Genomic DNA, 114522 nt, shown 5'->3' on the forward strand with positions numbered 1-114522 from the left:
GCCGCCCCGCACAGGGGCAACGCTAATAGACCACTAACAATTCAAGGAAAGGCACCAAAGCCAGAACAAGGAAAGACCAAACCGCCAAGATCACTGACAACAAACGCCGAACAGGCAAAAAAACCACTATCCAGAATCCAGATTATTAAACTACCCTCTATCCACCTCCGAAATACCCCCCCCAAAGCGCCGCAGGCAAAAAAACCAGCATGTCCGACACAACCCTGGACCTAAACCTAATCCCCTACCTGGTAGCAATGGAAGACACCCGCAACGTCAGCCGCGCGGCGGAGCAATTGGGCGTCAGCCAACCCCGAGTGAGCACCGCGTTAGGCCGCCTGCGGGAATACTTCGACGATCCGCTCTTCGTGCGGACTTCAAAGGGCATGGAACCCACACCCCGCGCGCTCGCCATCCTCCCCGCCGCCCGCGATGCGCTCCTGCGCATCGAGAAAGGCATGCTCGACGTGCAGGACTTCGATCCCGCTACCAGCACCCATACCTTCTCCCTCGCACTCTCCGACGTCGGCGAAATCGTCTTCCTGCCGCGGCTGCTGCAACTCTTCGCCGAACGCGCGCCGCATGCGAATCTGCGCTCGGTGTCGCTCTCGCCCTCGCACGTGGAACGTGGACTCGAATCGGGCGACGTCGATCTCGCCGTGGGCTATTTCCCCGATCTGTCGGGCAATAACTTCTTCCAGCAACGGCTCTTCACCCATCGGTTCATCTGCCTGATGCGCACGGGGCATCCCCTTGCGAAGGCGCCCCTCACACTGGCTCAGTACGTGGCGTCGGGCCACGCCGTCGTGCGCGCCGAAGGACGCAGTCAGGAAGTCCTCGAACATTACCTGGAAAAGAAGCGCATCAAGCGCCGCGCCGTCCTCGAAACACCGCACTTCATGAGTCTGCCGTTCATCCTCGCGCGCACCGATCTGCTCGCCACAGTGCCGCACGCCATCGGCTTCGCGTACGTGTCGCAGCATGCGTCGATCACGCTGGTCGAGCCGCCGCTGCCGTTGCCGCGCTTCGATCTGCGGCAGCACTGGCATCGCAAGTTTCATAACGATCCGCGGGCGAGCTGGCTGCGCGGTATCGTCGCCGAACTCTTCAACGACGACATGGACGAGTGGCCAAAGTAATCACACGCCCCGACCGCGAGAGGGGGCATCGACACGATGCGGCCTAAAACATGGAACAATGGCCGCACTCATTGAACCCGCGCGCTCCGTTTAGCGTCGACGCGCAATCCCAGAGGAGCGACGGATGGCCAGCAGCAAAGCGAAGAAAACCAAACCCGCGGCCGCAGTAGACCGCCCCAGCCGTGAAGAAGCTGAAGCAGCAGTACGCGTGCTGCTGCGTTGGGCCGGCGACAATCCCGAGCGCGAAGGCCTGATCGATACGCCATCTCGCGTCGTGCGCTCTTATGAGGAGTTCTACGCGGGTTATCAGATCGATCCGCGTGAGATCCTCGCCCGCACCTTTTCAGAAGTGGACGGCTACGACGAAATGATCGTGCTGAAAGATATCCGCTTCGAAAGCTATTGCGAACACCACATGGTGCCGATCATTGGGCGCGCACACGTTGCCTATCTGCCCGAGCATCGGGTGGTCGGTATTTCGAAGCTGGCGCGCCTCGTCGATGCATTCGCCAAGCGCCTGCAGATCCAGGAAAAGATGACAGTGCAGATCGCCGATACGTTGAACGAAGTGCTGCAACCGGCAGGCGTCGGCGTGATTCTCGAAGCCGCCCATCAGTGCATGTCCACCCGCGGCGTGCACAAGGCCGGCGTCACAATGGTCACCTCGCGCATGCTGGGTACGTTCCGTACCGATCCGTCGACGCGTCGCGAGTTTTTGTCGATCGTGGGCAATCCGGGCGTGGTGGCGGTCGCCAATACCTGATAGCGGTTCGGCCGCACCGTGAATCAGGCTGAGGCATTGGCCCTCGCCTCACGCGGTGCTGTGCGCGGTACGCATCTGACCGAAGGTGGCCAGCAACACCGCGCCAAGCACGCATGTAACGCCCGCAAGTTGCGCCGCACTTACTGGCTCGCGCAACACGACCGCGGCTAACGCCACCGCGCTCACCGGCACGAGCGCGGTCATGAGCCCCGCTTCCGCGCCGCTGATGCGCGCCGCCCCCGCATACCAGAGAACAAAGCCAGCCACGGTCGGCACGAGCGCGTAGTACAGCACACCGTTCAGGGCGCTCGCATTGAACGGCATACTCCAGGGCCTTTCGAAACATGCCGGCACGAGCGCCACCGCGAAGCCGATGCCGCACATCAACGCCGATAGCGGCAGCGGCGCGACCGGCGTGTGCAACTTGCGATTGAGCAGGATAAAGAGCGCCTCGCACACGATCGCCGCGAACACCAGCGCGTTACCTGTCAGCGAACTGGCGGCATGCGGCGTGGTGAAATCGTCGATACGCACGGTGCACACCAGCACGCCCAGGGTGGCGAGGCCAATCGCACCGATCAACGCAGGCGCGGGGCGCTCACCCAGCGCGAGCATGGCGACCACGGCCGACACAGCCGGCAGGGTGCCGGCAATCACGCCGGCATCGGCGGCCGAGGCGAGCTTCATGCCACTGATGAGCAACACCGTATAACCGACGCTGCCCGCCCCCGCCTGGGCGATCACGAGCAACGTATCGTGTCGATCGAGACGTGGCCAGCGTACGCCACGCCAGCGCATCACCAGCACAAACAGGGGAAACGCGATGGCAAAGCGCAGTGCGGTCGCGCTGAACGGCGGCAGTCCGCTTGCGATCGATTTGCTGACGACCACCGTGCTGCCGACGCCGATCATCGCCAGCGCGCAAAACAGGTATCCGACGTACCGTGAGCTCATGCTACTGTCCTGTTCCGTTGAACGAGCAGACACGTTAGCGGCGGCGGACACGTGCAGTCTTGAACGAAATTGCAGAGAAGGCACCCGCCAAAGAGAAGGAGCGCCATCAGATCGAACAGGAATCTGTCTACACGAAACACCTGCGCGAATCCGGCTTACGCTCACGCAGGGCAGCCCGGCGCTGCCCGCAGGCTCATCGAGTATCCTGATCGAAATAGAATCCCACCCTGGACACGAACCGAACGCGCGCATAGATAAACGCTCTCAGGAACGCACTTTGCAACCCGGCAAAACACGCTCCCGCCGCAGCGCGGCCCAACCGTCACAACAGGAGTTCCGCAATTGGTAGAGTTTCCGTCGTCGGCGGTGTCAACCTGGGGCGGCGTGTTCGTTTTTGTGAACGTCCTGTTGACTCGGCTCGGCCTGCCGATCCCCGCGGTCCCCGTGCTGCTCTTCGCGGGCTCGGCGATTGCCGCCGGCACGCTGTCTTTCTGGCCGATCCTGTTTGCCGCCGTGCTTGGCGCGCTCATCGGCGACGGTGCGTGGTTCACCGCAGGCCGCATCTACGGCCGCAAACTGATCGCCGCCCTCGGCCGGATCTCCCCGGCGATCGATTCCAGGGTCGACAAGGCCCGCTCGCTATTCGAGCGCTTCGGCGTAGGGCTCGTGTCGATCTCGAAGTTCGTCCCCGGACTAGGACTCATCACGCCGCCGCTCATGGGCACGACCGCGGTGGACAGCCGCATCTACGCTTTATGGGACCTCGTCGGCGCCCTGGTGTGGGCCACCTTCTGGCTACTCGGCGGCGCCGCGGCGGAAAGACAATTGCATATGCTGCTCGCGTTCGTCAAAGCACGTGGCGGCACGGTACTCGACATCCTGCTGGCCGCAGCGTTGGCCTATCTGGTGTACCGCCTGCAGCAGCGACGCCGCGAACGACGCCGTCTCGCGGACGCGGCCTCCGCGGCTGCTTCGCAAGCGACACTCGCTGGATGGCGGCGCATCACGCCACCCAAGGTCCTGGATGCCCGCCCACCCGCCTCAACTGGTGAAGCGCCGCGCGCCATCCCGGGTGTGCTGGTGCTCGACCCGCACTCGCCTGAGCAGATCGACGGCGCGCTGCTCGTCTATGACATGGTGATTTATTGCATTTGCCCGGACAGCGCGACCGCCATGGAGATCACGCAACGGATGCGCCTGAACGGCTACACGCGGATCCGTGCACTGAGGGGCGGCCTCGACGCCTGGCAAAGGCGCGGGTTTCCCGTCGAACCTCTCCCGCAAACGGATGAGACCACCCGCAAAAGCAAGCCGGAGCCCTACGGTGAAGTTCGCGGCGCGGTAACGCTGCGCGGGTTTGCCCCACGACGCGGCTAAAGCACCGGGGCAAGTCCTGAGTGATCACCCCGCCTGAGAAAACGGCTTGCGTGCGAGCGCCCTTCAAGGCGCATCACAGTTTGCGCAACAGTCCTGCCGCCGAGCGCATCTTGCGTTTGCGCTCCTTCTTCAGCCAGTCAAGCGCTGCATCGGTGTCGCCGGACCCAGCAAGCAAGTCCGTATTGTCGCGTAGCAACATTTCGCTTGCGACGATATCGTTCAGCGTGCCGAAACGCTTCTGGATCTGCTTTAACCGCTTCAGGGTGCGTTTGTGGCTGCCGCTCAGAATCGGCTCGAAAAACTCGAGCAGATAGCGCACTTTCTTGCCCGCCTTTCTGACGTCATGAAATGCGGTGTAGTTGGAGCGCTTCGCTTGAGACGCACGTTTTATACGTTTCTTAAGCGAACGTTCAGAAGCGGTCACGCGCTTGTCGGCAAATTTTTGCAGCGGCACGCGCTCACGGGCGGTGTTCAATTCCTTATTGGCGCTGGTCAAGGCGTCTTGCAGCAAATGTTTGACGTCCGCGTTCGAAAGCGTTTCGCGGCTCGTCTCCAACGCGCCGCCGCGCGCTGCCTGGAGCGTGGGCGTCATCTCATGCGCAACGCGCTCCTCCTGCGCGATCAGTTCGATCAGAATGTCCCAATCCCGCGTCTTGCCGGCGGCAGTGGCTAAATACTTATACAGCGCCCGTTGACGCGTATTCTCGCCTTTGTCCAGCAAGGGTTCGAACGCCCACCACAACGAGCGCAACCGCCGCAGCGACACACGCAGTTTGTGCAGCGCTTCCGGCGACGCGTCTTCGCGCACCGCATTGGCGAGTTCGATCGCGTCATCGACAAGGGGCGCCGCGTACGACGCAAAGGCTGCCTCCGCTGAGGGTTCCACGCCGGCCGGCTTGCTGTCCGCAGCCTGTTTGTCGATTTTCCGGCTCGCCCGCTTCATCGAATGTCCTTCAGATGGCCCTTTGATGTCAGCCTAGCAAAAAAAGGTCCTGGTGGATATCCGCCGACGCGTCGCCTAAACTGCACCAGGATGGCCGCAAGACAAATGCGCGTTGCATGGACCGCAATCCGTCGCATTTGTAGCGAACACTTAGGTCGCGCGAGTTCATTTGCGACCCCGGCGGCAGTTGAACCGGCAAATCCGTTCCGTTGCCGAGGCGCGCTTCGCGCGTAGTTCTTTTCGGACCGCTTATCGTTCCACCGCGCCGCGCAGACGGCAGCCTTTCCCGTAGCGCCAATCTGTATATACCTTTCCGCGAACGCCCGTCCCGCATAACGGTCACGCCATTGTCATCATTACGACACACAGGCACCGCAGGATCGGCAGTTCCGCGACAAACTTTAGGGCTCAAGCCATGCCGGAACTTTCGTACCCGCAACCGGGCGCCGCAACTGGAAAAGGGCGTCATCTCAGCCTCATCGTTTTCCTCGTCGTGATTGCGATCGGCGCTGCTTATTGCGCCGTGCATCTGGCAACCGATCTAGAACCGGTTCGCGAAGCCTCGTTCCTGCCCTATCTCCTGCTCGGCTTCGCGCTGCTGATCGCACTCGGCTTCGAATTCGTCAACGGCTTTCATGACACGGCCAACGCGGTCGCCACCGTCATTTACACGCATTCGCTCGCGCCGAACATTGCGGTGGTCTGGTCCGGCGGATGGAATTTCCTCGGTGTACTGACTTCATCGGGCGCAGTCGCATTCGGCATCCTGCAGCTGCTGCCTGTCGAACTGATTCTGCAAGTGGGCAGCAGCGCGGGCTTTGCGATGGTCTTCGCGCTGCTGATCGCGGCGATAATCTGGAATCTCGGCACGTGGTATTTCGGACTACCGTCGTCGAGCTCGCATACGCTGATCGGCTCGATCATCGGCGTTGGCTTGATGAATCAGCTGATGCACGGCGCCAACGGCACGAGTGGCGTGGACTGGAATCAGGCGCTCGGCGTCGGCAAGTCGCTGCTGTTTTCACCGCTGGTCGGCTTTCTCGCGGCCGGCTTGCTGCTGCTGATCCTGAAGGCGGTGGTGCGGGTTCCGGCGTTGTATGCCGAGCCTAAAGGCAAGGAACCGCCCCCGTTCTGGATTCGCAGCTTGCTGATTCTGACCTGCACAGGCGTTTCGTTCGCGCACGGTTCGAACGACGGGCAAAAAGGCATGGGCCTCATCATGCTGATCCTGATCGGCACGGTGCCGACGGCGTACGCACTGAACAAGGCCGTCACACCGGCAGAAACGCAGACATATCTCGCGGTCGCGCACCAGGCCTCGGCCACGCTCGCCAAATACACTCAAGGCGTGGCGCCGTCCGCCGATCCGCGTGGCGATGTCGAAGCCTATGTGCGCACGCGTCAGTTGACGCCCGCCACGGTGCCGGCCTTGCAGCAACTGACCGACCTGATCGGCCAGCAGGTCGGCGAGTCGGGATCGATAGCAACCGTGCCGCAAAACATCGTCGATAACGTGCGCAACAACATGTATGTCGCGTCCGAAGCCATTCGTCTGATGGAGAAAAGCAAGCAGCCGGCTTTCTCGGCGGCAGACGCCAAAGCTATTGACAACTTCAAGACGCAGACCGATCACGCCACCAAGTTCATTCCGACGTGGGTGAAGGTCGCGGTGGCCATCGCGCTGGGTCTCGGCACGATGGTCGGCTGGAAGCGGATCGTTGTCACCGTTGGCGAGAAGATCGGCAAGCAGCATCTGACCTATGGACAGGGTGCTTCGGCTGAGTTGGTCGCGATGCTGACGATTGGCGCGGCCGACATGTACGGCTTGCCGGTCTCGACGACGCATGTACTGTCGTCAGGCGTGGCCGGCACCATGGCGGCCAACGGTTCCGGCTTGCAATGGGGCACCGTGCGCAGCCTGATCCTCGCGTGGGTGCTGACGCTGCCGGTCTCGATCGCGCTGGCGGGCGCCTTGTACTGGCTGTTCCGGATGGTGTTCTGAAACTGCTGAAATCGCTGGTGCCGGGCGCAAGTCCGGCGCCAGCGAAGTTAAAAAAAGCGCGGCATGTGCCGCGCTTTTTTCATTCAATCGAGCCGAAGATCGGTCAATAAATTTCAGGCACGATGATCGACGACGGCACCGGCTGGCGGCTGTATTCGTCGTGATAGACCCGCGCCGGCAATTCGATGAGCGGGTGCTCGATCTCGTGGTACGGCACCTGGCTCAGCAGATGGTGAATGCAGTTCAGGCGCGCGCGCTTCTTGTCGACCGCCTGCACGACCCACCACGGCGCCTCGGGAATATTCGAGCGCTGCAGCATGACTTCCTTCGCTTGCGTATAGGCTTCCCAGCGGCGCCGGCTTTCCAGATCCATCGGACTCAGCTTCCACTGCTTCAGCGGGTCGTGGATGCGGTTCTGGAAGCGGATTTCCTGTTCTTCGTCCGTAATCGAAAACCAGTATTTGAGAATCTGCACGCCGCTTCGCGCCAGCATCTTTTCGAATTCCGGCACCGAGCGGAAAAACTCTTCGTACTCGTCGTCGCTGCAAAAATTCATCACGCGCTCGACGCCCGCGCGGTTGTACCAGCTGCGGTCGAACAGCACCATTTCGCCACCCGCCGGCAGATGCGACACGTAACGCTGGAAATACCATTGCGTGCGTTCACGGTTGTTCGGCGCCGGCAACGCCGCCACGCGGCACACGCGCGGATTGAGCCGCTGCGTGATGCGTTTGATCGCGCCGCCCTTGCCCGCCGCGTCGCGCCCTTCGAAAATCACCACCAGCCGATGGCCGGTCTGCACGATCCAGTCCTGCAGTTTGACAAGCTCGCCCTGCAAACGGAACAGCTCGCGGAAGTACACCTTGCGCGCCTCGCGATGCTCGGGCGTGAAGCCGTCCGCGCCGTCAATGATACGGTCGTCGACCTCCATTTCGAGTTCCTCGTCGTAGGCATCGATGAGGTCCTCCTCGAAACGGCGTTGCCGTTCTGCCATGACTTCGGCCTCGGGTCTCGGATCCAGCTCTTTCATTGCGACTCTCCTGGCAACGGAAATGGTTAGGCGCGCGGCGCATACGCGTCGCGAACGGGTTCGATTATCGAAGCGCGAAGTGTCAACCGTGTTACCAGCGCGGCCGCCGCGCCTTGGGGCGACGGACGCTCGCCGGCGGTTTGCGCGCCTTATAGCTCAGCCATGATAGCGAGTTTAGCGCGGCCACCCGGCGCTAACGCAACGGTTTCGCGAAGCTGAGTTCGTGGCCGTCGGGATCGGTGATGTGGAAATAACGCTCGCCCCACGGCGCATCGGACGGTTCGAGCGACGGCTTTAAACCCGCCGCCAGCGCCTTCCGGTAGAGCGCGTCGACATCCGAGACATAAATGATCACGCGGCCCCACCAGTTGACTGGCGCACGCGTATCGACGATCAGGTTCAGATACGAACCGCCGAATGCAAACGAGGTAAACGCTTCCTGCGAACCACCGAATTTGATCGGAAAACCGAGCGCTTCGTAAAACAGCACCGCGCGGGGCATATTGCCGGTGGCGAGCGTGATGGCGCTGAGGGATTCGATGCGCGGTTCGAGTGACTCTGTCGACGCTGCGGGCGAGTTCATGGCGGCTATCTCCTTGTTGGCATGGTAGCGCCAGACAGGTTCGCATGGCGTGTGTCCGCACTTGAAAAACCCGCCCGCCGCCCCGCATCTGGATTCCCGTTTATCCGGAGCATCGCCATGGGAAGCCGTCCACGCTTCATCGATGACCTGTCGCGCGCCGCATCCGACGCCCCCGGGTCCGATCCACTCACCGCTTTATCCGACGACGCCCTGCTCGACGCCTATTCCCGCACCGTGATCGGCGCGCTGGAACGCGTTCAGCAGGCGGTCGCCTTCATTTCCGTTGAACGCCGGCTGCCCGGCGCGCCGTCCGGGCGCGATAGCCGCGGCGCACGCGGCGGCACCGGTTCGGGTTTTCTGTTCACGCCGGACGGCTATCTGCTCACCAACAGCCACGTCGTGCACAGCGCCACGCACATCACCGTGACGCTCGCCGACGGCGCGAAATTCGACGCCGATCTGGTCGGCGACGACCCCGGCAGCGATCTGGCCGTGCTGCGCATCGGCTCGCCGGAGCCTTTGCCGCACGTCGAACTCGGCGAATCGTCGAAACTGCGCGTCGGCCAGATCGCGATCGCGGTCGGCAATCCGCTCGGCCTCGCGCAAACCGTGACGACCGGCGTCGTCTCGGCGCTCGGCCGCTCGCTGCGCTCGAATTCGGGCCGCATGATCTACGACGTGATTCAGACAGACGCCGCGCTCAATCCCGGCAATTCGGGCGGCCCGCTGATCAATTCTGCCGGTCAGGTGATTGGCGTGAACACCGCAATCATTCCCGGCGCGCAGGCGATCTGCTTCGCCACCGCGATCGACACAGCCAAGTGGGTCATCATGCAGATCTTCGCGCACGGCCGCGTGCGGCGCGCGTACATCGGCGTGGCCGGCACCACGAGGCCACTATCGCGCCGCGTGCAACGCTATTTCGGCCTGAGTTCGGAGAGCGGCGTGCACGTCATGGAAATCGTCAAAGGCAGCCCGGCCGCGCTCGGCGGTCTGCGCACGGATGACACGATCGTCGCGATCGATGCGCTTGCGGTGCAAGACGTCGATAGCCTGCAACGCACGCTCGATGTTTCGCGTATCGACAAGCCGGTCAACGTGACCGTGTTACGCGGCGCGCAACGGCTCGAATTGACCTTGACGCCGGTGGAGCAGACGAGCTGATTCACTCGACTGGCAGTGGTGGAAAATAAAAAAGCCTCGCACTCAATTGAGCGCGAGGCTTTTTTCTGCATGCGGCGCATCAGCAAAGACGCGCCGCTCAACTGCACTTTCAACTGCACCTAAGCGATTGAAGCCAACCGCTTACTGGATCACCCGCGTCACACCACGGCCGCGCGGATCGGCTGCCGCTTCCGGCGTATCGCCATTGACCTTGATCGCCTGGATGTCGCCGCTGAAATCCTGCCCCTTCAGCGTGTAGCCCTTGGCTTCGATCTGCTTGGCGAGCTCGCCGTCGATCGGCTTGTACGGCTCCCAGAAAATCGTGTTCGGCGGCAACAGCTGGTGATGGAAGCGCATCGCGCCCACTGCTTCCGGCAACGGCATGTTGAAGTCGTAGATGTTGTTGATCACCTGGAAGATCGACGTGAAGATCCGCGAGCCACCCGGCGTGCCGATCACGAGCGACACCTTGCCGTCCTTCGTCAGAATCGTCGGGCTCATCGACGACAACGGGCGCTTCTTCGGTTCGATCGAATTCGCGTCGCTGCCCACCACGCCGAACATGTTCGCGACACCCGGCTTCGCAGAGAAGTCGTCCATCTCGTCGTTCAGCACGATGCCTGTGCGATCCGCCACCACACCCGAGCCAAAGTAGCCGTTGATCGTGTACGTGTTCGACACCGCATTACCCCACTTGTCGATCACCGAGAAGTGCGTGGTTTCCGCTTTCTCCGGCATCGTCGTGCCCAGACCCGGCTGCACGCTCTTCGTATCCGACGGCGTATTCGGGTTCACTTCCGCGGCACGTTTGGCGATGTACGCGTCGTCGGTCAGCTGCGCGACCGGCACCTTGTAGAAGTCCGGATCGCCGAGATACTGCGCACGATCGGCGAACACGCGCTTCTCGATCTCAGCGATCAGGTGCACGTATTGCGCGGAGTTCAGCGTGACGTCCTTGAAGTCGGGCGCAATGTCGGCCTTCATCTTCAGCAACTGCACGAGACCGATACCGCCCGAGCTCGGGGGCGGCGCGGTAATCACGCGATAGCCGTTCCAGTCCGCCTGGATCGGCTGACGCCACACCGCCTTGTACTGTTGCAGATCGGCCTTCGTAATCAGACCGTGACCGCGCATGGACGCCGCGATCAGATCAGCCGTCTTGCCCTGATAGAAGTCTTTCGCGCCCTGATCCGAAATGCGCTGCAGCACCGCAGCGAGATCCGGTTGCTTGAAGTTGACGCCCTGCTTCAGGTTGCCGAAGTAGGTATCGAAGTTGGTCTTGCCGGCGAAGTCTTTCGCTGCGTCGTCGCGGCGTTGCTGCAATTGCTCGCTGACCTCAAAGCCGTCGCGCGCGTAATGAATGGCCGGTGCGAGCACCTGCTTCCATTTGAGCTTGCCGAAGCGGCGCTGCGCCTGCCACATGCCGTCGACGGTGCCCGGCACGCCCACCGCGCGATAACCGAACAGGCTCATGCCCTTGATGACCTCGCCCTTGTCATCGAGGTACATGTTCTTCGTCGCCGCCAGCGGGGCGCGTTCGCGATAGTCGAGGAAGTACGGCTTGCCGTCGACATACAGCGTCATGAAACCGCCGCCGCCGATATTGCCCGCTTCCGGATACGTCACGGCAAGCGTGAAGGCAATCGCGACTGCCGCGTCGACGGCGTTACCGCCTTCCTTGAAGATCTGTTCCGCGGCGTCGGCGCTGTACTTGTCGGCTACCGCAATGGCGGACGCCGTGAGAACTGCCGGCTGCGCTTTCTCGGGCGCTTTGGCAAAGGCTGGAGTAGCTTCGAGAAAACCGCTCGAAACGGAGATGAGTGCGACCAGCGCAAGTCCGCTAACGGACGGCTTGGCGTTGTGAAACAACTTCATTGGTTATATCCCCCAAGACGACTTCTTCATCTGACGATAACGAAAGCTGCCTTGGGCTTATAACATGCCAGTCCGTCAATTGCGAAGCTGTTGCACGCATTTGGTGCATGTTGCAGCACACAAAAATTACCCTATCTAACGACGCTAATTGCCGCGAGTAGCCGTGCTCGAATCGGCGTCGAACACAATCGGTGCGCCGCACCACGAAGCGCAGCGCACGCTGGGTTGAACACTCAGGCGCTACCGCGGCTGCCGCGTGCGATTTCGTCGCCGGCGCCTTGCGGCAAGCGCGCGGTCACGGGAATCGACAGGAACGAGAACAAGCCGACCACGAGAAACGCCGGCCAGAAGTCGGAGAACACGATCGTCGAATGACCCTGCACGTTATGCGAGATTTGCAGCACGATGCCGGCAATCGTCACGCCGAGCCCTAACGAGATCTGCTGGATCACACTCGCCACGCTCGTCGCACGGCCAACGTCGCGGCTTGGAATATCCGCATACGCCAACGTATTCAACGAGGTGAATTGCAAGGACGGGAAGAAGCCGCCGAACAGCACCACACACCAGATCAACCAATGCGGTGTACCGGGAAAGAACAGACCGTAGACGGCAATCGCGAGTCCCGCGCAACCGGCATTGAACATCAGCACCGTGCGAAAACCGAACCGTTCGAGAATGCGCGACGCAGCCGCCTTCATGAAGATCGAGCCGAATGCGGACGCGCAGGTGATCGACCCCGACTTGAACGCGGTCATGCCCAGACCTTCCTGCAAGGCGAGCGGCAACAAAAACGGCACTGCCCCGAGGCCGATGCGAAACAGCGAGCCGCCCACCACGCTTGCGTGAAAACTCGGAATGCGCAATAGCCGCAAATCGAGCACCGGCAATTCGACGCGGTTCGCGTACAGCACGTACACCACCAGCAGCAACACGCCGATCACACACATGCTGACCGATACCGTGTTGGACACCAGTTCGCCGCCTACCAGCGAGAGCCCCAGCATGAATAGCGATGCCCCGCTCGCCGACAACACGAAGCCAGTCCAGTCGAGCCGGCCGGGATGCGCTTCACGCACGTTGGCGATGTGCTTGTTCGCGAGCCAGATACCCAGCAGGCCGATTGGAATGTTGATGAAGAAGATCAGGCGCCAGTGCAGGTAGGTCGTGATGAAGCCACCCAGCGGCGGCCCAACTACCGGCCCGAGCAACGCGGGTACCGTCAGATAGTTGACCGCGCGAATGAAGTCCGACTTCGGCACCGAGCGAAAAATAATGATGCGCCCCACCGGCACCATCATCGCGCCACCGAGGCCTTGCACGAAGCGCGCAACCACGAAGGTGCCGAGTGACGTGGACGCCGCGCACATCAGCGAGCCGGCCATGAAGACGCCGATTGCCGTGCGAAACACCGTGCGCGAACCGAAGCGGTCAGCAACCCAGCCGCAAATCGGAATGAAGACGCCGAGGCCGATGACATAAGCCGTCACGGCGAGCTTGAGGGTGATGGGGTCCTGGCCGAGATCGCGCGCCAGAACGGGCAGCGACGTCACGATGACCGTGCCGTCCACATTTTCCATGAACATCGCACATGCGACGATCAGCGGAACGATGAAAGTGCCTAAAGCGAGAGGCATTGGCATGACGACGGGTTGCAAGGCCGTCGGTGTAAAGCTGCGATTATGGCATCGCATCGACAACAGATGTTGTTAAGTGAAGCCTTTTCGTACTTGCACAGACGACGCATTGCTATCTGCCGCCCAATAGTTGAGCGCGCAACGAAGCTGAGTTGATTGCGAAAAAACAGAAGGGGAGAAGATCGACGCGATGGTAAGCCGGCATACAGTCGGCTCACCATGCAATACAGCGGTAATTCAGAAGCGAGACTTGACGAGACTTAGCGCGATGCACTGACCAGCGGTTGCAGCTGCGGCAGAATCTCGGTGCTTGCGCGAGCGACGTCGTTCGGGAAGTCGATCTCGATCCACGGCGCGCCGGTCACGTCGGCCGTGTCGAACACCTGGCTGCGTTCCAGCAGCAGGTCGCGCACCGCTTCTTCGTGCGGCATGTTGGCCCGGCCGCTATCCACGTAGCCCGCAACGATCTCCGCAAAACGTTGCGCGGTTTCCTGACGGAAGCGGAAGAAGCCCACCGATTCGCCGATGGTGTCGTAGTCGAGGTTGACGGCAAGCTGCTTGCGCAACTCGACCGGCACGCCGTCTTTCAGGCACAGCTTGACGGGTTCGTCACCAGCTTCGAAGTCACGGTCGATCAACAGGCGGTTGACCGTCTCACCCTTCACCAGCGCGTTCAGAATGCGCTCGTCGTAGAGCACGTCGGCGTCCATCAGCAGCACATCGCCGCCGCGCGTCAGCGCCTCGGCCACCGTGTGCACCGTCAACACGCTGCCCAGGTCGTAACGCGAGTTCAGGACCGTTTCCACCTTATGCGGCCAATTGATCCGCTCCAGTTCCGCCTGCACCGATTCCGGCTGAAAACCGAGCGCCAGCACGACGTCGGTCACGCCGGCGGTTTCCAGCATTTGCAGATGCCGTTCGAGCAGGCTCATGCCGTCGAACTGCAACAGGCACTTCGGGAACTGTGCCTGCGGCGGTTGCTGAAGACGCAGGCCGAGGCCCGCTGCGAGGATGATGGCACGCATGCACAGTCCTTTAAAAAATTCGGAGATTAATCGACAGCCGGAACGCGCCCCGTGGCGCGCCGCCGTTGCCAGCTTCGTTCGCTGAAGTGCAACACCAATAGTCCGGGCAAACCGAGCAGGATTTCACGTGCGCGCTTGGCGAGCGACAACGCCAGCGCCGCATCCGGCGGCAAACCCACGAGCGGCGCGAGCAACAGATAGCCGCCTTCCTGCACACCGAGCGAGCCCGGGATCATGAACGCCGCGCCACGAATTGCCTGGCCGAGACTTTCGAGCAGCAGTGCGTCCACCCAGTCGACCGGATGGCCGAGAAAGCGCAGCGCGAGCCACACCTCGACCGTGCCGACGATCCAGCCCACCAGACTCAGTGCGAAGCTTGCCGCGACGCGGCCGCGCTCGCGGTAGATGCCCTGCACGGCGGTGTCGACGGCTTCGGCGCGCGTCATCAGCGACGACCAGTCGCGCTTGCCAAACAGCTTCGAGACCAAGCCCAGCAATCGACCGAACAGGCCGTGCCGCTGCGCATAGTAGAAGCCCGCGATCATCGCGCCCAGAACGCCAGTGGCAATCAGCGTAGCGGTTCGCAAATCGTGAAGCGCGCCGTGCGCGGCGTAGGCACCGAACAGCAGCAGCCCGAGCAACGCGAAGACGATTTGCGCGACCGCCTGTGCCGTGGTGCTGACGGTAACGGCTGCGGCCGCGTCACGCATGCGCATGCCGCGCTGGGACAGTTGCCGCACCATCACCACCGGGCCGCCGATCTGGCCGGCCGGCAACAGGCTATTCACCGATTCGCCGATCCAGCGTGCGAACAATGCGTCGCGCACCGTCGCGTTGTGATGCACGCCGTCATGCTGACGCTGGAACAGCACCGAGATTGCGCCGGCGTCGAGCACCAGCGGCACGAGGTGAAACGCCGCGACAAGCACGAGTCCCCAGCCGGCCGCGGCCAGCGCCGAGGCCACGGAGCCGAAACCCTGCCACGCGAGCAGGCCGACAAAGAGCGCCGTTCCGATCGACAGCAGAATCAGGGCCGCGCGTGTCATGCGGGGTCCTTGCGGCGTTTCGTCATCTGACGGAAAACCTGGCGGAAACCGAAGTACGCGATCGCGTCCTTCATGTTCGAGATGAAACGGCGCCACGGCCGCATGTTCGGGTCGGTGACGTATTCGAAGGTAAGCGACACACGCATTTCGTTTGCGCCGGCCGGCGTGATGCGATGACGCAGTTTGTCGCCGTCGAAGAACACCAGGCCGCCCGGCGGAATCTGCACCGAGCCGGGTTGATCCGGCACGTCCGGATTGCGCGTATGCAATTCGTAATCGAGCCGGCATGACGATTCGTCGATCACGCCGAGCAGCAGCGTATAACGGCGGCCGTCATAGTACGAAGTATCGTAGTGCCAGCCGATGTGGTCGCCGGCCCGCGTGTAGTAGTACAGCGCGTAAGCGTGTGGATCGTCCGCAGGCGACACTTGCAGCTTGTCGCCGCTGAGTTGCTCGAGCCAGCCGATCAGCTCCTTCGAGCGATACAGTTCGGCGATGAACGGCGCGAGACGATCGATCGTATGACGGCTGACGCTGCCGCCCTGCTTGTGGCCCGGCAGATAGTTGCGGTTCACTTCGTCGAGGAGACCGCGCGCGCTCTGCACGAGCTGGGCGGTGACTTCGGGCGCAAGGAAATCTTCCAGATACAGGAACGCGCCCTGATCGGTGAAATCCTTTGAGAGACGGCGTGTGTCGAACGTGCGCGTGCGGCTCGCTACGGCGCGATCGGCATTCGGCGCGGGCACGGCCGACGATGCCAACGAGGAGGCCGGCGAACGTTCAACTGAATTTGCTGCGATCACGTCGTCTTCGGCGTGCATACTCATTCACTGGCCCACATTTGACTGGTTTCAGACGCCTTGACGGGGGCGGCCTCCGAGCGTGCGGCGCGGCGCGCGACGCGCCAGTAATCGACCACCACCCAGACGGCAAACAGCGGCGCGCCGATCGACGCGACCACAACGAACGGCATGACGACGCTTGTCAGCGTGACGATGGGCAGCAGGTACAGCACGTCTTCGGTTTCGAAACCGCCGACCGTTGCCTGCTTGGTCCCTGCCTTGCCCGCCATCTCCTCGATGCGCATGCGCAGGAAGAAAATCAGCGCGACCGCAACGCCCACCACGGCACCCAGCCAGCCGGGTGAAACTTTCAATGAGCCGACCTGCGCCGAACCGACACCCATGCCGATGAACAACATGACGGTCACGAGCGCGTCGCAAGCCAGATCGTAAAAATGACCGATCCGGCTCGACTTTCCGCCGATGCGCGCGAGTTCGCCATCTGTGTGATCGACAAAGTTCGACAGCACGATCAGAAAGGCGCCCGCATTGGCCCAGACAAATCCGCCGTGGGCGAGACAGAGCGCGCCGGCAAGCCCGATCAGCAGGCGCAGCGTGGTCAGATGGTTCGGCGTGACCCACGTGTTGACGAGCGGCGTGACTAGTCGGCGGGCGAGCCTCGCATCCCATGTTCTGGGGGCCGGAACGTTAATTGGAATTGATGGTCGCGAATTCATAACCCGGAAATATATACGGGATCGTAAAACCTTGCTTCCTTCCTTAACGTTTTCTTAAGCGCTCATTGTTGCCGATACGTGTCAGACGCCGGGCAAGATATGCCGAATCACGTTAAAGTGCGAATCCAGTTGCGCCTGTCACGCCCGATTAGTTCGATGCGCAATGTCTTTTAGAGGTGCGGTGCATCGCCGCCACCCGTTGCGAACTCACTACATCGAACGCGGGCCGCCATTCACGTATATGAAACGCTTCTTTTCGTCCGTACTCCTTGCGCTGGCTGCCGCCGCGCTGCCGCTCAGCAGTCATGCTGCCGCTCTCGACGCACCGCTCGCCTGCAATGAGAGTGGTCATCAGTTCATTGCCGATCTCGCCCAGCAGCAGTTGATCGATCCGAAGCCAATGCGGGTCGAAAGCAACTCGATCAATGCGTTTTCGCCGGCGCAGGGCGCCGACCTGACCGCATTCGGCTTTCACGTTTTCGCGGTGGTCGGCTACGAGAAAGACGACCCAATGTTTCGCGTCGGCGACGGTGAACCCGTGGCCCGCTCCGCCTATGGCGTCGTGGTGTTCGGCAGCGAATCCAAGGTCCAGGCCGCGCTCACCGAGGCCGGCAGCACAGCGATCGTGCATCGGGTGGCGCCGCTCGTGACGGCGATTTTCTGCAAGCGGAGTTGAGGCGGCGGGTTGCGCCGCCCTACTCGCCCCTACGCCCCTACAACTTGATCCCCGCCGGGTCCGCCGTCAGATACCCCACCGTCGCGCCGAAGCGGTCCTTATAGTTGGCCCGCACGAGCGGATCGAGTGTCGATTGGATCTTGTCGTGCAACGGACTTTCCCAATCGCCGACATGCTGGAAGTTGCTCATCACGTACGTCCAGCCGTTGATTTCGTCGACCGCATGCAGGCCTGTGGACTCCGCGCCCGCAGGGCACGACAACACACGTGAGAGCGTCTTCGTGTCGACGTTGTAAGCCCACAGAAAATTGTTGACGTGCATGCCGCTGTCTTCGCCGATAAAGAGCGTGCGCAGTTTCTCCGAGAACTTGAGGTTGTCCGGATTCGCAATGCGCTCCGGGTTCGCCGTGTTGCCGAGCGTGTCGGCGGACGACAGATCCTCGCCGACCAGCGCCGCGGGCGCCGCCATGTCCACCGGCACCCAGTCGCTGTTGATCGCGCTGCCGCTGCGGTCGCGCTGGCCGCCCTTCATGTTCAGCGCGTAAACCGCACCGGCGTTGATCGCCTTGTCGATGGCGACATCGGTCGATGCGGCATGACCGCGCACCATCGATTTCTCGATGCGTGACATCGCCGAATACAGCACCTTGTCCTTGATATTGACCGTCGTGCCTTCGAGCTTCGTGAAGCCCATGCTGCCGCCCGCCAACGCTGCGTAGCGATGGGTTTCGAGGAAGGTCGCCGCCTTCGTCATGCCCGATTTGACGCGCACCCAGTTGAAGGTGCCGTTGTAGTTGATCTTCGTGTAGGTCGAATCGACCGGGTCCTTGGTCGCGACGTCCATGACGTCGCTCGCGCTCAGTTGATTGGCGAGCGCCTCGATTTCATCGCTGGTCGCGTGGCCCAGATTGATCCAGGAAAGCGTTGCCGCGCCAGCCCCGCTCGACGACACCTGCGTCCACTTTGCGACATACAGCGTGCCCGCCGACAGATCGGCCTCGCGATCAGCAATGAACATGAAAAGGCCGCCGTTGGTCGCGTCATCGCCCATCAATACGGTGCGCTTATCCGGCATCACCTGAATCAGTTCGTGCGAGATGCGGCCGAGGCAGTAGTGTTTCCTGATCGTGCCGGTGCCGTCGGGATTGACGGTCACTTCCGGCAGATGGCCGTAGTGATAGGGATTGGCGGTGGTTTCGTCACCGTAAAGGCTGCGGCTGAAGCCCTTGAACTGACTGTTGCTTGCGATCGTCGCGGCGTCCGGCTCGTACTCTTCGCTCGACAGATGCGTGTTCCACGGCGACAGGCTCGCGCCGCAGGTGATCCACAAGCCATGCGCCTTCGACGTGTCGACGTTGTGGTAGCCCACCAGCGTGAGCTTGCCGGTGGCCGGATCCTGATCGAGCGTGAGCACGGCGATCGGCGACGGCAACTGGCCATACATCGACTTCAGACTCTGATCGCGGGTCGCGTATTCGAACTGCACGACGGCGAATACTGCATTGCCCTTAAGGCCCTTCACCGTGGGCTTGTCTAGACGAATCAGCGAACTGCCGTCCGGGCAGTCCGAATAGAACTGGCGCTCTTTGCCCGCCACCGATTTATCGACGATCGGCTGATTGTTGATATCAAAGTAGCCGCCGGCCAGAATCGTCCCGCCCTTGATGTTCGGCACCACGTCGCCGGTCACGAAAAACGGCTGGTACGCGAGCTTGAAGGTACGGCTGCTGCCATCGCTCAGTTGCACCGAGAGTGTCGAGGCGACCGTCGTTTTCGCCATCGCGGCGGGGTCCGCCAGCGTCGGCGCGGCCATGCCGCTGAATGCCGCGGAGACGAAGTTGGCCACTGGCTTGACCGGCGTCGCCGCCAGCCCGTCGCCTCCGCCGCCGCACGCGGTCAGCATCGATGCCGTTGCAAGGCCGCCTAACGGCAGCATCGGCGCACCGGCGAGGAGTTTCAGGGCCTTGCGGCGGGAAAGGTCGAACGGCTCTGCCATGTTGTCGTGATCCAGGGTTTGGGTAGTGTGGGTGAATGCACAGCCGGCACGCACTCAGACCCAAAACCGCATGGTTCACGCTCGCGCCGCTATGACGCGAGGATTCTATGAAGTGAATGTGAAAGTATATTGACAGGCTTTAGTAATATTAAATTCAGCAATTCGTTAGCTGAACCCATCCCCGCCGATCTAGCCCGGACGGCGGAATTCGTTTTCGACCCACGCAGCAGCGCTCGCCTTGCTCAGCTTGAAGTTCGGCGCGACCTGCACTTGCGCGAGCTGTTCGCCGAACGTATCGAGCGCGGTCAGCAGCGCGTACGGCTCGTCTTCGTCGGGAACGATGTCGAGCGTGATGTCGAGTTCGTCATTGCCGTCCGCGCTGGCCACGCGCACTTCTTTGTGCAACTGGGCGCGCAGTTGCTGCTCATGGCGGCGCAACACTTCAGACGCGGTTTTCACCAGCGTGTTGAACGCCGACGTGTCCAGCGGCTTCGGATCTTTCTTGTTGCGGCCCATCGTCCACGGGCCGACAAGCGCCGGTTCCGCTTCGCCGTCCTTGATCATGGCGACGGCCCAGCCTTCGTCGTCTTCGTTCTTGATGACGCGCGCGGTCCAGCCGTCATCGCGCCACAGACGCGCTTCGTGCTGGGTTTCGGGCAGCGCTTCTTCCAGATGCTCTAGCGAGGTTGCGTGGATTTCGGACGCGCCTTCCGTCGGGGAGTCAGCAGCGGTGTCGGACGATGGAAGGGGGGAATTGGTCATTACAGGTTTACTCACGTTCGCGGGGCGGAAACACAACTCAAGCCTGCGATTCTACCCGCCCCACACCCACCGAACGTGGCCCTCTGACGAACGGACAAGCCGGGGCACGCTCCTCGTCAATCGAAATAGTGCATTTCGTTATTCGCGGGAACTTATAAACCGATAATAAAACATTCGAAAAAAACGCGGCCCGAAAGCCGCGTATAAAGAGATGAAAAAGACACCCCTGGTCAGGGGGTGAAACGAATTGTAGAACTGTAATTCGCCGGGATAGAGCATACGAACTGGAAGAGTCCATTGCAGAAATCAGAATGATTCTAAAATCAGGCAACATCGCGCTCAAATCCTTACTGAATATGACATAGCGGGAGCGTCGCGATCGAGCAACACCGATAATTTGACGAACAATTACAACGCCATCGCGCACAAGTATTTTTTTCTTTATTTACCCGCACTTACACAACTCTCAATCCTCTATTTCGAATTAGAAAATGCATTGTTGCGCCATACACGCTTAAAGATATAAATAGCAGGCATACACTTCGCAGCGGATCGTCAGGCAGCCGGCGCAATCGGCTGTTAGCACTGGAATGCGATTCTCTACGCACTGTCCCGGAGTTATCTAAACATGAAAAAAACCCTCATCGCAGCAGGCCTCATGGGCGCGTTTGCCATCACCGCTCACGCACAAAGCAGCGTTACGTTGTACGGCACGCTGGACGCCGGTCTCGTCTACTCGAACAACCAGGGCGGCCACAGCAATTGGCAACAAGGCAGCGGTTCGGTGTCGAACACCTACTTCGGCCTGCGCGGCAGCGAAGACCTTGGCGGCGGTCTGCACGCCATCTTCACGTTGGAAAACGGCTTCAATCTGAACAACGGCCAGGACTCGGAAAACGGCACGATGTTCAATCGTCAGGCGTTCGTCGGTCTGCAGAGCGATCAATACGGTGCGTTGACGCTCGGCCGTCAGTACGACTCCGTGGTCGATTACCTCGCACCGCTGTCCGAAGCAGGCGCGGGCTTCGGCAACAATCTCGCCGCTCACCCGTTCGATAACGACAATCTGGACAACTCGTTCTCGATCAAGAACGCCGTGAAGTACACGAGCGCGAATTACGCCGGCCTCAAATTCGGCGGCCTGTACGGCTTCAGCAATTCGGCCGGCCAGTTCTCGAACAACCGCGCATGGAGCGCCGGCGCTTCGTACGACAACGGTCCGCTGAGCGTAGCCGCCGCTTACCTGCAACTGAACAACTCGGGTAGCTCGAACCTGAGCGGCGCAGTCTCGCAAGGCGACGGCACCGCGGCTGTCGCGGCGAACCTGCAACGCACGTTCGGTGCGGGCATCAACTACACGTACGGCCCGGCGACGGCTGGCTTCGTGTACACGCATACGCAACTGGACGGCATCACGGGCGTGGACGTCGGCGGCGTAACGCTGCCGGGTGTGGCAGGCACCAACCTGCATCTGGACAACTACGAGTTGAACGGCAAGTACGCACTGACGCCGGCACTGAGCCTCGCCGCTTCGTACACGTTCACCGACGGCAAGATGTCGGGTTCGAACGGCTCGGGTGATCCGAAGTGGCACACGGTATCGCTGCAAGGCGACTACTCGCTGAGCAAGCGTACCGACGTGTACGTGGAAGGCGTGTATCAGCACGCATCGGGCGAGTTGGGCAACTTCGGTGCGAACGTGGCGGCGATCAATACGCTGGCGCCGTCGTCGACCGGCAACCAGGTTGCTGCGGCCGTCGGCCTGCGTCACCGTTTCTAAGTTTTTCCAATGGCACGTGCAGAGCGGGTACCGGCCGCTCTGCAACTGAACCCGCGCGTGGCACGATCACGCGCGGGTTTTTTTCATGGTGCTTACGTTCTTACGTTTCGGCGTAGCGATAGTGACGGCACAAGCATGCCGTGGGTATACTGAGGTCGGCTGCCTTCCTTGCCGTAACGTCGTTGCGGTTGAACGGCTGCTTCGTCGCGAAGCATGACGTTGTGTTCAATCGCGTTGCGCTTCGCCCGCGCCCCAAGTTCCCGTGCACGATCGGGGACGCCGACGATCGGACCATGAAAAGACTTCTCCTGCTTGCTCCCGCTGCTGCCCTCACTGCTTTTCTCGCTGCCTGTGGTTCCAGCGGTCCCACCCGCGACGCGTCCCAGCCGATGATGTACGTGTCTTCGCAGCGCGCCCCTGCTTATATCGCCGATTGCCTCGAAAGCAAGCTGTCACGCGTGCGAATGTCGCGCGTCGGCGACGCGACCGAGATCGCTGTCGGTTCCGATTCGAACAACTCGTATTTCGTCACGCTGACGCCGCACAACGCGGGCTCGGTGATCAAGGTGATGCATCCCGCGAATGCGCCGGACGATCCACCTGAACCGGAAATGCGCGTCGATATTGCGCGCTGTGCGACCTGAGTTTCGGGTCACTCGGCGGCGTTGTTGAGGACGACACTGAGGACCACATCGAAGGCCACGCCGATGCGCGATTTTTTATCTCGCGTGTCGGCTATTTTTTTATCTGCTCATCTGCGAACATAGCCGCCCCTTGGCTTTTATCCGGCGCGCTGCGTCGTGAGGTTCGATGGCATCCAACAAAGCACATCACGCGACTGGGTTTGCGGCCGGCGTTATCGCGGCGGCGGTTGTCGCACGCGTCGGCGGCGGTGGTTCGTTTCATATCGGCGTGCTGTTGAGTTTCATCGCCGGGGTGGCGGGGAGTACAGCGCCGGACTGGCTGGAAGTGGCGTGGTGGTCACGCGCGCGAAGGCTGTGGATTACCCATCGTACGTTGACGCATTGGGGTGTGGGGTGGGTCGCGTTGCTCGTGGGTTCCTATCATTGGCTTGGGCATTCGGTTTATGCTGCCGCGGCGTTTGGGTTTGCTTGTGGAGGGGTGATGCATCTGTTGGCCGATTGGCCGAATCCTTTGGGAGTGCCGTGGGTCGCTGCGCGGCATTCTTTGAATCTTTGGAATAGTGGGCGGTGTGATTTGATTGTTGTTGCGGGTTCTTGGGTCGCCGCGTGGTTTGTTAGTGAGCATGTCTGGTTGCATGGGGTTTCGGTTTTGCGGTTTTTGAGGGTGGGGTAGTTGTCGGCTTTTCTTTGCCTGCGCGGCGCTTTTTGTCTGTGTGCTTGGGGCTTTGGCCTTTCCTTGGTTTGTTAGTGGTCTATTAGCGTTGCCCCTGTGCGGGGCGGCACTTACTTTCTTTGCCGCCGCAAAGAAAGATAAGCAAAGAAAGCGGCTAGAAGCCCCTGCTAAGTGGGCACCGTGGTCTGCTAGGGGTAGTGGTGCGACTGGAATCTGTGTTCGTGCCCGTGCATAAGCTTGTGACAAGGGCGTCATTCTTCCGGCGGCGCTGCGCGCGCCGAAGCGTTGTTCTTAACCCCGGTTGGTACGCTTTATCGCCGCTTCGCGGCTGCGTAGTTGGCGGGGGTCATGCCCATCAATCGCACGAATGCTCGGGTCATATGGCTCTGGTCGGCAAAGCCCGCTGCAGCTGCCGCGTCTGCCAATGTCGTGCCGCGTGCGATCAGTTGTCTCGCAAGTATTACCCGGCGCTGCATTCTGTATGCGTGCGGTGGTAATCCCATCTCATACGCAAAGCCCCTCAGTAGCTGGAAGCGGCTCATGCCGGCCTCAGTAGCAAGGTCGGTCAACGTAAGCGGTGATGAAGGGTCGTCGTCGATCCTAGCCCTCGCTCTCGCAATCGGACTCAAGGTCTGTGCCAACCTCGGACGTGTGTGCGTCGTCGCGTGAGTTCGAAGTAGATACCCAAGCAACTCGAGCATCGTCTCCTCTCGGATCAAGTCGTCCGGCACGGATTGCGCTTCCACCGATACTGTGAACAGGCGCTCGAAGAGTATCTTCAGTTGTGGGTCGTGTACCACCGGTTGAGTTAGTTCGATCTCGTGTGTGGTCATGCCATCTAACTCGATCGCGGCGTCGCTTAGCATCGATGGCTCGAAATACAGCATGCGCCATGCGCGGCCGCGCTCGTCGAGCGGGCTGCCGTCGTGTACCTCCCCCGGGTTCACCATGATCGCGTCGTTCGCTCGTGCTTCTACTACGCCGCGGCCGCTCGATGAGCGGTGTCCGCCCGTGAGGATCACGCCTACCCCGAAGCGGTCGTGTGAGTGGCGCGGAAACGAATGCGTCGTTTCGGCTATCGTCGCTTCGACGCCAACGATCGCGCAGCGAGGCATGTGAACGCGGCCGCGTGACATGGGACGCCGCTCAGAAGTTAACTTGCGTTCCGCGCGGAACAACGCGCGGCGGTGTGCACGCTGAATCACGCAGCGAACCCTATGCAGATCGCCAGAGCGCCCCGCGCGCCAAGCCACGCGGCAAAGTGCGAGATGCCGCCTGAGCCAGCCCGCTCATCTACCGCCCCCCTCGTCCGTGCCCGTACGCTCGCCCTCGCGGATCTTGCCCTGCGATACGCTGCTGCCCGGCGGCACGCTGTGCGTCAGCCACACATTGCCGCCTATCACCGAGCCGCGCCCGATCGTCACGCGGCCGAGAATCGTTGCGCCGGCGTAAATCACGACGTCGTCTTCAACAATCGGATGGCGCGCGTTGCCCTTCACCAGCGTGCCGTCTACATCAGCAGCGAAGCTCTTCGCACCGAGCGTCACGGCCTGGTAGACACGCACGCGCTCGCCGATGATCGCGGTCTCGCCAATCACAACGCCCGTGCCGTGGTCGATAAAGAAACTCGGGCCGATGGTCGCGCCCGGGTGAATGTCGATGCCGGTCGCCGAGTGAGCGATCTCGTTGATGAAGCGCGCAAGCAAGGGCACGCCGAGGCGGTGCAGCGCGTGCGCAAGACGATGGTGCGTCATCGCCCACACGCCCGGATAACACAGCAGAATTTCAGTGATGTGCTGCGCAGCCGGGTCGCCGGTGAACGCGGCCTGGATATCGCTGACCAGCAACGCGCGAATACCGGGCAACTGCGTGCCGAACTCGCGCGCGACGTTGAACGCGCGCTCCTTCAGATCCGCATCGGGCGTTTCGCCGAACTCGGGCAGAAAGCGCAAGGCACGGCGAATCTGTTCGGCAAGCAATCGCAACGTGCTTTCGAGCGTGTGGCCGACGTAGTAGTCGACAGTTTCGTCAGTTAGATCGGGGGCGCCGTAATGCGTGGGAAACAGCGCCGCGCGCAAGCCGGTGACAATCCCGATCACCGCCTCGCGCGACGGCAGCTCGCGAATGCCGAGCGGATGCCGCGTGCGATGCAGTTCTTCACGCGACGCGCGCAGGTCCGCGACGATCTGTTCGAGACCCCAGTTATGGGCAGGCACATTAGGCATAAAAGGACAGCGCCGCGCGATAGGCGCGGTTCAGAGTGATTGTCCCAAGAGATTACCGCGTTTTGCCGCGGCTCGCGCAACGTCGCGCTGCTGCCCGGTATGCCGGGCCGCGCGTGGCGGGCGGTTCAGATAGTCACGCTGCTCGCATCGATCCAGCGCACGGCCCAGTCGCGCGCGTGCGCGATGGCGGTGGCCTCGTCAGGGAAACGCAAGTCGGTGGGGAAAAAACGGTTGGCGACCAGTTCGCCGTCGCTCGAGCGGGAGATGACCACATAAGGTTGCCAGCTGCCGTCGCCCGCGCGCGCCGGTGCGCAATTCAGCAAGTAGCCGCGATGTGTGAATGCAGCATCGAAATGCATGTGTCACCCGCCCTGACGGCCCCGTAAGATGTTTTGAGTAGCGCGCGTCTGTTCGTTGCCGGCTATGTAAAAAACAGCCGGACGCATGTCGCCGATTTAACCGCGCTTCGCTCGTCGGAGTAAGATCATACTCTGTAGAAAATAGGCGTCCATTAAAAAAAACGAAAAGAATCGCGGACGCAATCGTCACGTGAAATGCCCGCATATGTCATTGCACATAAACTGCGAGGCAACCGCGGTACAACTCACGCACACAAAGAGGTTGTGCGAGGCGGAACAGGTTTTGCTGCACTTCAACCATGTCCTCTTCAATGGAGAATGCATGATGAACAGCGATATCAACAAGCCGGCAGACGCCGGCAAGCAGCCGCGCACCACCGGCCCGAGCACAACGGAACTGCATAACGACCGCACGCATGACAGCACGGTCGACACCGACGGCAAGAATCTCGAGGCCGCCCGCATAGCCGGTCACAGTCCGATCTCGCCGGACGAGATTACGACGACCAACGCGACCCTGGTCAACAGCGTGCCTGAGGCGCACGACGGCATGGCCGGCTTCGACAGCCGGGTTGGCGGCAATCATCTGCTGCTGGCACTCGAGCCGGGCTGCACGGTCATCGACAAAGGCATGGTCGCGCCGCAAGGCGTCGATTCAGAAGATGATCTGTTCGATGACCCGCGCCCGATCCGCAGCCGCCGCGAACGTGGCCGCATGCATTTCGCCCTCAATCATCTGCGTCCCACGCGTGTGATTGAATTACTTCGGGTGAAGTAACTACTCGCGCGGCGCGTATTTGTTTGAAATACGCCGCCAGCGCCGATTAATCAGTCCATTCCAAAGTGCGCACCGTTTGAATGACGGTGCGCGTTTCGTTACGGATTAGAAACTCAGGGTTGCAGGACCTGCAAGCCGAACGGGCTTTTTCCGCCGATCGTTGGCCGACACAATTGACTGCACGTCCAATACCAAACGGAGCAGCAGATGAAAAAGATTGTCGTAATAGGCGCAACCGGCACGATCGGCCAGGCAGTGAGCGCAGCATTGAAAGCACGCCATGAAGTCATCGAAGTGGGCGCGACGCGCGGCCAGTATCGCGTGGACAGCACCGACCCGGCCAGCATCGAGCGGCTCTTTGGCGAGATTGGTAAAGTCGACGGCATCGTCACCGCCACCGGCAAGCTTCATTTCGGCCCGCTGCCGGAGATGAGCGTCGAGCAGTTCTGGGTCGGCCTGCGCGACAAGCTGATGGGTCAGATCAATGTGGTGCTGGGCGCCCAGCGATACGTGAACGACGGCGGTTCGTTCACGCTGACGAGCGGCATTGTCGGCGACGAGCCGATTCGCGAAGGCGCGAATGCAACCACGGTCAATCTGGCCCTGGAAGGTTTCGTGCGCGGCGCCGCGATCGAATTGCCGCGCGGCATCCGCATCAACGTGGTGAGCCCGACCGTGCTCACCGAAGCGATGGGTGCTTATGCGCCCTACTTCCGTGGCTTTGAGCCGGTCACCGCCGAACGTGCCGCGCAAGCCTATCTGCGCAGCGTGGAAGGCGCGCAAACGGGCCGTGTGTATCGCGTGGGGTATTGAGCCTTCAGCAAGCTCAGTGAATCTCCGGCTCGCCGCTTGCATCCGCCTGCGCACCGCCGCGCTGCAGGAAATCGAAGTCGCAACCTTTGTTCGCCTGCAGCACGTGCGCCTGATGCAAGGCGCCATAGCCGCGCGTAAACCGCGGCTCGGGTCTGACCCAGGCGGCCTTGCGGCGCGCCAGTTCTTCCTCCGCTACGAGCATGTTGAGCTTGCGCCGCGGCACGTCCAGTTCGATCAGGTCGCCGCTCTGCACCAGCGCAAGCGGGCCGCCGACAAACGATTCCGGCGCGACGTGCAACACGCACGCGCCGTAGCTCGTCCCGCTCATCCGTGCATCAGAGATACGCACCATATCGCGCACGCCCTTTTGCAGCAGTTTCCGCGGGATCGGTAATTGCCCCCACTCGGGCATGCCCGGCGCCCCGACCGGTCCCGCGTGCTGCAACACGATCACGCAGGTCTCGTCGATGTCGAGCGCTTCGTCGTCGATGCGCGCGGCCATGTCGTTGTAGTCCTTGAACACCACGGCGCGGCCGGTGTGCACGAGCAAGCGCGGCTCGGCGGCGCCCGGCTTGATCACGGCGCCGTCGGGCGCGAGATTGCCGCGCAGCACCGCAAGGCCGTTATCCGGCAGGAGCGGCGCGCTGCGGCGGCGGATCACCTCGTCGTTGAAAATCGTCGCGCCTTCGAGGTTCTCGCCGAGCGTGCGGCCGTTCACCGTTTTCTGCGAGCGGTCGATCAGGTCGCCCAGTTCGGCGAGCATGGCCGGCAAACCTCCCGCGTAGAAAAAGTCCTCCATCAGATACGCGCCGGTCGGGCGAATGTTCGCCAGCACCGGCGTGCGGCGCGAGATGTCGTCATAGCGATCGAGCGTCAGTTCGATCCCGGCGCGGCGTGCGAGCGCGATCATATGCACGATCGCATTAGTCGAGCCAGAGAGCGCGAGACAGGTAGTCACGGCGTTATCGATTGAACCCGCGGTGATCAGATCGGAAGGCTTCAAGTCCTCCCACACCATCTCGACGATACGCATGCCGGTTTTCGCCGCCATCTGCGCGTGCCGCGAATCCACGGCAGGAATGGAAGCGAAACCTGGCAGCGTGAAGCCGAGCGCTTCGGCAGCGCTCGTCATGGTCGACGCGGTGCCCATTGTCATGCAATGCCCCGGCGAGCGCGCAATGCCGCCTTCAATACCTTGCCAGTCCGATTCAGTGATCGTGCCCGCGCGCAACTCGGCCCAATACTTCCAGCTGTCCGATCCGGAACCCAGCGTCACACCGTTCCAGTTGCCGCGCAGCATCGGACCGGCCGGCAGAAAGATCGCCGGCAGATCCATCGAGATCGCGCCCATCAGCAAGGCGGGCGTGGTCTTGTCGCATCCGCCCATCAGCACGACGCCATCGGCGGGATACGAACGCAGCGTCTCCTCGGCTTCCATGGCGAGGAAGTTGCGATAGAGCATCGTGGTGGGCTTCTGGAACGGCTCGGCGAGCGTCTGCACGGGCAGTTCGACCGGAAAGCCGCCTGCCTGCCAGATGCCGCGTTTCACTTCCTCCACACGCTGCTTGAAATGCGTGTGGCAAGTATTGATCTCGCTCCATGTGTTGAGGATCGCGATCACCGGTTTGCCCGCATATTCCTCGCGGCTGTAGCCCATTTGCGCGGTACGCGAGCGATGGCCGAACGAGCGCAGATCGTTTAAGCCGTACCAGCGGTGGCTGCGCAGTTCTTCAGGTTTCTTTCGCTTCGTCAACGTCTTTGCTCCTTCACGCGCGACACGATCTGTGTCGGGCTGACGAACTGCAGCGCAATCAGCACCCAGATCAACGTGATCGCCATGTAGATCATCGCCATCGCGTCGATCGATTGCGGCGCACGCACGCCAGTTGAAAATACAGCGTAGTACAAGGCGACCACGAGCGTTTGCGTCGCGGGGCCCGCTGTAAAGAATGTCAGTTCGAACATGCCGATGGTGCGCACCAGTACGAGCAGCCCGGCCGCCAGCATGCCGGGCACCAGCAGGGGCAGCAGAACATAGCGGAAATAGCGAAACGTGTTCGCGCCGAAAATGCGCGCCGCCGCTTCGAGATTGGGATCGATCTGCTCGATGAACGGCGTCATCACCAGAATCACGAACGGTAGCGCCGGCACGAGATTCGCAAGAATCACGCCGCTCAATGTTCCCGCAAGGCCGACTTTGTACATCACGGTGGCCATCGGAATGCCGTAGGTCACGGGCGGCACCATCAGGGGCAACAGGAAAATCAGCATCGCCATGCGCTTGCCGCGAAACTGCACGCGGGCGAGCGCATACGCCGCGGGCACGCCGAGCACGACCGACAACACCACCACCGCGCCGACCACTTCGACGGTGACCCACAACACGCTCGCCAGTTGAAAATCGCTCCACGCCTGTGCGTACCAATGCAGAGTAAAGCCCTGCGGCAAGAAGGTGCCGAACCAGCGGGTCGCCAGCGAATTCACCGCGACGGTCGCAATCAGCAGCACCACGTTGACGAGAAAAAACACCATCGCGCCCCACACCAGCACCTGCCAGATGCGGTCCGGCACGCTGGCGCGCTGCTTCACGCGCTTGCTGGGTTGCTGGGCGCCGTCGTTGTTTTCCTTCGACGCGGACCACGAAGGATGCGCGGCGTGATGATCGCTAGCCATCAGCCTTTGCCTCCCGTCACCGGACCGCTATAGAAGAAGCGGCGCGCGCCGAGCATGGCGACAACCACCAGCAGTTGCACGAAGCCCATCACCATCGCAATCGCCGAAGCAAGCGAATAGTCGTAGCTTTCGAACGCGGCTTCGGCTGCGGCGATCGACATCACGCGCGTCGGACCCGCAGGGGCGCCCAACAGCACCGCCGACGGAAACACCGAGAACGCCTGCACGAACGACAAACAGGCGGCCATCGTTAAACCAGGCACCAGCAGCGGCAAATAGATTCGACGGAACTGCTGCCACGGACTCGCGCCGAGCGTGGCGGCAGCGCTCGCGAGCGTCGGATCGATGCCGGTCACGTAGGACAGCGTCAACAGAAACGCAAACGGAAAGCCCGACACGATCAGCGAGATCAATACGCCCCAGAAGTTATGCGTGAGGCGCACTTCATTCGTGTACAGATGCAATCCGTGCAATGCCTGCGGAAACCAGCCATTCGGGCCAAAGTACGTGAGCATGCCGTCGGCGATCAGCACGGTGCCGAGCGTGACAGGAATCACCAGCAGCGTCGTGATGAGCTTCTGATAGGGCGAATTGCGACGCAGCGCGAACGCCACCGGAACCGACACGCCAACGTTAATCAGCGTCGCCGGCACGGCGAGCTTGAGCGTGACGAGAATGGTCGGCCACATCGACGTGTCGGTGAAGAACGTCAGATAGTTGGCCCACAGGCCGCCCCCGTTCATCGGCCGGAACGACAGCACCAAACCATACGCAAACGGATAGATGAACAACGCCACGATGAAAATCAAAGCCGGCGCGACCAGCCACGCCTTGGCATCGCGCGGTGCGAGCGGCGGCGACAGCATGGGCGTGTTCAAGCAGCCTCTCCGTCATAGACGAGCGCACGTGACGGCGGCACACGCAGACTGATGCGCTCGCCCTCTTCGAACTCGCCCGCGACGCGCGCCCACAAATCGCCGAACGCGGTCTTCACCCGCAGCAATGAATCGTGCCCGCCGTATTCCACGGTGGTCACCAACGCGTCGAAGGCGTTTTCCACGCCAGGTGCTGCGCGCTCCATATCTTCAGGGCGCAGCGCAACGCTCACGCGCTTGCTGTTGAAACCGGCCATCGGCGTGCCGATCAGACGCACACCATTCGCGCTCACGGCAACCCCATCGCCTTGCGTGCCTTCGAGCGTGAATTCGGCTACGTTTCGATAGCCCATGAAACGCGCGACGTGCAAATTTTGCGGCCGCGTGTAGACCTCTTTCGGAGTGCCGACCTGCTGCACCACACCCTCTTTCATCACGACGATGCGATCGGCCATGGAAAGCGCTTCGTCCTGATCGTGCGTCACATAGAGCGTTGCGCGTTCGAGCTGGCTATGGATGCGGCGAATCTCAGCACGCATTTCGATGCGTAGTTTCGTATCGAGATTCGACAGCGGTTCGTCCATCAGAATCAGTGGCGGTTCGATCACGATTGCGCGCGCAATTGCCACGCGCTGCTGCTGACCGCCCGACAGTTGTCCTGGCAGCTTGCGTTCATGACCGACCAACTGTACGAGCTGCAATGCTTCGCGCGCCCGGCGCATGGCCTCGCCCTTCGCGACGCCACGCATCTTCAAGCCGAAGCCGACGTTATCCAGCACGCTCATATGCGGAAACAGCGCGTAGTTCTGAAACACCATGCCGAAGCCGCGCTTTTCCGGCGGCAGCACGTCGATGCGTTTATCGTCGAGCCAGATGCCGCCGCCGCTCAAGGGCTGCAAGCCGGCGATGCAATTGAGCGCCGTCGATTTGCCGCAACCCGAAGGTCCGAGCAACGCAATGAACTCGCCACGCTGGATGTTCAAATCGAGTCCTTGCAGCGCTGCGACCGCCTGGCCCTCCGCATTCGTGAAACTGCGGCTCACCGAATCGAGCCGCAACTGCTCAAAGTGATGCTTCATGGCGGTTTCCTGATACGCGGCTACTTGGTCTTCTGCGCGCCGACGTCGCTGTCCCATTTCTTGAAGGCCGCGACCATTGCGGTGGCGTTCAGCGGCAAAACATGCGGACGTTCAGCCAGCAGCTTTGCATACTCCGGCCGCCCATATTTCTTCAGCACATCCTGGCTGTGCGCGGGCGCCTGCTCGATGCTTACGCCCTTGATTGCCGGCCCGGGATAGAAATAACCGTCGTCATAGGTCATGGCTTGCTGTGCCGGTTCGAGCATGAAGTTCATTAGCTTGTAAATCACGTCGAGCTTTTCCTTCGGCACGCCCTTCGGAATCACCATGAAGTGCGCGTCGTTCACCCACGTCATGTTGTCGAATGCCTGCACGCGGAATTCCGCCGGAACGATGCCGAGCGCGCGTGGGTTGATGTCCCAGCCGGTCACCGTCACGGTCATGTCGCGCGTACCCTCGCCGAGTTCTTTCATGACCGCCGAGGTGCCGCCAGGATAGTAAGGAATGCAATCGTTCAGCTGCTTGAGAAAGGCCCACGTCTTGTCCCAGCCGTGAATCGGATCTTGCGGATCCTTGTCACCAAGCACATAAGGCAGGCCCATCAGGAACGTGCGGCCGGGACCGGAGTTCGCCGGCCGCGCGTAGATCAGCTTGTCCGGATGCGCCTTGCACCATTGCAGGAGTTGCTCAGGCGTTCTGGGCGGATCAGTCACTTTGGCGGGGTTGTATTCGAGCAACGGACCGGCCGGCATATAGGCGACCTCGAGACCAAAGCCTTGAGCGAGGTCCTGCATCTTGCGCGGACCGGGCGCGTATTTGTCGAGCACGCCTGGGAAGGCCGCGGCATTGTCCGGCAATAGCTTCATCCACAGATTCTGTTCGATGCCGGCGGCCAGTGCATCGGTGCCCGTCAGAACGAGATCGATGTCGGAGCGGCCAGCGGCCTGCATCGCCTTGATCTTGCCGGGCAGCTGCGGCGCGGGCGCGTTGGTGAACGTGAGATTGGCGACGAGATTCGGATACTTCGCCTTGAAGGCTTCGAAGCCCTTCTGCGTGAGTTGAAGGTCGCCGGCTACATCGACGATATTGAGCGTTACCGGATCGGCCGCATGCGCGGTGGACCCCAATGCGGCGCTTGCCACGAGACATACGGACACCAGCCTGAGCGCCAACCTGCCTGAAACAGTCATTGCGTCTCCTCGCTTCTTGGTATGGAAGTCCGCCGGCCAGATGTGCTGCTGGCGGTGTCTCTCTACCAATGGAACATAGCGAAGCGGAACTGTCGATGTCAAGCAAATACTCGCCACCGCGTTTTACCTTAAAAATTGGCTATTTTTTGCGCGGAATCCTTGTGGTTCAACGGTTTGCGCGCGGTATCCAAGGGCAAACCCGGAGTTAGCAGGCGCTGGGCACAGCGAGTTGTCTGGCAACTTGAACTTGTACTGCGCACTCAGGCTGCCCGCACGCCTTGCGCCCTCACCCGCCCTGGACGCCCTCCGTATTCACATACAACGAATACAAGCCGTGGCTCGCCGCCATGAACAACCGGTTGCGATGACGTCCGCCGAAGCACACGTTCGCGCAGCGCTCCGGCAACGCGATATGGCCGATCGGCTCGCCTTGCGACGTGAAGACGCGCACGCCGTCGAGTTCGTCGGTGCCCATGCCCCAGCCGCACCAGAGATTGCCGTGTGTGTCGACGCGAAAGCCGTCGGGCGTGCCCGGACCGGCATCGATCAGTACGCGGTTGTTCGACAGCACGACGCCCTTGCTGCTGACGTCGACATCGAACGCGCGAATCTTGCGCGGCACGCCACGCGATTCGACGATGTACAGCACAGACTCATCCGGCGAAAACGCGAGGCCGTTCGGACCCAGCACGTCGTCGGCGACCATCGTCACCTCGCCCGATTGGCCGTCGATCCGGTACACGCACGCGGGTAGTTCCGACTCCTGCCGCTCGCCCTCATAAAAGCTGTCGATGCCGAAGGTCGGATCGCTAAACCAGATCGAACCGTCCGACTTCACGATCACGTCATTCGGCGAGTTGAAACGCTTGCCGAGGTAACGGTCGGCGAGCACGGTAATCGAGCCGTCGTACTCGGTCCGCGTGACGCGCCGCGTCAGGTGCTCGCAGGTCACGAGGCGACCCTGGCGATCGCGCGTGTGGCCGTTCGCATTGTTCGACGACTGGCGAAACGTGGTCACCGCGCCGCTGGTTTCGTCCCAGCGCAGGATACGGTCATTGGGGATGTCGCTCCACAGCAGATAGCGGCCGTCGCCAAACCAGACCGGCCCTTCTGACCAGCGCGCGCCCTGATACAGACACTCGACGGAAGCAGACGCCAGGATCAGCGACGTGAAGCGCGGATCAAGAACGCGAATGGAGGGATCGGGATAGCGTCGGCTGGTGTCGGTCATGCGTAGGCTTTGGACGATGGAAGTTGAGGGGAAGATGGGGCGCAGCGCGCCGCGCACGCACCTGTAAACCGCGGCCGCTGCGAGGTCAATGCGACGCCGGCTTCTGCGCGAGCTGACGCTCCAATGCGAGCAGGACCTGCGTCGCATGATCGATCTTCGCATGATGTTCGGGCGGCGTCGAACTGAGTAGCGGCAAGATCGGCCCCATGTCGGCAATCTTTGAAAACGTGACTGCATCATGCAACACACGGATCAACGAGATTTCGTCACGCAGCGTTTCGAGCGGCAGGAAAGCTTCATAGAGACGCTGCGCTGTGTCGGCATCGCCGCTTCTAACGGCTTGCAGCAACGCCATGACCATGCGTGGCGCAATGCATCCCGAACCCGTCGTCCATGCAGCCAGACCGAACTCGCGCAAATGGACGAGCGCTGGCCGCTCACCCATGCCCGACACGACCTTGGCCACAGGCACGGATTGCACAAGTCGGCGCAGATACGGATCCTCCGCAGGATTGTCGCGGACGATCGCGTATTTGACGGCCAGCAGCGTGCCACGCTCGATCAATCGCGCGAGCGTGTCGAGCTCCACGTAGTTTTCGCTCTTGATGTACATAGTGAGCGGCATGCCCGCCGCCTCGGCGATGCGCGTGAGCCCGGCTTCCACGCCTTCGGACGTCGTAAATCCGCTCAGCGGCAACACCATCGCCGTACGGTAGCGGGTTTGCGCAAGGATACGGGCCTGATCGAGCATTTTCCCGTAGTCGGGACCGATTGACGGGATCACGCGCGTGCCTGCACTGGCTGCGCCCGCCAGCATATCCAGCAAGTCCCGATACTCGCTGACGGCCACGTGGTAGAGGTTCGCATTGCCGCCGTACAGCAAGGTGCGCACGCCGCCAGCCTCGATGTGGCGAATCAGAGCACGGTTTTCGGCGACGTCCAGCGTGTAGTCGGCACGGCGGGCGAGCGGCGGCACGGCCATCACCGATGCGACGAACTCACTGTCGAGAATCGGGGATTCGTTCATGACGCCTCAAACACACGGGGACCGGGTGTTCAAGTTAGCATCGGGTTCGCAATGTTGTCAAACAACCTACGTATGGTTGTCATTGCGAGATCTCACGTCGAATTCGATGCGAAGGAGCCGAAGCTGGCAAAGCGCGGCGTGTCGCTTTCGTATGATAATAGACGGTGACAGGCCGCTGTTAGAGAATAGAGAAGGGCCAGGTGGAAATTGTCAATTTGATAATTGGCGTGGTTTTGTCCGGAATCTCGACACGCGCAGTCATTCAAAGTGGTTTGACAATAATGTTGTAAATCAAAAGCATCAAAAACGCCGCTACGAGAAAATTACCCACTTTATCGACCCGTGAATGTTAATCAGGTCGAAGAAATCCGATATAAGGAGTAATTCGTTCGCCTGGTAGCAGAACCAGTGCTGGTGGCGCTTCTTTAGAAATCGCCCTCGGCTTGCGAAATAATTTTTAGTGATAGATTGTGAAGATAAAAACAGCCGGACGGATCGCCGTACCGCAATTAACCGCAACGGGACGTTTGCGAGTCTGAGAGAACCAAATTGTCGCTACATTTTATCGAGGAAATGGCACCGCTACTGAACGCCGCAGATGAAGCGGAATGGTTCGGCGCGATCGCGGGCCTGGCCGACACATGGGGCTTCGACAGGCTTCTGATTGCCATGCTGCCGCGCCCGACCATTCGCCTTGAAGACGCTTATGTGCGGAGCACCTACGCACCGGCCTGGCGACGCACCTACGACGAGCAGGGGCTCGTCCATATCGACCCGACTGTCTCGCATTGCGCGACACGCGCCACGCCGCTGATCTGGTCGCCGGACATTTTTACGACCGCACCGCAGCAATCGATGTATGAGGAAGCCCGCTCGCACGGCCTGCGCGCCGGTGTGACGTTGCCGATTCATGGGCCGAACCAGGAAGCCGGCATGATGTGCTTCGTCAATGACAGCAATCCGACTGAGGCGTTCTGGCGCCACGTCAACGTTGCGTTGCCGAATCTGGTGCTATTGCGCGATCTGGTGATCGATACCAGTCAGCGCCATTTGAATACGCACGCTCAGACTTTATTGCCCAAGCTCACGCCGCGCGAACGCGAATGCCTGAAATGGACCGCGCGCGGCAAATCCACCTGGGAAATCTCCCACATCCTGAGCTGCTCGGAAGCCGTGGTGAACTTCCACATGAAGAACATCAGGACGAAATTCGGTGTGAATTCGCGGCGCGCGGCGGCCGTGATCGCCGCGCAGTTGGGGCTTATTGACCCGGGTTGAGCAAGGCGGCGGCGTCGCGGCTGTACAGCACCCGCTCGGCCCGCCCGAGATCGGCGTCGGAAACGGTTTTGGTGAAGTAGAGGCCCAGCAGGATCGACACCGGCGCCGGAATTTCGGCCCCCGATTCGAACCGGCTGCCACGCGACTGCGTCACGCCAAAGCGTGCCCAGAAGCGGCGCTGGCTCTCCTTCTTCTTCTTGCGGTAGGCAATGATCAGAACACGATCCACCGCCGATGACGGCTCTGCCGGGCGGGTTTGGATCGAAGGTTGCGCTTGCCAGTGGTTTTCGAGAAGTTCCATTTTTGTGTCCCGTCGGTTGAGGGCTGAGGCTTGTCTCGAATTCTGCGTTATCCGATAAGCATGCACACCTATCCAGGTAGGTAGGTGGCGGAAAGATTCAAAATGCATAAGTTTTCTTGCGTATTGGGTACCCCAACACGTTCAGGAGAACGTCATGCAAACAGCAATTCGGATTGGAATGCGGCAGGAATTCGACAACGCGGACATCAACGAGATGTACCGTCTGCGGGCTCGGGTATTTCACGGGCGACTCGGGTGGGATATCCCGACCATCGCGGGCATGGAAATCGACGGCTACGACGCTCTCGGGCCCCATTACATGCTGATTCAGGGCGACGATCGGCACGTGCGGGGCTGCTGGCGCCTGATGCCGACGGAAGGGCCGAACATGCTCAAGGACACCTTCCCGCAATTGCTCCACGGCGCGGATGCGCCGGTCGGGCGGCATATCTGGGAACTGAGCCGGTTTGCGATCGAAACCAGCGGCGAGGAACAGTCGTTCGGCTTTGCCGACCTGACGATGCAGGCGATTCACGAACTCGTGACGTTCGCTGACCGGATGGGCATCACCCGCTATGTCACGGTGACCACCACGCCGATCGAACGGCTGCTGCGCAAGACCGGGATCGACATCAGCCGGCTCGGATCACCCCTGCAGATCGGCGTGGAACGGGCCGTGGCGCTGGATATCGCGGTCAGTCCGAAGACCCGCACCGCCCTATTCGGGCCAATGGCTGCCGCCGCCTGACGTCTTGACACGACTGGGGCGGCGCTTGCGACAGCCCGGCTACCTGATATTTGCGACCCGCGGAGGAGACACGCGGGATATCAGGAACCGAACATCCGCTCGAGCGCATTCTCGAGATGCGCGCGCATCGCCTTCCCCGCAGCAGGGCTGTCCTTACGGCGGATCGCCTCGAGCACGGCCATATGTTCGGCTTGCACAAGCCGCTGCCGCTCCACCGTTTTCACAAGCGAAAGATTGCGCGACAGATTCATGCTGAACAGAATCTGCTCTTCAATGAACGACATGACCGTGATGAAAAACGGGTTCTTCGAGGCGCGCGCCACCGCCAGGTGGAACATGAAATCGTCCTGCGCGCCGATGCCCCGGGTTTCGATGATCCGTTCCAGCTGGTCCCATGCATGCTGGATCGCGGCGATATCGTCCGCATCGGCTTTGAGCGCTGCCTGTTCGGCCGCGCCGGCTTCGGTCACGATGCGAAATTCATAGCAGCGGCGGATGTCGGACAGCGTTTCGAGCGGCGCAAACCGCCGCACATCCGGGTCTGGCCGCCGCGCGACCGTGGTGCCCGAACCGTGCCGCGTCATGATGATCCCGTCCGCCCGCAGCCGCGCCAAGGCCTCGCGCACAGTGGGCCGCGACGTCGCAAAGCGTTCGGCCAGCGCATGCTCGGTAGGCAGCCGCTCGCCCTCCTTGTACTCGCCTTCAAGAATGCGATTGAGGATGTCGCCGTAGATCTTGTCGGGCAAGCCCGTCGTTTTGCGCTCGTTCATCAGCGGTGCTGAAGCAGCTTGTCTGAGTAGGTCATGATTGTAAGGCAAACCTGACCCTATCTTGATCTGATAGATGCGCCCCGGCTTGACAGGAATGCCGCAAACGCTTGCTGCGCGGTGTTTGCCGGGAAGCGTGCAGTTATCGCAAAATTTGACAAGTATTTGATTTACATCCTGTCAGGATGCACCTTTTTCAGCGATCATTTAAGCTGGCATCCGTAATAAATCGTCAATAAGTCCGGCCGTACGCAATGGCCGCGGCATCCCAATCTTTCAGACGCGGAGTCGATATGTACACACGCATCCTCGTAGCGGTCGACGGCAGCCACACCTCGCGCCGCGCATTCGAAGCAGCGCTCACGCTCGCGAAATCCACCGGCGCTGTCATGCAACCGCTGTACGTCGTCGAAAACACACCGATGTATTTCGAAGCGCCGGGTTATGACCCGTCCATTCTGCGCAACCGCCTCGTCGAAGAGGGTAAAGAACTCTGCGCGGAATTCGCCTTGGCCATGGCAGCGCAAGGCGTCAAGGGGGAGCTCATTGTGGGCGAGGCCTCCTCCCTCGATGACGTTTCAGTGGTCGTGCTAAAAGCGGCCGCTGACTTCAACGCCGATCTGCTCGTGATGGGCACGCATGGCCGGCGCGGTTTTCAGCGCCTGATTCTCGGCAGCGTCGCGGAGCGCTGCGTGCGTCAGGCGACCTTGCCTGTACTGCTGATCCCCTCTGCGGCCGGCAAGGTCAGTGAAGTCGCCTGAACGCGTGGTAACACACATTGCAAAGCGTGTGCTCGCCGCATTGGGGGCACGCGCGGCTGCAGTTGCGATACATCCAAAATCCGAGCGGAGCATCTTCGCCGCGATACATAGCAGTCCATAGCCACAAGCAGCAATGCAAGCGTGACATCGCTCAAGATGCCTAACTGCGCGAACGCGTCATTTTGCCGCTAAACGGGGGGCATCGGCGGTGGGACAATCAGTTGTTACTCTGACAAATGGCTGCCGAACATGCTTACTCCTACCGCTGTGACTCGCTCCGCTGGCGCCGCCGATTCCACTCCGAAGTCGTCGCCGGCGCGTAGTAGCCGTCGTGCCGCGCCAGTGAGAGCAACGGCGCGCACCGCCGCTCGTTGTTCGAGTTGCTCGATGCGGGCGCTCTGCATGCCGCAAGGCCTGTCGTCCAACGAACTAACGAAACTCGAAGCGCTCATCTGCAGCGCGCGCTCGGTGCAGCGCGGCGAAGCGCTGTACCGCAGCGGCGACCGCTTCGAGAATATTTACGCCGTGCGTTCCGGCTCCATGAAAACCGTCATGGCCCACCGTGACGGCCGCGAACAGGTCACAGGCTTGCGCCTCGCCGGCGAAGCGCTCGGCCTCGACGGTATCAGCGAAGACGTGCACGCATGCAGCGCCGTCGCGCTTGAAGACAGCACCGTATGTATCGTTCCCTACCCCGCCCTCAAGTCCCTGTGCCGTGAAATCAGTTCGATGCAGGACCGCCTGCACAAACTGCTGGGCGAACAGATAGTCCGCGAAGCCGGGCAGATGATGGTGCTCGGTTCCCTTTCAGCGGACGAACGCGTGGCGGCATTTCTGCTCGACGTGTCGGAGCGCAACGCGCAACGCGGTTATTCGTCGGCGGAATTCAATTTGCGCATGACACGCGAGGACATGGGCAGCTACCTCGGTATGACGCTCGAAACCGTGAGCCGCACCCTGTCAAGATTTCAAAAGCGCGGCCTGATCGACATACAGGGCAAACACATCCGGATCGTCGATCTGGAGGGCTTGCAGAAGGTGTAAGCCGTACGCGGAGGACCTGGCCCGCGCCGCCACGTCCCCGGCCACCTGCTTTTTAGCGCGCATTCGTCTTGGCATGGCTCCTGCGAGCGGGTACAGTCTTTAGTCCGTCCCCCGCAAGGAGACCTGGCGAAATGAATCGCGACCCCGCCCCGCACCACCCGCTCGTCCAGCGTCTGATCGACGCGCGTCAGATTACCGACGCATTGTTTTCTATCGTCAAACCCGAATTTCTGTACGAACGGCCGATCCGTGAGCGTCACCGGATCGTGTTTTACGTCGGCCATCTGGAAGCTTTCGATCGTAATCTTTTCGATCAGCGCCTGTGCGATCTGCCGGCATTCGACCCGCACCTCGATCAGCTCTTCGCTTTCGGCATCGATCCCGTCGACGGCGGCTTTCCCACCGATCAACCCAGCGACTGGCCCTCGCTCGACGCCGTGCGCGCCTACGGATTGCGCGCCCGCGAGCAGATCGACCGCGAACTCGACGCGCTGAGCGACTCCGCCCGCGTCGGCCGCAAGGGCGACCATGCTGACGCGTCCGAGCAGTTGCTGAACGTCGCGATCGAGCATCGGCTGATGCACGCTGAAACGCTCGCGTACATGCTGCATCAGTTGCCGCTTGCGCAGAAGGTCGCCGGGTTGAAGGAGCCGGCGCTCACGCTTCCTGAACCGCGGCAGGCGTTGTCGTCTATGGTCAGCGTGCCGGCTGGTGCAACGGTGCTCGGCATGTCGCGCGAGAGCGGCCATTTCGGCTGGGACAACGAGTTCGGCGAAAAGCGCGTCGACGTGCCCGCGTTCGAGATCGATCGTCATATGGTGACGAACGGCGCGTTCCGGGAGTTTATCGAGGCGGGTGGCTATCGCGAACCGAAGTGGTGGACGGACAAGGATTGGGCCTGGAAAGAAGCCGAACATATCGAGCATCCGGCCTGCTGGTCGCAGCAAACCGGGAGCGGTCAGAACGGCGCGTGGATGCTGCGCACAATGTTCGACGACGTGCCGCTGCCGCTCGACTGGCCCGCGTACGTGAGCCACGCCGAAGCCAGCGCCTACGCGCGCTGGGCCGGCAAGACGCTACCCAGTGAAGCGCAATGGCAACGCGCGGCACATGGCGCACCGCATGCCGCTTCGGGAAATTTCGATTTTCGTAGCTGGGATCCGCAGCCGGTCGACGCATATCCAGACAACGTCAGCGCGTTCGGCGTGGAAGGTCAATTCGGCAACGGCTGGGAGTGGACCTCAACGGTGTTCGACGCACTGCCGGGCTTCGAAGCGTTTCCGTTTTATCCGGGCTACTCCGCCAACTTTTTCGACGGGCAGCACTACGTGATCAAAGGCGGTTCGGCACGCACCGCGCAATGCATGTTGCGGCCGGCTTTCCGGAACTGGTTTCAACCGCATTACCAATATGTGTATGCGGGGTTTCGGTGTGTGAAGGCGTGACGAATAAAGCATAAGTTGATGCCCGAAATCACTTATCGCTTGAATCCAAAAAGATCAGTACGCCGCAAGGGCTCGCATTCTTCAGACGGTTGCTGAGCGCCCAGGCTGCAATGCCTGGGCGGAACGCTATCTTCTGGGCATCGGCTGTCTACGGATACGGTAAACGGCAAGCATGCTTTCTGCTTTCGCGGACGGAATTCGGCCAGATTCAGGGACATTTCGAAAAATTCCCCTATGACCACAACCCTGTTTTTCATTAATTGAAAGGATGGTTAATTGTCAGGTGTCGCATATCGGACACGATCTGTATTTCAACTTTTTACATTACTGTTTTGCGAGATTAGTCTCCCTGCATGAGGATTGACGTCCAACGCAGGAGATGAGATGAAACGCACCACCTTTTCGATAATTTCGCTGGCTGCGCTCGCGTCCGCCGGCGCCGCGCATGCCCAAAGCAGCGTGACCTTGTACGGCGCGATCGACACGTCGCTGACCTACGTGCACAACGCACAGGGCAACAAGAATCTCTGGGCTCTCGGTAACAGTAGTGCAGGCAATCTGTCAGGTACACGTTGGGGCCTCAAGGGAACGGAAGATCTTGGCGCCGGCCTGAAGGCCATCTTCCAGCTCGAAAACGGTTTCGATCCGAGCACCGGCAAACTGGGGCAAGGCAGCCGGCTATTCGGGCGGCAGGCCTACGTCGGTTTGACAAGCGATTCGCTGGGTTCCGTGACGCTCGGCCGCCAGTACGATCCGCTGATCGATCTCGTACAGGGCATCACCGAGGACAACTATTTCGGCAGCGCATTCGCGACCGCGGGCGACGTCGACAACTACGACAACAGCTTCCGCGTGAACAACGCGGTCAAGTACACGTCGCCGGTCTGGTCGGGTCTGCAGTTTGAAGCGATGTACTCGTTCGGCGGCATCGCGGGCAGCACCGGCTCGGAGCAATCGTATTCGGCGGCGGCCGCCTATAACAATGGCCCAATCGCCCTCGCCGCCGGTTACTTCTATGCAGCAAACAGTCCAGCGTCGGCGGGCCCACGCAGTCCGACAGCAGGTTGGAATAGCACGTCGGACGGAACGTTCGATGGCCCGATCAACAGTGGATACCAGACCGCGCACTCGCTCGGGATTGCCCGCGTCGCGGGCCAATATACGCTCGGGCAGTTCACGCTCGGGGCCGCCTACAGCAACTCGCAGTACCGCCGCGACAGCGCCTCGGTGTTCGCTTCGAACGAAAAATACAACACGGGTCAGGGATTCGTGAACTATCAAGCCACCAAGGCCCTTCTGGTCGGCCTGGGCTATAGCTATACAAAATCGAGCGGTGATACCTCCGCGACGTATCACCAGGTCTCGCTCGGCGCTGACTATTCCCTTTCGAAGCGCACCGATGTGTATGTGACGGCCGCCTATCAGCATGCGAGCGGCGAAACCGGCAATGGCACAGGCGGCACGATGGCGGCGCAAGCCTCAATCGGCTCGTACGGATACGCAGGCACCAGCACGCAGGAAATGGTCAACCTCGGCCTGCGTCATAAGTTCTAGAAAACCCAGCACTTGCTACCACCGCGGCGATCGGCGGCTACGACCCATGCGCGGTCGCCGATTGCGGCTCAAACCAATTTGTACTTCAATCCGCTCTCATGCGAAGACGACGGAGTAGTTCCGCGCCAGCTGGCGTTACCCGAAATCTGCCATCGTCGAAAGCCGTAGGCACAATTTCGACGAGCCTCGCTTCTTGAAGAGCGATTGCATCTGGATCCCCAGGTGCGACCTGGTTGGGCGCATCGAGCAGTAGAAACAGAATCGCGATCTCATGGTGACTCAGCAGCGATTTCATCATCGACCTCAGGCATACACGAGTACTGGACAGGGCGCGCATCGGCGCGACAAACAACTCGGGTTTCGAATGACTTACACGTTGCGGCGAATCCGACGTGGCTCACGTCAGAACGCTATTCATCGGCGTTACGGAGCCCGTCCAACTACGTTTATGAAGTTTGGTTTGGCATTAGCGGTCGCGATCGATACTGATGTGTTCAGGCACTTCACTTTGCGGAATCATGTCGCCGGAATTAAATGGCGGCGGACCGGACCGTTTGCTTGATCGCTGGCATGCTCTCCCAGCCTATACCGACGTCGCTCGGAATTTATTCCAGCTTCGAACTGAGGAAAATGGATGCGAATATCGCCGCTCTGGCGATGGTCCTACGGTTAGATCCAGTCGGCGTAACCACGGCAGGCACGGCCCCCACGTTGTAAAAGACCGGCTCTGCCCTGCTGCGACGGTGTATGGCGGCACGGTCAGAGATTTCCTGGTTGCTCAGGAAAGCGGTGGTTTCCGTTTTTATTTGATGCTCCTTTTACCCGTATGGCGCTCCTCTACGCTGCAAGCCGACGACCCGTCATTGCCGGCCGTGCAATCGCGGGCGGAAATACACACCAGCAGCCGTCATCGTGCCGAAAGAAGAAAATCGAATGCGAACCGCTTGGGGCCAACGCCTCGACGCGCACATAGCGTCTCCTCTCGCAACCAGTACGGCCGAATTGAATTACGCGAAGCCGCGTCGTCGGTGTCGGCGTAAGCCATTTTTCTACCAGGAACCGCAGGGACTTCTCGGCGATGTTCATGTTCGCCTCCTTCCATTTCTGCCGCAGCTCACGACGATCAGCTGTCGGTAGCGGAACCCTGCGACCTGTCGATCGTGCTGCGTATACTGAGCTAACCACGCCAGCGTCCGCTTTATTCCCGAGCCTCGAACGTGGCGGCATGCCGCGATTTCGAGCGCGCCTGTGCAACTTGCCCGAGTCTTTGCGAGTTTTTCTTGATCAGAGCCGAACCGGTCCAGATGCGGCTTCCTATTGGACGGACGGTCGAATGGCGGGAATAAAGGTGCGTCGTTTCAAGCGCAACAGTGAGATCAAGGGGAACCGAAGTGCAATCAATTGAGCCAATGCGACCAGTTGGCTGATTGGTGTGGCTTTCGGCCACCGAGAGGGTTGTATCTTTAGTTCGATTGACAACGGTATTCGGCAGCCTCGACTAAACCGCGGCGCGCTATCTGGCGCGAGGAGAGGCCCGCGGCAGACAGCGTGTTTCGCCGGATCGACTAGAACATCGTGTTGTCGTTGGCCGATTGCTCGGGCACGGGTTGAATCACATCCCAGTGCTCGGCGATCTTGCCGTGCTCGACGCGAAAGATGTCCACGATGGCGTTACCGCGGTCTTGCGGGTTGCTGGTCGAGTGAACATGCAGAAAGACGAGATCGCCGTCGGTCGCACTGCGCACGATGGCCGAACGGGCATCGGGGGCATGCTTGAAGTATTCGGTAAAGAAGCTGATGAACGGCGCGGACCCGGTGGGCACATGCGGATTGTGCTGAATGTAATTCGGTGCGAGCACGGCGCTAGCAGTCGTGAGATCGTGCCTGTTGAACACCGCATCGTAGAAGTTCACGACTAGCGCGCGGTTGCGCTCCTCCTGGGCAATATCGCGAGCGGCCGGATGAGCCGGCGCGACGCTATCTTCGGCGCGGGCCACATGGCTTGCGATCAGCACAAAGAAAGCAGCGGTGGCTGCCACGCGCTGGAGCAAGGAAGTTCTGTTTGGCATGACGGTCCCCCTCTTTTCGTTGAAAGCCGGCGGCTGCAAGGACTTTAGCATCCGCAGGTGGCGGCTTGTAGCCAATCGACATCCGGCTACGGTCTCCCGACACCGGGAAGCCCGCAGACATTCGCGACTTCGCAAGCCTGGCGAGCTCAGGCAGTGGGAATAAATCTCCAATCGGGCAGGTACTCCCTGCTGAAGGCGCCGGTTTCTTCCTAGGCGATCCGGCCGCTCAGCTTGCTGATTCGCTTGCGAGGATCTCATGTCGTCACAGCACCCATCCAATCCGTCACGTCGCAGGGTCTCGAGGTGCATGACCTATGGCGGACTTGGAACGCTGTTCACGCTTTCCGGCGACGAAAGCTCGGAAGGTCACGATTCAGCAACTGCAGACGCCTCGAGGAGATCATCGTGAAAAATCATTCGTTACCGAAATCCGTATTTGCGGTCGTGTTCTGCCTGGTAGCGTCTGGAGCTACAGTCACGGCGTCCGCACAAAGCGCGAGCGACTCTCTCGTGACGATAAAGAATTTGATGTTCTCGCCCTCGTCCGCCACGATCAAGGCCGGAACGACCATCACGTGGATGAATCTCGATGCGGAGCCGCACACGATAGTCCACGACGTAGGCGCCTTTGACATGGGCCTCTTTCATTCGTACGACCTCGATCAAGACGACACGTTTTCGTACAAGTTCGACAAGCCCGGGATCTACAAGGTCTATTGTGGGGACCACCCTGACATGAAGGAAACGATCACGGTTCAGTGACTCGAACTATTGCGGTCTGAGCCGAGTAGGACTTATGGCTGCGGGATGCACGTCCCTGCCCCAGGCCGGCAAAACAGGCCGGTCTCACGTTTTCGACACCTTAAGGAGTTTGATATGAAAATCGTTTTCGACAGAGCAAGCGCACTGCAAGCACTGATGGCATTGAGAGGACTCCTGCTAGCGGTATCGTGTATCGCCGCGGGCAGCGTCGCGGCGCAAGGTCTCAGCCCATATGACGATATCAACTCGCCTGAAAACAGCACCCGGTTGATGCCGCAGGCTGCACCCGGGAGCGAGTATCCCACCCACGGTGATCGGCAGGCCGGAGAGCTGAATCTGAATCCGACGGATCCGCGCGCGCAACTCGCCAATGGTTTGCCGAACAATGCACAGTCTGGTGGATATGGATCGCCACTAGCCGGCGTGAGGACCTATGTCGTGCCGCCGCCGAAGAATTGATGGCCGAGACGAGTCGGCCTGGTGCAGGATGGCGAGTGCCGCCACCGGTCTTGCCAGCCACCGGCACATTGCTGACGGCCTCGAATCCTTCATCGATCAGCCCGTACAACGTCACGCTGCTTTGCGCATGGACGAAACCTGCCAGCGGGCACAACGTTGCTAATGCCAGAAGTGCTTCTTCATTGAGTGATCCCCAGATTGCCTGCAATTAACCCGCAATAAATTGGCACATCCGCACCATGGATGTCCGTGTTCCAACCATGCGCGACCCGCTCGACGTCAACCGACCTCCCGGTCGTTCGCGCGTGGCTCCATCCGGCTTGACGACGAGGCCGGATGACAGCGTCTTCCAGGTCGGCCGCACGTTTATTCCCATCTAGCTCGAAATTATTTGGCGTGTTGTAGGGTGCCCGCGTTCTTTTTCACAAACCCGGGAATATCCGTCGTCCAACTGCGGTTAACTCAATGAACATCTCGCAATATTCACCAGATACTAAGGAATCTGAAATGAATAGATTCATCTTGTTAGGTCGAGCCAACCCTGAGTCGCTGTCATTCATCTGATTCTCGGCTCGCCCTCTCTATCCTGCGAACCAGCACCTTGAAACACCAGGAGTATCGTCATGAAATCAATCTCACAACATCGGTCATTCGACCAGTCGCTGCGCAACCTGGCGGTCGCCGGCGCGATTCTGATGTCGACTTCAGCTGGCGCGTTTGCGCAAACCATGCCTGACCCGCCGACACATCGAGTCACGCGCGCAGAGGTCATGCATGAACTCTACGAACTGGAGGCGGCGGGTTACAACCCGTCCCAGGGCGACGACGGTTCATATCCCGCAGATCTTCAGGCTGCGCAAGAGAAGGTTGCCGCCAAACATCGAGCGGAACAAAACGCACTGATGAGCGCCGGCCAGAATGGGCAGGTGAAGCCGGTGCCTTGAGGTACAGACGGTCGCCAGTATTCCGCGTACATCGTTGCTCGCGTACGCGACGTGATGCACGGTAGTCAGGTGTTGCCGCGGGCGATGGTTGTGCAACGCAAAATGCAGCGTTCGGGGCGAGGGCATCACCTCGCCGCGCCGCCCCTCACGACAACGAGCTTTCTGTCGTTCATATTGATCCGCACATCATGGCGGACTGCGTCATCGCGATGGAACCAGATGGCATTACGCAGCGTCACGGAAACGCCGGAATCGTCGGGTCCGTTCCCTTGATGTCGGCCTCGGCATGACGCAGTTTGATCACCTCCTCGATTTCTTCGACGCGATCTTTCGCGACGTCGACCATCATCAGCAGTTCGCCTTTTTCTATAGCCTGTTCAAAGCGCTTGAGCCGCGTATTCGGCACATCGACGCCAATCATCGTCGCCGTCCATGCACCAAAGCCGGCGCCACAGAGCGTGATCGCCACGACCGCGCCGCCTGCAATCGTCAGGCCGGCCGGCGGGAACGCCAGTGCGACCAATGAGGCCAGCGTCCCCGTGAGGCCGCCCATCGCCACCCCTCTCGCGAGGGCGGGCAACAGATCGCTGCGTTGCGCCAGGGTTGCTTCTGGCAAATCCTCGAGCGGCACATTGTGATTGGCGATCACGTGGATATGTCGCCACTCGACCCGCAATAACAGAAGTTCGTTGATGGTCATCTGTGCACTATGCACATTCGGCAATAGCAAATAGATACGTCTCATGTCCTTCTCCCGAGCGGTCGTTCACCGGTCCCGAAGCATCGGGAGGGTGTCTTGTCTATACCGCAACTCGAGTGAGGTTATTCCCGAAGGACAGGTGTGTTGGCAACCGACCGGGAATAGCACGCTGCACCGCGGGTTGGTGCTGACGCTTGCACTCCTGATGATTGCGCATGTCGCAGCCGCGTTGAAACACAAGTTCATCGACCGCGACGGCGTTGCTGGACGCATGGGAATCTGATCTACAGGAACTTCGCGGGAGGCGCCTCCGCCCAGCATTCTTCGAGATTTCCGTCAACGTAGGCTTGCCAGGCGACGCGGTCGCCAATGCATCATGTTTTACCTGCACCCTTGGCAACTTTGGGAATAAGCGGCGCCCGCTCCCGGTATACCGTAGTGTGAGCGCGCTTCATGATGCAGAACCAGCAACTTCCCGTTATTTATATTGGAGTCCAAAGTGAATAAGCGAACGATGATTTTCTCTCTAATTCTCGCTGCTGCAGCGAGCATTGCGATCAATGCGCAGGCTCAAGAAAAGACCCGGGCGCAGGTGCGGCAGGAGTTGATCGAAGCCGAACGCAACGGGCTGAATTTTGTAAGTGACACGTCGTACCCGGACGTTGCGCCGATCTTTGAACAGCAGGCCGCGCAGCTCAAGCAGCAAAACAGCGACAGTGGGATGGGTGTCGCAACGACAGGCACGAGCGATGCCGGCCACATCAAACGGAATACACCTTCTTCAGATCCGTCAGCCTGCGTTGGGCCTGTCAGCTTCTGCACTATTTATTCCGGCTCTTAAGCCACACATCAACGTGCTTCACCAGTTCCCCGGCAAACCGGGGTCTTTGTTGGAAGGAGTCGCAATCATGAAAAAGCTCACCCTGTTGGCACTGACGCTCAGTGCGGTCGTCATCTCCACATCGACTTTTGCGCAGTCCGCGTCCGTCCCGCTCACCAGAGCGCAGGTACGCGCCGACCTCATCAAACTCGAACAGGCTGGATACAATCCGTCGACCAGCGATGACGCGACCTATCCTGCCGATATCCAGGCTGCGGAGGCGAAGGCAGCCGCCCAGGACGCTGAACAGCAAGCCGCCACGCCCCAGCAGCAAGAAAGCGACAGTGGCATGGGCGCCGAAATGAAAGGCATGACCGATTCTGGCCACAAAAAACAGGATATGCATCCCTCAAATCCGTCGACCTGCGTCGGACCTGCCAGTTTCTGCGATATTTTTTTCGGCTCTTGAGACACACGCCACCGTGCTACGCCAGAAGTGGTTTCATAAACGCCCCGTGTTAACTTCTCGTGTGCCGTGTTAGCTTTGCCTGGCATGGCACGGCGAGAAAAACTTGCAGAAGAGCAAGGAGGCACCGGGCTACATTGACGGACACTTTCGTCGCCGACACACTCAAATGACGGCCGTCCAGGCGTTTGGCCGGCGCAGGTATCATTCAATAGAATTTGGTCATCGGACGCGGTGTAGCTGGCGGAAAAACATTCCACGTACCGTCAATGTGCCGGAAGAACAAGAAGGAAACCCGTCGCTCCTGCCGCGACACCTCGACGCGCACGAAGCGCGTGCCGCCGATTGCCATTCGACTGAAGTCGCTCACTCGGGCAGGTGCGGCCGGCGTTGGCCTAAGCCATTTCTCCACCACAGAACGAAGGGATTGCTGCGCGAATCTCACACGCTCTGGTGCGGAATTCACTGTAATTGGACTCATTTGGCTTGCCTCCATACCGACACATAGTCCCCTTCCCCCCGCTACGCGAAATTGCCCGGAAACACTACGCCGAACTCGCGTACAGCAGGCCAAGATTCGAAGAGCGGACTTTCGCCAACAATCGACCCTGATCTTTTCGATTCACCCAATTTCGATGATGATTATTATGTTTTCCGATTGTACAATTTAGACTAGTACAATATTTACCATCCGTAAAGTATATCGAGATCAGGACTATCCCTATGTGGCGGCGCCTGGCGAACACGAGAATCATCAGAACTTTATCGTGAGCTGTGGGGGCCGCACGGCCACGGCCAGCCAGTCAAGCGGCAGAAAATGGGGACCTGAACAGGGGCGTTTAACCTCGACTGCGGCACGCAAGTAACGCCCTGACGTCGAATATTGATGTACCGAAGTCAGTGCGCGACGCCGAAAAATGCTTCCGCACCTTCGGCCGGCGTGAGTCCCACTCTGAAATAGCCCTCAAGCCGTTCAGCCATGACGTCGTTCATGATGAACGGCGGACAGAGGAAGCCGACCGAAACGGCATGGTCGTACCACGCCAGCATCCATGCGCGCAGACCTGCTTCGTCCAGCGAAAATTCATTCGACAGATCTTCAGCCATGCACTGCCTCCTTCGCCATTGTCTCGCCGTTCTGCGGCAATACGGCGGTGCTCATCGCAGGACGAGCGTCTCTGGGCGGAAACACGTGCCAGATTCCGTCGCTGTGCCGAAAGAAAAACAGCGCAAGCGAACCACCCGGCCGTTGCACTTCGACGCACACACGACGAGTCCGGCCAGATCGTGACCGATGTATCGACAGCACGCGGACCGACTGGCGGCATTCCGTGCCAAGCAGTTTTCCAACGATCCCACGCAACGATTTTTCAGCCACGATGTCTGCACTCCGTGATGCAAGTGAAGTCATCGTAAGGCGCTGGAAGCGGCGGTTCCGTCGGGAGCACCGGATAGTTCATTAAGGAATGGCTGATTCGAATGTCAGGATTCTCCTAATCAAACCGCTGCGCCGATTAATACAGCTTCATTTTTTCGCCGGCGAGGCGGTATCCGATCGCATCGCACTCAGTTCAGACTACCGTTGCGCCGAATCGACAGGGAAAACACAGGCAACGTATAGGGATTTCCTGACACGAAGTTCAGCATTGACCGGCCCTTCTTTCTTGATGTCCTGACAGCGCTGCGATAACTATCCACATAGGATGAAGACTCGTCAATCGTCCTGTTGCTGAGCGTGGCCATGGTTCCGTATCTGTCTGAACGCGAAAACGCGGTTGAGCATATCAACGCGAAGTGCATCCATCTGTTCGATCTGTGGTGCGAAAGCCGAAGCGTCGCGCCGCTAACGTACCTGTTAAAAGGCTGGCCACTGACGAACAGCGATCCCGAGGCCATCCGGCGCCTTGGCAACGCGCTGCGCGATCTCAGGCGACACCATCTGCACGACGCCAACGACGCGTCATTTCAAGAACTCTGCGAGTTATCGGATTGCGTCGAAGACCTGCTTGTTCTGTCGGCCATGACAACGTGGGCGATGAGCAGCGGGTAGCGTGAACGGGAGATATCGAACCCGCGTAACGCGACTGGTATGAGGGGAAATAGCGTGCAGTTTAACGAAATCAGTGACGAAGAGTGGCTTCTGCTGGCGCCCGTTCTGTCGGATGACGTCATCGTTCATGGGCAACGCGGCCGGCCTCGCGCGCAAGTTCGTCTGGTGGCGAATGCCGTGCTGTGGGTACTGGTGACTGGCGAACCCTGGTCCAGGTTGCCGAACACCTATCCGTCGGTGCCGACGTGCCGGTCACGCTTCGAAAAGTGGCGTGGGTCCGGCGCCCTTGCGGAAATGCACGGGCTTCTTTCGAGCCGCGGCCGCACGTTCCGCTGCGGTCCGGATGGCCGGTTGCAACCACAACATGTCCAGCCCCGCTCCGTCGACCGTCAATCCAAGGACGAGGGCCTTCGCAAGGTGTTCTGGACAAGTCAGGCGTCGTGGCAAACACCACATGGCGTACGCCAGGCACCCCATAGCGTGGATACGTTCACCCAAGTCGCCCAGCAACTCCAGGATTCTTCGCCTGTTGCGCCTGATCGCGTCGAATCCCGCAGCTCGATGAACGCCCCTCAATCCATCCACCGGCCTGCCTCGCCATGGATGGGCCTCGCCTCACAAGGCAAGCGCCAATCCGACCCGCGTGGCTACGTCATCTACGTTGCGGCCGATCGGGTGGCGAACGCCCGGTTTCGTGGATGGGCCGAGATCGTGCGGGACGCGCAGCGCATCGCCCGTTCCGGACTTATCGGTCCGAGCTTCACGAGCTTCGAGGCTGCGCAGCAGTACGCACTCGAATGGGCTCGACGGTGGATCGACGAGGAAAGCGACCTCGAAAGAGATGATGTCAACGCCGAGAAGTGCGATTCGTGGCAACAGAAAGTCCGATCCGGGTGAACAACGCATCGGCGGCGTAGCCGTGAGATTCGCAGCACAGGCACTATGGGGCGGTAGGCAATAGATTTTCTACCTCAGTGACTTGCAGCAGTCACCAGTTGAAGCGGCGTTTCAATGGCGCGCGACAAATCGCTCTGTTTTCTGTGCTCAGTGACCGCCTTCAACGCCACGTCGACACCGAACACAGCTTGCCGATCGGCGAACTGGTTCATCGTCGCAAGCACGCGGCCGTCGAGGAGCAGCGGTTTGATCGCCTCGCTATCGTTATAGCCGGTGACGTAGACGCCGCCGGTTCTCCCTGCATCACGAATGGCATCCACCGCCCCCATCGCCATATTGTCGTTGCCGCACATCAACGCACGGATCTGCGGATAGTCTCCTAGCATCTTCGACGCAACGTCCCGCCCTTTCCCATAGTCCCAGTCGCCGGCTTGTATCGCGACGATCTTCATGCCGGCCGCGTTCATTGCGTCCTTGCTGCCGGCCGTGCGTTGCTGCGCATTGCGGTCGGCGGAAATGCCTTCGATGATCCCGACCCGATCGCCCGCCTTGAGCCGCTCCGCAAGATAATCGCCAACCTGCTTCGCGCCGTTTCGATTGTTCGGACCGACGAAGGGCACGGAGATGTGGGCGGCATCCTGCGACGCGTCATCGAGCGGGTTATCGATGGTAACCATGATGATGCCGGCCTTGATCCCCCGCGCCACGATCGCTGTCAGCGCCTTCGAGTCAGTCGGCGCGATGACGATCGCGTTCATCTTCGCTTTGATCAATTCGTCGACCATCCGGATCTGCGCGGCAGTGTCGTGCTCTGTTGCCGTGCCGCGAATGGTCAAGCCGAACTGCGACGCGAAGTGCTTCTGATAATTCTGCGCAGCGTTCGCCATAGCTACTGTGAACGGATCGGTCATCGACTTCAACACGAGGGCGATCTTCAGCTTGCCACCCTGCATGGCATCGACACGAACCGCACCTGTCAGGCCTGCCGCAGCAAGCGTGCCGGCAACCAGCACGCGGCGGCGCATCCTCTGCGTCATTGATTTTCTCTCCTTGGACCACACGGACGACGGATCAAACCGCAGCGAACGCTGCAGTGTCCCGATCTCCGGTGCCCGTTAGCTGCCGCAAAACGGCAGTGATTTCGTCGAATAACGGCCGGCTGTCGATCTCCTCGCTCAAGCAATTCTCTTTCAACGCTACCAGCTTCGCTGCAATGTCCGCTTGAGCAGCCACCAAGTCGCATCGGTCGATCAATTCCTCCAGCAGACAACCATACGCCCTGACTTCCAGGCGCTGCAGCGCGAAGCGGAAGTGGCGATCATCAGTCGCGTAGAAAGACGCCGCGCCAAAATCGCCCAGCAGCGCGCGACCTTGGCCACCGTGCAGAATATTGTGCGCGTACAGATCGCCATGCATCACACCTTGCCGATGCAGATGACACGCTGCCGACGCCATGCCGTATGCAAGGCGTAACACCGATGCCAACTCGAAGCGCGTGTCGGCATCGTAGACATCACGCGTGCATGACTCGAGGCTCGGCGGTCCGGCGAGGTTCGTGAATTGCGGGTCGATCAGTTCCATCACCAGGCCATGCGTGCCCGCCGGATGGCCCTTCACCTTGCCCACCACCGGGATCAGATTCGGATGATCGCCGGCACGAATGCAGGCCGCCATCTCGCAGTCCGGCAATCCATCGCTCGTCACCGCGCCCTTGAACAACTTGACGGCCACAGGCCTACTCGCATGTTCGTGACGAGCAAGAAGCGCCGCGCGATAAATGACACCGGAGGCGCCCTCGCCTAACTGCTGTTCAAGTTTCAACTCATCCCATCGAATATCGGCACTCGGCGTATCGGTGAGTGCCGCTGTCTCCAGCGCTTCGCTAAACGGATTGCCGGCGAAAGCCAGCCAGGAAAGCCGCGGCAAGCGCAACAACCATGCAGGCAGTTCGCTGAGTTGATTCGCCGCGAGACGCAGCAGTTCGAGACGCGAGCAGGCCGCCAATTCTTCGGGCAGCGTGCGCAACCGGTTACCTGCAAGCATCAACTTCTGAAGTTGCGTGCAGGTGCCGATTTCCGCAGGCAGTGTGTCGATCTCGTTGTCGGTGAGGATCAGCCAGCGCAGCAGCGGCGGCAGCGATTGGCCCGAGACCTTGCGAATGCGGTTTGCCTTGAAGCCGACCATGCTCAGTTGCGAGCACTGCCCGAGGACTTCCGGCAATTCGGTGAAGGGGTTGTCAGACGCAAAAATGATGCGCAGCTTGCTTAACCGTGGCAAATCATCGGGCAGCCTCGTAAGTGCATTGCCCGATAGATCGAGAATTTCCAGCGTATCGGCCAGATCGAAAATCTCGCGTGGAAATTCGCTCAGCCCGCACGCCAGTTTAAGTCGGCGAGTACCCGCCAGTTGTCCAGCCCGCAGTTGTTCGAGGGTGCTTGTCACAGTCGTAGAGAAGAGTTCCGGTTGCCGGTGAGCGATGTGCCGAGGGTATCAATTCTACTGAGTCGTGGGCCGCGCGCGGAATTGGATAGCAAGATCCGGCGTGACCTCGGCGAGGACGAGGGTTAAGCTGTCAGGTATCGGAGCCATGGCAGAGCAAGTTCGCAGCCTCGCATGAAGCCATTTCAGTCTCCAGCCAGTCAGGAACCAGCAAAGTGACATACGCATACAAGTTAATGAATTCGCCCGTCGGCGAACTGAAGCTCGTGGCAAACGGCAACCGGCTCGCCGCCATTCTGTGGGAAAACGACAAGCCGAACCGGGTGCGTCTGCCGGAAATGGTCGAGGCGGATGACCGCGCGATCCTGATCGAAACCGAGCGGCAATTGAATGAATATTTCGTTGGGACGAGAGACCGGTTCGACCTCGAACTCGACTTCCAGGGAACGGACTTTCAGAAGAAAGTTTGGGCGGCGCTCCTGACGATCCCGTTCGGCGAGACGCGCAGCTACTCGGACATCGCGACGCAAATCGGAAACATCAACGCGGTGCGCGCCGTGGGCGCGGCTAACGGCAAAAATCCGATCTCGATCGTGGCACCGTGTCATCGCGTGATTGGTGCGTCCGGCGATCTGACCGGCTTTGCCGGCGGACTCGTGAACAAGATGTTTCTTCTGTCGCTGGAAGCCGGGCAGACCTCGCTGGAAGCGGCTGCGGATTCGGATGACACTGCGGCTACTGCAACGGCAGCGACTTCAAGCGCGACTTCGGGAACGGGCGTCAAGGAAGCGGCTGTGAAACCAGCACGCCCGGCGCCAAGCCGTGGGACCCAGCACTCGTTGTTCGGTAACTGAGCGGGTTGGATGCAACGGTCGTGACATTACGAGGCGGCGTTCAACGCCGCCTAACGCACCACATCACCAATGCAACAGGTTCTGCTCGCACATACGCTCATCGGCGATATCATTTCAACAATACTTGAAATATGAAAACGATGGGCGTATCGTTCGGCCATGGACTCGAACCTTGTTGTACGCGCCCTTGGCGCGCTCGCTCATGAATCGCGGCTGGCGATTTTCCGTTTGCTGGTCGTCGCTGGGCCGGATGGCATGGCCGCCGGTGAAATCGCGCAGCAGCTCGGACTGTCCCCATCGAGCCTCTCCTTCCACCTCAAAGACCTGTCGCATGCCGGGTTGGTGGCACCCCGGCAGGACGGGCGCTTCATCATCTATTCAGCGAGTTTCGACGCGATGACGGGCCTGATCGGTTTCCTGACCGAAAACTGCTGCGCCGGCGCACCCTGCGCCGCGAGCGACCTCCCCAGCTGCTGCGAAAAATGAGCACCGGCAGCACAGTGGCGCGTGGCGCACGGCCGGCGATCGGATTCTTCGAGCGCTATCTGACCGTCTGGGTGACGCTGTGCATCGTAGTCGGCATCCTGGTCGGGCAACTGCTTCCGCAACTCTTCCAGGCGATCGGCCGCATGGAAGTTGCACAGGTCAATCTCCCGGTTGGCGTGCTGATCTGGGCGATGATCATTCCGATGCTGGTCAAGATCGATTTTGCCGCGATGACGCAGGTGAAGAGCCAGTGGCGTGGTATCGGCGTGACCCTGTTTGTGAACTGGTTCGTCAAACCGTTTTCGATGGCATTGCTCGGCTGGATTTTCATTCGGCACGTGTTCGCACCATGGCTTCCTGCGAATCAGCTCGACAGCTATATCGCCGGTCTCATTCTGCTTGCCGCCGCGCCCTGCACGGCGATGGTGTTCGTCTGGTCGCAACTCTGCAAGGGCGACCCGTATTTCACGTTATCGCAAGTGGCGCTCAACGACACCATCATGATCGTGGCATTCGCGCCGCTCGTCGCCCTCCTGCTGGGTTTGTCGGCGATTTCGGTGCCATGGGACACGCTGATCGTTTCGGTCGGCTTGTACATCGTCGTACCCGTCATCCTCGCCCAATTTCTACGCCGCCATCTGCTCACCAAGGGCGACGCGCATTTCCAGCAGGCAGTCGCACATCTCGCGCCCTATTCGATCAGCGCGTTACTGGCAACCCTCGTATTGCTGTTCGCCTTCCAGGGGCGGGCGATAGTCGAGGAGCCACTCGTCATCGCGATGCTCGCGGTGCCGATTCTGATTCAGGTGTTCTTCAATTCCGGCCTCGCCTATCTGCTCAATCGCCGGCTTGGCGTCGCGCATTGTGTTGCAGGTCCGTCCAGTCTGATCGGCGCAAGCAATTTCTTCGAGCTTGCGGTAGCCACAGCGATCAGCCTGTTTGGATTTCATTCTGGCGCAGCGCTTGCAACAGTGGTCGGCGTGCTGATCGAAGTGCCGGTGATGCTGTTAGTAGTCGGCGTCGTCAATCGTTCGCAGCATTGGTACGAGGCAAAAACACAGCGTTAAAGGACAATGAGGACAACGTGTATGAGCGTTACGATCTATCACAACCCCGATTGCGGCACCTCGCGCAATACGCTCGCCATGATTCGCAATGCCGGCATCGAGCCGGAGGTCATCGCGTATCTGAAGAACCCACCTGATCGGGCCACACTGAAGGACCTGATCGAACGCGCCGGGCTCACCGTGCGCGCCACGCTGCGCGAGAAAGGCACGCCATATGCCGAACTCGGTCTCGCGGACGCATCCTTGAGCGATGAACAATTGCTCGATGCGATGCTGGCGCATCCGATCCTCATCAATCGCCCCATTGTGGTCACCCCGCTCGGCGTACGCCTATGCAGACCGTCCGAGGTGGTCCTCGATATCCTGCCCGCAGCGCAACAGGGGGCGTTTACCAAAGAGGACGGCGAGCATGTGATCGACAGCGCGGGACGGAGGGTTCGTTGATGTTCGGGAATCTGCCTAACATCAGCGCCCCACATTTCCACGCGCCGGATCCGCAAAAACTCGAACCGCACGCGATTTCGCAACACGCCCCGCGAATTCTGCTGCTGTACGGGTCGTTGCGTCCCACTTCATTCAGCAAACTGCTTACTTTCGAAGCCGAACGCATCCTGCGCCAATTCGGCGCCGAAACACGCATCTTCGATCCGCACGGCCTGCCGATCACGGACAGCGTAGCGGCCGATCATCCGAAGGTCGTCGAACTACGCAAACTGTCGGAATGGTCGGAGGGACAGGTGTGGTGCAGCCCGGAGCGTCACGGTACGCTCACGGCGGTGTTCAAGAATCAGATCGACTGGCTGCCGCTCGAAAGCGGTGGCGTGCGCCCCACACAAGGACGCACGCTCGCGGTGATGCAGGTATGCGGCGGATCGCAATCGTTCAACGCCGTCAACGCCTTGCGCGTGCTGGGCCGATGGATGCGCATGGTGACGATCCCCAATCAGTCGTCGGTGGCAAAGGCGTATCAGGAATTCGACGCCGACGGCCGGATGAAACCCTCCGCCTACTACGATCGCGTCGTTGACGTGATGGAGGAGTTGTACAAGTTCACGTTGCTGGTACGCGACCGTTCAGATTACCTGACCGATCGCTACAGCGAACGCAAGGAAGCGCATCCGGAACTGGCGAGCGCGTTGGCGGCCAACGCGATGGTTCATGAAACAGCGAGCGCCAATGCAAACAGCAACGACAGCGACGATAGCGAAACAGAATGACGACGACGGCACTCGGCAGTGCTAACCCTAGCGCTCGCAGCGCATAAAGCTCCTATCCTTAAGATGCCCTTTGGGCATCAACCAGGAGGATGACATGCGCATGCTACTCAACGTACGTATTCCGCACGAACCGTTCAACACGCTAGTGCGCGATGGCACTGTCGGCGAAGTGATAGGGCGAATACTTGAAGACATCAAACCAGAAGCTGCCTACTTCACCGAGCAGAACGGAACACGTGGCGCGGTACTCATCGTGAACCTCGATGAACCATCGGGAATTCCCGCACTCGCAGAACCATTTTTTCTGAAGCTCAACGCCGACTGCGAGTTTCGCGTCGTCATGTTGCCGCAGGACCTCATGAAAGCCGGACTGGAGAATCTCGGCTCAAAATGGAAGTAGCGCATACGTTCGTATCAAACGATGAACTTGCCGTCTGCGGTTCATAAGACGCACCCCAGACGGCATCGCGCGCAAAGGCGCAGACGTGTGCTCCGCTCACCCGAGTTCGAATGAGGTCACGCCAAATACGCGTTCGATTTGAATAGCAGGCGAGTCCTGCGTATACATCCGCGCGGTTTCAAAAACGCTTGTCATGCCATGCCGTTCCGCCAGCGCGACGGCAGCGGGATTAGTCTCCGGCACATCGAGCACGATGACCTCGTCCGGCATGCGCGCCACCAACGCATCGAACAGATCGCTCGCGATCTCGTCGCTATCAGCAAAGAGCGGACCGACCTTGCAACCCGTTCTGCAACGACGCACTACGCCGCAGCCCGCAACCTGACCGTCACGAACTACGGCCAGCGCCGTGGCGTCACGCTGGCCGAGCCAAGTCGCGAGAAAACGCTCACGCGCGGCGGGAAAGCACTGGCGATCGTAGTCGAGTAATTGCTCGAACGGCAGCGCCGACGCATTCAAAATGTTCGAACCCGCCGCGTTTTGGGCGGATGCCTGAACGACACCCTGAAACCGAATGTTGCGATACGCAAGCCGAAATCCGGACTTCCTGTAATTCGCCTGCTGAGCGACAACGCCGTCCAATCCGACATTGCGCTTACCCAGATAGTCCATGCCGTGCCGCCAGACGCGCATGCCGAAGCCTTTGCCGCGAAACGCCGGCTTCACGATATATAGACCGATAAAGCCGAAGTGCTCGCCGTACGCGATCGCGGAAATGCAGGCAACCGGTTCGCCGCGCCACTCTCCGATAAAAAACCCGTTAGGGTCGCCGGCGCGAAAGCATTCGGCATCGTGCAGGCCGGGGTTCCATCCTTCCGCTGCGGCCCATTCGACCGTCAACGCCACATCGTCGGCCGACATGGTGCGCACGATAAAGTCACGGTGCTCGTCCGGGTTCATCACGATCGCCTCGCCCACTGCGCCTGAAGCATAGCGGCCGCCGCAGTAGCCGCCACCTGGTTTCGTTTGATGTTTGCCTATGCCGGCGGCATGTTTGCCGACATGCATCGACAGATTACACGGCCCGGCGACGGACGATTCTGTCAATCGCTTCCGCCCGCCCCTAAGCTTCTCCTAAGCCTGGCCCGCTAAGATTGGGGGCACGATTCATCACACGTCCCTCAAAAACCTCACCGCATGAATACACTCGAAGCGTTCAATCAGGCGCTCTTTCTGATGATCAACGCCACGCCATCGACACCCGCCTGGCAAATCGACATGGCGCGAATGATTGCCGATTACGTCATTTATCTCGTGCCGCTGTCGCTGATCGCGATATGGCTCTTCGGCGATGCGCGTCAGCGTGAAGTCGCCGTGCGCGCATTTTGCGTAGCCATGCTCGCCCTCGGGCTCAGTCAGATTATCGGTCTGGTTTGGCCGCACCCTCGGCCATTCGTGATCGGAATCGGCCATACGTTCCTGGAGCATGCGCCCGACTCGTCGTTCCCCAGCGACCACGGGACCCTCTTCGCCACCATCGCGCTGACCTTGTTGCTGGGCGGAGTAAGGCGGTACGGCATGGCGATCCTGCTGTCCGGACTTGCCGTGGCTTGGGCGCGCGTGTTTGTCGGCGTCCACTTCCCGCTTGACATGGTTGGCGCCGTCGCCGTGGCGTGCGTGGCGTTCCTGCTGATCGCGCCGCTGTGGCGGCTGGGCGGCGCCACGGTGACAGGCAGCCTTGTCAAGGTGTACCGCAAGCTGCTGGCGTGGCCAATCGAGCGCGGCTGGTTGTCCTCATAGGGCTTTGCGAAACCGCGTCTACCGGGTCAACGCCCGAAAATCACTCGGCGACATCTCGTACGCACGACGAAACGCGCGATTGAAATCCGACGCGCTATTGAAGCCCACGCCATAGGCGATTTCGACGATCGCCTTCTCCGGATAGCGATGCAGTTCATCGGCCGCCTCACGAAGCCGCCGGTTGCGAATATAGGCGACCAATCCGCCTTCGGGTTCGAAGAGACGATACAACGTGGGCCGCGAAAGTTGCGACGCGGCGAGCACGCTCTCCGGCGTGAGATCCGCCTGCCCCAGATTGGCTTCGATATAGCGGCGCGCCGTCGCGAACATAGCGGTGCGAGCGGCCGCGCGCGCATTGCCGGTTAAACGCGCCTCCTTGCCGAAGGCCGCCGCAATCAACAACGCACAGGTGCGCATCGCGCGATACGCTTCCTGCCCATTCATCTTGTGCAGGTTCTGGGTAAGGTCGGCGAGATGGCCCGGAATCATACGCGCGAGCGGCGAGTCGTATTCGATCGCGCTGCCATGAATCGACTCCGCTTCCGGCAAGACGGATTCAACCAGCGCACGCGGCAGGAAAAAAGCCTGCACTCGGCACGCACTACGCACCATCTGCATCGGCTGGTTCATATCCAGCGCGAGAATGCCCGGCCTCGTTTGCAGCGCTTTGCGCTTCGGATACAGACCCGTTCCGGTCTCGATGCTGCCCTCCACGGCCACATGAAAGACGAACTGGCGGACCGAATCGGTGGAAATGCGAGCGACGGATCGCGCCTGCGAAACCGGGTCCGTGCGGCAATCCATGAATGTCAGATCGGCGGCCTTGTAGCTGTCGATCGTGCCGCTAAAGCCATCGGCCAGTTGCCAGCGCGAGATCGGCACGTCGAGAAAGTGGCCAAGCCGGTCCCGCCACGCGGGCAGTTGCTCGCGCGGCGCTTCGCGGTGCGTATCAAAGTGGCTGTAAATGCACGCCGAAGGCGCCGCGTCCCAAGGCACGGAATCGGTGGTCAAAGCTTTCCCCTGCGCAGTCTCGTTGTCTGCGCATGATAGCCGCAGATGCCAGCGCTCAAAAGTTCGTGAAGAAGGCCCGGGCGGCGACCATGCAGAACGACGCCACCAGTTCTCCGTGATAGGCCTGAAGCACAGCCGAGGCGCCGCCGTCAGTCGCGCCGCCCGCTACGGCCTGATTCGCGAGCGTCGCCTTCGCGCTCGCGAAACCCTGCTTGATGGGCGCGTACGGATCGTTAGGCCCGGAGATCGGAGAGTCCACGTCCAGCACGGACGTAAGCCCTGCCGGCACTTTGGCGTTCTGCCAGTAGGCCTGCTCGATGCGAGCGTTGAAGAAAAACACGGTGGGATCCGAGCCGCCGCCGCACAGCAGAACCGGCGCGCGCGGCAGCCAGTTGCGCAAATCATTGCGCTTGAACGCCTGGCGCAGCGGATGCATCGGATTCGCGGCCGGCGTCAAGGCCACCGTGCTGTCGGGAAACGCGCCATCGGGATTGGCTGAAGCATCTTCCAGAAGACTCAGCCGATAGGCGTTGCGCACGAGATTGGCGTTGCCGAATCCGGCAGCAAACACTGGCGTCAGCGAGGGCGGGGTGAGGGGCGGCGAAGTCGGCGGTGTCATCGAAGCATATTGCGGCGCGGGCGGAACGCTGCTGAAGAGTTGCGTCGAGGGCAGTTTCCCTTTCGAAAATAGCGTATTGAGCGGCTGCAGGCTCGGTAGAAGATTCTCGATCCCCGGGGCATAGGCCGCTTCATAGAAGTCGCCGGGCTTGCGGTAGATGTTCTCGTAGGCATGTTGATAGCCCGTCACGATCAAGGTCGTGAACAGCGTCGACCCCAGGTTCACCTCGCCTTCGATGAGCGCGTCGGCAGTGGCGGCAAGCGCATACGGACCCGATCCCGGCGCGGATGCCGTGACCTTGACACCGGCCGCCTGCAAAGCACGATGCGTCGCGAGAGCCACGAAGCCGCCTTGCGAATAGCCGGTAACGAAGAGTTTGCCGTTCTCACGAGTCTTTCTCTCCGCTTTCACTGCACTCAGTGCGGTCCGCGCCGCCCGCAGCGAATCGATCACATCGGCGGATTGCTGGTCGGCGTTCAGATAGGGGTGGTATGTGAGGTCGGAGCCGGCATAGCCCGCGTAGTTTGTCGCCACCACGATATACCCTTGAGCCGCATACATGGCAGCCACGCTGATGCCCTCCCCGGCGCCGTCGCCGTTGCCCGGATCGGTTTGCGTGATATCGGCAATGTTGTAGTTGCGGTACGCGGTCGTGCCGTGCGCGTAGAGCATCAGCGGACGCGGCCCGCTGCATGCAGCCGACCGTCCGCCCGGAATCATCAGCGCGCCACTGGAGGTGGTGGGTTCGCCCGCGCCGCCGATGGTGCGGTAGCGGAAGGTCACGATCTCCACCCCGCAAGCGGGCGCACCGGCGATCTGCGCGAGTTGCTGACCGGATGCGTTCGATGCAAGCAGTTTCGAAAACGCCGCGGCGCTGAGCCGTAGCGTGACGCGCTGTTCGAGTAGCTGACCGCGGGCCTTGCATCCCTCATCGCAACCGGAGCCGGCCTGCACATAAGCACTGCCGCCCAACGTGAAACATGTCAGCAGCACGAGGGCCGCGTTCCGAATCGCTACAGGCATGTGAGGCTCCGTCTTGTTGGCTTTTGTTTGCGCTTGTTGGTATTGCGGCGATTGGGCTGCCTTACATACAGAGTGAGGGGAGTATAGGTAAACAGATTGGCGCGCCGCCACCCTCATCCTTCACGAGTTTGCAATGGAATGCTTCATGAGGTGTCCGGCCGCGAGAGCCGGTCGGCATAAGAAACGCCGACCGGGCTCGCTGCTGGCTGACGGGATCAGGTCGCGGCTTGCGTCCACCTTTCAATGCGGGTCCGCGCTTGCCGCTTACTTCCAGAGCGTGCGGCCGAAGAAGGTCAGCGTGCGGTCCCAGGCCTGCTGCGCCCAGACCGGATCGAACTGGGTCCTGGAGATGCGGCCCGGCCCGACTGCCGTTTCGTTCGCGAACGCGTGGTACGCAAGATAGCGATGGAACTCGACGTCGACATTGGCCGCGCTGAGCTTGGACTCCAATGCGTCGACCGTTTCAGCCGGGAAGAATTCGTCTTGCGTCGCCCAGTGACCGAGCACCGGAACCTTGATTTTCGATGCGTCGATGTACTCGAGCGGAGGGAAGCCGTACCACACCACCCCGGCCGATACTTCAGGGATATTGCATAGCGCGAGCCAAGTCAGCGCGCCGCCCATGCAATAGCCGGTCACGCCGACATTTGCCGAGTGCTGCTTCAGATACTGGACGGCGCCCCGCACGTCCTGTGTCGCGGCATCGCCGAAATCGAGTGCGCTCAGCAAATGGTTCGCCTCAGCCTCTTCAACCGTCGACTTGCCGCGGAAGAGATCGGGCACCAGCGCCAGATAGCCGGCCTGCGCAAGCCGGTCCGCCACGCCGCGAATCTGGTCGTTCAAGCCCCACCATTCCTGAATCACGACGATGGCAGGCGCGCCTTCCAGCTTCTGCGGCTTGGCCAGATAACCCTGAACGTCTTTGCCGTCAGGGCGGTTAAACGTGATCATCGATCCTGCAGTCCGTTGCATCATTGCTCCTCGAAGTAGCCGAAGCCGCTAGCATAGCGCCAGAGTGGCAAGGTCTGCTGGGCCCCCGGCAACCCGATCAATACGACCTGTGCACCCCGACTTTGTGGCGACGATCCTGTTCATCACCTCATTGCGATCGATGGCCCAGTTCCTTATTGAATTTGGCCAAAGCCGCCCCTCGAACCCATACTGCGGCTTACCCGTCGTTTCCGGTTCAGGCTACTCATGTCCGTCCTCGATCACATTGATGGAATCCGCCGTGCCAGATTCCGCGGACGCTTCAAACCATCAGTGGTGCTCCCCCTCATTGCCGGCGCCTTGTTGAGCCCGGCCTTCGGCAGCGCCGGCTCGCCCGTCCCGTCGACCGCCGTCGTCACCCATGTGCGAATTCTTCGCCTGTCCGGGGACGTGGTGAGGGAGGGCCGCTGGGCCTTTCTTATCTCCGCGCTGAACCACACTGTCGCGGCCTACGGCCCGTATGTCATCGACGCGTATTTTTCACCGATGTCGGCCCAGCGCGAGATCGACGAGGTGATATCGGGCCGCCTGATCAACGTCCTGGCAAGCGAGCCCGGACACCCGGAACTCGACGCCGCGGCAATTCCGGTGCCGATTCCCATCGACCGGGGCCTGCTCGGCTATCGCGTGGCGCTGATCAATCAAGGCGAGCAGGCTAAGCTCGACAGCATCCACGACCTCCAGGGTCTTCGCACACTCAGCGTTGGCCAGGGCCAGGGTTGGGGCGATGTCCCGATCTACCGCGCGGCCGGCGTTCCACTCGTCACTGCCAGCCGTTACGATCTGCTTTTTCCGATGCTGGCTGACCACCGCTTCGACATGTTTCCGCGCGGCGTAGTCGAGATCACGCGTGAAATCAAAGCCTTTCAGCCGAGTTACCCTAATATGAGGATCGACTCCCACCTGCTCATCCGCTACCCGTACGCGCAGTTCTTCTATGTCAGCCAAAGCGAGCCGTTGCTGGCGCAGCGGATTCGCGACGGCCTCGAAGCCATGCTGAAGGACGGGAGTTTCGAGGCGCTATTCCGCGAACACTTCGCGCAAGGCATCGCCGATCTGCACCTCGAGCGCCGCGTGCTGATCGATTTGAAGAATCCACTGCTGCCGTCATGGGTGCCTCTCGATCGCAAAGAACTCTGGCTCGATCCGTTCGACGGCAAGAAACGGCATTGATGCGCGGGACGATAGGCGTTAAGGATTTCCTGACCCAAAAATCAGGAAACCACCAGCCTATAGTCCGGACTACCTGACGGCGACACTCAAGCGCTGAGTTTAAAGTGGTTCTTTACATACCATCGCCGGATCACCGTTATGAACGACTACTTTTTGCCGAGCGAGAAAACAGTCGAACGCATTGACGAGCTGTGCGTACGTCTATTCGAGCTTTGGTGTGAAGAAAGAAAACTGGTACCGCTCGCCTATCTTTTGCATTGCTGGCCGTTGACCGGTCACGATACGGTTGTGGTCAAGCGTCTGGCTGATGCCATGTCGGATCTGTGCCAGTTCCAGGCGGCGAAACTCAGTGCTCGTGAGTCGACCCTGGTGCGCGAAATCATCGGCAACGCCCGCGAAATCATCGGCGAGCCATTGCCGCGCGGCGCCACCGCCGCGAACGGTGCCGGCATTATGTGGGCGCGAGTGCGGCTCGCGAAGGCAGCGGGTCAAGTGCCGGCATTTGCCGCGGCGGACTTCCTCGACGGCCCCTTATAGACCGCAATTCGGCGACGAGTGCAGAATACCCAAACAAGAATCACAGCACTCGCGGGGAAATATGCTGGCGAATAGCGTTGGTTCAATCTTTGTCTCGCCCGGCCGATTCAGGCACAGCGTGGTTTTCCGCCTGCTGGCCACCGTGCTGCTGTTCAGTTGCGCGGTCACGTTATTGCTCACCGCACTACAGCTCTATCGCGACTATAGCCGCGGCGTCGAACTGATCGAAACACGTTTATCCGATATTGACCGAAGCAATCGCGACAGCCTCGGCGAAGGTCTGTGGCAGCTCAACCGCACAGAACTCCAGCTTCAACTGAACGGCATCCTGAGGCTCGCCGACATGTGCGCCGCCGAGGTACGAGAGACCGGCGCGAGCGCGACGCCATTGGTGGTGACGGCTGGCGAGCGCAGGACAGGCGCCGTGATATCCCGCGAATTTCCGATCTTTTATCGCATCCACGGCGCCCAGCAGAAGATCGGCACCCTCTATGTGCAAGCGACGCTTGCCAATCTCTATCAGGCGCTAGCGCAAACCGCGCTGGTCATTCTGATCAGTCAGGCTACCTATACGTTCATCGTGGCGCTGTTCACCATCTACATCTTCTCGCGCCTCGTTACGCGGCATCTCGCCACGATTGCCCGACTCGTCGGCGAATACGACTTCCGTGCGGCGCCGAAGCCGTTCGTCCTGCCGCGCCGCCAGCCGCGCTGGCCAGACGAACTCGATCGCGTGGTCGCCGCGTTCAACAGCATGGGCGCGCGGCTGCATGACGCCTATCTCGCCGAGCGTGACGCCACTGCGCAGCGGGAAGCGCGGTACCTTGCCGAAGCCGCCAATCGGGCCAAGAGCGAGTTCCTCGCGAACATGAGCCACGAACTGCGCACGCCGCTGAACGGCATCCTCGGCTATACGCAGATTTTGCTGCGCGACGGCAGCCAGAGCGAGCGCCAGCGCAACGCGGTCGAAGTGATTCACCGTAGCGGCGAGCATCTGCTGACGCTGATCGACGACACACTCGATTTCGCGCGCATCGAGGCTGGCAAAATGCGCATCGAAATGGCCGACGTATCGCTACCGGGCGTCCTCGATACGATCCGCGACATCATCAGTGTGAAGGCGGAGCAAAAACGCCTGCGATTCCTATGCGAGCTGGCCCCCGACCTGGGCTGCGCTGTGCGGGCGGACGAGCGCCGCTTACGGCAGGTGCTGCTTAATCTGCTGGCGAACGCCGTCAGATTCACGGACACAGGCTGCGTCAGCCTGCAAGTCAGCCGTGCACCCTCGGGCGCCGTGCGCTTCTGCGTGCGTGACTCGGGAATCGGCATCGCGGCCGACAAGCTCGGCGCGATTTTCGAGCCTTTCGAGCAGGCCGGCGGCCCCGAACGACGCGCCGGCGGCGCCGGGCTCGGTCTTGCGATCAGCCAGCAGTTCGTGCGCGCAATGGGTAGCGAAATCCACGCGGAAAGCACGGTCGCGCATGGGAGCGTCTTCTGGTTCGATCTCGCTCCGGCCGTCGCCGATGCGTCCGCGGCGCGCACCGCCCCGGTAACGCCGGCCGCGCCGCGCGTGACGGGCTACACCGGTCCGCGCCACAAAGTGCTGGTGATCGACGACGAGCCCGTCAATCGGGCGGTCCTGGTCGAGCTTCTGGATCAACTGGGCTTCGACACCATCGAGGCCGCCAGCGGCCATGAGGGGCTCGCAAAGGCGCGCAGCGAGGCGCCGTCGCTCATCATGACCGACATCCTGATGCCGGAAATGGACGGACTCGAAACAACACGCAGATTGCGCCGCTTGCCGGGACACAGCGATATTCCGATCATTGCCGTGTCGGCGAATCCTTCCTGGAGCGATGCGAAACGAAGCACCGACGCAGGCGCGAATGCCTTCCTGCCCAAGCCGGTCGACTTCGAACGGCTGCAGGCCCATCTGGCGGATTTGCTGGCGCTCAAGTGGACTGACTCGCCGGCGACTCACTCGCCGCATCCTGTCGCATCGCGGACGCACGCCCCCGTGTTGCCTGATGACGAACTCGACAAGCTGTATCGTCTCGCCCGTCTCGGCGACATGCGTGCCATCGCCGAATGGGCCGACAGGATGGCGGCCCTCGACGAGCGCAATCTGGTATTCACAACAGAGTTGCGTGCACTCGTGAAAGGCTATCAGTCAAAGGCCATCCTGCTGCTCGCGGAGGAATATCTCGAGAGGAAGGCCAGCCATGAATGACATAACGAGCCCGGCAGAGCCGGCCACCATTCTGGTTGTGGACGACGCGCCGATCAACATCGGTGTCGTGGCCGATAGTCTCGAGGACAAGGGCTTTCGCGTGTTCGTTGCACTCGACGGCGAGGAGGCGCTCGAACGGGCGCAATTTTCGCAGCCTGACCTGATCCTGCTCGACGTAAAAATGCCGGGCATAGACGGCTTCGAAACCTGTCGCCGGCTCAAGCGCAATGAGTTGACCCGTGAAATTCCGGTGATCTTCATGACGTCGCTCGCCGATCCTGACGACCTCGTCGAAGGATTTTCGGCGGGTGGCATCGACTACGTCACCAAGCCGTTCCAGATCGCCGAAATGTTGGCGCGCATTCGCACCCACCTCGCGCTGCGTGCCATGCACAAGGCACTTCGTTCGCAAAACGAAAGTCTCTCGAGCGAGGTGGCGGTTCGCCAGCAGGCGCAAGAAGCCCTCTCTCGCGTGCGCGACGAACTCGAAGACCGCGTCGCCGAACGAACCGGCCAGCTCGCGCGCGCGAATGCGAGTCTGCTGGTCGAAATCGACGAACGCATACGGACCGAAACGAAACTCGTGGCGAGCGAAGCGCGCTTTCGCACGATCGTCGAGACGAGCCCGGTGCCGTTGTGCATTACGTCCATGGACGACGGGCAGGTCCTCTACATGAACGGGCCGTTCCGCTGGCTGTTCGGTTTCGGCGTGGACGATTGCGGCACCACCTACATGAGCGACTTCTATGTCGACCCGACGGAGCGCGACAGAGCGGTCGAACTTCTGCGCCACGAAGGCGGATTCACCAACAACGAGATCCAGTTCAGGAATTCGGAAGGCGAGCACTTCTGGGCCGTGGCGACCGCTCGCATTGCGACGTTCGCTGACGCCCCGGCAATCTATGTCGGTCTCAACGACGTCACCGCGCGCAAACAGGCAGAAGAGAAATTGCGCGCCAGCGAAGCCAGTCTGGCGAACGCTCAGCGGCTGGCCAAGCTTGGCGACTGGGAATGGACCGCGGCCGCCGGCGTGACGCACTGGTCGTATGAGATGTACCGGATCCTCGGTTTGGAGCCGAACGGCGTGCGGCCCAGCTATCGCACGCTGCGCGCGGCGATTCACCCTGAAGATCGGGCCGCTGTACGGCGGGCCGTGCGCGCGGTGCTCGCTGACCGGCAGCCGCACTTTCTCGATTGCCGCCTCACCGGTGGAGATGGCGCGCCACGCATCGTACAGCTTCACGCCGAAGCGGCACACGAAGGGCCTGGCCATCCGCTCAAGCTGGTCGGTACGATTCAGGACATGACGGAACGTAAGCGGGTCGAACAGGAACTGCTCGAATCGCGCGAGCGTTTGCGCGAATTGTCCGCGTACATGGAGGCGGTTCGCGAAGAAGAGCGAAAGTGGATCGCCATGGAAATTCACGACGAACTCGGGCAATTGCTGACCGCACTGAAAATGGACGTGTCGTTGTTGCGGATGCGGCTCGACAGCGATTCGGAAGCAGCCAGAAAAACCGAGGACATGCGTGAGCTGGTCGAGAAGACCATCTGGATGGTCCGCAACGTGGCCAGCCACCTCAGGCCGGCTGCGCTAAACTTTGGCATCCTGTCGGCACTCGAGTGGCTCGTGGACGACTTCGTTCGACGTAATCGCATGCCGTGCCAGTTGTCGATCCATGGCAGCGAACCGGTTCTGCCGGATGCGCATGCAACGGCCGTGTTCCGTATCGCGCAGGCCTCGTTGACCAATGTTGCGCGCCACGCCGACGCTTCGCGCGTCGACGTCACGCTCGCCGCGAGCAACGGCTCATTGACACTCCATATCAGCGACAACGGATGCGGCTTCGATCTGCCCGCGGCGCGCCGGCGCTATTCCTACGGATTACTAGGCATGAGCGAACGCGCGCGGCTGATTGGCGGCACGTTGCAGATCGAAAGCACGCCCGGCGCGGGCACAACCGTCTCTATTCACATCCCGCTCAGGACCGACGAGAAAAGCACATGATAAAGATCCTCATTGCAGACGACCATGCGATCGTGCGAGGTGGGCTGAAGCAGATCATCGCGACCACCACCGACATGATCGTAGCCGACGAGGCGGCCGAAGGCGCCGAAGTACTCGAGAAACTACGCGCCCGGTGTCCCGACCTGTTGCTGCTCGACATGACCATGCCGGGCATTAGCGGCATCGACCTGATCCGGCGCATCAGGGCCGAGTACACCGCCCTGCCCGTGCTCGTGCTGAGCATTCACAACGAGGCCCAGGTCGTCTCGCGCGCGCTGCGCGCCGGCGCAACCGGCTATCTCACCAAAGACAGCGACCCGGAGATCCTGCTTGCCGCGATCCGCAAGCTGGCCGAAGGCGGCAGATTCATCGATCCGAAGCTGGTGGACTCGATGATCTTCGGCACTCACTCCGGCGACACCCCGCCGCACGACATGCTGTCCGATCGCGAATTCCAGGTGTTACAAGCTTTGGCCGCCGGAAAGAGCATCAACGATATTGCTGAAGCGTTCGCGCTCAGTGCGAAGACTATCAGCACGCATAAAATGCGCCTCATGCAAAAACTGGGGATCACTAATAATTCAGAATTGATTCGCTATGCGATCAGGCATCACATTAGTACGGAATAAATTCAATCAAGGAAATCCCTACACGGACATCCGCATTCCCCGATGTCGGATTGGGCGAAGGCCGATCGACAAATTTTTTTGACGTCCTTATGCTTGGCCAAAGCTTTTCGTTTATGATCACTCCCCAGTGAAGTCGGCACGCTAAAATAACCCTGTTCTGAGAAAACACGCCGCCCAATTGTTAAATCCTGGTATGTGGCAATAATGCCCGCACCCAGTACCGTGATCCGTAAAATTGACTGATTAACGTCTCTCAGGTTCTGGCATGCATTCCTCGGACGCCAGAGTCTTTCCGGCCGACACAATGTGTCGGCCTTTTTTTGCCGATTACTTATTGAAATAGAAATCCGGCCGATTCCCAAGTCATTAATTCAATAGAGAATTTAATTCTTTCGCAAACCTTTGCTGAATTAAACCCTTTGCGAAAAATCGCCGTTAGACAGACCAGATAGCTGATCCTGCCATGACAGACAGAACGAGGTGCCGGAATTGAGAGAAAAGATCATTAACTCTCTCGTATAAGATATCCGAAATCTATTTGTATGAACAATATCCGGATGTCGGCAAAACAGTATGCGACGCAGCCGTCGCGCTGCCGGTGCCCGGCGGTATCAAAAGGAACCAGCCGCACGTTTTACCGGCCATCGCTATACTGATCCAGTCCCTTGGAAATCCCGTTGTCCGATCGATTCGATGCGATTTCGCCCGCGTTCTTTCGCGCGATATAACGCTCGATCCGCAGCCTCAACGATCTGGTGCACGGATCCCGTACCGGCCGATCCGAAAACAGCGATCCCGATACTCACCGTCACAAAGTCGCCAAGCGACGTCTCATTCCTGATATGCATCGAGCTGACGGCAGCCAGCATTTTCGCTGCCACCAGACGTGCTCCGTCTTCGTCCGTCGCAGGCAGAATCGCAGCGAACTCTTCGCCACCATAGCGTGCAAGCAGATCGCCACTGCGCGGCAGAGCCGCTTGCAAAGCGCTTGCAACCGCAACGAGACACTTGTCTCCCGTTGGGTGGCCGTAGCGGTCGTTTAACTTCTTGAAGTGGTCGATATCGATAAGCAGCAAGCCAAGCGGAAGCTGGTTGCGAGCCGCGCGGTTCCATTCAAGTGCGAGCCTTTGGTCGAAGCAACGACGATTCGCCGCATTAGTCAACGCGTCCGTGAGTGCAATCTTCTCGAGGCGGTCTCTTGCATCGCGCAACTCATGCTGAGTCCGCAACAACCGGCTTTGCAAAGCTGCCGTCCGTATGGTGTGCACGACTAATGCGGTGACTATGCCAACCGTCCCGACATAAAAGTGTTCGCGCATCAGCGGAATGCTCAACGCGAGCAATGCCAACGTATAAAAAATTGGACTACCGTTCTCGATGACAACGGCGAGGGGCGGCTTCTCTTCATCGAGATCGGCTTCACTCTCTTGCGGTGAGCGCATCATGCACGCCACGCCCAATAGCAGAAAAGGAACGTCGACTATCACGTCGATCACAGCATGACCGTCTGAAGAGGCGGCCCAACTGTTGTACACGCCGGCCACGATTGCATAGATCCACAAGTAGCCGCATAGGAGTTTGTAAAATCCGCGGTCCTTTTCTCGTGGCAAAAGACGGAGACGCAGCGTCGCCGCCATAGCAAGAACAACGTTCTCGACGTTGTAGGTCAGCAATAGGACCGAAGCCGAGATTGGCTTGAGCGCAGTGTCGGAAAACGGCACTACGGTAAATATGGTGATGTAGGCAAGATAGGCGGTCAATACTGCCTGGATGCCATCCATCCACACGAAGAGCGGAATTCGCTGCCTGCTTGAAACGGACGAGACGGCGAGAAGTATCGGCACGCCATAGAGAAAAAAGCAAAAGTCGGAGAACCACGCAATGCCCACCGGCATCTGTTGAAACAGATCTTCCCAGGCGCTGAGACCAATGCCGCAGGTCCACAAAAACAGGCCGGCAGCGAGCAGAATCCATGGCGTGCGTGATTGCCGCTCCACGGCGCGGGCGCGCCAGCAAGTGGCCGCAAACGCGAACGACGGAGCAAGTATGAGGAACGGATAAGTGACCAGCGTCGCCCGGGATCGAAACAGCATCAGGCAAACTGCATGCACGCCCAGGAAAGACAAGGCGAACCATGCGAGATGTATCGATTTTGGCGAGCGGTGCAAGATTTCACCCCGAACTTGAGGAAGCCAGGTGAAAGCCATCGTGAAGCCGATGGCGGTTCAGCTTCTCTTGTGTAAGCCGACAATGTCGATAATCTTAGCTGATGGCATGTCAGGCGAACACCCGAAAGTGATCAGGGTTCGCCCCCCTTCACTAGTCGCGGCAAATGGGCGGCAATTCAGGCACTGACCAACGGAGGTACGTTGGACCGCATCAGAAATTGCGGGTCTCTGCGCCACTGGGTCGCCTGCTCGAACGCATAACCCAATGCCAATAACCGCGCTTCAGTCCAGGCGGGCCCGACAAACGACAAACCGACCGGCAAACCGCGCACTTGCCCGGCCGGCACCGTCAGATGCGGATACCCGGCCACGGCTGCCGGCGTCGAGAAGCCGCCATTACTGCTGTCGCCGTTGATGAAGTCGGTCAACCATGCGGTCCCGCCCGTCGGCGCGACGATCGCATCCAGACCATGCTGAACGAGTACGCGGTCCAATCCTTCGTCGCGAGATTGCGTACGGCATGTTGCCAACGCACGCTTATACGCATCGCTATCGAGATCACCCAGCGCCTGGGCTTGAGTGAAAAGTTCCTGGCCGAAGTAAGGCTGCTCGAGATTGCGATGCGCGTTGTTGAAAGCCATCACATCGGCAAGATTACGAACCTGTGCATGCGGCGCGAACGTATCGAGCCACAGCGGTAGGTCGTGTTTGAATTCATGCAGCAATACGGAGAGCTCTTCCTTGTCGTAACTGACTCGCGGCAAATCGACGGGATCAATCACGTCCGCGCCGAGCTGCCGCAGTTGCGCGATAGCCAGTTCTATCTGCCGGTCGACTTCGTCGTGGCCCGTGAAGAACTCTCGTGCGACACCAATCCGGGCGCCTTTCAACGCATCTTTGTTCAACGCTCGCAGGTAGTCGTCCGATGCAGGCGCCGCCGACGTTTGCGGATCGTGCGAGTCCACGCCGGCAATCGCCGAAAGCAGCAACGCCGCGTCGTGGACCGATCGGGTAATGGGACCGGGCGTGTCCTGTGTGTGTGAAATCGGAATGATGCCGTCACGGCTTACCCGTCCGACAGTCGGCTTGAGTCCGACCAACCCGCAGATCGATGCAGGAGACACAATCGACCCGTCTGTCTCAGTACCGATCGCCATGGCCACCAACCCCGCGGCGACCGCCGCCGCGGAGCCGGAGCTCGATCCGCTCGTATTCCGGTCCAACGCATAGGGGTTGCGCGTCAGGCCGCCGCGCGCGCTCCAGCCGCTAGTCGCGCGCGTGGAGCGGATGTTCGCCCATTCGCTCAAATTCGTCTTGCCGATGATGACCGCGCCGGCTTCACGCAGGCGGCGCACGAGGTCGGCATCGCGGGTTGCGCGAATGCCGTCGAGGGCAAGCGAACCTGCCGTTGTTGCCATTCTGTCGCCGGTCGCGATGTTGTCCTTGATAACGACGGGCACGCCATGCAATAGGCCGCGGCGCTTGCCCTCGCGGCGCTCGGCATCCAGCGCGGCCGCGATCTGCATGGCGTCGGGATTCAGTTCGATCATGCTGCGTAACCGCGGGCCACGCCGGTCGATCGCTTCGATGCGGCCTAGAGCGTGACGCACGGCCTGTGTGGCGCTTGCCTCGCCGGCCGGTTTGAACGGCGGGTGTCCGGCAGGCACCGATGTCGGCGAAGCGGCGCTGGCGCCTTTTGACAATAACCCGGCTGCTAGTAAACCAACTGATTCAAAGAATCTGCGTCGTCGCATGGAGTAATTTGAATTGACGTTTGCTGTAGCGATCCGCGAGGCATGACACGTTGGCGAGGCGGTCCGAAGGTGGCGAGATTATCCCGCCAAAATTCTTTGAGATGTTCGCGTTCCGATCTTTCAAACTCACGCCGGGGCTCGTTGCAGGGTAACGCGAATTGCGCCTGGACCTCGCATGAAGTCGACAAAGCGCGCGCACTCTCCCAGCCGCTTACATCTTGTGCGTCGATAGGAAGATGCTCGTCTCTGTACTCGCGATTCCGTCGATCAAGCGAATCGCACCGAGCACCCGATCGAAGTTCTCCAGCGAGTCCGCCCTCAACTCCGCGACAAGGTCCCACCTGCCATTGGTGCTGTGAATCGTTGCGACATTGGGATGGCCACGCAGCACCTTGAGCACGTCAGCCGCGCGGTTGCCTTCTACAGCAATCGACATCAGCGCCCGAATCCGATGCGCCTCGGCGGCCGGTTTCAGCCGCACCGTATAGCCGACGATCACGCCACTTTCTTCGAGGCGGGTGAGCCGGTTCTGCACCGTTGCACGCGCCACGCGCAGTTGCTTCGCCAGTGTCACCACCGACATGCGTGCGTTGTCACGCAACAGCGAAATGAGCTGCCTGTCGATGTCATCGAGATTGATCATGGCGGTTACCTGAGTGGCGGGCGATGGTGCTCCGCCGTTCGCACGTTACCTGGCGAGGCCTTCATGCGGAACTATACAAAATGCCATTTCAACTGCGCATTTTGCCATCTTATCTGTGAAATTTGTGAGGTTTGCTGTCTTTTTGTTGGCGCGGGCCAAAGGAATAATTCCGTCATTGCTCCCACACGGGAGCCCACGTGAATCACGGAGACATGACCATGACCCGCTTTCTCGACGTACCCGCCACGTACCGACTCGTCGCCGATATCGGCGTACCGCGATTCCTGAGCGAACTCGCCGACACCATCCGGGCGGACTATCTTCGATGGCGCGAATTCGACAAGTCGCCACGCATTGCATGCCACTCCCAGGTAGGCGTCATCGAATTGATGCCAGTCGCCGATTCGAACCTGTTCGCCTTCAAATACGTAAACGGCCATCCGATCAACGCCGAACGCGGCATTCACACCGTGATGGCGTTCGGTGCGCTCGCATCCGTCGATACCGGCTACCCGTTGTTCCTCTCCGAACTCACGCTGACCACTGCCCTGCGCACCGCGGCAACGTCCGCACTCGTCGCACGCAGCCTGGGCCGTCCCGACTCGCGACGCATGGCCTTGATCGGCAACGGCGCGCAAAGCGAATTTCAGGCGATCGCGTTTCACACACTGCTCGGCATCAATGAGATTCGCGTGTTCGATGTCGATGCGCGCGCAACCGATAAACTGGCGCGCAATCTTGCCGGGTGGCCAGCCCTGCGTATCGTCCGCGCGGCATCGACAGCCGACGCGGTACGCAGCGCCGATATCGTCACGACCGTCACCGCCGACAAAGCCTATGCAACGATCGTCACGCCGGACATGATCGAGCCCGGCATGCATCTGAACGCAGTCGGCGGCGACTGCCCCGGCAAGACCGAGTTGCATGCGGACGTGCTGCGTATGAGCCGCGTGATTGTCGAATATGAGCCGCAGACGCGCATCGAAGGTGACATCCAGCAACTCCCGGTCGATTCGCCCGTCACCGAACTGTGGCGCGTGCTTGCCGGAGAGGTTGCGGGCCGGGAAAGCGCGGAGCAGGTCACCGTGTTCGACTCCGTCGGCTTCGCACTCGAGGACTACTCGGCGCTGCGCTACCTCCACGCACTGGCACAGCGCCACGACGCGGGCATCGACGTCGCACTGATCCCGACAGTCAGTGATCCCAAAGACCTGTTTGGCGGCCTGATAGAGACAGCAATCACACCGGCCGCCTTCACCCCGGCACCCGCCGACGCATTCGCCTTCGCGCGCTGATCGAGTCCGCCATCCGGTCATTTCGTCCCATCTTTCCGCAACCGCTAACGAACCCCATGAGCCCTATGTCGATGCAGGCGCCCACCGCCGTTGTCATGATTCGCCCTCACCGCTTTCATCCGAATCCGGAAACGGCTGCCGACAACGCCTTCCAGCGTGCCGGCCACACCCTTAATCTCACAGAAGCGACGGCGCTCGCCGCCGCAGCACGTGACGAAGTCAGTGCTGCGGCCGTCAGCCTGGAAGCGGCCGGCGTACGCGTTCATGTGTTCGACGATTGCGGGAAGAACGAGACACCCGATTCGGTTTTTCCGAACAACTGGTTCTCGACGCACGCGGGCGGCCACGTGGCGCTCTTTCCGATGCACTCGGTCAACCGCCGACGCGAGCGCAGGCTCGACGTGGTCGAGATGCTCAAGACCGCGTACCGCGTGCAGGACGTGATCGACTATTCCGGGCTGGAGCAAGACGAAGTCTTTCTGGAAGGCACGGGCGCCATGGTGCTCGACCACGTCGCACGCGTTGCGTATACGGCGCGTTCGCATCGCGCCGACCCAGTGGCGCTCGAGCGCTTCTGTACGCATTTCAACTTCGAACCAATGTGCTTCGATACCGCCGACGCGGACGGCCGTGCGGTCTACCACACCAACGTCATGATGAGCGTTGCAACCGAATTTGCATTGATCGGGCTGGACCTTATTCTCGACGAACGACGCCGCGGCGAGGTACACACACGGCTGCTCGAGAGCGGCCGGACTGTTATCGCGCTCACGCACGCGCAGATCGGCAATTTTGCCGGGAATGCACTGGAATTGTCGGGGAAGGATGGCCGCGTTCTAGCGTTGTCTGAACGGGCGATGTCGTGCCTGACGGCACAACAGAAAACGCTCATTGAGCGTTCCGCGCAGTTGCTGCCGTTGCGCGTGCCGACCATCGAGCTGGCTGGCGGCTCGGTGCGTTGCATGCTCGCCGGGATCCACCTGGCCCGACGTTAAGACAATCGTTGCCGCAAAGCCGGAGATAACCTTGCGCTTGCTGATCGTTGCGTTCACAACGGGTTAAGCGTCCGGCTTCTGGCCGGGCAACGGCAAGAACGGGTTGATCGACGCGCCGCCGCTCTCATCAGCGGCGCGTCGGTACGACTCGGGCCTTATTGGCCCGTATACCCGACCGGAACAGTCGCATTGGCCTTGGCGACCGTTGCGTTGTTCGAGACGATGTACTGCGGCACTTCGGTGAGGGTCAGCGTGACTTTACCGTTGGTGTAAGCAAGCGTGCTGGTATTGCCGTAACCATCGATCTTCGTCACATTGCCCGACGTACCGGCACCGTCGACCTGAAGCGAATAGCTCGTCGAGTAGGTCTGGCTATAGAGACCACTGCTCGCGGGCCACTGCGCGTTGCTGTGCGCCCATGCGGCAGTCACCACCTTGCCGTTGCCAAGCTGCTGGAACGCATATGCAAACGTTCCAGACGGCGTACCCGTAACCCGGCCCAATGTGTTCGTGCCGTCCAGCACACGTGTCATCGTCGCGAAGGCCATCGCTTCGGGTTTCGGTGAGAGGTTCGTCGCACCGTAAGCCCCTTGCGCGTCATTCAGATCGAAGAACGAGCCGTATCCCACTTCGCCCGGATAGTCAGGACCATAGAAAAGCGTCGTCAACTGTGCGCCACCGCCAAGCACAATGATGTGTGACCGCACGCCAACCGCAGCGTGGGCGAACAACTGGTTCTGCGACGGCACCGTGGGGCCGTAGTTGAGACCCGGATCGTAGCTCGTGCCTGCTTCGGTGAAGAAGAGTTTCATGTTCGGCTTACCCGCCTGCATCACCGAACGCAATTGCGTCATCTGGTTGTCGAGCGCGTTCGCCTGGTTCGCCGGATCCGGATCGGAGTCCTGCAATTCCGGCGGATGGGCCGGATAGGTGCCCGCATTCCAGTAGCCATGCGTCGAAACTGCGTCGATGTAATTCCACAGGCCAAGCGCACCGAACTTCTGCAGATAGCCGGTGGTGCAGGTGTCGCAATTCGAAGGGAACGGATTGCCGGTGCCCATCACAATGGCATTCGGATCGGTCGAGTGAATGCCCTGATACGCGGCCTTGTACATCGCGACGAAGTTCGCGTCGCTATCCGCCCAGCCGAGGCTCGGTTCCCAAGTCACCTGGTAATAGTTGCTTTGCTGGTTCGGATAGTTGGCAGCGCGAATCAGGCTCGTATCGGTACCGACTTTGGCCATGAAGCTCTGGAACTCAGGCATGTTCGACGGCGCATAGTAGCTGTCGTTGAATTGCCCCGTCTTCGAATCCCATGCAGGCAGTCCATCGAGACGCACAATGCGCATCTGATCAGGGTTAGCCTTGTAGAACGGATCGAGGTCGTTCACGTTCGGCGTGTAGGTGTTAGGGCCATTGGGTTCCATGGCCGACACCTCACGGTCGTCAATGGTCCACGAGATGCCCAGATCATGCAGCGCGGCGATGTTGCCGTTGAAGCCCTGCATGCCGAAGCGGTGCTGATCCTGATGGGCATACGTTACGGTACCCAGTACCGACGTCAGGTTCGGCAACACGCCGAACGTTGCAATGCCCACCGGACGCGTACCGGTGTTGGGCAACGTGCCGCCGTTCGAGCGCAACGTCGCCGTCAGCGCGCCATAGCCTGACCACGTCGACGTACATGGAATCGAGTTGGTCTGCACACCGCTGCTAACCGCAAAGCTGCCCTGCGCCTTGATCGCGCCGGTCGAGTCCGCCACGGACCAGACGACCGTATCCGCGCTCGGCGCGTTCGTCGTAATCGCGAGCTTGAACGCCGCGTTGTTCTGGAAAATGCGCATGCCGTCGGTGGTGGGCGTGTCGGCGCTGATCACGCCATTCGCGGTTCCGCCGGCTGTGTGTGTGGGCGTGCCGCACGAGAGGGTCGAGCTGGACGGTGACGGAGTGGGAGCTGGCGTCGGAGTCGGAGTCGGAGCAGGAGTTGGCGTCGGGGTCGGAGCTGGTGTCGGAGTTGGAGCCGGCGCCGGAGCAGGTGTCGGAGTCGGAGTCGGAGTCGGAGTCGGAGTTGGCGTTGGTGCCGGCGTTGGCGTGGGCGTCGGAGCCGGAGTTGGGCTCGCGGCAACCGCCTTCACCCAACATGATTTGCCGTAACCGTATGCGGGATCTGTCTGCGAAACCGCGCCGACATAGCATCCGACGCCGTTGCTAAAGGTGGCAGGGGTCGTCAGCATGACCGACGGCGAGGTGGGCGGCACTGCACCGAACACCACCGAGCCAGTTCCGAGGAATTTGCAGGTGCCGTTCTCTTGTGCGCACAACTTGTATTGCTGTCCTGCGACGGTGATGGTGCTCGTAGCAGCCTGCGCGTTCTCCGCACCAAACCATGCAAACACTGTTGCTGCCGCAACTCCCAAAAGTTTGAAGTTTCTCGTCATTGTCCGTATGTATCCCTAAAAATCAGGTTGTCCCCCGAGGATTGAGCAAGATCGATCTAAGCCGTCCCGCTTTGGCGTTCTTTGAGTACTGAGAGAGTTGAAGCGGCGAACGCGACGATCGCGTTCATTGCTGATGAAACTGGCGCTTCCGATGTGCCGGTAGCCGCTCGCAGATACCGTTACGCATTCGAACGCACACTGAGCGCCGCCTGGCGGCAGTACGCCCAGCATCTTGATGCTGTCACCCTTCAACAGATAACAATTACGTCATCCTTACTATCAACCAAGAATGTTTGCGTGATGAGGTTCTATCAGTGATTGACGGCGCACCCGGCATCCTCGATGTCAGTCGAGTCAAATCCAGGGCGTGACAAGGCCCGTCCGGAACCTAAATCTAATTAGGTTTCGAGCCCAATTCCCGAAAAGGAAAAGCTATGAAAACCGCTGACAGGTAGCGTTAAAGTCGCTCGACTCATTCGCAACCTATTCGTATGAGAGACGCTGGCCCAGCGCCTTTAAACCGCCTACCCACGCAAGCTTTACTTGATTGATGCCGTTCCCGGCACGTGCCCGGCATTACTTACAGCCAGTGTTTTGGCAGACGAATTATAAACGTTTCATCTGTGTAACGTGGGCACGACCTGGGACGATAAGTAGTAGTTCAAAGAATCTTTCTGGAAACGCTCCCGATGGTTTTCCAAAGCAGTGGAAATGGAAAATCTCTGCCTCACCGGGGGCGGAAAACGCAGGTCTTTGACTTTCCCTCGAAGAAAAATAAATAGACCGGAGCAAAGAATAACGCGGACCGTTTTTATATTATTAATATCAATACGCCAGCGTATCAAATGCGTAGACGGCGAGAACTGAACGATGCGAATTCAACGAGGCGTAGAACGCGCACCGCATGTTTTCTCGTCTGATCATAGCCTCGAGTAAACCGATCAAGGCGTCCAGCGATAAACAATAATGCTGGAGCCGTTGTAGTTGTCTTTCGTGATCACGTACTCGCCGGCCGCTCTCAGGTATGCCCTCAGGCCATACATCGAATCCACGTCGTTGCCCACATCCACCGCGCCCGCACTCGAGTTGATCAAGGTCGTATCGAGGTTACCCGTGGTGAGATTGAAGGCGTCGATGTTGGGCACCGTATGCACATAGCCGACGAACAGATAATTGCCCACGGCCGTGATTGACTTCGGATTGGCGCTAGTGAGGTTGATCACCGGATTGGGCTTCGTGGTGTTGCCCGCGCTCCAGCCGTGATACACCTCGATCCTCGATTGAATCGCCGTCCAGTCCCAGCTCCCGGCGATGCCTTGTGCGAGAATCATGGTATCGCTCTCCGGCAGATAGATGATGCGTGTCAACGGCCTGATGCTCTGCGGAATGGAGATGGCGATGCCCGGTCCCCATGTCGGTTTACCGCTGCCGTCGAAGCTGATCAGCGGGTAGTGATAGATGTGATTCGTTCTGTCCAGACCAGCCCATACGTCTCCCCTGCTATCGATGCAGAATCCGCCCGTGATCTGTAGCGTCGTATTGAACGCAGTGCCTGGAATCGACGCATCCGGAATCGCGATATAGCCGCTCGCCGGATTGAAATGGTAGAAATAAAAGATGCCAGGGTTCTGACCGGACGCGACGAGAATCCGATTTCCCCCCACGCTAACGAGCTGACCGAAATGCTCGTCGCGCTGCGTATCGTTCACGTTGAGACGTGGATCGGACGGATAGCTGAACGGGTCGACAGTATTCGCGACGAAGGTGCCGCCCGCGGTGCCGGTGTAAATGTTGGTGCCACCATAGAAGTAGGCGCCGTCCGTAACCGGGTCTGGTGCGGCGACCGCCTCGAAGTTGAGCGACTGAAGTTTCCATTGCAGATTGCCGGCACTGTCATACGCGTGAATGTCGGTGCTGCCGTTGCGACCGAGGTCCCAGCCGCCTCCCCACGGATTGTTGAGCACATACAGGGTGCCGGTTGCATCTTTGCCGATGCCGACAACACGGGTGAAGCGCTTGTCGCCAACCTGGCCTTTGATGCCTGTGGTGCTGTCGAGATAGCCGCCCTGAATGCCGAACGTGCCGACCAGAGTCGGCGTGCCCGAGATGTTGTAGAGCTTGATATTCATGTCGGGACCTTGGTCGCCGACCATGAGCTGTCCTGATGATGCGTCGAAGTACAGCGCGGACGGTCGTGACGTCGCGGGCATCTGGATCGTGTTCAGCGGAGCGCCGGCCGGACTGAATTCAACGATCGTGGCCGCGCTTTGCTGCGCTACCCAGAGATTTCCCGCGCCATCCAACGCGAGTGCGCCGGGACCGGAGATGTTGATGTCCTGCTGCCACACGCCGTCGGTGGTGTAGACACGGACGCGATTGCCCGGGAAATCGCTCGCATAAAGGAGCGTGCCGGTCGTGGCGAGCCCGGTGATGACATCGGCGTGCTTGACCGCGTTCCAGACGCTCACGGGGATGAGGACATCGCGTTTCTGGGTCGCTCTGTTATATCGCCCTACCGCCCCGCTGCCGTACACGGTGCTGTACTGCAAGGCGGCGAAAATCGATGTGGCATTACCCGTTATCGCCCCACCCTGAAACTCGCTGTTAATTCCAATAGAACCGATGCTCTTGCCGTTCTGATAGATCGCGACGCCACCCTCGTTTTCATCCCATAGGGAAGCCGTATAGATCACGCCTTCAGGCGCGACCCACATCGAACGCGCTCCGTTGCCCACATGCGTGGCAAGCGTTCCGAATGTATTCGCCAGCCAGTCGGTGGTGTATTGCGCCTGACAGGCCGGCGCAATCACGGTGATCAGTGCGCCAACCAGTGCAGCACGTATTCGTTTTTTAAACATGGGCGATGCTCTCCTGACGATTATCCCTCGATAACATAAATCACCGTAAATCACCCTAAATCATTGAATAAAACGTAATAAATTCAGCAAGCATATTTATTGCCGGTCATTCGCAAATTCGCGAGTATCGCTCAAGTTGATGTCATTAAGGATCGCATACGCATAAGACCAGCAAGCATGACTAAAGGCGGAAGAAAGATGTGCGTGGCGCCGGCGTGTTTGGTGAGCTTCTGCGCGCTTGCCCTGTTCAAACAGCAGCCATCAGAACCTGACTGAGTCGGGTTTCAGCATGTCTATAAACGCGCGCACCTTCGCGCTCAGCAAACGGCGCGAACTATAGAGCGCCCAGATTTCCACCGGCGGCCCTGCCTCTGCGCCCCAACAAACCAGCCGCCCCGTCGCCACATCCTGTTCGACCAGCAGGCGAGGCAGGAGCGCCGCACCCACACCTTGCAGCACGGCCTCGCGCACCATCAGCAGCGATGACATCCGCAACATCGGCATCGGCTTGATGACCCTCACGCCGTCTTCCGTGCGCATGTTCCAGAGCAAGTCGGCATGGGCCGCTATCGACACGACCGCCGGCACCTGCAACTCGTCGGCTTCGCCTGCGGGCATCGACGGTATCGACAAAGTCGGCGCAGCGACCACGAGGCGCTCGTCACCGAGAATGCGCCGCCCGACGAGCTGCTCGTCATGCGGTGGATTGATACGGATCACCAGGTCGTAACCGTCCTCTACCGGATCCGCGACGCGGTCTTCCGCGATGATTTCGAGCTCGACCTGCGGATAGGCCAGCGCAAAGCGCGCAGCGATCCGGCATAACAGGACATGCGCGAACACGACCGGCGCGCTGATGCGCAAGCGCCCGCGCGGCACCGGCGCACGCGACGCGACCGCTTCCCCCGCCTCCTGAATCTCCGTCATGAGCCCCCGCGTGCGCTCGTGGAGTGCGAGACCTTCCTCGGTCAAACGCAGCCTGCGTGCGCCCCGCTCGATCAGCCGCACGCCGAGGTCTTCTTCCAGCTCGGCCACGCGCCGCGACAGCGTGGCCTTGGGACGGTCGAGCGCGCGACTGGCCGGCCCGAAGCCGCCATGCAGTGCAACGGCGTTGAAATCCGCCAGTGACGTCAAATCCATGATCGTTCCATTTACGAGACGAGATGTCTCGATTCTGGCACTTTCGGTCACTCAATGGAACGACTATTGTTCGTCTCACGGACTCACGCAGTCCATTCAACCCCAGGAGAAAATCATGGCAATCCTCGTAACTGGCAGCACAGGCGTAGTCGGCAAGCAGGTTCTCGACCATCTGAACGGCAGCGGCGTCGAAGTGCGGGCACTGACCCGCTCACCGGAAAAAGCGCAATTCCCCGCTGGCGTCACCGCGGTCAAGGGCGACCTGTCCGACATCGACGCAGTGCGGCGCGCACTGAGCGGCGTCAGCACGGTGTTCCTGCTGGCCCCCAACGCCGCGGACGAACTGACACAGGCACTGCAGACGCTGAGCATCGCGCGGGAGGCCGGTGTGAAAGGCATTGTTTATCTGTCGGTTTTCAAGGGCGCGGAGTATGTCGACGTGCCGCACTTCACCGGCAAGCACACGGTCGAGCGCATGATCGAACATTGCGACCTGCCGGCGACGGTGCTGCGCCCCGCCTATTTCATCCAGAACGACGTCAGGCAGAAAGACCCACTTCTGACGCACGGTGTCTACGGCATGCCGATTGGCAGCAAAGGGATTTCCATGGTCGACGTCCGCGATATCGGCGAAGCCGCGGCACGCGAACTCCTGCGCCGCGAGCGCGCAGCCAATGCGCTACCGCGTGAAACATACGAACTCGTCGGTCCTGACGCGCTGACTTCGGAGAGCATCGCTGCGATCTGGGCCGAAGCGCTGGGACGTCCGGTTCGCTACGGCGGCGACGATCTCGACATCCTCGAACAGCGTCTCAAGGCGGTCGCGCCGGGTTGGCTCGCCTACGATATGCGCCTGATGATGCAGCGGTATCAACAGGACGGCGCGGTCGCTTCGAAAGCGGAAGTCGATCGCCTGGCTACGCTGCTCGGGCGGCAGCCGCGATCCTACCGGGACTTCGCGGTTGCCACGGCCGCTGCGTGGGCGAAGGGCTGATCGAACAGGCTGGGGAAAAAAGAAGGATGCGCGTTCAACGAATGTGGCTTCCGAACAGCCCCAGCAGTCCGATCACGATCAGATAGATCGCGACGATGTAGTTCAAGAGGCGCGGCACGACAAGAATCAGAATGCCTGCGATCAATGAAACCAGCGGACCGGCATTGGTGAGCATATGCATGATTGTCTCCTCGCTTCTCGTGCGCACGCAGCACAGCCGTCAATGCCCATTGCAGAAGACGGCTGTGAGAAAAAGTGGAACGACGTCGCGAATGGCCGCATCGCTGCCGGCCCGCCGTACGCTTGCCTCAACCGCTGCGGCAGAGCCGGTCACCACCACGCCGTATGTCGGTGGCGTAACCGGTTGGCCGGTGCCTTGTTTGAAGATGGGATCGTTTTGCTCGTACCCGAAGACGGCATAGACATGAAAGCCGAATGCCGTCAGGTTACTGCCACGCGTGGGACGAAATGCATTGACCGAGTTCGCTTCAATGCGCATTGGCTTGGCATCGATCGACTGCTCGTCCAGAAGCGGCGCAATGAAATCATGCGGGCTCGACTGGCAGTCCAGTTTTGCATCGAGCGCATAGGCGTTGCACACGGCTGCAGAGAATCCCACGCCCAGCGACGGAATGGCGATCAGCATGCGGAGGACGGACAGTTTCATCGTAGTAGCGCGATCGTTCTGCTGGATTGCCCGCAAAGCCCGAGGACATGATGCAGCAGATCGTTGAGATTCCAGAATCGTACGGCTGACCCGGCAAGTCTGTACGGTGACGCTCAGATCAGTCAATGCAGAAACGCACTGCACACGGTGTTCCGTATGCCTCGACGCCACGTGGCGTTCACTGGAGCAGATAATAAATCACAACGAAAATCCGCATACGGCTGCACAACAACTGTGCAAGTCGAAACACAGGCGGGTAAAGGTAGTCATGCCGCTTAAATCCGCTGCGAAGCGCCTCCCCTATCGCAGCGTTCAGCAACGTCCAGCACTGCCCAGACCGGCAGCGCCCCGCTCCCTGCTATGCTTCACACGAAGTCAGCCCGCCACGCCGGGCCAGGACCCGACGCGCAGGCTATCGACTTCCAGTCGCGCTAAACGCCATACACCCATGACCAGTTCCTCTCACTACGACCTGCAATCGCTGCGCCTTTTCATCGTCGTAGCAGAACTCGGCAGCCTGACGAAAGCGGCTGAGCGTACTTGCATGACGTTGTCAGCGGTCAGCAAACGCATGGCCGACCTGGAGCGCAGCATCGATTGCACGCTCATGTTGCGGCAACCGCGCGGCATCGAGCTGACTGCCGCCGGCAAGGGCCTGCTCGCACATGCCCGGCAAGTCGCCGATCGCGTGAACCGCATGGCCAACGAGATGAGCGACTACGCCGCCGGCGTGCGTGGCCACGTGCGAGTCTGGGCCAACACGTCATCGATCATCCAGTTCCTGCCTCACGACGTGCAGGCTTTTCTCTCCGACAACCCCAGCGTAAAGATATCGCTCGAGGAGCGCCTGAGCGACGAAGTCGTCGCGGCGATCCGCAGCGGCACCGCCGACATCGGCATCTTTGCGGACAACGTGCTGGCGCCTGGTATCGAGAAGGCGGTCTATCGTCAGGACAAGCTCGTGCTGCTGGTGCCGCAAGACCATCCCCTCGCGTCCCTCGAAGAAGTCGCCTTCGCCGATACGCTCGACTTCGAGTACGTCGGCCTGAACGAAGGCAGTTCACTGCTCGCGCGGTTGCTCGATGCCGCATTCAGCGCGGACCGGGCCCTCAAGCTACGCATCCAGGTGCACAGCTTCGACGGCATCTGCCGGATGATCGAGCACGGGCTCGGCATCGGCATATTGCCCGAGGGCGCTGTGCGCACCGAAATTCTCGCGACAGGCCTGCGCGCCGTGAACCTCACCGACGCGTGGGCGCAGCGCACCTTGTGGATCGGTACACTCTCGCGCGAAACGCTGTCGCCCGAAGCGCTGCGCCTTCTCGACTTCATGTCCGGCCGCACAGACGGCACCGACAGTTAAGCTCGCCGACCCTTTCCAGAACGGAAAGGGTCGTTGAGAATCCATTGATTTTCAGCACGCGCGGGTTGTCGCAAAGTAAGCGTCAAGAGAACGACGTTTGCAAGGAGACAACCATGACGAAGCCGCTGGAAGGCGTTCGCGTGCTTGAAATGGGCCAGCTCATCGCAGGTCCCTTCGCTGGAAAAATGCTCGCCGAGTTCGGTGCGCATGTCATCAAGATCGAACCACCCGGCACAGGCGACCCGCTGCGCAAATGGCGTCTGCTGCATGAAGGCACGTCCGTCTGGTGGGCGGCGCAATCGCGCAACAAGGAATCCGTCACGCTCGATCTTCGCTCGCCCGAAGGCCAGGACGTGGTTCGCCAGCTAGTCGCGCAAAGCGATGTGCTGATCGAAAACTTTCGTCCTGGCACGCTCGAGAAATGGGGCCTCGGCTGGGAAGAATTGCATGCCTTAAATCCGGGCCTCGTAATGCTGCGCGTGTCCGGCTATGGGCAGACCGGCCCCTACCGCGACCGCCCTGGCTTCGGCGTCATCGGCGAAGCGATGGGCGGCTTGCGGCATCTGAGTGGCGAAACCAACCGCACACCGGTGCGCGTGGGCATCTCCATCGGCGACTCCCTCTCCGCCTTGCATGGCGTGATCGGCATCCTGCTCGCGCTGCGCCATCGCGATCAGAACGGCGGTGCGGGCCAGATGATCGACGTCGCGCTCTACGAGTCGGTCTTCAACATGATGGAAAGCCTGCTGCCCGAGTACTCGGCGTTCGGCGCCGTGCGTCAACCGGCGGGCAGCAGCTTGCCCGGGATCGCGCCATCGAATGCGTATCGCTGCAGCGACGGCAAATATGCGCTGATCGCGGGCAATGGCGACAGCATCTTCCGGCGTCTGATGGAACTGATCGGCCGTCAGGATCTGGCCGACGACCCCGCACTCGCTCAAAACGATGGCCGCGTAAAGAACGTCGAGCGGCTGGACGCCGCGATCGCCGAATGGACCCTTCGCCACACGCTCGACGACGTGCTCGCTGCGCTCAACGAAGCCCGCATTCCCGCCGGAAAGATCTACGACGTCGCCGACATTGCGAGCGACCCGCATTACCACGCACGCGACATGATTCTTGACGGCCAGCTCCCCGACGGTACGCCCGTGCAACTGCCCGGCATCGTCCCGAAGCTGAGCGCGACGCCGGGTACGGTGAACACCCAGGCGCCCACGCTCGGCCAGCACACCGACGAAGTGCTTGAAAACCTCGGCATCGACACGACGACCCGCGACGCCTGGCGCGCACGCGGCATCATCTGAACAGGAGCACGGCATGAGCAGCAAGCGTCTGTACATCCAGGAGGTCGCCACCCGCGACGGCTTCCAGAACGAGGCCCGCTTCATCGACACCGACGCCAAGATCGAACTGATCGATCGTCTGAGTGCGTGCGGTTACGCCAAGATCGAAGTGACTTCGTTCACGTCGCCGAAAGCGATTCCCGCCTTGCGTGACGCCGAAGCAGTGATGCAACGGATCGTGCGACGTGAAGGCGTCGTCTATACCGTGCTCGTTCCGAATCTGCGCGGCGCAGAGCGCGCGCTGTCGTGCGGCGTCGATGAAGTCAATCTCGTGATGTCGGTCAGCGAGAGTCACAACCGCGCGAACCTGCGCATGAGCCGCGAGCAGTCGTTCGCCCAGTTACGCGACGTGATCGGCGTGGTCAGGCAAACGAAGGTGGCGATCAACGTATCGCTGTCCACGGCGATGGGCTGCCCCATGGAAGGCGATATCAACCAGGCTGAAGTGCTGGGGTGGATGCAACGCTTCGCCGATCTCGGCGTGCATGGCGTGACGTTGTGCGATACCACCGGCATGGCTTACCCGTCGCAGGTTGGTACGCTGTGCGCCGCCGCGCGCGAGCGCTTTGCCGCGCTCGAACTCACGCTGCATTTTCATAACACGCGTGGCATAGCGCTCGCCAACACGCTCGCCGCGCTGGATGCCGGCATCGATCGCTTCGACGCATCGCTCGGCGGTCTCGGCGGATGCCCCTACGCGCCAGGTGCAACGGGCAACGTCTGCACTGAGGAACTGGTGCATATGCTCGAGCTCGACGGCTACGACACCGGCGTGGATCTCGCTGCCGTGCTATCCGCCTCCGCCCTGCTTCCTGGACTGATCGGCCACGACGTGCCGAGCCAGTTGCTGAAGGCAGGACGGCGCCTGGATCTGCATTCGATGCCTTGCAGCACCGCTGACGGCCTGCCGGAACAACACGCATTTTCATAAGGAGCAGGACGTGGCATTCATCGACCACCTTGATCAACTCGTACTCACTTGCGTCGATTTCGCTGCGACGAAGCGGTTCTATACCGAGGTCATGCAGATGCAACTCGAGACGTTTGGCGAAGGACGTATTGCATTTCGCTTCGGTAATCAGAAGATCAACGTCCATGTGCGTGGCACTGAGTTTGAGCCGAAGGCCCATGTTCCCGTACCGGGCGCGCTCGACCTGTGCTTCATCGCCACGGTACCGCTCGACGAAGTAATTGCGCATCTGGCCCGTTGCGAATGGCCAATTGTCGAAGGCCCGGTTGCGCGCACCGGTGCCACGCAGAAGATTCGTTCGGTGTATGTGCGGGACCCCGATCTGAATCTGATCGAGATATCCGAACTGATGGCTTGATGGAATGACACCCTGCTATCCAAGATCCGGCGATTTATACGCGCCGATCAACGTGGTGAACGGCGCATAAGCCGACCCGAAAGCAAAGAAACGGAGACAAACATGAACACCAGAAATCTGCACGTGAGCGGCAGTGCGACCGTCAATTCGCGCATTGCCTCACCCGAACCGAGCGCGGCCGACGATACACACGCCCTTCATGCCAAGGCCACGACGCTGGGCGGCTGGATGGATAACATGCCTGCGGGTTCGCTGCATCGATTTGTGGTGTGGGTGATCGGCATAGGCTTGTTCTTCGACATGTTCGAGATTTTCCTTGTCAGCTCGATCGGCACGGCGTTGCAGGGAGAATACGGTATCGATAGACACAGCACGGACTTCAAGCTGCTGCTGGCCTCGGCATTTATCGGCATGTTCTTTGGCTCGCTTTTTCTGGGTAGCATGGCCGACCGAATTGGGCGGCGCAGGGCCTTCCTGTTCAACCTTATCTGGTACAGCGCCTTTTCGCTGATCGGCGCATTCTCGGTCAACGCCGAGATGCTGGTGATCTGCCGCTTCCTCACCGGCATTGGCGTAGGTGCGATCTATCCCGTTGCCGACAGCTTTCTGTCCGAGATTCTGCCCAAGGAACGTCGCGGGCGAATGGCTGCATGGGCGTACACCACCTCGTATGTCGCCGTGCCACTAGTTGGATTCTTGGCGCTTTGGCTCAACCCTCTGCACTTCGGCGCCGTGGCAGGCTGGCGCGTTATTCTGGTGATCGGCAGCCTGGGCGCGGTACTGGTTCTGCTCGTGCAACATAAGCTGCCCGAAAGTCCGCGCTGGCTACTGGCTCAGGGCCGCGTCGAGGAGGCTCATGCGATGCTTCGGCGCTTTGCCGCCAGTGCAGGAGTGACGGTATCGGTCATCTCACCTGAAACCAACGTCAAGCGGAATCCCATGACGTTGGGCGAGCGTATTGCACTGCTGCGCCGCCCTCCCTATGACAAGCGCTACCTGATGTTGACCATCTTCCATCTGCTTCAGGGATTTGGTTACTATGGTTTCGGCACGCTCGCCAGCACCGTGGTGAAAAGCCGTGGCTTTGACGTGACGGACGGCACGCTTTTTATCGCTCTGTCGTTTCTCGGCTACCCGGTTGGATCGCTGCTTTCTATTCCGCTGCTCAACTGGATTGAACGCCGCACACTGGTGATCGGCGCCATATTGTCCATTGCGGTTTTTGGCCTGGGTTTTGCCTATTCCAACAGCTCGGCGCTGATCGTTCTCTTTGGTGTGTTGACAACATGCGCTTCGAACGTATTCAGCAACGCGTATCACGTCTACCAGTCTGAGATCTTTCCGGCGAGTGTGCGCTCAACCGCCATCGGCAGTACATACTCGTTGTCCCGCATCGTTAGTGGCATGCTGCCTTTCGTATTGCTCCCCGTGTTGAACCAGCAAGGAGCAGGCGCTATGTTCGGCATCATCGCCGCTGCGCTGATCGTCGTGGCTATCACAGTGCGAGTCTTTGGACCTCGCACTACGCGCCGCAGCCAGGATGAAATCAATCCGGGTTGAGCCGCTCATCGACGCGCGTCGCGACCCTAGCCAGTGCTCCTGGCATTGGAACGAAGGGACGACGCGCATCGACCACACACCGACTTCAGGAAAGGTGATGCACTTCCTGCAGGCCATAAACCGGCGTCGCAATTCCCTCCATGCGTGCCTTCAATTGCAGAGATAAATACTGCGAGTAGTGGCGCGACTGATGCAGGTTACCGCCATGGAACCACAAGGCCGGTTGCTGCGTGGGTTTCCACATGTTGCGTTGCTCGCCTTCCCACGGACCCGGATCTTTCGTCGTATTCGAACCCAGCCCCCACACCTTGCCCACTTTATCCGCCACTTCACGCGAGATAAGATCGGCGGCCCAGCCGTTCATCGATCCGTAACCGGTTGCATAGACGACGAGGTCCGCCTCCAACTCGGTGCCATCGCTTAGCAAGACAGAGTGCTCTTTCAGTTCGACCACATCGACACCGCTCTTCAGCTTGATCTTGCCATCCGCTACGAGGTCGGCGGCGCCCACATCAATGTAGTAACCCGACCCGCGCCGGAGATACTTCATGAAGAGCCCCGAGTTGTCATCCCCGAAGTCGAGCATGAAGCCGCGCTTTTCCAGACGCTGGTAGAACTCCGCGTCGCGCTCTCTGATCGCGTCGCATACGGGCTTTTGAAACGTGTGCAGGATTTTGTACGGAATCGATGCAAACGTCAGATCAGCCTTCGACGTCGTCATACCAGAGGCTACCGCGCGCTCAGAATAGAGATCCCCAAGAGCAAGTTCCATCAGCGAATCTGACTTCACGATATGCGTGGAAGACCGTTGAACCATCGTGACGTCGACGCCCGCTTCCCACAACGCCGCGCAAATATCATGCGCCGAATTGTTCGCACCGATCACGACCACTTTCTTGCCCTTGTACGCATCGGGTCCCGGATGTTTCGACGAATGATGCTGCTCGCCCTTAAACACATCCATGCCTTTGAATGATGGGATATTCGGCTTACCCGACATGCCCGTGGCAAGCACAAGCTGCTTTGGCCGCAGCGTCAGCGTTTCGCCGTCGTGCTCGACCTCGACCACCCATTCCGCCTTCGCTTCGTCATAGCGCGCGGACTTGCAAGTAGTCGATCCCCAATAGTTCAACTCCATGACCTTGGTGTACATCTCGAGCCAGTCGCCGATCTTGTCCTTGGGCGTGAAAACCGGCCAGTTATCCGGGAACGGCAAGTAAGGCATATGGTCGTACCACACCGGATCATGCAGACACAGTGACTTGTAGCGGTTGCGCCACTGGTCGCCAGGACGCGGATTCTTATCGACGATGATCGTCGGCACACCCAGTTGCCGCAAACGCGCGCCCAGTCCAATCCCACCCTGCCCGCCGCCCACGATCAAGCAGTAGGGTTGCTCCGCGCGACCCAGCGCCTGCGCTTCGGCTTCCCGACGTTCCTTCCAGCTCGTTCGGTCCATACGTGCGCCATGTTCCGCACCCATCGGACGACGGTTGCCCTTGGGTTCCTCATGGCCTTTCAGCTCACCCATGGTGGTCAGCAAAGTCCAGATCAGGCCATCCTTCACGCGGATAAAACCGCTGCCGCGGGCAACTTCCGTTTCGAAGGTGATCCACGCCTGCGCCAAACCGTCGGCTTCGGTCGGTACTTCATTTTCGGCGATCCGCAGCCTGGTCGGCTTGATGGCGCCGAGTTGTGCGTCGAGCATGGCGCCGATCTGGTCCCGGCCCTCCATGGTTTTGATATTCCAGGTGAACGCAACCAGATCGCGCCAATAGCACTCAGGCTGAAACAACGCGACGGCCGCAGCGGTATCACCGCGTTTAAGCGCCGATTCCAGAGATTCCAGAACATTTCCAATAATCTTGCTTGCATTATTTTCAGGCATGGTTGCTCCTCCATTCGATACGGATTGGTAAAACGTCGAAGTAACACGCGGGTTCTTTGCCCGCTGGATAGCGTGGACCGCTAGCGCCGGTGAGGCGGGACTATGCCGAACTTCGCGATCCGTCTGTAAAGCGTCGCGCGCGAGATGCCCAAGGTTCTGGCCGTCTCGTCCGGATGCCATTTCGCATCCGTCAGAGCGGCGACGATGCGGTCACGCTCCAGGGCGTCGATATCAGTGAGTGTGGGTTGCGCCTGAGGCGCGGGGTTGCGAGGCTTCGATGCAAGTTGCCGTTGCGCGCGAATGACGGGCGGACGAACGCGAGCATAAAGCGGTGAGCCGTTGCCCGCGAGTTTGATCGAAACCATGTCGCGGCCTGGCCTGACATCCAGAAGACGCTCGGCGCGGACATCGAATAGCTCGGAGACCGGTCGTGGCAGCCGATCGAGTCCAGGCACGCACTCTTTTGCCCGGCGATTGGCAGCGACTGCGTTTCCGTGCGCATCGAAGGCGATCAGAATCTCCGGCTGGGCCTCCACGTAGTGACGATTGCGGTGCGCCAGCAAAACCCAGTAATGCGTAGTCGCGTTGAGAAAGAAGCTGTCCTCGATCAACACCGCACTATGACGCACGATATGGTTGACCAGACGCTGGCTTTCGCGCTCGTCAGGCGAGCGAATCGCCGATGCGTCCAGCACGCCGATCAGTTCGCCTTCCAGCCCGAAGATGGGCGAGGCGCTGCAGGTCAACGTGGTGAAGGCGGCACGAAAATGATCGGTCTTATGAACCGTGATCGGTTGCGAATCGAGCAGCACGGTCGCGACGCCGCAGGTTCCCTCTTCCTCCTCGGACCAGCAGGAGCCTAAATACAATCCCGCTCGTTTGAAGTCGTGGCGCCGATCCCGGTCAACGCGATAATCGATCGTCACGCCCTGCGCATCGGTGAGCATCACGCAGTAATCCGCTTCGCGAACCGTCTCATGCAGACGCGAAAGACATTCTCCCGACGCCCGCAAAACCGATTCTTCCCGGTGCTGTACGTCACGCAGTTCCGGCGCGCTCAGAATCCGCGGCCCCTTTGTCAGACCAGGATCGAGATGATATTGCTCGAGCGAGCGCCAATACGATGAAGTCAGCCGCGTAGCATCACCGCCGCGATCAGGCGTTCGGCCTTCGATCAACCTGCGGATCCGATCGATGTGTCTCACTTGCGGAACATAGGGCATGAATGTCTCCGGTCGGCTCGGCGCGCATCATCATTCAGTGGCACGCTTAGGATGACTTTTAGCATGCGGGTTCCAGAACAGCACATTGCAGTGCACCATCATTCCGGATGAGACTTTTGTCTCAGTCTTTTTTATTGTTGTGGGGCCTGAGCGCAACTCGATTTCCTGAGCGAGGAAAACGCGGATGCGTTACGCCCACTGCTAGAATACTTGCCTTTTTCCTTGGAGACGCACATGTCCTGGTTCATCTATGAAGTGCCCGAATACAACGAAGACGGGGCGCGCATCGAACCGTTCAGCGACCTGCGTAGCCGCGTGCTGAAAGTAAGTGGTCAGGCAATGGTCGACGAACTGGAAAGCGTCCGCGAGAACGCCGCGACAACAGCGAACACGCCCGCCCACCCGCTGCGCACGGCGGAAAATCCTCAGGTATTCCCGATCCCGTATGCCGACTCCATGATTCTGGTCGGATTCATCTTCGAGCTGAAACGGGAATCCCGGCATCTGGTGGTGTCGCCCGTGGAAATGCCCTGGCTGAAAGACGCGTAAGACGCGTTATTGGGGTTAGAAACGGGTTAAAAACAGACGCGGTCAGGTGCGTTTAGCCAGATACGCGTCGACCAGCTCAAGCAGTCGTTCCCGCCCGAAGCTCCCGTCGTGCCCGGCGTGAACTACTTGCACGGGCAATTCGCGCAGCCGCTTCATGGTGCGCATATAGGTCGGAATATCCGCGCCACCAATTTCATCCAGCAGCGGGCCGTCGTAGATCGCATCGCCCGAAAACAGCGTGCCGGATGCCGCTTCCCATAGGCCAATGCTGCCCGGTGAGTGGCCGGGCAGATGCAGCACCTCAAAATGCCGGTTGCCGAGATCGACGATGTTCCCTTCCTTGACGATCTCCGTGACCGTTGCGGCCCGCACGTGATAGTCGGACATCGAGTAATCGGCGCTGGGTAGCGCCGTGATCAGATCGCCGTCGAACGGATAGCCGACTTCACGATACCGGCGAATGGCCGCCTCGCCCAATACCGATGCCAGCAGGGTGCCTCGCTCGCGTGGCGCACGCAGGTTATCCGCCTCCAATTCGTGGACCAGCGTGTGTTCGAACTCATGATGTCCGCCGATATGGTCCGAGTGCGTATGCGTCGCAACGGCGGTGACGTTCTTCTGCAGCAGATGCTTCGCGGCATCCTGAAGACTGGCGATACCCATCCCCGTGTCGATCATCAGATCCCGGTCACGGCCACGCACATGCCAGATATTGCAACGCATCAGCGGGACAACATGAGGCTCCCAAAGCAGCGTGATGTCGTCGCTGATGCGTTTGAGTTCGAACCATCGGTCGGCAATTGGTAAGGTAGTCATGCGCGCGCTCCACGAGTGAGAGTCGTTACTCTGACATACTCTGCGTCAATGGGCGACATGAGCGCCTCCGTCCCACGTCGCTTACCCTTTCTTTTCAATGCGTCCGGCCATGTCGAATTTGCAGTACTGGCGCGCCTGGCGTATCCGGCAACAAGTGAATTCATGACCACAATGAAATTCGATACCGTCGTGCTCGGCGCGGGCATTATCGGCGTGAGCGTTGCCGTGCATCTCCAGAAACGCGGCCGCAGCGTCGCCCTGGTGGACCGCAAGCAACCCGGCAACGAAACGTCGTTCGGTAACGCCGGGTTGATCCAGCGCGAAGGCGTGTATCCCCATGCCTTTCCACGCGACTTCGGCACCTTGCTTCGGTACGCGCGCAACCAGTCGCCGGACGTTCGCTACCATGCCGACGCCATACTCAAGGCCGCACCGTTTCTTTGGCAATACTGGCGCAATTCTCATCCAGCCAAACACGCGGCCATCGCGAAGTCGTACGCGACGCTGATCGAGCATTGCCTGGACGAGCATCGCGCGCTGGCCGCCGCGGCCGGTGCGAACGCGTTATTTCGCCCCACCGGGTGGATCAAGGTGTTTCGCACCGAAAAAGCACGGGACGCGGAAACCCGGCTCGCCGAACGGTGGCTTCAGGAATATGGTGTCGAGTCCGAATCGCTGGATGCGGGCCGCCTGCAACAGAAGGAGCCTGATCTCGACAAAGCGCTGCTAGGCGGCTTGCGCTATCTGGCATCCAATTCCGTGAGCGACCCTAACGCGCTCGTCACCGCCTACGCGAAATATTTCGAAGCGCTCGGCGGACGGTTTTTCATCGGCGATGCGGACTCGTTTCGTGAGGGTTGGGCGGTCGATACGCAAGCGGGAACGATCACGGCTTCATCAGCGGTCGTCGCATTAGGGCCGTGGTCGGATCGCGTAACTTCGCGACTCGGTTATCGCTTGCCGCTCGCCGTGAAACGCGGCTACCACATGCACTACGCGCCCGAGACAGGGGCTCGCCTGAATCATCCGATTCTGGACGTCGAGAAGGGCTACGTGCTGGCTCCCATGGCAAAAGGCATCCGCTTGACCACGGGAGCGGAAATCGCCCACTGCGATGCGCCCAAAACACCCACTCAGCTCGCCGCGGTCGAGCCGATTGCGCGCACGCTGTTTCCATTGGGCAAGCGTCTCGACGCTGAACCCTGGATGGGACGGCGCCCCTGTACGCCCGACATGATGCCGATCATCGGACCCGCGCCACGTCACAAAGACTTGTGGTTCGCGTTTGGCCACGCGCACCACGGACTGACACTAGGCCCAGTCACGGGCCGGCTGATCGCCGAGATGATGACCCACGAGAAAACGCTCGTGGACCCCCAGCCGTTCAGGGTGGAGCGCTTCTAGAATCTGGCCGCGCAGCGAACGGCCGATATCACCGTCTTCGGACCGAACACGCCCGCCACCGGCGTAGCATCGCTATTTTTTCCGGCGCCCACAATATTCCTGTTCGTGAACCGTCTACAGACGTATGGAACCGCCGCGCACCCCGAAATCGATGATCGAACGAGACACGGACATCACTGCAACTGTGTTGCGTGAGCGTGCGAAGCTCGGGAATTTCATCCGGCGTCGCGTGCACGATCAGGGCGACGCTGAAGACATCTTGCAGGATGTCTTCCACGAGTTCGTGCAAGCCTACCGTCTCCCTGCGCCGATCGAACAGGTTAGCGCGTGGCTGTTCCGCGTGGCGCGAAACCGCATCATCGACCGCTTTCGCAAGCGCCGCGAGCAGCCGCTGGCCGAAATAGCCGACGACTCCGATGACGTCGAGTATCGACTGGATCTCGCCCTCCCGGCAACGGACGCAGGCCCTGAAGCCCTCTATGCAAGGTCGGTGCTGCTGGAAGCCCTGCAAGAGGCGCTCAACGAATTGCCGGCGGATCAGCGCGACGTGTTTGTCGCTCATGAACTGGAAGGGCGCAGCTTCAAGGAGCTCGCAGCCGAGAGCGGTGTCGGCGTGAACACGTTATTGGCACGCAAGCGTTACGCGGTTCTGCATCTGCGCGTTCGCTTGCAAGCCGTGTATGACGAACTGGATATCTAAAGGAGCAGATAGATGAGATTCAAACTGAGATGCTTCGGCATGGCACTGCTGGTTCTGGTGGGCATTGTCGTGCTGGGATGGATGGTGATGACGCTATGGAATTGGGTTATCCCGGCGCTGTTCATCGGTGGCCGTGCGATCGATTTTCCGCACGCATTGGGCCTGTTGATTCTGAGCCGGATTCTGTTTGGCGGATTCCGAGGGCGCGGCGGTTGCCACGGACGCCGGCATTGGCGCCGGTGGGAACGGATGACGCCCGAGGAGCGCGAAAATTTCCAGAAGAACCTGTCGTCCGGTGACGGCAAGCGTCCGGAGGATCTCGCATGAGCACCGCTTCGACATCCGCATGCAAACAGGCCCCGGGCGTGATTGCTCCCGTGGTCAATCTGAAACGGTGCGAAGGCAAAGGCGATTGTGCGGTAGTCTGTCCCGAGAACGTTTTCGACATCCGCCGGATCGATACGGCCGACTACCAGCAATTGGGCGCGCTGAACAAATTCAAGCTCCGCGTGCACGGAATGAAAGTCGCGTACACCCCAAACGCCGATGCGTGTCGGGCATGCGGCTTGTGCGTGACTGCATGCCCCGAGCGTGCCATTACGTTAGCCAGGATCGGGGCGCAATAAAGTAGCGTATTGCTTCGCATCGATCAGACAGACGCACAACGTTTTCGCCCACGTTGCCCATGGACTAGCGTTGTGTGTCGTACAGCCGGTCTGGAACAAAAAACGCGGTAACGCCGCTTAGAAAGAAAACCCCACCGACCACCAGAAATCCGATACCGATAGAGAACTGGGTGGCAATGTAGCCAATAATAATGGGCGCGGCGCCCGAGCAGAAACGGCCGATGTTATAGGAGCCGCCCACGGCGGTTCCACGGATGGCGGTAGCGAAACTCTCGGACATGAAGGTGCCGATCGTCCCCAGCGGCACACCATACAAAAACCCGAAGGCAAGCATCAGGTACACGATGTTGTCGCGCGTATGCCAGAAAATGATCGCAGGCAGAAAGAGCGCGGCGCCCACACAGCCAAGCACATAAACACCACGCCGACTCCAGCGGTCACCCAGCCATCCCGCAAAGATCTTGCCAATGAAGGCAACCACGTACGTGCCGATCATGTACCCGGCCATTGCACCGAATTTGATGTGCAGTTCCTTTTCCAGGTAAGTTGGCAGCCAGTTGTTCAAACCGTAAAAGCCGGACAGCGCGAATAACGAGGCCAAGGTCCACAGAATGAATAAGGTTCGCGACTGCCGATTACTGAAAATCTGATAGTAGCGGTTGGTGCGATGCCCACGTTCGCCCTTGCGGCTGGCTGCGCGGCTCGCCTGCCATGCTGCCGGTTCGGGCACGGCAAATTTTATCGCCAGCGCCAGCAGCACAGGAATTGCCGACACGTAGTAGAGCGTGCGCCAGCCGTAGTGCGGCAAAATCCAGTTGCTGAGCGAAATGACAACGATGTAGCCCGCGGAAATGCCGGTTTGCAATACGCCCAGAATCAGTGAACGCCGCTCCGTGGGTACGTATTCGGCAACCAGCGTGGTGACCAGCACCATGCAACCGATGCCCATCGAACTGATAAACCGCACGACCGCAAATTCCAGAAAGCTGTGCGTAAGACCGAGCAGCCCCGCTCCGAGTGAAAACAGCGCCAATGCCCAGACCACGACCCGCACCCGCCCCAGGCGATCACTGGCCCAGCCGCCGAGAATGCCGCCAATGGCCATGCCAACCAGGGTCAAGCTGCCCAAGGCCCCCGCTTCGACATTGCTCAAACCGAATTCGTCCTTGATTCGCGTGAGCGTCAGGCCGTACATCATCACGTCCGCGCCGTCGGCCAGTAATGCTAGGTAGCCGAGGACGAAGACAAGCACCCAGGTGTTTTGGGACTCAGCGGATCGGGTCAAGGTTGTTCTTGTATTCATTTGATCGTAGTGACGTCAGAGACGCATTGCGCTATCGGCGTGCATCATGTTGCACCTGATGAGCGCGGGTGCGAGGAAGGCGCCAATCAGCACGCCCATTTCCTCGTGCCTGCCCGTGTACCAGCCTTCCTTGTGTGTCATGTTCATCGTGCCGACGCATACCCCGTCGTACGCAACCGGAATGTTCAGTATCGATCCGAGTCCCATGCCGGTCATCACCGCGTGGTCGTCGAACGCCTCGCGGATGCCTTGCGTCGTTTCAGCGCGAAATGGCTTGAGATCATGCAATACCTGATTTGCCCACGCAGTGCCGCGTTTTTCCTTACGACCTCCAATTGGGTACACCTCCGGCATGTTTGTATAAACGCGCTCGACTTCCTCGCGTTGCGCGTCATAGGACATGATCGTGAAGAGGCCAAAACCTATCGCGCTCGCAGCCAACGCGTGAACCGCACGGAAAATCTCGTCGGGTTGATTTTTCAGCCGCATAACCCTTGCTAGTCGTTCGAGGTCTGAAATATCCAACGCTTGCAGGACTGGATCGATCGGATTGCCTGGCATTATCTGTCTGTGTAGTTGGGACATCATGCACACTCAGCCGCGCATTTCGGTCGAGCTGAGCGGGACGTGCAAATCCTGCGGATGGCCGGCGCCACCCACTTCAATATCTTCGAGCGACCGGTTGCGAGTCTCGATACCCAGGAAGAACACCACGCAGGCCCCCACCAGCAAGACCGTGGTGGTCATCGCAAACACGCCGAGAAATCCGAGCACCGGATAGACAAGGCCAACCAGAATGGGGGCGCTTACCGAACCAATCCGGCCGAAAGACGAGGACGACCCAGTGCCGGTTGCTCGCACAGCGGTCGGAAAAACTTCAGGGGTATACGCATACACGCCTGCGAACGCGCCATTCATGAAGAACGACAGGCAAATGCCTGCGGCCATGATCTGCAAACCGGTATGAGAAAACGCCAGCGTGATCGCGGCAATCCCGCCCAACAGCATGTACGACGCCACCACGCCCTTTCGGCCGAGTCGTTCATTGAGCCATGCCGCCGTGAAGTATCCGGGGATCTGTGCCCCGTAAATCGCGATCGAATAACCAAAGCTTTTCGTCATGGTGAGCCCCTCCTTGAGGAGCAGGCTCGGAATCCAGGAGAAAAACGAGTAATACGCGAACGCGACCGAGAACCACATCAGCCAGCTCACTGCCGTCGTACGCGCCAGCCGCGGCGACCACAGCGTCAGCACATTCTGTAACGCGTTGCCCTTGGCAGGCGCAGACGCAGGAGGCATGGCGCCGAGGGATGCCACGGGCGCAAGACTGATGCCCTTGCCTGCGAACCACGACTCGATTGCGCTCACGATGCCCTCCGCCTCAGAGACTCGCCCCTGGCTCTCAAGCCAGCGCGGCGACTCGGGCAAGGTTCTTCGCCACCAGAGAAGCATGACAACGGGCAACGACGTCGCCACCGCCAGATATCGCCAGCCTTCGGCAAAGTTACGCACAACGGTGAAGCCGAGAATCGACGAACCCAGATAGCCGAACGACATGAAGCCGACCAGTGCGCCGCAAAATATGCCCCGGTAACGTCGTGGCACGAACTCGGCCAGAAACGGTGCAATCACCACGGTCTCCGCACCGGAGCCAAAACCCGCGACGATACGCAACGCGAAGAACGTGTGCCAGTCGGTGGCGGTGGCGCTCGCAAGCGATGCGCAGCAATAGATTGCGAGCGCGCTCATCATGATGCGACGACGCCCGATCACATCCGCGAGCACACCCGACAGAAAGGCTCCGAAAAAATAGCCGATGTAGGTGCTGCTCGCGACGAGCCCCGTCTCGGCACTCGTCAGGTGCCATAGCTTGCTCACGACGGGCAGCAGGAATGCAAGCGACGACGAATCGAGTCCGTCGAACATGTACCCCAAGCCGCCGATCAGCAGGAGCTTGCGATGAAAACCTGATAACGGCAGTCGCTCGAGTCGGGCGGCAATAGCAGACACGGCATGTTCTCCCTGACGGAAATGAATACGGTTTCTGGGCGGCGAAACTTATCGCCCGATTGCGTATGCCTGCATTTGACGAGGTGTTGCTGCGCCACGCATCAGACCGTTTCTGATCCCAACCGCGCAGACGCGTCCCAGCGACCAGGGTTCGGCCACGGTCAGGTCATGTCCACGCGCACGTAACGCGGCAAGCGTGTGTTCCGGAAAATTGGACTCGGCGGACATCTTGCCCAGTTGCATCGAACGCGGGTAAAACGAGCCGGGGAAATGCGCCGTCTGGAACGAGGGCGAATCCACCGCGGCCTGGAAGTTCATGCCTGCATGCACGTGCCGGAGAAACAGCTGGATCGACCACTGATCCTGCTGGTCGCCACCCGGCGTGCCGAATGCCGCATAGGGTCTGCCATCGCGGGTAACGAGCGTGGGCGAGAGCGTCGTGCGGGGGCGGCGCCCCGGGCCGAGCGAGGACGGCAGCCCCTCCTCCATCCAGAACATCTGCGCGCGCGTGGTCACGTTAAAGCCGAGACCGGGCACGGCCGGCGAGGCCTGCAGCCAGCCACCCGACGGTGTTGCTGAAACCATATTGCCCCAGCGATCGACCACGTCGAGATGAACCGTATCGCCGCGTAGTTCAGGCAGCGGCGCAAAGGTCGGTTCGCCCTGGCCGAAGCCGCCGGACTGCTGCCTTCCCGCATTGGCCATGATCAGCGCGGCGCGCTGTTCACTGTCGCCCAACTTGCCGGGACGGAATTCGAACGACGCATGACCGGGATCGATCAGCTGGCGACGTTCGTCGTTGTAGGCGTCGCTCAGCAGCACATCCATGGGCACATGCGCAAACGCGGGGTCGCCGTAAAACACCTCGCGATCGGCGAACGCGAGCTTCGAGCATTCGATTATCGTGTGCACGAAATCGGGCCCCATTGGGTCCATCGCACTGAGATCGAAACCCTTAAGGAGCGCGAGCTGCTGCAGGAACATCGGTCCCTGGCCCCAAGGGCCCGTCTTGTGAACGCGGAAACCCTCATAGTCGTATGAAACCGGGTCTTCATAGGACGGCTCCCAGCGCGCGAGATCATCCGCGTTGAGCAGACCGTAGTTGCGCTGACCGGAAGTATCGAGAACGGCAGTTGAGCGGAAGTACTTATCAATCGCTTCGGCCACGAATCCACGATAAAAGACCTTGCGGGCAACTTCGCACTGCTCCGCACGATCACTGCGGGTATTCGCCTCCGCGAGGATGCGCCGGTACGACTGCGCAATCGCCGGATTGGCGAACAGCTGGTTCGGCATCGGTGCGTCGCCGTTGCGCAACCATTGCTCAGCCGACGTGGGCCATTCAGTCTTGAAGAAATCCTTGATTGCGAGGATCGACGACGTCATGCGTGGGAGCACCGGATAGCCGTTCTCCGCATAACCGATCGCGTAGCTCAGGACGTCTTCGAGCGGCAGTTGACCATAGTCGCGCAGCATGGCCATCCAGGCGCCAAATGCGCCAGGTACTACGGCCGGCAGCAAGCCCGTACCGGGAACGACTTCGAGACCCAGCTCACGCATGCGCGCTATCGTCATTCCCGCCGGCGTCACGCCCTGCCCGCACAGAACGCGAACGCGTTCTTCGCGCGCACTGTAGAACACAACCGGCAACTCGCCGCCCGGACCATTCAGATGCGGCTCAACGATCTGCAGAACAAAGCCGGCAGCGGCTGCCGCATCGAACGCATTGCCCCCTTTCTCCAGTACGGCCATCGCCGACGCGCTCGCCAGCCAGTGCGTGGAGGCCACCATGCCGAATGTGCCAATCAGCTCCGGGCGGGTTGTAAACGACATGCGTGACTCCTTTTGCGATGACCAATGATTGGTTTCTTATGAACCAATAAGCATTGGTACAAATTCTATAAGCTAAGAGATTACGGCGAACATTGCCCGGTTGCACCAAGCGTTAACCCGAAATTTCGCACACAATAGCAGATCAAAAAAAGCTGTGAATCTCACCCCAGTTGATTTGACTATGGTAAATTTTGAACCAATGAGTATTGGTTCACGAAAAAGACAATGGAAAATTCGATACTGGACAGGCTGCTGGACTACATTGCCGAGCATCAACTCAAGGACGGCGACGCACTGCCTCCTGAAAGAACGCTCGCCGAAGCCCTCAATGTCAGTCGAAGGGAACTGCGTTCGTCGCTTGCTTCGCTGGAGGCATCAGGACGTGTATGGCGCGGCGTCGGTCGCGGCACCTATCTAGGCGCGAGACCATTGAAGTTCGCCCCGACGCTACGCGGACTTCGAGCGGGAGCCAGTCCGGCAGACATCGCGGAAATGCGCCTGTTGTTCGAGCCCGCGCTCGCACAACTCGCCGCGACGAAAGCCAGTCGGGACGATTTGCTGGAACTTGAAAAATGCGCGCGGAAAAACGCCGCGGCAAAAAATGATGAAGAGTGGCAACAATGGGATCATCGATTCCATTTGCTGATCGGACAGGCCACCCGCAATCCCGCGCTCATCTCCCTGATGGAAGTGATCAACGGGATGCGTGTCAAACCCGACGTACGCGAGAAGACTTCAGCGCAGGAAACACGCAGCTATTTCGCCGCGCAGCACCAGGAGATCGTCAGCGCCATGAAGGCACGTGATGGCGAAGCCGCGGCTCGGTGTATGCGCGAGCACCTGCTCAGCGTTCAGTGGCGCGCATCAGCCAAAAGCGACGAAGCGGCCCTTCGTCACGAGTGAGGAGCATGCGCGTCTGTCTTCGATACCGTTTGATCAGGTGACCGTACCCGAACCGACGTTTCTCTCGTCGCTCCCCGTCGACCGAACGTCTCTCCGGCTCCGCGAACTGAACAGGCTCACAAACTGCTCAAAACCCTGAATCGGCAGCGGCTTGCAAAAGAGGAAACCTTGATAGGCGTGGCACCCTGCTACGGCAAGGAAATCTCGCTGCGCTTCAGTTTCGACGCCCTCGGCGATGACACCCAGGTTAAAACTTCGGGCAAGCGCCACGATCGTTCTCGCGATGTCCGCGTCGTTGGAGTCGACCAGAATGTCACGCACAAATGACCGATCAATCTTCAACTGGTCCAACGGCAATCGTTTCAGGTACGACAGCGAAGAGTAGCCAGTGCCGAAGTCATCCAGCGAGAACGTCACGCCTCGAGCGCGAAGGGCGGTCATCTTTTCGATAATGTCCTGCACGTTCTCAACGAGAACGCTCTCGGTGAGCTCGAGCTTCAACCTGTCCGCCCTCGCCCCAGTCCGGTTGATGACGTCGAGCACACTGTCCACGAAGTCCGGCTCGCGAAATTGCCGGGCACTCACGTTCACAGCCATGGACAGATGCGCCATCGATGGCCGCGTTGCCCATACGGCCAGTTGGGTGCATGCGGACGCCAATACCGTTCGGCCCATCTCGAGAATCAGCCCGGACTCCTCGGCGAGCGGAATAAACTCGCCTGGCGGTATCAGACCGCGCTGGGGATGCTCCCAGCGCACCAGCGCTTCCGCACCGGTTATGTGATTGCCGTCGACGACCTGCGCCTGATAGTGAAGAACAAACCGGTTCTCCTCGATGGCGTTGCGCAGCCCCACTTCCAGCTCGGCACGCTTGAGCACCGCCGTCTGCATCGCAGGGTCGAAGAAGCACATGGCATTGCGGCCGCGCTCCTTCGATTTATACATGGCGAGATCGGCCTGCTTGAAAAGCTCGTCGGTGGACGTCTGCTCCCCATTGAATACGGTGACCCCTATGCTGGCGGTGCTGCGAAACTGAACACCGTTGAGCTCGTAAGCGTTCCCCAGCACGGCGAGAATTTTTTCTCCCACCGCCACGGTTTCCATGGTCGCATCAGCCACGTCCAGACTCAGATTGCCCAGCACTACAACGAACTCGTCACCACCGACCCGGGCAACCGTGTCGCCCTCATTGACACTACTCGACAGGCGATACGCAACCTGTCGCAGGAGCAGATCGCCCTTGTCGTGCCCAAGCGTATCGTTCAGCGTTTTGAAGTGGTCGAGATCGATGAACATGAGGGCGGCGCAGACCTTGTTCTGCCGGCTGGCCACCATTGACTGCCTCAGCCGATCCAGAAGCAGCGCGCGATTAGGCAGGCGCGTTAGCGTGTCATAGAAGGCAAGTTCCCGGATCTTCTCCTCCGACTTCTTGCGCTCGGTGATATCGCGGCCGCTGGTCCGAAAACCAATGAAGTCGCCCCTCTGATTGCTGATCGGCACCCACGAGACCGACAGCCAGAGGAGCGATCCATCCTTGCGTACGCAACGAAACTCGAGATCGTCGCCGCGAGAACCCTGAAGCCCTTTTTTAAATTCCGGCGCAACGCGCGGGATGTCCTCCGGATGGATCAGCGTGCGGGCAAAATCGGGCATCGCCATGCATTCGGCAACTGTATAGCCCGTGTAGTACTCAACCGAGGGATTGATCCAGCGCGGTTGGCCGTCTGGTCCCCACCAGATTTCCAGGTTCACCGTGCAGTCGGCAATGGCGCGAAATTTCTCCTCGTTCTCGCGCAACTCCCGCGTCATTGCCGAGGCGAGGCGCATGGCACGCTCCCGCCCTGTCATCATGAGCCAGGTCAGAAGCGCCAGCAGGAGACTCAACCCCGTGCCAGTTCCTGCGATTAACACCTCGGCATTACGCCCCATCCGGGATCGAAACTCGTCGGAGGCGTTCATCGACAGCATCCAGTCGTGTCCGTCCACAACCAGATATTCGTTTGCGGAGATGAGCGCGGGCGCATGCCGGTTGTTCGCATCTGAAGTGCGATGCAACAGCGCGGCCTCCAACGGCTCCACGCCATCGTAAATCGCTAGCGAAATACCGGGGGGCTGTTCGCCGTAGAGACTGGCCATCACATCGTGCATCCGGAACGATGCATAGACCCAACCAACAATGTTCGCTCGACGCTGCGCAACATTGTCCTGCGGTCTGCCGGCAGCGTAGATCGGCAGATACAGGATGAAGCCGGGCCGGGGGTCCGCATCCATGTCGACCGACAGGCGCACCTTTCCCGAGAGAACCGCGAGGCCGGAGTCGCGGGCTTTCTCCAACGCCGAGCGACGCACCGGTTCGTTCCAGGCGTCAAAACCGGGCGAGCTGCGTGCAAGGCCAACAAAGGGCTCGCGCTGAACGATCGGGGCATATTCCCCGCGCAACCCGTCGGGATGAATCGTGTAGCCTGGAACGCCGCCCTCGCGCATGTCCGCTATGTGGGCCGCTTTACGCGCCGCGGGCACCCATTCGACCACACCCACGGCGTGGACCCCGGAAAAGTTCGCATCAAGATTGAGCGCGCTCACGTAGCGCCGGAACCTGCCGCGATCGAACTCTCCGTTCGCGGCAAACATGCTCTGCACGCCTCGCAGCATCAGCTCGTAGGTCGCCATCCGCTGTTCGATGCGGCCTACCGCGTCACTCAGGGTGTAATCGAACTGCGTCTGAAACTCCTTGCGTGTCGCCTGACGTTCGTGATCCCACACTACCCAGGTCACGCCAAGCGACGCGGATAACACCAGCAACGGCAGCAGGACGGAGCGCAGCCGGATCACGGTGACGCCTTGAAGTTGACCATGGCATCGGCCAGATCCGGCCTGAAGTACTTTTCGAAGATCCGGCGCACCGTTCCGTCAGCACGCATTTCGTCCACCAGCGCCCGCCACTTCTCCCGCTCGGCGGCCGGAAGCGCTTTCTTCGACATGATCAGACCGTGCGGTACCGAAGGATCGTTAAACTCAACGATCGTTGTGACGTCGCGGATCTTTTTCTCATCCAGCGCGGGGTAATCGAAGGGCTCGATAATCATGCCCTGAATCTGTCGAAGAATCAGCGCCTGGTAGAGCGGTTCGAGCCCGCCCGCGAGGCTCACCCGGTTTTCCGACGTCAGTCTGTCGACCAGTTCGTTGGCCGAGGTGCTGTAGCGGAAACTGCGGATCACGCCGAGCTGCGCGTGTTTACTGTTTTCGAAGTCCGCGACGTTCTGGATGCCGGCATCCTTGCGCACGAGCAGATAGTATTTATTGCTGAAGTACCACGCGAACGAAGCATATTGATTGCGTTCGTCATTTGCGATTCCAGAAAGACTGAAGTCGAGCGCGCCTGACTCGATCAGTTTCCAGATACGCGCGCGTGACATCAGACTGACCTTGATCTGGCAACCGCTACGCCGGATCAACTCGTCGGCGAAGTCCTTGTCGATACCGCTATCGGTATCGAGCGAATAGAGCAGCCCGTGGTCGTGCAATCCAAGCGTAAACGGCCGGGAACAATCCGGTCCGCCCGCTAACGCATTGCTGATGGAACACACTGCAAACAGCACCCCGGTAAGCCAGCTTCGAATCACAACGCCTCCGTAGCGGAACGACGCCCAGTTAAATTCTTATCAGTGATCACAATCTGACGGCCTGTTCAGACAGGCTTTTTTTAAATATCTGACTTTTATCACAAATTCCGGGAAATTTTCCCGCTTCGACGCGTCGCCGATGTGCTGCGAGCCCGCAAGATTTTCTTCCGCAAAACTTCCGTACGCATTGTCGACACTATGTCGTCGTTTTTGAAGGCCTCCTGCCGGCTTCTCGAGATCGAGTCGAGAATAGTTTCTTTTAAGGGAAAACCCGTATAATCGCCAAACGAGAGGTCAGACAACTATAGGACACAATAGTGGTCGAGACCCTGGCCGCGCCCTGCCGCGCAGCGCCTACCCTGACAAGCCCTTCTTTCCCAGCCCCGTGAATCCGACTGCGACTGCCCTGCCTTTCCGAAACGCCCTCTTCGCGATGCTCGGCATCGGCCTCGTCAACATGCTGGTCGCACTCGACCAGACCGTCGTCAGCACCGCGTTGCCCTCGATTGTCGCCGAACTGCATGGCTTCGAGTACTACGCATGGATTGCCAGCGCGTACCTGTTGGCGTCGGTGGTGACGGTTCCCGTGTTCGGCCGTCTCGGCGATTATTTCGGCCGCAAGCGTTTCGTGATCGCCGCGGTCATCACGTTCACGGTGGCGTCGGTGCTTTGCGGCGTGGCGAACGACATGCTGTTCCTCGTCATCGCGCGCGGCCTGCAAGGGGTCGGCGGCGGGATGATGGTGGGCACGGCGTTCGCGTCGATCCCGGATCTTTTCCCCGATCCGCGCGCACGGGTGCGCTGGCAAGTGGTGATGGCGGCTGCCTACGGAATCGGCACCGCGGCGGGTCCGTCGCTGGGTGGCTGGATGAGTGAGCATTGGGGCTGGCGCTCCACCTTCCTGATCAACCTGCCGGTGGGCGCCGCGGCGCTCTATTTCATCTGGGCGCATCTGCCCAATTTCCAGCGTCCGCACGAGGGCGAGGTCAAGATCGACTGGCTCGGCGCGGCGCTGGTCGCCGCCGTGCTGGGCGGCCTGCAGGCTTTCATCGAAGCGGTGCCGAAAGACGGTCTGACACCCGGCAACCTGGCGCTCGCGGCCTTCGTGATCGTGGGCGCCATTGCGTTGCTGGTGTGCGAGAAACGCGCCACGCATCCGATCATTCCGCTCGACCTGTTCAAGGACGCGCAACTCGTCACGCTCTTCGTACTCGGCTTCCTGTCCGGCTTCGTGATGTTCTCGCTGATCTTCTTCGCACCGCTGCTGTTGCAAGGCGGTTTCGGACTCTCGCCGCAACAGGCCGGTCTGCTCGCGACGCCGATTGCCGCCTGCATCGCGCTCGGCAGCCTGCTGAATACGCGCATCGTCATTCATCTGAAGAAACCTACGCGGATTCTATCGATCGGTTTCGCGCTGCTGCTGTTCGCGTCGATCGCATTGGCGTTTGCCAATCCGGAGACGCCGCACGTGTGGATAGAGTTGCCGATGGCGGCCGTCGGCATCGGCCTGGGTTTCATCCTGAACAATCTGAATGTGTTTGGCCAGGAGATTGCCGGGCGTGAACGCTTCGGCATCACGACCGCACTGCTGCAGTCCACGCGCATGGTGGGTGGGATGCTCGGCACCAGCATTGTGGCAACCGTCGTGCAGCACCACTACCGCAACGTGGTCACGCGCACGATGAGCGTGCTCGGCGAGCCGGCAGTATCGCAATGGCAGCCGCGTTTTGTCGATCTACGCATCCTGATCGACGAAACGGTGCGCCTGAAACTAATTGCGGATATGAAGACGTCGGGGCTCAATACGCTGGCGTTGATCGACACGGCACGCGATGCGCTGGTGCAGTCGATTCATATCGGTGTGTGGCTGACGGCAGTGGCGGCGCTTGCGGCCGCACTGCTCGTACAACGCATCTCGCACGTTGTGTTTCGCCGGAGTTGAGGTAAGGGCGGCGAAACCGCCGCCACTACCTGCGCCGCTTATTGCCCAACTTACTGCGCGCCGAGCTTCTTGATCAGCACGTCGAGTTGCGCCATTTCTTCTGCGGTCAGATCGGTCAGCGGTGCGCGCACCGGACCTGCGCTGCGGCCGACCAGCTTCGCGCCGGCCTTCACGATACTCACCGCATAACCCTGACGACGGTTGCGGATCGCCAGATACGGCAGGAAGAATTCGTCGATCAGCTTGCCGACGGTCGCATGATCATCCGCGGCAATCGCGCGATAAAACTCCATTGCCGTCTTCGGAATGAAGTTGAACACGGCCGACGAATACACCGGCACACCCAGCGCCTTATATGCCGCGGCGTAAACTTCCGCGGTAGGCAGGCCACCGAGATACGAGAAGCGGTCGCCGAGACGGCGGCGAATCGTCACCATCGCCTCGATTTCACCCACGCCGTCCTTGAAGCCGATCAGGTTCGGGCAACTGTCAGCGAGACGTTCGAGCATGTCCGCATTCAGTTTCGAATTCGCGCGGTTATAGACGATCACGCCGATGTTCTTCACAGCCTTGCAGACCTGCTCGACGTGCGCGGCAATCCCTTCCTGCGATGCCTCGGTCAGATAGTGCGGCATCAGCAGCACGCCGCTCGCGCCTAGGCGCTCGGCTTCCTGCGCGTAGTCGATCGCCACGCGCGTCGGACCACCCGCGCCGGCAAGAATCGGCACCTTGCCCCGGCAGGTCTCGGTCGCCGTGCGAATCACGTTCGTGTAGTCGCTTTTGGTCAGCGAGAAAAATTCGCCCGTGCCACCGGCCGCAAACAGCGCGGTCGCACCATAAGGCGCGAGCCATTCGAGGCGCGCAGCATAGGTATCGGCGCGAAAATCGCCTTGTTCGTCGAAGTCGGTCACCGGAAAGGACAGTAGGCCTTCGGAAACGATCGCTTTGAGTTCTTGAGGTGAGGTCATAGCGTGACAGCGTGAATGGTGGGTAAAAGCAAGCGGCCGCACGAAGCGCCGCTCAGATCATGGGGAAACTCAACGCACCAGACACGGGCGCTTGTTATCGAACTTCCAGTTCGGAATCAGGTACTGCATGGCCACGCCGTCGTCGCGTGCGCCGAGGCCGTGTTGCAGATACAGCGCGTGCGCCTTCTCGATCTCGTCCATATCCAACTCGACACCGAGGCCGGCGGCCTGAGGCACCTTGACCTTGCCGCCCACGATCTGCAGCGGCTCGCGCGTGAGGCGCTGACCGTCCTGCCAGATCCAGTGCGTGTCGATCGCCGTGATCTTGCCCGGCGCCGCTGCCGCGACATGCGTGAACATCGCGAGCGAAATGTCGAAGTGATTGTTCGAATGCGAGCCCCAGGTCAGGCCCCACTCGTTGCACATCTGCGCCACGCGCACCGAACCCTGCATGGTCCAGAAGTGCGGATCGGCAAGCGGAATATCCACGGACTGCAACTGGATCGCGTGACCCATCTGACGCCAGTCGGTCGCGATCATGTTGGTCGCCGTCGGCAAACCGGTCGCACGGCGGAATTCGGCCATCACCTCGCGGCCCGAGTAGCCGTTTTCCGCGCCGCACGGATCTTCTGCGTAAGCCAGCACGTCGTGTTGGTCGCGGCACAGGCGCACCGCTTCCGCGAGCGACCATGCGCCGTTCGGGTCGAGCGTGACGCGGGCATTGGGAAAGCGTTCGGCGAGCGCCGTCACCGCTTCGATTTCGGCGTCGCCGGGCAGCACGCCGCCCTTGAGCTTGAAATCGTTGAATCCATAGCGTGCTTGCGCTGCCTCGGCAAGCCGCACTACCGCCTCGGGTGTCATCGCTTCTTCGGTACGCACGCGCTCCCAGTCGTCGCGCCCGTCCGCGCCACTGTCATAGGGCAGATCGGTTTTCTTGCGGTCGCCGATATAGAACAGGTAACCGAGCATTTCCACTTCGTCGCGTTGCTGGCCTTCGCCGAGCAGTGCCGCAACAGGGACACCCAGATGCTGTCCGAGCAGATCGAGCAGCGCGGCTTCGAGTGCGGTCACTGCGTGAATGGTGGTGCGCAGATCGAAAGTCTGCAGGCCGCGACCGCCGGCGTCGCGGTCAGCAAACTGCGTACGCGCCTTGTTCAGGATAGCCTGGAGATTGCCGATCGACTGACCGACAACCAGCGGACGCGCGTCGTCGATCGTCTTGCGGATGCTCTCGCCGCCCGGCACTTCGCCGACACCGGTGTGTCCCGCGCTGTCGCGCAGAATGACGATATTGCGCGTGAAGAACGGGCCATGCGCGCCGCTCAGATTCATCAGCATGCTGTCACGGCCGGCGACGGGCACGACGCGCAGCTCGGTCACGATCGGCGTGGCGTTCGATTGGGGTGAGTTCGTGGACATGATAGTGGGACCAGGTAAGTGAATAAGCCGACTGGCGGCGGTCGATCGAAATTCAATGCGCTTTGCTATGGAGTGGCTCAGGCAACGCGTCGCGGTTCACACGGCGATTGCGGGTCAGGAAGCCGGCCGCCGCCGCGATCAGCGAAGCCACGCCCAAGGCGTACAGACCACCGGTGATCGAGCCGGTGTGCTGCTGCAGATAGCCGAAAGCAGCCGGCGCGAAGAACCCGCCCAAGTTGCCGATCGAATTGATCAGCGCGATGACGGCAGCGGCCACGCGTGCGTCCAGATAACCCTGCGGGATCGGCCAGAAGAGCGAAGACGCGGCCTTGAAACCGATCGCTGAGAAGCAGATTGCCACAAACGACAGCACCGGATTACCCGACGTCGAAGCGAACAGCCCGCACGCTGCGATAACAAGCGCTACCGCCAGCCACGCTTGCTGAAAACGCCATTTCGCCGACAACACCGCGAAGCAATACATCGCGACCATGGCGATGAGCCACGGAATGGTGTTGAACATGCCGACTTCGAAGTCCGAGAGTCCGCCCATCTTGCGGATGATCGTCGGCAGCCAGAAAGTGGCCGCGTAAATGGTCAATTGAATCGCGAAGTACAGGAAGCAGAACAGCAGAATCTGCGGGTCCTTCAGCAATTTCATGGTCGGCAGATGCGCGCCGCCGTGCGCCTCGCGCTCGGCCTGCTCCGCGGCGATCGCGCTTTCGAGAACGGTCTGTTCCTTAGCTGTCAGCCAGGAGGCATCGCGAATGCGCGACTTCAGCAGCAGCCAGCTCACACCGCACAGCACGATGGAGAAGCCGCCCTCAATGAGAAACATCCATTGCCAACCGTGCAGGCCAAGACCGCGAATCGACAACAGACTGCCTGTGATCGGACCGGACAGCACCGACGCGAGCGCGGAGCCCGAGAGAAAAACCGCCACAGCCTTGCCGCGCTCTTTCTGCGGCAGCCATTGAGTAAAGTAAAACACCACACCCGGAAAGAAGCCGGCTTCAGCGATACCGAGCAGGAATCGCAGCACGTAGAAGGACGTGTCGTTCCAGACGAACGCCATGGCCGCCGCGACCAGCCCCCAAGTGCCCATGATCCGGGTCAGCCAGGCGCGCGCGCCGTACTTCTGCATCAACACATTCGACGGCACCTCGAACAACGCGTAGCCGACAAAGAACAACCCGCTCCCGAGGCCATAGGCGGCAGCGCCGATGCCGAGGTCCGTCTGCATGTGGGAATTGACGAAGCCGATGTTCACGCGATCGATGTAGTTCGCGATGAACATGATCAGGAAAAGCGGCAGCACGTGCCGCTTGACCTTCGAGACCGCGGACTCTAACGGGTCAGCAGCGGCGGTGAGAGCAGATGTCA

Annotated in this window: 105 protein-coding genes (1 of these 105 only partly in view); 51 read left to right on the forward strand and 54 right to left on the reverse strand. The window is 60.3% G+C overall.

Features of this window, described 5'->3' with window-relative positions; all coding sequences use genetic code 11:
* The first annotated feature begins 209 nt into the window (after positions 1 to 209).
* Positions 210 to 1139 carry a LysR family transcriptional regulator gene (locus M0D68_RS00005; protein WP_211708482.1) on the forward strand — a complete coding sequence of 310 codons (930 nt, stop codon included), beginning with the start codon at positions 210 to 212 and terminating at the stop codon, positions 1137 to 1139.
* 124 nt (positions 1140 to 1263) lie between these two features.
* Positions 1264 to 1902, forward strand: coding sequence for a GTP cyclohydrolase I FolE (gene folE, locus M0D68_RS00010; RefSeq protein WP_054040621.1), 639 nt, complete (start codon positions 1264 to 1266; stop codon positions 1900 to 1902).
* Between the two features lie 48 nt (positions 1903 to 1950).
* Here folE and M0D68_RS00015 read toward each other — a convergent pair whose 3' ends face one another.
* A complete protein-coding gene (locus tag M0D68_RS00015) occupies positions 1951 to 2856 on the reverse strand; it encodes a DMT family transporter (RefSeq protein WP_266223460.1) in 906 nt (301 codons plus the stop codon).
* Between the two features lie 342 nt (positions 2857 to 3198).
* On the opposite strand from M0D68_RS00015, the gene M0D68_RS00020 reads away from it, so the two are divergent.
* Complete coding sequence (locus tag M0D68_RS00020) at positions 3199 to 4233, forward strand: VTT domain-containing protein (protein ID WP_266223461.1); 1035 nt, start codon at positions 3199 to 3201, stop codon at positions 4231 to 4233.
* A gap of 73 nt (positions 4234 to 4306) precedes the next feature.
* On the opposite strand, the gene M0D68_RS00025 is transcribed toward M0D68_RS00020, so the two are convergent.
* Entirely contained in the window at positions 4307 to 5176 is an 870-nt protein-coding gene (locus M0D68_RS00025; protein ID WP_256456804.1) for a CHAD domain-containing protein, read from the reverse strand.
* Positions 5177 to 5591: 415 nt separating this feature from the next.
* On the opposite strand from M0D68_RS00025, the gene M0D68_RS00030 reads away from it, so the two are divergent.
* Positions 5592 to 7178, forward strand: coding sequence for an inorganic phosphate transporter (locus M0D68_RS00030; RefSeq protein ID WP_266223462.1), 1587 nt, complete (start codon positions 5592 to 5594; stop codon positions 7176 to 7178).
* Between the two features lie 103 nt (positions 7179 to 7281).
* Here M0D68_RS00030 and ppk2 read toward each other — a convergent pair whose 3' ends face one another.
* Together ppk2 and M0D68_RS00040 are read right to left on the reverse strand one after the other, a co-directional pair.
* Complete coding sequence (ppk2, locus tag M0D68_RS00035) at positions 7282 to 8208, reverse strand: polyphosphate kinase 2 (protein ID WP_093637223.1); 927 nt, start codon at positions 8206 to 8208, stop codon at positions 7282 to 7284.
* 193 nt (positions 8209 to 8401) lie between these two features.
* Complete coding sequence (locus M0D68_RS00040; protein WP_256456805.1) at positions 8402 to 8791, reverse strand: VOC family protein; 390 nt, start codon at positions 8789 to 8791, stop codon at positions 8402 to 8404.
* A gap of 117 nt (positions 8792 to 8908) precedes the next feature.
* On the opposite strand from M0D68_RS00040, the gene M0D68_RS00045 reads away from it, so the two are divergent.
* Positions 8909 to 9955 carry a S1C family serine protease gene (locus M0D68_RS00045; protein ID WP_266223463.1) on the forward strand — a complete coding sequence of 349 codons (1047 nt, stop codon included), beginning with the start codon at positions 8909 to 8911 and terminating at the stop codon, positions 9953 to 9955.
* A 141-nt stretch (positions 9956 to 10096) separates the two neighbouring features.
* On the opposite strand, the gene ggt is transcribed toward M0D68_RS00045, so the two are convergent.
* From ggt to M0D68_RS00075, 6 genes are all read right to left on the reverse strand, one after another.
* Positions 10097 to 11830: a gamma-glutamyltransferase gene (ggt, locus tag M0D68_RS00050; protein ID WP_093637232.1), complete on the reverse strand. Its 1734-nt coding sequence runs from the start codon at positions 11828 to 11830 to the stop codon at positions 10097 to 10099.
* Between the two features lie 233 nt (positions 11831 to 12063).
* Entirely contained in the window at positions 12064 to 13467 is a 1404-nt protein-coding gene (locus M0D68_RS00055; protein WP_200565425.1) for an MFS transporter, read from the reverse strand.
* 260 nt (positions 13468 to 13727) lie between these two features.
* Positions 13728 to 14492 (reverse strand): NTP transferase domain-containing protein, encoded by a 765-nt coding sequence (locus M0D68_RS00060; RefSeq protein WP_200652941.1) that lies wholly within the window; start codon positions 14490 to 14492, stop codon positions 13728 to 13730.
* Between the two features lie 26 nt (positions 14493 to 14518).
* A complete protein-coding gene (locus tag M0D68_RS00065) occupies positions 14519 to 15538 on the reverse strand; it encodes a flippase-like domain-containing protein (RefSeq protein ID WP_266223464.1) in 1020 nt (339 codons plus the stop codon).
* Positions 15535 to 16365 carry a 2OG-Fe(II) oxygenase gene (locus M0D68_RS00070; RefSeq protein WP_200652939.1) on the reverse strand — a complete coding sequence of 277 codons (831 nt, stop codon included), beginning with the start codon at positions 16363 to 16365 and terminating at the stop codon, positions 15535 to 15537. Before M0D68_RS00070 ends, M0D68_RS00065 begins: the two co-directional genes overlap by 4 nt.
* Positions 16362 to 17057, reverse strand: a complete 696-nt coding sequence (locus M0D68_RS00075) for a CDP-alcohol phosphatidyltransferase family protein (protein ID WP_266223465.1) — start codon at positions 17055 to 17057, stop codon at positions 16362 to 16364. The genes M0D68_RS00070 and M0D68_RS00075 overlap by 4 nt, the downstream gene beginning before the upstream one ends.
* A 241-nt stretch (positions 17058 to 17298) precedes the next feature.
* Here M0D68_RS00075 and M0D68_RS00080 point away from each other — a divergent pair, with 241 nt between their 5' ends.
* On the forward strand, positions 17299 to 17733 hold the full coding sequence (locus M0D68_RS00080) for a hypothetical protein (protein ID WP_200621764.1): 435 nt from the start codon (positions 17299 to 17301) through the stop codon (positions 17731 to 17733).
* A gap of 37 nt (positions 17734 to 17770) precedes the next feature.
* On the opposite strand, the gene M0D68_RS00085 is transcribed toward M0D68_RS00080, so the two are convergent.
* Positions 17771 to 19729 carry a PhoX family phosphatase gene (locus M0D68_RS00085; RefSeq protein WP_266223466.1) on the reverse strand — a complete coding sequence of 653 codons (1959 nt, stop codon included), beginning with the start codon at positions 19727 to 19729 and terminating at the stop codon, positions 17771 to 17773.
* 189 nt (positions 19730 to 19918) lie between these two features.
* Entirely contained in the window at positions 19919 to 20491 is a 573-nt protein-coding gene (locus M0D68_RS00090; protein WP_266223467.1) for a hypothetical protein, read from the reverse strand.
* Between the two features lie 628 nt (positions 20492 to 21119).
* Here M0D68_RS00090 and M0D68_RS00095 point away from each other — a divergent pair.
* The 3 genes from M0D68_RS00095 (at position 21120) to M0D68_RS00105 (ending at position 23588) form a co-directional block, all read left to right on the forward strand.
* Complete coding sequence (locus tag M0D68_RS00095) at positions 21120 to 22271, forward strand: porin (RefSeq protein ID WP_093637254.1); 1152 nt, start codon at positions 21120 to 21122, stop codon at positions 22269 to 22271.
* A gap of 293 nt (positions 22272 to 22564) precedes the next feature.
* The gene (locus tag M0D68_RS00100; protein ID WP_211708549.1) at positions 22565 to 22915 is read left to right on the forward strand and encodes a sugar ABC transporter ATPase; all 351 of its coding nucleotides are present in this window, start codon (positions 22565 to 22567) and stop codon (positions 22913 to 22915) included.
* 166 nt (positions 22916 to 23081) lie between these two features.
* A complete protein-coding gene (locus M0D68_RS00105; protein WP_093637260.1) occupies positions 23082 to 23588 on the forward strand; it encodes a metal-dependent hydrolase in 507 nt (168 codons plus the stop codon).
* Positions 23589 to 23899: 311 nt separating this feature from the next.
* Here M0D68_RS00105 and M0D68_RS00110 read toward each other — a convergent pair whose 3' ends face one another.
* The 3 genes from M0D68_RS00110 to M0D68_RS00120 all read right to left on the reverse strand — a co-directional run bounded on the left by M0D68_RS00110 (position 23900) and on the right by M0D68_RS00120 (position 26172).
* A complete protein-coding gene (locus M0D68_RS00110; protein ID WP_266223468.1) occupies positions 23900 to 24703 on the reverse strand; it encodes an AraC family transcriptional regulator in 804 nt (267 codons plus the stop codon).
* Positions 24704 to 24877: 174 nt separating this feature from the next.
* Positions 24878 to 25813: a serine O-acetyltransferase EpsC gene (epsC, locus tag M0D68_RS00115; protein ID WP_266223469.1), complete on the reverse strand. Its 936-nt coding sequence runs from the start codon at positions 25811 to 25813 to the stop codon at positions 24878 to 24880.
* 125 nt (positions 25814 to 25938) lie between these two features.
* Positions 25939 to 26172 (reverse strand): hypothetical protein, encoded by a 234-nt coding sequence (locus tag M0D68_RS00120; protein ID WP_013590843.1) that lies wholly within the window; start codon positions 26170 to 26172, stop codon positions 25939 to 25941.
* Between the two features lie 325 nt (positions 26173 to 26497).
* Here M0D68_RS00120 and M0D68_RS00125 point away from each other — a divergent pair, with 325 nt between their 5' ends.
* Complete coding sequence (locus M0D68_RS00125) at positions 26498 to 26950, forward strand: DUF3005 domain-containing protein (RefSeq protein WP_093637766.1); 453 nt, start codon at positions 26498 to 26500, stop codon at positions 26948 to 26950.
* 207 nt (positions 26951 to 27157) lie between these two features.
* Positions 27158 to 27763 (forward strand): short chain dehydrogenase, encoded by a 606-nt coding sequence (locus M0D68_RS00130; protein ID WP_266223470.1) that lies wholly within the window; start codon positions 27158 to 27160, stop codon positions 27761 to 27763.
* Positions 27764 to 27776: 13 nt separating this feature from the next.
* On the opposite strand, the gene araD is transcribed toward M0D68_RS00130, so the two are convergent.
* The 7 genes from araD to M0D68_RS00165 form a co-directional block, all read right to left on the reverse strand.
* Positions 27777 to 29516, reverse strand: coding sequence for an L-arabinonate dehydratase (gene araD, locus M0D68_RS00135; RefSeq protein ID WP_256456809.1), 1740 nt, complete (start codon positions 29514 to 29516; stop codon positions 27777 to 27779).
* A complete protein-coding gene (locus M0D68_RS00140; RefSeq protein WP_211708546.1) occupies positions 29513 to 30436 on the reverse strand; it encodes an ABC transporter permease in 924 nt (307 codons plus the stop codon). Before M0D68_RS00140 ends, araD begins: the two co-directional genes overlap by 4 nt.
* Positions 30436 to 31302 (reverse strand): ABC transporter permease, encoded by an 867-nt coding sequence (locus M0D68_RS00145; RefSeq protein ID WP_200619580.1) that lies wholly within the window; start codon positions 31300 to 31302, stop codon positions 30436 to 30438. The genes M0D68_RS00140 and M0D68_RS00145 overlap by 1 nt, the downstream gene beginning before the upstream one ends.
* An 8-nt stretch (positions 31303 to 31310) precedes the next feature.
* On the reverse strand, positions 31311 to 32390 hold the full coding sequence (locus M0D68_RS00150) for an ABC transporter ATP-binding protein (RefSeq protein WP_266223471.1): 1080 nt from the start codon (positions 32388 to 32390) through the stop codon (positions 31311 to 31313).
* Between the two features lie 20 nt (positions 32391 to 32410).
* Positions 32411 to 33580: an extracellular solute-binding protein gene (locus tag M0D68_RS00155; protein ID WP_211700340.1), complete on the reverse strand. Its 1170-nt coding sequence runs from the start codon at positions 33578 to 33580 to the stop codon at positions 32411 to 32413.
* Between the two features lie 286 nt (positions 33581 to 33866).
* Positions 33867 to 34811 carry an SMP-30/gluconolactonase/LRE family protein gene (locus M0D68_RS00160; RefSeq protein ID WP_266223472.1) on the reverse strand — a complete coding sequence of 315 codons (945 nt, stop codon included), beginning with the start codon at positions 34809 to 34811 and terminating at the stop codon, positions 33867 to 33869.
* A gap of 85 nt (positions 34812 to 34896) precedes the next feature.
* Positions 34897 to 35838: a dihydrodipicolinate synthase family protein gene (locus M0D68_RS00165; RefSeq protein WP_266223473.1), complete on the reverse strand. Its 942-nt coding sequence runs from the start codon at positions 35836 to 35838 to the stop codon at positions 34897 to 34899.
* A gap of 573 nt (positions 35839 to 36411) precedes the next feature.
* Here M0D68_RS00165 and M0D68_RS00170 point away from each other — a divergent pair.
* Positions 36412 to 37116, forward strand: a complete 705-nt coding sequence (locus tag M0D68_RS00170) for a LuxR family transcriptional regulator (protein WP_093637292.1) — start codon at positions 36412 to 36414, stop codon at positions 37114 to 37116.
* On the opposite strand, the gene M0D68_RS00175 is transcribed toward M0D68_RS00170, so the two are convergent.
* Entirely contained in the window at positions 37100 to 37417 is a 318-nt protein-coding gene (locus M0D68_RS00175; protein WP_054040665.1) for a hypothetical protein, read from the reverse strand. The two genes, M0D68_RS00170 and M0D68_RS00175, sit on opposite strands and share 17 nt — an antisense overlap.
* A gap of 154 nt (positions 37418 to 37571) precedes the next feature.
* On the opposite strand from M0D68_RS00175, the gene M0D68_RS00180 reads away from it, so the two are divergent.
* Positions 37572 to 38165 (forward strand): acyl-homoserine-lactone synthase, encoded by a 594-nt coding sequence (locus M0D68_RS00180; protein ID WP_093637295.1) that lies wholly within the window; start codon positions 37572 to 37574, stop codon positions 38163 to 38165.
* An 80-nt stretch (positions 38166 to 38245) separates the two neighbouring features.
* On the opposite strand, the gene M0D68_RS00185 is transcribed toward M0D68_RS00180, so the two are convergent.
* The gene (locus tag M0D68_RS00185) at positions 38246 to 38935 is read right to left on the reverse strand and encodes a FadR/GntR family transcriptional regulator (RefSeq protein ID WP_266223474.1); all 690 of its coding nucleotides are present in this window, start codon (positions 38933 to 38935) and stop codon (positions 38246 to 38248) included.
* Positions 38936 to 39225: 290 nt separating this feature from the next.
* On the opposite strand from M0D68_RS00185, the gene M0D68_RS00190 reads away from it, so the two are divergent.
* From M0D68_RS00190 to M0D68_RS00205, 4 genes are all read left to right on the forward strand, one after another.
* On the forward strand, positions 39226 to 39693 hold the full coding sequence (locus M0D68_RS00190; RefSeq protein WP_266223475.1) for a universal stress protein: 468 nt from the start codon (positions 39226 to 39228) through the stop codon (positions 39691 to 39693).
* Positions 39694 to 39942: 249 nt separating this feature from the next.
* Positions 39943 to 40737 (forward strand): fumarate/nitrate reduction transcriptional regulator Fnr, encoded by a 795-nt coding sequence (gene fnr, locus M0D68_RS00195; protein ID WP_266223476.1) that lies wholly within the window; start codon positions 39943 to 39945, stop codon positions 40735 to 40737.
* 131 nt (positions 40738 to 40868) lie between these two features.
* On the forward strand, positions 40869 to 42182 hold the full coding sequence (locus tag M0D68_RS00200; protein WP_266223477.1) for an SUMF1/EgtB/PvdO family nonheme iron enzyme: 1314 nt from the start codon (positions 40869 to 40871) through the stop codon (positions 42180 to 42182).
* A 384-nt stretch (positions 42183 to 42566) separates the two neighbouring features.
* Positions 42567 to 43736, forward strand: coding sequence for a porin (locus M0D68_RS00205; RefSeq protein WP_200619535.1), 1170 nt, complete (start codon positions 42567 to 42569; stop codon positions 43734 to 43736).
* An 837-nt stretch (positions 43737 to 44573) separates the two neighbouring features.
* Here M0D68_RS00205 and M0D68_RS00210 read toward each other — a convergent pair.
* Together M0D68_RS00210 and M0D68_RS00215 are read right to left on the reverse strand one after the other, a co-directional pair.
* A complete protein-coding gene (locus M0D68_RS00210) occupies positions 44574 to 44822 on the reverse strand; it encodes a hypothetical protein (RefSeq protein WP_266223478.1) in 249 nt (82 codons plus the stop codon).
* Positions 44823 to 45301: 479 nt separating this feature from the next.
* Positions 45302 to 45805 (reverse strand): nuclear transport factor 2 family protein, encoded by a 504-nt coding sequence (locus M0D68_RS00215; RefSeq protein WP_211705886.1) that lies wholly within the window; start codon positions 45803 to 45805, stop codon positions 45302 to 45304.
* 453 nt (positions 45806 to 46258) lie between these two features.
* Here M0D68_RS00215 and M0D68_RS00220 point away from each other — a divergent pair, with 453 nt between their 5' ends.
* The 3 genes from M0D68_RS00220 to M0D68_RS00230 all read left to right on the forward strand — a co-directional run bounded on the left by M0D68_RS00220 (position 46259) and on the right by M0D68_RS00230 (position 47970).
* On the forward strand, positions 46259 to 46567 hold the full coding sequence (locus M0D68_RS00220) for a plastocyanin/azurin family copper-binding protein (protein WP_244179426.1): 309 nt from the start codon (positions 46259 to 46261) through the stop codon (positions 46565 to 46567).
* Positions 46568 to 46723: 156 nt separating this feature from the next.
* Positions 46724 to 47026, forward strand: coding sequence for a hypothetical protein (locus M0D68_RS00225; RefSeq protein WP_256458244.1), 303 nt, complete (start codon positions 46724 to 46726; stop codon positions 47024 to 47026).
* A 623-nt stretch (positions 47027 to 47649) separates the two neighbouring features.
* Entirely contained in the window at positions 47650 to 47970 is a 321-nt protein-coding gene (locus M0D68_RS00230; RefSeq protein ID WP_256456817.1) for a DUF4148 domain-containing protein, read from the forward strand.
* Positions 47971 to 48205: 235 nt separating this feature from the next.
* Here M0D68_RS00230 and M0D68_RS00235 read toward each other — a convergent pair whose 3' ends face one another.
* Complete coding sequence (locus M0D68_RS00235; protein WP_256456818.1) at positions 48206 to 48715, reverse strand: DUF1269 domain-containing protein; 510 nt, start codon at positions 48713 to 48715, stop codon at positions 48206 to 48208.
* A 454-nt stretch (positions 48716 to 49169) separates the two neighbouring features.
* Here M0D68_RS00235 and M0D68_RS00240 point away from each other — a divergent pair, with 454 nt between their 5' ends.
* On the forward strand, positions 49170 to 49511 hold the full coding sequence (locus M0D68_RS00240) for a DUF4148 domain-containing protein (protein WP_266223479.1): 342 nt from the start codon (positions 49170 to 49172) through the stop codon (positions 49509 to 49511).
* Between the two features lie 67 nt (positions 49512 to 49578).
* Positions 49579 to 49959, forward strand: coding sequence for a DUF4148 domain-containing protein (locus M0D68_RS00245; RefSeq protein WP_200652071.1), 381 nt, complete (start codon positions 49579 to 49581; stop codon positions 49957 to 49959).
* Positions 49960 to 50853: 894 nt separating this feature from the next.
* Here the strand turns inward: M0D68_RS00245 and M0D68_RS00255 are convergent.
* On the reverse strand, positions 50854 to 51063 hold the full coding sequence (locus tag M0D68_RS00255) for a hypothetical protein (protein WP_093637336.1): 210 nt from the start codon (positions 51061 to 51063) through the stop codon (positions 50854 to 50856).
* 634 nt (positions 51064 to 51697) lie between these two features.
* Here M0D68_RS00255 and M0D68_RS00265 point away from each other — a divergent pair.
* Positions 51698 to 52006 (forward strand): hypothetical protein, encoded by a 309-nt coding sequence (locus M0D68_RS00265; RefSeq protein ID WP_093637340.1) that lies wholly within the window; start codon positions 51698 to 51700, stop codon positions 52004 to 52006.
* Between the two features lie 54 nt (positions 52007 to 52060).
* Positions 52061 to 52903 (forward strand): transposase, encoded by an 843-nt coding sequence (locus tag M0D68_RS00270; protein WP_266223480.1) that lies wholly within the window; start codon positions 52061 to 52063, stop codon positions 52901 to 52903.
* 74 nt (positions 52904 to 52977) lie between these two features.
* Here the strand turns inward: M0D68_RS00270 and M0D68_RS00275 are convergent, their stop codons facing one another.
* Positions 52978 to 53940 (reverse strand): substrate-binding domain-containing protein, encoded by a 963-nt coding sequence (locus tag M0D68_RS00275; RefSeq protein WP_266223481.1) that lies wholly within the window; start codon positions 53938 to 53940, stop codon positions 52978 to 52980.
* 34 nt (positions 53941 to 53974) lie between these two features.
* Positions 53975 to 55345 (reverse strand): leucine-rich repeat-containing protein kinase family protein, encoded by a 1371-nt coding sequence (locus M0D68_RS00280; RefSeq protein ID WP_266223482.1) that lies wholly within the window; start codon positions 55343 to 55345, stop codon positions 53975 to 53977.
* A gap of 212 nt (positions 55346 to 55557) precedes the next feature.
* Between M0D68_RS00280 and M0D68_RS00285 the strand changes: the two genes are divergently transcribed.
* The 6 genes from M0D68_RS00285 to M0D68_RS00310 all read left to right on the forward strand — a co-directional run bounded on the left by M0D68_RS00285 (position 55558) and on the right by M0D68_RS00310 (position 59366).
* The gene (locus tag M0D68_RS00285) at positions 55558 to 56196 is read left to right on the forward strand and encodes a methylated-DNA--[protein]-cysteine S-methyltransferase (RefSeq protein ID WP_266223483.1); all 639 of its coding nucleotides are present in this window, start codon (positions 55558 to 55560) and stop codon (positions 56194 to 56196) included.
* A 159-nt stretch (positions 56197 to 56355) separates the two neighbouring features.
* Positions 56356 to 56682: a helix-turn-helix transcriptional regulator gene (locus tag M0D68_RS00290; protein WP_266223484.1), complete on the forward strand. Its 327-nt coding sequence runs from the start codon at positions 56356 to 56358 to the stop codon at positions 56680 to 56682.
* Positions 56679 to 57749 carry an ACR3 family arsenite efflux transporter gene (gene arsB / locus M0D68_RS00295; RefSeq protein WP_266223485.1) on the forward strand — a complete coding sequence of 357 codons (1071 nt, stop codon included), beginning with the start codon at positions 56679 to 56681 and terminating at the stop codon, positions 57747 to 57749. The genes M0D68_RS00290 and arsB overlap by 4 nt, the downstream gene beginning before the upstream one ends.
* Positions 57750 to 57770: 21 nt before the next feature.
* Positions 57771 to 58193: an arsenate reductase (glutaredoxin) gene (gene arsC / locus M0D68_RS00300; protein WP_093637357.1), complete on the forward strand. Its 423-nt coding sequence runs from the start codon at positions 57771 to 57773 to the stop codon at positions 58191 to 58193.
* Positions 58193 to 58966, forward strand: coding sequence for an arsenical resistance protein ArsH (gene arsH / locus M0D68_RS00305; protein WP_093637361.1), 774 nt, complete (start codon positions 58193 to 58195; stop codon positions 58964 to 58966). Before arsC ends, arsH begins: the two co-directional genes overlap by 1 nt.
* Before the next feature lie 94 nt (positions 58967 to 59060).
* The gene (locus tag M0D68_RS00310; protein WP_054040692.1) at positions 59061 to 59366 is read left to right on the forward strand and encodes a hypothetical protein; all 306 of its coding nucleotides are present in this window, start codon (positions 59061 to 59063) and stop codon (positions 59364 to 59366) included.
* A 96-nt stretch (positions 59367 to 59462) separates the two neighbouring features.
* Here M0D68_RS00310 and M0D68_RS00315 read toward each other — a convergent pair whose 3' ends face one another.
* Positions 59463 to 60326 carry a GNAT family N-acetyltransferase gene (locus M0D68_RS00315; protein ID WP_266223941.1) on the reverse strand — a complete coding sequence of 288 codons (864 nt, stop codon included), beginning with the start codon at positions 60324 to 60326 and terminating at the stop codon, positions 59463 to 59465.
* A gap of 237 nt (positions 60327 to 60563) precedes the next feature.
* Here M0D68_RS00315 and M0D68_RS00320 point away from each other — a divergent pair, with 237 nt between their 5' ends.
* Positions 60564 to 61166 (forward strand): phosphatase PAP2 family protein, encoded by a 603-nt coding sequence (locus M0D68_RS00320; protein ID WP_093637364.1) that lies wholly within the window; start codon positions 60564 to 60566, stop codon positions 61164 to 61166.
* A gap of 18 nt (positions 61167 to 61184) precedes the next feature.
* Here the strand turns inward: M0D68_RS00320 and M0D68_RS00325 are convergent, their stop codons facing one another.
* The 3 genes from M0D68_RS00325 to M0D68_RS00335 form a co-directional block, all read right to left on the reverse strand.
* Complete coding sequence (locus M0D68_RS00325) at positions 61185 to 62177, reverse strand: helix-turn-helix domain-containing protein (RefSeq protein ID WP_200619549.1); 993 nt, start codon at positions 62175 to 62177, stop codon at positions 61185 to 61187.
* 55 nt (positions 62178 to 62232) lie between these two features.
* Positions 62233 to 63819 (reverse strand): S9 family peptidase, encoded by a 1587-nt coding sequence (locus M0D68_RS00330; RefSeq protein WP_266223486.1) that lies wholly within the window; start codon positions 63817 to 63819, stop codon positions 62233 to 62235.
* A 264-nt stretch (positions 63820 to 64083) separates the two neighbouring features.
* Entirely contained in the window at positions 64084 to 64791 is a 708-nt protein-coding gene (locus M0D68_RS00335) for a dienelactone hydrolase family protein (RefSeq protein ID WP_093637782.1), read from the reverse strand.
* 225 nt (positions 64792 to 65016) lie between these two features.
* Here M0D68_RS00335 and M0D68_RS00340 point away from each other — a divergent pair, with 225 nt between their 5' ends.
* The 5 genes from M0D68_RS00340 to M0D68_RS00360 all read left to right on the forward strand — a co-directional run bounded on the left by M0D68_RS00340 (position 65017) and on the right by M0D68_RS00360 (position 71386).
* Entirely contained in the window at positions 65017 to 65982 is a 966-nt protein-coding gene (locus M0D68_RS00340) for a hypothetical protein (RefSeq protein WP_266223487.1), read from the forward strand.
* Between the two features lie 138 nt (positions 65983 to 66120).
* Positions 66121 to 66519: a hypothetical protein gene (locus M0D68_RS00345; RefSeq protein WP_093637376.1), complete on the forward strand. Its 399-nt coding sequence runs from the start codon at positions 66121 to 66123 to the stop codon at positions 66517 to 66519.
* A gap of 118 nt (positions 66520 to 66637) precedes the next feature.
* Positions 66638 to 68749, forward strand: a complete 2112-nt coding sequence (locus tag M0D68_RS00350; RefSeq protein ID WP_308187542.1) for a response regulator — start codon at positions 66638 to 66640, stop codon at positions 68747 to 68749.
* Entirely contained in the window at positions 68742 to 70757 is a 2016-nt protein-coding gene (locus M0D68_RS00355) for a response regulator (RefSeq protein ID WP_093637384.1), read from the forward strand. Before M0D68_RS00350 ends, M0D68_RS00355 begins: the two co-directional genes overlap by 8 nt.
* Positions 70754 to 71386, forward strand: coding sequence for a response regulator transcription factor (locus tag M0D68_RS00360; RefSeq protein ID WP_054040705.1), 633 nt, complete (start codon positions 70754 to 70756; stop codon positions 71384 to 71386). The genes M0D68_RS00355 and M0D68_RS00360 overlap by 4 nt, the downstream gene beginning before the upstream one ends.
* 647 nt (positions 71387 to 72033) lie before the next feature.
* Here M0D68_RS00360 and M0D68_RS00365 read toward each other — a convergent pair.
* The 3 genes from M0D68_RS00365 to M0D68_RS00375 form a co-directional block, all read right to left on the reverse strand.
* A complete protein-coding gene (locus tag M0D68_RS00365; protein ID WP_211705900.1) occupies positions 72034 to 73593 on the reverse strand; it encodes a GGDEF domain-containing protein in 1560 nt (519 codons plus the stop codon).
* Between the two features lie 137 nt (positions 73594 to 73730).
* A complete protein-coding gene (locus M0D68_RS00370; RefSeq protein WP_266223489.1) occupies positions 73731 to 75308 on the reverse strand; it encodes an amidase in 1578 nt (525 codons plus the stop codon).
* A 211-nt stretch (positions 75309 to 75519) separates the two neighbouring features.
* Entirely contained in the window at positions 75520 to 75951 is a 432-nt protein-coding gene (locus tag M0D68_RS00375) for an Lrp/AsnC family transcriptional regulator (protein ID WP_054040707.1), read from the reverse strand.
* A 218-nt stretch (positions 75952 to 76169) separates the two neighbouring features.
* On the opposite strand from M0D68_RS00375, the gene M0D68_RS00380 reads away from it, so the two are divergent.
* Both M0D68_RS00380 and ctlX read left to right on the forward strand, forming a co-directional pair.
* The gene (locus M0D68_RS00380) at positions 76170 to 77246 is read left to right on the forward strand and encodes an ornithine cyclodeaminase (protein ID WP_266223490.1); all 1077 of its coding nucleotides are present in this window, start codon (positions 76170 to 76172) and stop codon (positions 77244 to 77246) included.
* A gap of 56 nt (positions 77247 to 77302) precedes the next feature.
* Positions 77303 to 78241, forward strand: a complete 939-nt coding sequence (ctlX, locus tag M0D68_RS00385) for a citrulline utilization hydrolase CtlX (RefSeq protein ID WP_200652086.1) — start codon at positions 77303 to 77305, stop codon at positions 78239 to 78241.
* A 155-nt stretch (positions 78242 to 78396) separates the two neighbouring features.
* Here ctlX and M0D68_RS00390 read toward each other — a convergent pair whose 3' ends face one another.
* From M0D68_RS00390 to M0D68_RS00400, 3 genes are all read right to left on the reverse strand, one after another.
* A complete protein-coding gene (locus tag M0D68_RS00390; RefSeq protein WP_266223491.1) occupies positions 78397 to 80679 on the reverse strand; it encodes a hypothetical protein in 2283 nt (760 codons plus the stop codon).
* 941 nt (positions 80680 to 81620) lie between these two features.
* On the reverse strand, positions 81621 to 83537 hold the full coding sequence (locus M0D68_RS00395; protein ID WP_266223492.1) for an SMP-30/gluconolactonase/LRE family protein: 1917 nt from the start codon (positions 83535 to 83537) through the stop codon (positions 81621 to 81623).
* Between the two features lie 261 nt (positions 83538 to 83798).
* On the reverse strand, positions 83799 to 84677 hold the full coding sequence (locus M0D68_RS00400) for a LysR family transcriptional regulator (RefSeq protein WP_266223493.1): 879 nt from the start codon (positions 84675 to 84677) through the stop codon (positions 83799 to 83801).
* 115 nt (positions 84678 to 84792) lie between these two features.
* Between M0D68_RS00400 and M0D68_RS00405 the strand changes: the two genes are divergently transcribed.
* Positions 84793 to 85671, forward strand: a complete 879-nt coding sequence (locus M0D68_RS00405; protein ID WP_266223494.1) for an NmrA/HSCARG family protein — start codon at positions 84793 to 84795, stop codon at positions 85669 to 85671.
* A gap of 34 nt (positions 85672 to 85705) precedes the next feature.
* Here the strand turns inward: M0D68_RS00405 and M0D68_RS00410 are convergent, their stop codons facing one another.
* Positions 85706 to 85852 (reverse strand): DUF3096 domain-containing protein, encoded by a 147-nt coding sequence (locus M0D68_RS00410; protein WP_093637406.1) that lies wholly within the window; start codon positions 85850 to 85852, stop codon positions 85706 to 85708.
* Positions 85853 to 85891: 39 nt separating this feature from the next.
* The gene (locus M0D68_RS00415; protein ID WP_236078209.1) at positions 85892 to 86317 is read right to left on the reverse strand and encodes a hypothetical protein; all 426 of its coding nucleotides are present in this window, start codon (positions 86315 to 86317) and stop codon (positions 85892 to 85894) included.
* A 469-nt stretch (positions 86318 to 86786) separates the two neighbouring features.
* On the opposite strand from M0D68_RS00415, the gene M0D68_RS00420 reads away from it, so the two are divergent.
* From M0D68_RS00420 to M0D68_RS00440, 5 genes are all read left to right on the forward strand, one after another.
* Entirely contained in the window at positions 86787 to 87701 is a 915-nt protein-coding gene (locus M0D68_RS00420) for a LysR family transcriptional regulator (protein WP_200619561.1), read from the forward strand.
* Between the two features lie 113 nt (positions 87702 to 87814).
* Entirely contained in the window at positions 87815 to 89005 is a 1191-nt protein-coding gene (locus M0D68_RS00425; RefSeq protein WP_256456836.1) for a CaiB/BaiF CoA-transferase family protein, read from the forward strand.
* A 13-nt stretch (positions 89006 to 89018) separates the two neighbouring features.
* Complete coding sequence (locus M0D68_RS00430; RefSeq protein ID WP_266223495.1) at positions 89019 to 89975, forward strand: hydroxymethylglutaryl-CoA lyase; 957 nt, start codon at positions 89019 to 89021, stop codon at positions 89973 to 89975.
* 10 nt (positions 89976 to 89985) lie between these two features.
* Complete coding sequence (locus M0D68_RS00435) at positions 89986 to 90372, forward strand: VOC family protein (protein ID WP_266223496.1); 387 nt, start codon at positions 89986 to 89988, stop codon at positions 90370 to 90372.
* Positions 90373 to 90474: 102 nt separating this feature from the next.
* Complete coding sequence (locus M0D68_RS00440) at positions 90475 to 91932, forward strand: MFS transporter (RefSeq protein WP_266223497.1); 1458 nt, start codon at positions 90475 to 90477, stop codon at positions 91930 to 91932.
* An 85-nt stretch (positions 91933 to 92017) separates the two neighbouring features.
* On the opposite strand, the gene M0D68_RS00445 is transcribed toward M0D68_RS00440, so the two are convergent.
* Positions 92018 to 93820 (reverse strand): NAD(P)/FAD-dependent oxidoreductase, encoded by a 1803-nt coding sequence (locus M0D68_RS00445; protein WP_266223498.1) that lies wholly within the window; start codon positions 93818 to 93820, stop codon positions 92018 to 92020.
* An 80-nt stretch (positions 93821 to 93900) separates the two neighbouring features.
* Positions 93901 to 95043, reverse strand: coding sequence for a sigma-54-dependent Fis family transcriptional regulator (locus M0D68_RS00450; RefSeq protein WP_266223499.1), 1143 nt, complete (start codon positions 95041 to 95043; stop codon positions 93901 to 93903).
* 234 nt (positions 95044 to 95277) lie between these two features.
* Between M0D68_RS00450 and M0D68_RS00455 the strand changes: the two genes are divergently transcribed.
* Positions 95278 to 95592 (forward strand): helicase, encoded by a 315-nt coding sequence (locus M0D68_RS00455; protein WP_093637433.1) that lies wholly within the window; start codon positions 95278 to 95280, stop codon positions 95590 to 95592.
* Positions 95593 to 95634: 42 nt separating this feature from the next.
* Here the strand turns inward: M0D68_RS00455 and M0D68_RS00460 are convergent, their stop codons facing one another.
* Positions 95635 to 96408: an MBL fold metallo-hydrolase gene (locus M0D68_RS00460; protein WP_266223500.1), complete on the reverse strand. Its 774-nt coding sequence runs from the start codon at positions 96406 to 96408 to the stop codon at positions 95635 to 95637.
* A 171-nt stretch (positions 96409 to 96579) separates the two neighbouring features.
* Between M0D68_RS00460 and M0D68_RS00465 the strand changes: the two genes are divergently transcribed.
* The 4 genes from M0D68_RS00465 to M0D68_RS00480 all read left to right on the forward strand — a co-directional run bounded on the left by M0D68_RS00465 (position 96580) and on the right by M0D68_RS00480 (position 99138).
* Positions 96580 to 97812 (forward strand): FAD-binding oxidoreductase, encoded by a 1233-nt coding sequence (locus M0D68_RS00465; protein WP_266223942.1) that lies wholly within the window; start codon positions 96580 to 96582, stop codon positions 97810 to 97812.
* 124 nt (positions 97813 to 97936) lie between these two features.
* The gene (locus tag M0D68_RS00470; protein WP_266223501.1) at positions 97937 to 98512 is read left to right on the forward strand and encodes an RNA polymerase sigma factor; all 576 of its coding nucleotides are present in this window, start codon (positions 97937 to 97939) and stop codon (positions 98510 to 98512) included.
* Positions 98513 to 98524: 12 nt separating this feature from the next.
* Positions 98525 to 98839, forward strand: a complete 315-nt coding sequence (locus M0D68_RS00475) for a hypothetical protein (RefSeq protein WP_200652094.1) — start codon at positions 98525 to 98527, stop codon at positions 98837 to 98839.
* The gene (locus M0D68_RS00480) at positions 98836 to 99138 is read left to right on the forward strand and encodes a 4Fe-4S dicluster domain-containing protein (RefSeq protein WP_093637448.1); all 303 of its coding nucleotides are present in this window, start codon (positions 98836 to 98838) and stop codon (positions 99136 to 99138) included. The genes M0D68_RS00475 and M0D68_RS00480 overlap by 4 nt, the downstream gene beginning before the upstream one ends.
* A 64-nt stretch (positions 99139 to 99202) precedes the next feature.
* Here M0D68_RS00480 and M0D68_RS00485 read toward each other — a convergent pair whose 3' ends face one another.
* From M0D68_RS00485 to M0D68_RS00500, 4 genes are all read right to left on the reverse strand, one after another.
* Positions 99203 to 100441, reverse strand: a complete 1239-nt coding sequence (locus tag M0D68_RS00485; RefSeq protein WP_266223502.1) for an MFS transporter — start codon at positions 100439 to 100441, stop codon at positions 99203 to 99205.
* Positions 100442 to 100456: 15 nt separating this feature from the next.
* Positions 100457 to 100930 (reverse strand): GAF domain-containing protein, encoded by a 474-nt coding sequence (locus tag M0D68_RS00490; RefSeq protein WP_266223503.1) that lies wholly within the window; start codon positions 100928 to 100930, stop codon positions 100457 to 100459.
* Positions 100931 to 101035: 105 nt separating this feature from the next.
* A complete protein-coding gene (locus M0D68_RS00495; protein WP_266223504.1) occupies positions 101036 to 102451 on the reverse strand; it encodes an MFS transporter in 1416 nt (471 codons plus the stop codon).
* A gap of 48 nt (positions 102452 to 102499) precedes the next feature.
* On the reverse strand, positions 102500 to 104284 hold the full coding sequence (locus M0D68_RS00500) for a gamma-glutamyltransferase family protein (protein ID WP_266223505.1): 1785 nt from the start codon (positions 104282 to 104284) through the stop codon (positions 102500 to 102502).
* Positions 104285 to 104509: 225 nt separating this feature from the next.
* Here M0D68_RS00500 and M0D68_RS00505 point away from each other — a divergent pair, with 225 nt between their 5' ends.
* Positions 104510 to 105187: a FadR/GntR family transcriptional regulator gene (locus M0D68_RS00505; protein WP_093637468.1), complete on the forward strand. Its 678-nt coding sequence runs from the start codon at positions 104510 to 104512 to the stop codon at positions 105185 to 105187.
* Between the two features lie 33 nt (positions 105188 to 105220).
* Here the strand turns inward: M0D68_RS00505 and M0D68_RS00510 are convergent, their stop codons facing one another.
* Together M0D68_RS00510 and M0D68_RS00515 are read right to left on the reverse strand one after the other, a co-directional pair.
* Entirely contained in the window at positions 105221 to 108019 is a 2799-nt protein-coding gene (locus tag M0D68_RS00510; protein ID WP_266223506.1) for an EAL domain-containing protein, read from the reverse strand.
* Complete coding sequence (locus tag M0D68_RS00515) at positions 108016 to 108810, reverse strand: ABC transporter substrate-binding protein (protein ID WP_266223507.1); 795 nt, start codon at positions 108808 to 108810, stop codon at positions 108016 to 108018. The genes M0D68_RS00510 and M0D68_RS00515 overlap by 4 nt, the downstream gene beginning before the upstream one ends.
* Positions 108811 to 109243: 433 nt before the next feature.
* On the opposite strand from M0D68_RS00515, the gene M0D68_RS00520 reads away from it, so the two are divergent.
* Positions 109244 to 110752 (forward strand): MFS transporter, encoded by a 1509-nt coding sequence (locus M0D68_RS00520; protein ID WP_266223943.1) that lies wholly within the window; start codon positions 109244 to 109246, stop codon positions 110750 to 110752.
* A 50-nt stretch (positions 110753 to 110802) separates the two neighbouring features.
* Here M0D68_RS00520 and kdgD read toward each other — a convergent pair whose 3' ends face one another.
* The 3 genes from kdgD to M0D68_RS00535 form a co-directional block, all read right to left on the reverse strand.
* Positions 110803 to 111720 carry a 5-dehydro-4-deoxyglucarate dehydratase gene (kdgD, locus tag M0D68_RS00525; RefSeq protein ID WP_093637486.1) on the reverse strand — a complete coding sequence of 306 codons (918 nt, stop codon included), beginning with the start codon at positions 111718 to 111720 and terminating at the stop codon, positions 110803 to 110805.
* 69 nt (positions 111721 to 111789) lie between these two features.
* Positions 111790 to 113139: a glucarate dehydratase gene (gudD, locus tag M0D68_RS00530; protein ID WP_266223508.1), complete on the reverse strand. Its 1350-nt coding sequence runs from the start codon at positions 113137 to 113139 to the stop codon at positions 111790 to 111792.
* 52 nt (positions 113140 to 113191) lie between these two features.
* Positions 113192 to 114522: the 3' portion of an MFS transporter gene (locus M0D68_RS00535; protein ID WP_200652100.1), read on the reverse strand. 1 nt of this gene lie beyond the right edge of the window; 1331 of the gene's 1332 nt are visible here — the last part of the coding sequence; only part of the start codon is in view: it crosses the right edge, with 2 bases visible at positions 114521 to 114522; it ends in the stop codon at positions 113192 to 113194.

The sequence above is a fragment of the Paraburkholderia sp. SEWSISQ10-3 4 genome, assembly GCF_030464785.1.
In the GTDB taxonomy this organism is placed as follows: domain Bacteria; phylum Pseudomonadota; class Gammaproteobacteria; order Burkholderiales; family Burkholderiaceae; genus Paraburkholderia; species Paraburkholderia aspalathi.

What these genes read in the sequence shown, in the direction of transcription:
- M0D68_RS00005 (WP_211708482.1), top strand. Translation starts at nt 210, where the DNA reads ATGTCCGACACAACCCTGGACCTAAACCTAATCCCCTACCTGGTAGCA.
- folE (WP_054040621.1), top strand. Translation starts at nt 1,264, where the DNA reads ATGGCCAGCAGCAAAGCGAAGAAAACCAAACCCGCGGCCGCAGTAGAC.
- M0D68_RS00015 (WP_266223460.1), bottom strand. Translation starts at nt 2,856, where the DNA reads ATGAGCTCACGGTACGTCGGATACCTGTTTTGCGCGCTGGCGATGATC.
- M0D68_RS00025 (WP_256456804.1), bottom strand. Translation starts at nt 5,176, where the DNA reads ATGAAGCGGGCGAGCCGGAAAATCGACAAACAGGCTGCGGACAGCAAG.
- M0D68_RS00030 (WP_266223462.1), top strand. Translation starts at nt 5,592, where the DNA reads ATGCCGGAACTTTCGTACCCGCAACCGGGCGCCGCAACTGGAAAAGGG.
- ppk2 (WP_093637223.1), bottom strand. Translation starts at nt 8,208, where the DNA reads ATGAAAGAGCTGGATCCGAGACCCGAGGCCGAAGTCATGGCAGAACGG.
- M0D68_RS00040 (WP_256456805.1), bottom strand. Translation starts at nt 8,791, where the DNA reads ATGAACTCGCCCGCAGCGTCGACAGAGTCACTCGAACCGCGCATCGAA.
- M0D68_RS00045 (WP_266223463.1), top strand. Translation starts at nt 8,909, where the DNA reads ATGGGAAGCCGTCCACGCTTCATCGATGACCTGTCGCGCGCCGCATCC.
- ggt (WP_093637232.1), bottom strand. Translation starts at nt 11,830, where the DNA reads ATGAAGTTGTTTCACAACGCCAAGCCGTCCGTTAGCGGACTTGCGCTG.
- M0D68_RS00055 (WP_200565425.1), bottom strand. Translation starts at nt 13,467, where the DNA reads ATGCCTCTCGCTTTAGGCACTTTCATCGTTCCGCTGATCGTCGCATGT.
- M0D68_RS00060 (WP_200652941.1), bottom strand. Translation starts at nt 14,492, where the DNA reads ATGCGTGCCATCATCCTCGCAGCGGGCCTCGGCCTGCGTCTTCAGCAA.
- M0D68_RS00065 (WP_266223464.1), bottom strand. Translation starts at nt 15,538, where the DNA reads ATGACACGCGCGGCCCTGATTCTGCTGTCGATCGGAACGGCGCTCTTT.
- M0D68_RS00070 (WP_200652939.1), bottom strand. Translation starts at nt 16,365, where the DNA reads ATGAGTATGCACGCCGAAGACGACGTGATCGCAGCAAATTCAGTTGAA.
- M0D68_RS00075 (WP_266223465.1), bottom strand. Translation starts at nt 17,057, where the DNA reads ATGAATTCGCGACCATCAATTCCAATTAACGTTCCGGCCCCCAGAACA.
- M0D68_RS00080 (WP_200621764.1), top strand. Translation starts at nt 17,299, where the DNA reads ATGAAACGCTTCTTTTCGTCCGTACTCCTTGCGCTGGCTGCCGCCGCG.
- M0D68_RS00085 (WP_266223466.1), bottom strand. Translation starts at nt 19,729, where the DNA reads ATGGCAGAGCCGTTCGACCTTTCCCGCCGCAAGGCCCTGAAACTCCTC.
- M0D68_RS00090 (WP_266223467.1), bottom strand. Translation starts at nt 20,491, where the DNA reads ATGACCAATTCCCCCCTTCCATCGTCCGACACCGCTGCTGACTCCCCG.
- M0D68_RS00095 (WP_093637254.1), top strand. Translation starts at nt 21,120, where the DNA reads ATGAAAAAAACCCTCATCGCAGCAGGCCTCATGGGCGCGTTTGCCATC.
- M0D68_RS00100 (WP_211708549.1), top strand. Translation starts at nt 22,565, where the DNA reads ATGAAAAGACTTCTCCTGCTTGCTCCCGCTGCTGCCCTCACTGCTTTT.
- M0D68_RS00105 (WP_093637260.1), top strand. Translation starts at nt 23,082, where the DNA reads ATGGCATCCAACAAAGCACATCACGCGACTGGGTTTGCGGCCGGCGTT.
- M0D68_RS00110 (WP_266223468.1), bottom strand. Translation starts at nt 24,703, where the DNA reads ATGCCTCGCTGCGCGATCGTTGGCGTCGAAGCGACGATAGCCGAAACG.
- epsC (WP_266223469.1), bottom strand. Translation starts at nt 25,813, where the DNA reads ATGCCTAATGTGCCTGCCCATAACTGGGGTCTCGAACAGATCGTCGCG.
- M0D68_RS00120 (WP_013590843.1), bottom strand. Translation starts at nt 26,172, where the DNA reads ATGCATTTCGATGCTGCATTCACACATCGCGGCTACTTGCTGAATTGC.
- M0D68_RS00125 (WP_093637766.1), top strand. Translation starts at nt 26,498, where the DNA reads ATGAACAGCGATATCAACAAGCCGGCAGACGCCGGCAAGCAGCCGCGC.
- M0D68_RS00130 (WP_266223470.1), top strand. Translation starts at nt 27,158, where the DNA reads ATGAAAAAGATTGTCGTAATAGGCGCAACCGGCACGATCGGCCAGGCA.
- M0D68_RS00140 (WP_211708546.1), bottom strand. Translation starts at nt 30,436, where the DNA reads ATGGCTAGCGATCATCACGCCGCGCATCCTTCGTGGTCCGCGTCGAAG.
- M0D68_RS00145 (WP_200619580.1), bottom strand. Translation starts at nt 31,302, where the DNA reads ATGCTGTCGCCGCCGCTCGCACCGCGCGATGCCAAGGCGTGGCTGGTC.
- M0D68_RS00150 (WP_266223471.1), bottom strand. Translation starts at nt 32,390, where the DNA reads ATGAAGCATCACTTTGAGCAGTTGCGGCTCGATTCGGTGAGCCGCAGT.
- M0D68_RS00155 (WP_211700340.1), bottom strand. Translation starts at nt 33,580, where the DNA reads ATGACTGTTTCAGGCAGGTTGGCGCTCAGGCTGGTGTCCGTATGTCTC.
- M0D68_RS00160 (WP_266223472.1), bottom strand. Translation starts at nt 34,811, where the DNA reads ATGACCGACACCAGCCGACGCTATCCCGATCCCTCCATTCGCGTTCTT.
- M0D68_RS00165 (WP_266223473.1), bottom strand. Translation starts at nt 35,838, where the DNA reads ATGAACGAATCCCCGATTCTCGACAGTGAGTTCGTCGCATCGGTGATG.
- M0D68_RS00170 (WP_093637292.1), top strand. Translation starts at nt 36,412, where the DNA reads ATGGCACCGCTACTGAACGCCGCAGATGAAGCGGAATGGTTCGGCGCG.
- M0D68_RS00175 (WP_054040665.1), bottom strand. Translation starts at nt 37,417, where the DNA reads ATGGAACTTCTCGAAAACCACTGGCAAGCGCAACCTTCGATCCAAACC.
- M0D68_RS00180 (WP_093637295.1), top strand. Translation starts at nt 37,572, where the DNA reads ATGCAAACAGCAATTCGGATTGGAATGCGGCAGGAATTCGACAACGCG.
- M0D68_RS00185 (WP_266223474.1), bottom strand. Translation starts at nt 38,935, where the DNA reads ATGAACGAGCGCAAAACGACGGGCTTGCCCGACAAGATCTACGGCGAC.
- M0D68_RS00190 (WP_266223475.1), top strand. Translation starts at nt 39,226, where the DNA reads ATGTACACACGCATCCTCGTAGCGGTCGACGGCAGCCACACCTCGCGC.
- fnr (WP_266223476.1), top strand. Translation starts at nt 39,943, where the DNA reads ATGCTTACTCCTACCGCTGTGACTCGCTCCGCTGGCGCCGCCGATTCC.
- M0D68_RS00200 (WP_266223477.1), top strand. Translation starts at nt 40,869, where the DNA reads ATGAATCGCGACCCCGCCCCGCACCACCCGCTCGTCCAGCGTCTGATC.
- M0D68_RS00205 (WP_200619535.1), top strand. Translation starts at nt 42,567, where the DNA reads ATGAAACGCACCACCTTTTCGATAATTTCGCTGGCTGCGCTCGCGTCC.
- M0D68_RS00210 (WP_266223478.1), bottom strand. Translation starts at nt 44,822, where the DNA reads ATGAACATCGCCGAGAAGTCCCTGCGGTTCCTGGTAGAAAAATGGCTT.
- M0D68_RS00215 (WP_211705886.1), bottom strand. Translation starts at nt 45,805, where the DNA reads ATGCCAAACAGAACTTCCTTGCTCCAGCGCGTGGCAGCCACCGCTGCT.
- M0D68_RS00225 (WP_256458244.1), top strand. Translation starts at nt 46,724, where the DNA reads ATGGCATTGAGAGGACTCCTGCTAGCGGTATCGTGTATCGCCGCGGGC.
- M0D68_RS00230 (WP_256456817.1), top strand. Translation starts at nt 47,650, where the DNA reads ATGAAATCAATCTCACAACATCGGTCATTCGACCAGTCGCTGCGCAAC.
- M0D68_RS00235 (WP_256456818.1), bottom strand. Translation starts at nt 48,715, where the DNA reads ATGAGACGTATCTATTTGCTATTGCCGAATGTGCATAGTGCACAGATG.
- M0D68_RS00245 (WP_200652071.1), top strand. Translation starts at nt 49,579, where the DNA reads ATGAAAAAGCTCACCCTGTTGGCACTGACGCTCAGTGCGGTCGTCATC.
- M0D68_RS00255 (WP_093637336.1), bottom strand. Translation starts at nt 51,063, where the DNA reads ATGGCTGAAGATCTGTCGAATGAATTTTCGCTGGACGAAGCAGGTCTG.
- M0D68_RS00265 (WP_093637340.1), top strand. Translation starts at nt 51,698, where the DNA reads ATGGTTCCGTATCTGTCTGAACGCGAAAACGCGGTTGAGCATATCAAC.
- M0D68_RS00275 (WP_266223481.1), bottom strand. Translation starts at nt 53,940, where the DNA reads ATGACGCAGAGGATGCGCCGCCGCGTGCTGGTTGCCGGCACGCTTGCT.
- M0D68_RS00290 (WP_266223484.1), top strand. Translation starts at nt 56,356, where the DNA reads ATGGACTCGAACCTTGTTGTACGCGCCCTTGGCGCGCTCGCTCATGAA.
- arsB (WP_266223485.1), top strand. Translation starts at nt 56,679, where the DNA reads ATGAGCACCGGCAGCACAGTGGCGCGTGGCGCACGGCCGGCGATCGGA.
- arsC (WP_093637357.1), top strand. Translation starts at nt 57,771, where the DNA reads ATGAGCGTTACGATCTATCACAACCCCGATTGCGGCACCTCGCGCAAT.
- arsH (WP_093637361.1), top strand. Translation starts at nt 58,193, where the DNA reads ATGTTCGGGAATCTGCCTAACATCAGCGCCCCACATTTCCACGCGCCG.
- M0D68_RS00310 (WP_054040692.1), top strand. Translation starts at nt 59,061, where the DNA reads ATGCGCATGCTACTCAACGTACGTATTCCGCACGAACCGTTCAACACG.
- M0D68_RS00315 (WP_266223941.1), bottom strand. Translation starts at nt 60,326, where the DNA reads ATGAACCCGGACGAGCACCGTGACTTTATCGTGCGCACCATGTCGGCC.
- M0D68_RS00320 (WP_093637364.1), top strand. Translation starts at nt 60,564, where the DNA reads ATGAATACACTCGAAGCGTTCAATCAGGCGCTCTTTCTGATGATCAAC.
- M0D68_RS00330 (WP_266223486.1), bottom strand. Translation starts at nt 63,819, where the DNA reads ATGCCTGTAGCGATTCGGAACGCGGCCCTCGTGCTGCTGACATGTTTC.
- M0D68_RS00335 (WP_093637782.1), bottom strand. Translation starts at nt 64,791, where the DNA reads ATGCAACGGACTGCAGGATCGATGATCACGTTTAACCGCCCTGACGGC.
- M0D68_RS00340 (WP_266223487.1), top strand. Translation starts at nt 65,017, where the DNA reads ATGTCCGTCCTCGATCACATTGATGGAATCCGCCGTGCCAGATTCCGC.
- M0D68_RS00345 (WP_093637376.1), top strand. Translation starts at nt 66,121, where the DNA reads ATGAACGACTACTTTTTGCCGAGCGAGAAAACAGTCGAACGCATTGAC.
- M0D68_RS00355 (WP_093637384.1), top strand. Translation starts at nt 68,742, where the DNA reads ATGAATGACATAACGAGCCCGGCAGAGCCGGCCACCATTCTGGTTGTG.
- M0D68_RS00360 (WP_054040705.1), top strand. Translation starts at nt 70,754, where the DNA reads ATGATAAAGATCCTCATTGCAGACGACCATGCGATCGTGCGAGGTGGG.
- M0D68_RS00365 (WP_211705900.1), bottom strand. Translation starts at nt 73,593, where the DNA reads ATGGCTTTCACCTGGCTTCCTCAAGTTCGGGGTGAAATCTTGCACCGC.
- M0D68_RS00370 (WP_266223489.1), bottom strand. Translation starts at nt 75,308, where the DNA reads ATGCGACGACGCAGATTCTTTGAATCAGTTGGTTTACTAGCAGCCGGG.
- M0D68_RS00375 (WP_054040707.1), bottom strand. Translation starts at nt 75,951, where the DNA reads ATGATCAATCTCGATGACATCGACAGGCAGCTCATTTCGCTGTTGCGT.
- M0D68_RS00380 (WP_266223490.1), top strand. Translation starts at nt 76,170, where the DNA reads ATGACCCGCTTTCTCGACGTACCCGCCACGTACCGACTCGTCGCCGAT.
- ctlX (WP_200652086.1), top strand. Translation starts at nt 77,303, where the DNA reads ATGAGCCCTATGTCGATGCAGGCGCCCACCGCCGTTGTCATGATTCGC.
- M0D68_RS00390 (WP_266223491.1), bottom strand. Translation starts at nt 80,679, where the DNA reads ATGACGAGAAACTTCAAACTTTTGGGAGTTGCGGCAGCAACAGTGTTT.
- M0D68_RS00395 (WP_266223492.1), bottom strand. Translation starts at nt 83,537, where the DNA reads ATGTTTAAAAAACGAATACGTGCTGCACTGGTTGGCGCACTGATCACC.
- M0D68_RS00400 (WP_266223493.1), bottom strand. Translation starts at nt 84,677, where the DNA reads ATGGATTTGACGTCACTGGCGGATTTCAACGCCGTTGCACTGCATGGC.
- M0D68_RS00405 (WP_266223494.1), top strand. Translation starts at nt 84,793, where the DNA reads ATGGCAATCCTCGTAACTGGCAGCACAGGCGTAGTCGGCAAGCAGGTT.
- M0D68_RS00410 (WP_093637406.1), bottom strand. Translation starts at nt 85,852, where the DNA reads ATGCATATGCTCACCAATGCCGGTCCGCTGGTTTCATTGATCGCAGGC.
- M0D68_RS00415 (WP_236078209.1), bottom strand. Translation starts at nt 86,317, where the DNA reads ATGCTGATCGCCATTCCGTCGCTGGGCGTGGGATTCTCTGCAGCCGTG.
- M0D68_RS00420 (WP_200619561.1), top strand. Translation starts at nt 86,787, where the DNA reads ATGACCAGTTCCTCTCACTACGACCTGCAATCGCTGCGCCTTTTCATC.
- M0D68_RS00425 (WP_256456836.1), top strand. Translation starts at nt 87,815, where the DNA reads ATGACGAAGCCGCTGGAAGGCGTTCGCGTGCTTGAAATGGGCCAGCTC.
- M0D68_RS00430 (WP_266223495.1), top strand. Translation starts at nt 89,019, where the DNA reads ATGAGCAGCAAGCGTCTGTACATCCAGGAGGTCGCCACCCGCGACGGC.
- M0D68_RS00440 (WP_266223497.1), top strand. Translation starts at nt 90,475, where the DNA reads ATGAACACCAGAAATCTGCACGTGAGCGGCAGTGCGACCGTCAATTCG.
- M0D68_RS00445 (WP_266223498.1), bottom strand. Translation starts at nt 93,820, where the DNA reads ATGCCTGAAAATAATGCAAGCAAGATTATTGGAAATGTTCTGGAATCT.
- M0D68_RS00450 (WP_266223499.1), bottom strand. Translation starts at nt 95,043, where the DNA reads ATGCCCTATGTTCCGCAAGTGAGACACATCGATCGGATCCGCAGGTTG.
- M0D68_RS00455 (WP_093637433.1), top strand. Translation starts at nt 95,278, where the DNA reads ATGTCCTGGTTCATCTATGAAGTGCCCGAATACAACGAAGACGGGGCG.
- M0D68_RS00460 (WP_266223500.1), bottom strand. Translation starts at nt 96,408, where the DNA reads ATGACTACCTTACCAATTGCCGACCGATGGTTCGAACTCAAACGCATC.
- M0D68_RS00465 (WP_266223942.1), top strand. Translation starts at nt 96,580, where the DNA reads ATGAAATTCGATACCGTCGTGCTCGGCGCGGGCATTATCGGCGTGAGC.
- M0D68_RS00470 (WP_266223501.1), top strand. Translation starts at nt 97,937, where the DNA reads ATGGAACCGCCGCGCACCCCGAAATCGATGATCGAACGAGACACGGAC.
- M0D68_RS00475 (WP_200652094.1), top strand. Translation starts at nt 98,525, where the DNA reads ATGAGATTCAAACTGAGATGCTTCGGCATGGCACTGCTGGTTCTGGTG.
- M0D68_RS00480 (WP_093637448.1), top strand. Translation starts at nt 98,836, where the DNA reads ATGAGCACCGCTTCGACATCCGCATGCAAACAGGCCCCGGGCGTGATT.
- M0D68_RS00485 (WP_266223502.1), bottom strand. Translation starts at nt 100,441, where the DNA reads ATGAATACAAGAACAACCTTGACCCGATCCGCTGAGTCCCAAAACACC.
- M0D68_RS00490 (WP_266223503.1), bottom strand. Translation starts at nt 100,930, where the DNA reads ATGCGGCTGAAAAATCAACCCGACGAGATTTTCCGTGCGGTTCACGCG.
- M0D68_RS00500 (WP_266223505.1), bottom strand. Translation starts at nt 104,284, where the DNA reads ATGTCGTTTACAACCCGCCCGGAGCTGATTGGCACATTCGGCATGGTG.
- M0D68_RS00505 (WP_093637468.1), top strand. Translation starts at nt 104,510, where the DNA reads ATGGAAAATTCGATACTGGACAGGCTGCTGGACTACATTGCCGAGCAT.
- M0D68_RS00520 (WP_266223943.1), top strand. Translation starts at nt 109,244, where the DNA reads ATGCTCGGCATCGGCCTCGTCAACATGCTGGTCGCACTCGACCAGACC.
- kdgD (WP_093637486.1), bottom strand. Translation starts at nt 111,720, where the DNA reads ATGACCTCACCTCAAGAACTCAAAGCGATCGTTTCCGAAGGCCTACTG.
- gudD (WP_266223508.1), bottom strand. Translation starts at nt 113,139, where the DNA reads ATGTCCACGAACTCACCCCAATCGAACGCCACGCCGATCGTGACCGAG.